The following is a 115343-nucleotide window of genomic DNA, read 5'->3' as shown; positions in this document are numbered from 1 at the left end:
TCAACATTTAATTGTGGCATCAAACCATGCAACAGTTTTATGTTTTACCAATGTTGGTAAAGTTTATCGCTTGAGAGTGTTTGAGGTTCCGCAAGCTTCACGTGGTGCAAAAGGTCGTCCAATTATTAATTTGCTTCCATTGGATGCAAATGAAACCGTGACTGCAATCTTACCGTTGACTGAATTCCCTGAAAATCACTATGTATTCATGGCAACAGCATCAGGTACGGTTAAACGTGTTGAATTAGCACAATTTAGCAATGTTCGTTCTAATGGTTTACGTGCGATTGAGTTGAACGAAGAAGATACTTTAATCGGTGTTGCAATTACCGATGGTAATCAGCAGATCATGTTGTTCTCGAACGAAGGGAAGGCAATTCGTTTTGCTGAAACAGATGTTCGCGCGATGGGGCGTACTGCAAAAGGCGTGCGTGGTATGCGTGTGAGTTTTGCAAGCAATACCATTGAATCTGAAGATGCTGAAGTCGAAAATGATGATAGCGATGACAATGATGATTCATCAGATTCGAATGTTGTCAGTCGTATTGTTTCACTTGTGGTTGTACCTGAAACGGGTGAAGTACTGTGTGCTTGTGCAAACGGTTATGGTAAACGTACACCTGTAGATGACTTCCCAACCAAGAAACGTGGTGGTAAAGGTGTGATTGCCATCAAGACCAGCGAACGTAATGGTGAGCTGGTTGGTGCTGTATCTATTGATGAAAGCAAGGAACTGATGCTGATTTCTGATGGAGGCACACTAGTGCGTACCCGTGCGGCTGAGGTTGCAACCACAGGTCGTAATGCACAAGGTGTTCGCCTGATTCGTTTAAGTGATGCTGAAACTCTGGTAGGTGTGGTGTCAATTGAAGCTGTTGAAGATGACGAAGTGTTGGAAGCGACAGAAGCAGTGATAAATACTGAAACTGAAGTGACTGAGGCTGAAGTGACTGAGGCTGAAGCAGTGACTTCTGAAGACGTTGCAGCAGAACCAAAAGATGATACGCCAGAAGCGTAAATATCTTATTCATAAAAAAGGAAGCTAATCTGCTTCCTTTTTTATTGATTTCATCATCACTAACCGATAATAAGAAAGTGCCAGTAAAATTGCAGCTACCGTCGCAAGATAAATCAGTTTTGGCATAACAATAGAGGTGGGTACACCCATCTGATTGAGCTGCACAAACATTTGTACCCCATTGGTAGAGGGTAATATCCATGCAAACCACTGCATCCATTCAGGCATAGCTTGATGTGGCCATGCTGTTCCTGTTAATAGAAACAAAGGCACTGAAGTCACCACAATCAAATGCCCAACTCGTTCAGGCATATCCACCAATGAGCCAACAAGCATTGCTAAACCAATAATACAACTTACATAAATCGGAACAGCGAATAGCATTCCCCAGAAATTACCCCCATGCGGATATTCATATAACCAAAAGGTGAAACCGAATAAATAGAGACAACCTAAACATCCGATGGTTAATATTGTGGCAAAAATCGCAAAAAACTCTGATCGGTTGGCAACCCAACCTTTTTCTCTATAGCTCGCAATCAACATTGCGAGCCCGAGTAATATGGTTTGATGAATAATAAGACTAGATACAGCAGGAAAAATATAGCTGCCATAGCCAGATAATGTATTAAATAGAGGAATCTGATGAATTGATATCTCAGGATGAAATGAAGAAGCTTTGCCAAATTTTTCTAAATATTCTTGTAAACTCGCTTCAATTGAAGTCGCTAGACCAATTCCCACTTCTTTGGTTCGAATGAAATAGGCTGTACTTAGGTAAAGACCGATTCCACCCATTTCGCCGCGTTTCAAACTATTGGTAAGATTTTCGGGTAAAAGTAAAATGCCTTCAGCTTTCTGATTTTTTACGAGTTTCTCAGCCTCCAAGAAATTATCGGTAACTGTTGTGATTCGAATATGTGGACTATTAGCAGCTTGACTAATAATTTTTGAGGTTAAAATACTTTGTTCTTGGTCAACAATCACAATTGGGATATCTGCTGCCGACTGAGCTTTATAAGCAGTAGGATAGAAAAAACTATACATGATTACAGCTGCAATCAATGTGGTAAATACAGAACTATTTGCAACAATATTTTTAAACGTTTGGATGTAATAGAAGCAAAATGATTTCATTGATTTTGCTCCTGAATATTTTTCTTCAATAAACGAATACTTAAACCTAAATAAAGAGCAGAGAAAATAACTAAAATACCAAAAGGAATGAGAGATACGGAAATATCGCTACCGATCACCCATTGCTCAGTTTGTAGTTTTGCATAGGGCGTATAGGGAATAATCATTGACCAGAACTGGGTAAATGCAGGTGCATTGTTCAAGGGTAGGGTAATTCCCGAGAAACTAGGTGATGATCCACCGTAGAGTGCAATAAAACCAAAGGTTTTAGGTAGATCTTTGGTGGCTAATACAACAGTACTGCTGATGACAGCATAAGAAAAATAAAGTAAAAATTGTGCAAGCAAAATTAGGCTGAGCGAGCCTGCAATAAAGTAGCCACGAATATGTGCTAGCCAAAACATCCAGCACCATGTCCACGCACAAAAAATAAAGACATAGGTCAGAATTTTACCTAATAGGCTAGAAATAATGTGTTTTGAGTCAACCCATTTATTCAGGGTTTTCCTTTTAAATTCCTGTCCAATGGCAAAAGCCACACAACAGCAAAGCAGTAGATGTAGCACCGCAGGCACCATGAATGGTTCCAGAAACAGTTCATAGCTCATATTAGGATTATATAGCGTAGAAATCTTAATATTTGGTGTGGGAACATCCAAGTAGGGGATTACATTTGATAAGTAACTCTGTCCCGTATAATCTGCCATACCGTTTAATGTACTCATCAGCATTGCAGAGGAAATGGTATTCCCAATACTAAAAAAAGATTGATTGTGGGCAATACTGATTTGTGCATCTTGTGCTTGTACTAATCTTTGTTCTGCACCATCGGGGATTAAAACGAATCCCCATGCTTCAGTTTTATTAATAAGCTGTTCGGCTTCATCTTGGCTAGTGGTGATGGTTTTTACTTTTAAAGTATGATTGATACTCAGTGCATGAATGACTTTACGGCTCATTTCACTTTGATCTTGATCAATCACAACGATAGGTAAATGCTCAGCTTTACCCGATGCAAACATATTGCCAAAAAGAAGAATCACCAACAAAGGGGCAATAATCGCCATAAAAAAATCAGCTTTATGGCGTTTTAAATAGCGCAACTCCCGAAGCATTACTGCAAACATCGGTTACTTTGCCTCTGCAATGTTAAATAAAACACTCATCCCGACTTTTAGGTCTGGAATCGTTTGTTCTGGTACTAAATGAAATTTGAAGCTACGAATATCATAACCGCCAGTTTGTCTTGTTGTCTTAATCGTTGCAAAATCACCTTCGGCATCAATTTTTTTCACTTTAAAATTTGCTTTACGGTTGAGTGCAGGAATAAAACCTTCCAGAGTTTTGGTTTTATAAATTGAGCTATACATGTCTTCACGGACATTCAAACTTACCCATAAATCATGGTCTTCAATAATGCTTACTACAGGGATGCCTGTCGCGACTAACTCAGTTGGTTTACCGTAAGTTTTAGAAACAGTACCATCAGTCGGTGAATATAGTTTGGTCTCTTCGGTTAAAGCATTGGCTTCTTTTACCGCTGCTTGAGCCATAGCAACTTGTGCATCAGCAGTTGATTTTTGTTGCTCCGTACTGCCTCGTTTAGCGCGTGCGTACTGTTGATAAGCTGCTTCAGCAGTTTCACGTGCCGAAGTTTGGGCGGCTAACATTTCATCACGGCGTTGACGAGAAATGACACCTTGTTGAAATAAATTTTCACCACGTTTATAAGTGGTTGCTGCCAAATCAGCTTGGGTTTTCATTGCTTGCCAGTTGGCGTATAAGGTTTCGATATTCTCTTGTTGAGCACCACGATATACGGTTGAATGAAATGCTGTAGCACTTTGTAAAGCTGCTTGTGCTTGCTCTTTCTTTGCTTCTAATTCGGGACTAACAAAACGAACCAAAGCCTGTCCTTTTTTAACGGGTTGTCCATCAGTGACGTAAAACTCTTCAATACGGCTTGGAACTTTAGTGCTGATATGTACTGTTTCTGCTTCAACGCGACCTTGTAATTCAATGGTCTGAGGTTGATAAGCTTTCCATAGACCAAATGCAATTAAACCGAATAATAAAATAAGGATAATTAACCCAATAAGTTTGGATTTCCCATTTTTAGATGATTTATTCGGTGGAATTTTTTTATTCAAAGGTGCTGTTTCAGTGTCTACTCTTTCTGTATGTTCAATTAGAGAAACTGGTTCAGATGCTGTTTCTTTTGTTTGAGCATCTGTTGTTTGATTGAGTTGATCTGTATCACGTTCTGAATTGGATGATGATGGATTCTGGCTCATAAATTTCTCCAATTAGCGGATATAGTCAGTACGTGTTTGATTAACGTAAAGCTTAAATTCATCAATAGAACCATAGCTTTGTAATAAGGTGGCCAAAGATAAAATATATTTATACGAGTTGAGTGCCATTTCAGTTTTTAAAGCACTTAAAGCATTTTGTGCGTCAATCACTTGCGTTGCAGTGCCCATACCTTCTTTAAATGAGAGTTGTTGAATGCGTAAATTCTCTTGTGCTGCTTTGGTATTCTGGGTAAGTAATTGATGGCTATTTTGCGAAGAATTTAATTCACTATAAGATTTGTATAAAACATTTTCGACTTCTTGTTTTGTCCGTTCAGTCATAAGCTCTGCTGCATATTTTTTGAGCTCTGCGGCACGGATATTCTTATTATTGTCTATACCTGAGAATAAATTGTATTTTGCCATCACACCCACAATCCAATTTTCTTTGCTATCTAAGCCGTATTCTCCAAAAGCAAAAACACTTGGTTTTTTAGAGGCTTGTTGAACTTTCACATTTTCATTGGCCAATTCAGTATCTATTTGTAGTTTTTTAATCAAACTTGAGTTCTGATCATAATTTGCAAGCAATTTATCCAAAGAATGATTCTGAGTTAAATTCACAAAAAGTGGGGTGCTTAGACTGACACTTTCTTTGGTTTGTAATAGATTCTGTAAACTAAATTCGCTCGCTTTTAAATTAGACTGTGCATTTTGGTAAGTACGTTCAGCATTATTGCGTGCAACTTCAAATTGCATACGCTGTCCCTTGTTAATAAAACCTTGTTTTTCAAGTTTTAGCGCATTGTTATAATGTTCTTGCATCGCATTCAAATTAAACAACGCTGACTTGGCTAATTGTTGTTGTAATTGCACATTGAAATAAGCCTGAATCATTTCGAAACGTTGTGTATCCTGCTGTTGTTTTTCACTAATATTTGAGCGTTTTGCTTGAATAGTGGCGATTTGTTTAGCGCTATTAATTTTTCCACCTGTATATAGCGGCATAACCATTGAAACAGAAGTACGAACATCATGATCTTCAATAGTGACATCTAAGTTATTTGGAACTTTATTTAAACCATCGCTAACAACTTGATCAAAACCTTGGCTGACCTGATCGATGACTTCTGGAGGTAATACATTTTGCCATTGAGATAATTTTTCATCGAAACCATTTGTTAATGAATTTTCTAAACGACGTTTACTTGATTCAAGAGGCACGCTCGTTTCACTATGAAATGCATAGGCTCGAGCATTTAAATCAATTCTTGGTAAGCCTAAATTTTTAACAGCTTCCATTTCTAATTGCGATGCTTGCTGTAAGGCTTGTTGCGCTTGAGAACTATACGCATTTTGCACGACATATTGTTCAGCTTGGCTATAACTGAAGGTCTGAGCAAATGATGGTAATGAAAATAGGGTACAACTAATCAGGCTCATATATAGCCTGAGCTGTTTTGGAAACCGTTTGACCTGAAGGCTCGGTCGATCATGTTGTTTCAACATAAGAGCATGTCGCAATTTAATAATATCCTCAGATAGTCTAAATTCTTTTTATAAAATTGAAATATTATGTTCTTAATTAAATAGTTATATCACTTCAATTGGTGTATTGAATTTGTAAAAAATAGAGTTTTTAATCTATAAAGAAGAATGGGATTTAAACTGTGATCAGTGAATAAAATACATCAAAATAATCAAAAGTAGATTAAAAAATTTATATGTTTTTTGCACTAAAATTTAAATATTTACTCGATAAGCTGCTGCAACCTTCGCTAATCTATGATTAAATCCCCATTTCAATTTGTTTCACTTTGACAAGGGAAAACTCATGCGTGCTTATAATTTCTGCGCTGGTCCTGCTGCATTACCTACTGCCGTTTTAGAGAAAGCTCAACAAGAAATGTTGGATTGGCAAGGTAAAGGTTTGTCGATCATGGAAATGAGTCATCGTAGTAGTGACTATGTTGCTGTCGCGGAAAAAGCTGAAGCAGATTTGCGTAAGCTCATGAACATTCCTGAGAACTATAAAGTATTGTTCTTACAAGGTGGGGCATCGCTTCAATTTTCAGCAATTCCTTTAAACTTGCTCGGCAAGAATGCGAAAGCTGATTATATTCATACTGGTATTTGGTCTGAAAAAGCGTTGAAAGAAGCAAAACGTTATGGCGATATTAATGTCGTTGAGGCAGGCACTTTGATTGATGGCAAACATGCAATCACAGAGCAAAATACGTGGAATCTTTCAAGTGATGCTGCTTATGTACATTATGCAGACAATGAAACGATTGGTGGTCTACAATTTGCAGGTGTACCAGACGTTAATGCGCCGTTGGTATGTGACTTTTCTTCAAGCATTTTGTCTGCACCATTAGATGTAAGTAAATTCGGTTTAATTTATGCTGGGGCACAAAAGAATATTGGCCCAGCAGGTTTAACGATCGTTATTGTGCGTGATGATTTATTAGATCAAGCAAAACCTGAAATTCCAAGCATTTTGAAATATTCAGATCAGGCAAAAAATGATTCAATGGTAAATACGCCTGCAACTTATGCTTGGTATTTGTCTGGTTTGGTATTTGAATGGTTACTTGAACAAGGCGGTGTAGACGCAATGCATAAAGTAAACCAAGAAAAAGCAAAATTGCTTTATGGATATATTGATTCTAGTGATTTTTATAATAATCCAATCGCAATTCCAAATCGTTCAATCATGAATGTACCATTTACACTTGCAGATGAAGCACTTGAGAAACTTTTCTTAAAAGAAGCTGAGCAAAGCCATTTGCTTAACTTAGCAGGTCATCGCTCTGTGGGTGGTATGCGTGCAAGTATTTACAATGCTGTGCCTTTAGAAGGGGTACAAGCATTGGTTAATTTCATGGACGAGTTTGCAAAACGTCACGGTTAAGCAATTTATCATCCATAAAATAAAAGCCCTCATGAATGAGGGCTTTTTTATTAACACAATTTAAATCTAAAAATTAAAATAAGCCGATTTGATGAAAAAAGAGTGCTGCTAAAAACATACCAAGTAAAAAAAAGCAAAAAGCACCAATATCAAGTTTAAGACCTTGATCACTCGAATGAATCAAACTGGTGGTTGTCTGTTCTGGTATAATTTTCATTAGAACGCCTAAAAATGCCATTTGTGTGATTTTTTGTCACTTTAGTGCAGTTTTAGCATAAATATTCGCCTGAATCCATAGGTTGCCGCGAATATATTCGCCAATGTTAAAGTTTTTATACAAATCATTTTTTGTTGCAATTCGAATTAAAATTGCAGGTAAATCATCTTCTAAAACTAAAGTCACATCATACAGCGTATATTCATCTTGCATAAATTGCATGGTCGTTTTGCCAACGATATTACCTTGGAACCAAGCTTCATCTTCTTGACCTAATGTTTCACCATACAAATATGCCACCATTTTAGAAAAATCAACGGTCACAGGTTCGTGATCTTCAGGTGTTTGTGGTTGCCAGTCGTTAATCAGCTCTTGTAAGTTTTCTGGTGCAACACCATTATGTTCAGCCAAAATAGCATTTAAAGCACGATGATGTTTAATCGATGCAGGGTCATCAACAATGATTTTCTCATTTTCAGCAACTGCTTCTAATTCATATGCCCAAGCATTAAATTGAACTTGATAAGTTTGATTTTGATCATATTGGCAGTTATTAACACTGAATAAATTATCAAATGCATAAATAACCGTATTTTTATTTAAACTCAGACGTAATACTGCTTGAGTCGCAGAATCACAAGTAATAATACGCTCAATTTGGGCATCATATTTATATGGGCTTTCAAAACTTGGGAATGCTGTTTTTAATGCGCGTGGTTTTTGATTTTCAACCGCAATAATTTGATTGATTGAAATAGACTGACCCTTTGGCCCTTGAATCAACCAAAATGATTGATCCATATCTTGTTCATCTTCACATAAGCCCATAGGCATCACTGGAGCATCAAGTGCCAATCCTAACCATTTGGGAACATCTGTTTCGGGTGTATCAGTCAATAGGTTCCAATGCTCAACATGATTGCCGAAATTTTGATCTTGAATTTTAATAGTTTCAGGACTGTTTTGATTTTTCATAAAGCGTGATGCTAAAAAGATTGAACTTATTCTATTAAATCGAGGGTAACATCCATTTTTCAAGTCTGGATATGTAATTCATTAAAAATTAATTCAAATTTCTGTTTTTGATCTCAAATCTAATCAATGAAATGGATAGCAGCAATTATTCTAATGATGCTAACTCTACTTTTACCGTAATCTGCTACACTATATTTTTATTTTTATGAGCTTGTGCCAACGTGCTGCCATTTAAATTATGGGTAGATGCGGATGCTTTACCTAAAATTTTACGTGAAGTGATTTTACGTGCGTCTGATCGTTATCAGTTAGAAGTTACCTTTGTCGCTAATCAGAATGTTGGGATTACGCCATCTCTACGGATTAATTCGATTCAGGTGATGAGTGGGGCAGATCAAGCAGACAAAGAAATCATTGAGCGTATGCATGAAAATGATATTGTCATTACACAAGATATTCCACTTGCTGCACAAGTCATTGAAAAAGGCGGCATTGCCATTCACCCACGAGGTGAAATTTATACCACTGCCAATGTTAAAGCACGTCTGCATTTACGTGATTTTATGGATACTTTGCGTGGAGCAGGTGTGCAAACAGGTGGCCCACCACCTATTTCTGAACGTGATAAACGTGAATTCTCAAGCTCTTTAGATCAAACTATTTTCAAACAAAAACGCAAAACCGCTTCTTGAGCTAAATATGCCTTCACGAATCAACTTAGTACTGACGTATGGATTATTAGTATTCATTTGGGCAACCACGCCATTGGCAATTGTTTGGAGTGTTACTGATTTACATCCTATGTGGGCTTTGGTATTGCGCTTTTTTATTGCCTTACCTTTGGCGCTTAGCGTGCTATTGCTATTAAAGGTTAAATTCCCGATTCATAAAATTGCGTTATCAAGTTATGTAGCTGGTTCATTAAGCTTGATCGGTTCGCAAATTTTTACTTATGCAGCAACACCTTATTTAAGTTCTGGGTTGATTGCATTGATGTTTGGCTTAGCTCCGATCATGGCTGGGCTGATTGGAAGATTTGGTTTTCAACAAAAGTTAGCGAGTTTACAGTGGTTGGGGATGGGAACCTCAATTATTGGATTAGCGATGATTTGTCTGAATGGCAGTCAAAAGCATGTGCAGCCGATAGGTATTGTTTTAATGCTGATGAGTGTTTTTGCATATTCGCTTTCTATTTTTCTGGTGAAAAAAATCAATGCGGATGTGCAACCGATGGCTCAAGCAACCGGTTCAATTCTGGTTTCAACAATCTTAGCCATATTATTACTCCCTTGGATTTGGCAACATGCACCAACGCACATTCCTTCGACGAAATCATTGTTAGCATTGACTTATACCGTTGTAATGGCTTCGTTAATTGCGATGTTTTGTTATTTTAAGTTGGTACAAAATTTGAAAGCGACCACCTTATCACTGACGACCGTAATGACCCCAATGTTGGCAATACTCATAGGCGCTTACCTCAATCATGAACAGTTGTCTGCACAGGTTTTTGTTGGGGCAAGCATCATTCTATTAGGTTTGTGTCTTTATTTTTATAAAGATTTTAATACCTATCGCCGTTTGAAAATATGAAAAGGACATTTTCATATTTAATTTGGGTTGCTCTCAGTTTGTTGTGATTCTTGAATACTTTCCGCTAATTTGGCACGGTCCTGCGGATGTAGCGTAATAAAATACGCACCAATACGGAATTTACCTTGTTCATCTGCTGAGCTGTAAGCAACTTGAGCAGTTGCTGCGATATGAAAGTAGTTTTCAGGATGACTCAACGTAATATGAATGTAGGTTCCTTCATTAAGGTCTTGTGAGCTAAAGAAGCTCAAACCGTTCTCTGAAAAGTTAACTTGTTCAGGTACTGGTAGTAGGGATTGCACGATATTGTCGTAAAAAGAACCAGTAATCAGATTCAATTTTTGATTGAAAAGGGATAATATGCGAGCAATTTGTTGATCTTTTTCATTTAATTGTTCTAATTCGTAGCGAAATGCATGATCAAATTGATCTAATTCAGCAAGTAGTAGAAAATAGCGTGGCAATACAAAGTGAGAATCATAAGGATCATTCAGCGCAACGTCGTCAGGAATGACTTGATAGTTGATTCTTAACACAGCATCAATACGAGACATCACTCGACGTTCAGAGTTGTCCTCAACAAGCTGATGTTGTGAATTTTCCATAATAAATCACCTCGGACTAAATGGTATGTTTAAGCCAATTTCGCTGTATATAGGGTTGAGATACACTCGTGCTCGGCGAAGTAATCATTTTATTTCTTTTATTGCCTTGGTTTCCATGATTGGTTTAACCCTTGGCGTTGCTGTCCTTATTACAGTACTGTCTGTTATGAACGGTTTTGACCGTGAATTAAAAAATCGTGTTCTTGGAATGGTTCCACAAGCCACAGTTTCTTCTACTCAGATACTAACAGATTGGCCTGAGCTTGTAAAAAGAGTTGAACACCATCCGCATGTGACAGGTGTTGCACCATTTACTCAATTGCAAGGGATGTTAACCGCTCAAGGGCAAGTTGCAGGGATTATGGTGACCGGAATTGAGCCTAAATATGAAAAGAAAGTTTCAATTATCCAAAACCATATGGTCTCAGGTGATTTAAATGCTTTGAAGAAAGGCGAGTTCGGTATTGTTCTAGGCAAGGATATGACCGATGCACTTGGTCTTGGTTTAAATGACAATGTCACCTTAGTTCTGCCTGAAGCAACACCATCACCAGCAGGTGTGGTACCACGTTTTAAACGTTTTAAAGTGGTTGGAATTTTTAGTGTAGGTGCAGAAGTTGATTCGATGGTGGGTTATATCGCCTTAAATGATGCATCAACATTATTGCGTTTGCCTGATGGTGCGCAAGGCGTGCGATTAAAGTTAGATGATATTTTTGCTGCACCATCTGTTGCAGATGATATCGTGAAACAATTACCAAGTAATTTTTACGCATCGAATTGGACGTATACGCACGGTAATCTTTTCAATGCGATTCAGATGGAAAAAACCTTAGTAGGTTTACTTCTTGTTCTGATTATTGTGGTTGCTGCATTTAATATTGTTTCATCTTTAGTAATGGTCGTAACAGATAAAAAATCTGATATTGCGATTCTGCGTACGTTAGGTGCTTCACCGTCCATGATCACTAAAATTTTTATGGTACAAGGCACAGTGATTGGTGTCATTGGAACGATTGCAGGAACAGTGTTAGGTGTAACTTTAGCATTGACCATTAGTGATATTATTTCTTGGTTCAATACTGCTCTAGGTTTGAACTTGTTTGATGCCTATTTTGTTCACTATCTGCCTTCATATCTCAGATGGCAAGATGTTACGGTAATTGTCATTGTTTCATTATTGATGAGCTTTTTGGCGACAATTTATCCTGCATTACGTGCAGCCAAAGTTCAACCTGCTGAGGCATTACGTTATGAGTAAGATCGTCTTAGAAGCCAAAGATATTTATAAACATTTTGATGATGGTAAAAGCAAAGTTGAAGTGATTAAAGGTTTATCACTTCAAGTAAAAGCAGGCGAGTTTGTTTCCATTGTTGGTTCGAGTGGTTCAGGTAAAAGTACGTTATTACATGCGCTTGGTGGTCTAGAGCAACCATCGCAAGGACAAGTCTTTTTGCAAGGTCAGCGTTTTGATAATTTAGGCGAAGCAGAGCGTGGTTATAAACGTAATCAATATCTAGGTTTCGTTTATCAATTTCACCATTTATTGCCTGAGTTTTCTGCTTTAGAAAATGTAGCCATGCCTTTGATGTTACGTCGTGAAAGTAATTATAAGGATGTTAAAAGACAAGCAGAATACCTACTTGATCGTGTCGGTTTATCGCATCGTTTAGATCATAAACCAGGTGAATTATCGGGCGGTGAGCGTCAACGTGTGGCTTTAGCGCGCGCCTTAGTGACGAAACCTGCAGTTGTCTTAGCAGATGAACCAACTGGTAATTTAGATCGTAAAACAGCATTGAGTATTTTTGAATTGCTGACTGATCTCAAAAAAGAGCTGAATATGGCGATGTTAATCGTGACTCATGATGAGCAATTGGCTCAATCAGCAGATTCGATTTTGCATATGCAAGATGGTTTATGGATTGATCCAAAATAATTTATTTTGTTTAATCTCTTGTTAAAGCCCTGAAAACGGGCTTTAATTTTGCGTTCAGAAAAATCAAAAACTTAATTAAAAAATTACATGTTAAAAATTATTTTATTGGGCTGGATTGCTGGTATTGCAATCATGGGATTTCATCTTGATTTTATCGAGCTGACATGGTGGATTTGGTTGGCTATTGCAATCCTGATCTTTAGCTTTGGCATATACAAGAAAGAATTCTATTTTTATCGACCTTTTTATAAAGCACTTATTTTAATCAGTGCAAGCTGGGGATTGTTTACAACAGGATATCATTTTGCAGATTCCGCATTAGAACAACGACTGCAATTAAAAGAGTTTGAATCACAATCCTATGAAGCAATTGTTTATATTAAAAATATAGATGAATTGAGTGATGATGGTCATAAACAAATTGCTGAAGTGCTTAATCGACATAAGCAATCTGTCAACTGGTTACTTTATTTAAAACAAGACAAATATCTGTTAAATCAGAAGCAAAGCTTAGAGTTGGGTCATTATTATCGAGTTTATGGTCAGATTAAACCAGTGCATAGTTATGCTGTTGCGGGTGCATTTGATCAGGAAAAATGGTTTTTGCAGCAAAATATAATGTCTGCATTTTCAGTGCAGTCTATTCAACCTTTAAGCTTTGATGAAATTTACCATTTGGGTTATCAAGGTCACTTAAAGCAACAGCAAAGCTTTTCTGCTAAGTTTTTATTAAGCGTTGAGATGAAACGCTTAGCATTTCGGCAGATGTTGCAAACTTCTAAGCTTCAGCATAAAGGTTTACTTTTAGCCTTGCTAACAGGTGATGAAAGCCTGTTATCCAACACATTGAAACAACAATTTCAACAGCTTGGAATTTCGCATTTGTTAGCGATTTCTGGTCCACATGTGTTGATCTTTGCATTCATGTTGTCTTGGTTGATACAACGTCTCATACAGCATTACTGCCCACATCTATACTTATGGCAGCCTAGACAAATTTTATTATTATTGCCATTTTTACTCAGTGTTCTGGTCTATGTGGCATTTGTTGGTTTTGAGATTCCAGCGATCAGAACTTTATTGACTGCTTTGCTTGCAAGTATTTTTCTCTTCTTTCGTCAATCGATTCGCCCATTTAGCTTATTGATTTATAGTGCCAGTATATTATTACTTTTTGATCCTTTTAGTATTCTATCCGCTGGTTTTTGGCTGTCATATGGGGCCTGTTTTATTCTACTTAGAGTTTATCAGACCATTGCACAATTACCGCAAGATCAGCCGATTACGTGGACTCAAAAAATATTTTTAGCTGCTAAAGCTTTGGTTGAATCGCAATCTAAGATTTTTATCGCCTTATTACCATTAGTCTTGATTTTCTTTCAGCAAGTTTCTTGGATTGCACCTGTAAGTAACTTAATTGCAATTCCTTTACTTGGCGGTGTCGTTGTGCCATTAGATATTCTGGCTGCATGTATTTGGCTCATCATTCCTGCATTAGGGCAGTTTTTATTTCAAATTAATGATTTTGTATTATCTATATTGATGTCAATTTTAGACATCTTGCAAAATATTGCACCGCATTTATATGGGGTAAGTTATACACCCTTAATGATGGTATCTTTAATCCTTGGTATGCTTATTTTATTTATGCCGAGGGGGACGATTCCTAAAGCTTGGGCATTGATTTGTTTTTTACCTATATGTATAGGTGTAAAGACTCAACCTACGGTTTTAAATATTTTAGATGTTGGACAAGGGCAAGCTGTATTTTTACAACATCCCGAGCAAATCTTTATGATTGATACAGGGGGCTCTTACAATGAAAATAAATTTAGTTTAGGAGAGCGGGTTGTTATTCCATTTATACGGCAACAAGGTGTACGCCACATCGACCATGTAATCTTATCTCATCTTGATCAAGACCATAGTGGTGCTTTTCCTATTATTCAAAAAAACTTTGAAATATCCCAAGTTCAGTCAAATGAATATGACCAAAAAATGCAGTTCAAAAACAATTTCTCATTTTGTCAGCAAGGTCAGCATTGGTCATATGAAAATCTAAAAGTTGAAATTCTATCCCCTAAAGCAGATGAGCTTATTCATGCAAAGGATCAGCAAAATGAGTATTCCTGTGTGGTGTATTTGCAGTTTCTAAATGCCCAGCCTTATCAAAACTTCTTAATCATGGGAGATGCAGGTTGGGAGGCTGAATATAAATTAATGCAACAATATCCCGATTTAAAAGTAGATGTTTTGATCTTGGGACATCACGGGAGTAAACATAGTTCTGCTTATGATTTTTTAGCGACTTTAAAACCGAAACTTGCGATTGCTTCGGCAGGGTTTGATAATCGTTATGGACATCCTAGTCAAGAGTTGAAAAATCGTCTACAGGCGCTACACATTCCATTGTTAACTACGGTTGAAGCAGGAACAATTCGTTTTATTTTTGAAAATGGTCAGGTTGAGCTCAGACAGCAAAGACAACAAATTAAATGGTTGGAAAGAAAATAACTCAAATATTGTAATATTTTCATATCACAATATTTATAGGATTAAAGCTGAGTATTTTCTTGCTGACGCACTTCAGCAACTTTTGCTAAAGCTTCGTTGACATCAATATCATAAATTTTGTGTAAGCTAGGGTTCGCACTGAATCGTTTATAACTCCAGTGATAATGCATTGGAAGACGTTGGATTAAATTTTCCAAAGTCTGATGAATAATAAGCGTACCATCTTCGGCATTGCCTTCATAAATTTGAGGATTGATACGCTCGATATGCATGTCGAATCCACCTTGGTCATTCCTCAAAGCATAAAGGAATAAAGTTCGTGCTTTTGTTTTTTGAATTAACTTTGCGCTTAAACTACTTGATGCCAATGGAATACCAAAATACTTAATCATTTCACCACCGTGATCAGGGGTGTGATCAGGTAGAATAACAGTTGTACCACCTTGTTTTAATGCTTTAAAAATCTGACGAACTCCACTTTCATCAGTGGGTACTAAATTCGCTTGATTACGGCTACGTGCATCACGAACAAAACGATCAGCATCAGGATTTTTCACAGGCTTATAAAGGATGGTCATTTGAGTATGTTTAGATAGCCATGCGTTCATCACTTCCCAAGTACCCAAATGAGGCATAATCAGGACAAGTCCTTTTTTCTCTGCGAAGGCTTCGTGAAAATAATGCTCATTATGAATTTTGTGAATGCGCTGAATATTTTTCTCATTTGAAGCTCCCCAAATGCTCACAAATTCAAAATAAGAGGTTAGTTCATTTTTAATTGCTTGTTTTTTTAATTGATTTATTTCTTGTTGAGATGCTTCAGGGAATGCGATCTGTAAATTTAATTGTATAATTTTTGAGAGTTTAGAAAGCTGGAAACTATTGAGCAATCGTGCAACAAAACCTGCGATAAAACGACCTAATTGAAGTGGTTGATGACTCAGAAATTGTATGAGACGGTAATTACTATTTGTTGATTTGGGGTGTGCCATATATCAAACATTAAAAAAATTACAAGAGGAGAGTATAACGTATAAAATAATTATAAGTTAAAACAAGTTATTTAAACAGTTTTCTATAAATCAGCGTATATAATAAATTCACTTTACAATACATTGGATTGGAATCTTATGTCCGATTGGCCACCAAAACCACAAAATGAACCTACAAATAGCAATAATGTGACAGGCAAAGAATGGCAGATTTTAGAAAAAGCTGTTTTGGCTTCTGTCGAAGAACAACGCCGTAGTCGACGTTGGAGCATCTTTTTTAAATGCTTAGGTTTTGCGTATTTATTAATCGTATTGATCGCAATGAGCAAAGGCTGCTCAACTTCTGTAGAAAAATCAAATACGAATGTCAGCTCTGATCATTTAGCTGTGATTGATATTGTTGGAACTATTGATTCTTCTAGTGGTCAATCTACTGTCAATAGTGAAGACACCAATAAAGCATTAAATCGTGCATTTGAAGCCACTGGCAGTAAAGCGATTGCATTGAATATTAATTCTCCTGGTGGCTCACCCGTGCAATCTGATGAGATTTGGCAAGAGATTCGCTACCTTAAAAAACAACATCCAGATAAAAAAGTCTATGCCGTGATTGGTGATATGGGTGCATCGGGTGCTTACTATATTGCTTCTGCTGCAGATGAGATCATTGTAAACCCATCAAGTTTGGTTGGTTCAATCGGTGTGATTATGCCGAACTATGGTTTGAGTGGTTTAGCGCAAAAACTTGGTGTTGAAGACCGTACTTTAACTTCTGGTAATAATAAAGACATTCTAAGTATGACTAAGCCAATTAATCCAGCGCAACAAGCACATGTGCAAGCTGTTTTAGATAATGTTCATACACATTTTATTAATGCAGTCAAAGAAGGTCGTGGAAAACGATTAAAGTCAAATGATCCTGCGGTATTTTCTGGTCTATTCTGGACGGGTGAACAGGCAATTGCATTAGGTGTTGCAGATCGTAGTGGTAGTATTACAACATTGATGCGCGATCTTAAAGTAGATCAGAAATTAGATTATACTGTTCAACGCAATCCTTTAGAGTCGATTTTAGGACGTATGGGTACAAAGATTGGTGAAGGAATTAGTAGTTCACTTTCTGCACAATTACAAACTCAACAAAATGCAAAAATACAATAATCATCAAGACTAGGCTGTGATCATTCACAGCCTTTTTTATTTTTAAACATAACTGGGCAGTTCTCCCTTTTAAATTGCAAAGCATTTGCAGCGCGAGATAATCGACCAATCAATATATAAATTGAAAGAAACGCTTATGAAACCTTTGATTCATTTTGCACATGCTAATGGTGTTCCATCTAAAGTTTATCAGAAGCTATTTGAGCAGTTAAAAGATCAATATGACATTATTTATGTTGCAGAGATTGGCACTGATAAACGTTATCCAATTACGCATGGGTGGAGGCATTTAGTTGATCAAATCATTGATAGTATCGTGCAACAATCTCAAGGTCGAAAAGTAATTGGCTTGGGACACTCGTTAGGTTCTGTATTAACACTAATGGCATCTTATCGTCGTCCTGAGTTGTTTTCTCAAGTGATTATGCTTGACCCACCATTTATTATAGGTAAAGCATCATTTGCTTTTCATCTTGCTAAAGTTTTTAAACCTAAATTGGTCGATAAAATTACGCCAGCAGGTCTATCTGTACGTCGCCGTGATCATTGGGAGTCTCGTGAACAAGCAGCAGAACTTTTAGGCTCTAGAGGATTTTATCAACACTTTGATGCAGATTGCTTCCAAGCTTATATTCAGCATGCTTTGAGCAATGATCCCTTGAAGGGTGGAGTGACTTTAACCATTCCGAAAGTTGATGAGGTTGCAATGTTTAGAACGACACCATCGATGTGGTGGTTACCTATGCCAAAACCTAGAGTACCTGTTCATTTGGTTGTTGGTCGTGATAGTGTGTTCTTAAAAGAAAAACTTCCTCAAGTTGCTAAACGGAAATTGGGTATTCCTTTTTCAGTTGTTAATGGTGGACATATGTTCCCATTAGAGCATCCGACTGAAACTGTGGAAAAAATTAGAAGTTTGATTAATTTCTAAATGAAACATGTTGATAAGAAAGTATGTATTTTCGATCGCTCTTAAATACATACTTTGGGTTTTTATATGCTTTGATCTAAGAATTTTTGTGTTTGATTTAGATCATCTAAAGTTAATTCACTATTTTGTATATATTGAAGGATTAATAATGCTAAAAACTTGAAAATTTTCATATTAGATCCAATATCACTATGAGCAGCAAAACAAAAGTTTATTTTATATAAAACATTAAATTTCATCTGATTGCATATTTCTAATATAAATTTTTGTAATTCTGTAGAGTATTCAATTGGCAAACCATATTTTGCTTCATCAAGTTCATTCAGAAAATCAGATTGAAAAAGACGATTTTCTAAATTACGGTTCGTTAAATCTAGGATAATTTCTCGATTTTCTAAATTTATATCCACTTCTGCACCCAGTAAACCATAGAGAAATCTTCCGCCGCGAGGTTGAAACAATTCGAGGACAATTGTGTATTTGCGATACGAAGACGATGGTGGGATATCTGTGAAAGGTAAAATCGGAGAGCTTTGAGTCCAAAGCTTTATGTGTAGATGATTTTTCAGTACAAATTCAGATGTGCTCATTTTAGGCTGAAATCTAATTATTTAAAAATTAGGAATTATATTTTTCAAAAAACACATCCGAAGATGTGTTTTATTTTTAGAATTGAGCAAATTGAATTGGTCGTTCTAAAGGTTTTTTATTGAAATATGCTTGACCATTTGTCCAAGTGAGTTGACCATTACATAACCATTCTGCAACCTGAGGGTAGATGAAGTGTTCAAGCTCATGCACACGTTGTGCTAGGCTTTCTACATTATCATGCAAACTCACTTGAATGGCGGATTGCGCTATACTTTGTCCTGCATCTAGTTCAGCAGTGACAAAATGAACGGTACAACCATGCAAGCGATCTCCAGTATTTAATACACGTTGATGTGTATTAATTCCTTTATAAAAAGGCAGCAGAGAAGGGTGGATATTTAACATTTTACCTTGCCATTGACTGACAAAGTTTGGCGTTAAAATACGCATAAAACCTGCAAGGATAACTAAGTCAATTTCCCAAGCAAGCAATTGCTGATGCATAGCATCGTCAAAGCTTTCTCGATTCGGATAATCTTTATGTGAAATAACAGCGGTTGCAATATTGGCTTTCTCAGCACGCTGTAATGCATAGGCATCAGCTTTATTTGAGAGTACACCAATGATTTGCCCTGACAGATTTGCATCTATCAGGGCCTGTAAGTTGCTACCGTTGCCTGAGACAAGGACAGCAATTCTCATTATGCAAAGATCACGCGAATTTTTTCGTCTGCACCTTCAACTGATTCAGCATTTTCTTGGATATAACCAATTTTCCATGCTTTTTCGCCTTGAGTATTTAATACATCAATGGCTTTATCAGCTTCGCTTGCATCAACAGCGATTACCATGCCAACGCCACAGTTAAATGTACGATACATTTCAAAGCGTTCTACATTACCTTCGCGTTGTAATAGTTGGAATAATTCTGACCATTCCCAGCTTGATTCATCAATCACCGCTTGTGCGCCATTTGGAAGAACACGCGGTAAGTTACCTGGTAAACCACCACCAGTAATGTGTGCCATTGCATGGACATCAACTTGTTTGCAAAGTTCAAGTACTGGTTTTACATAAATACGTGTTGGTTCCATTGCAACATCTGCAAGTGGGCGACCATCAACGATTTGAGTTAAATCAACGTTCTTAACATCTAAAATTTTGCGTAGTAATGAGTAACCATTAGAATGAGCACCACTTGATGCAACACCGATCAGTACATCACCAGATTTTACTTTAGTTCCATCAATAATTTTACTATGCTCAACTATACCAACAGCGAAACCAGCAAGATCGTAATCTTCGCCTTCATACATACCTGGCATTTCAGCAGTTTCACCACCAACAAGTGCACAGCCAGCAAGTTCACAACCTTTACCAATACCCGTTACTACATTTGCTGCAACATCAACATTCAAATGACCTGTTGCATAGTAGTCTAGGAAAAATAATGGTTCAGCACCACAAACAAGTAAATCGTTTACACACATTGCAACAAGATCTTGACCAATCGTGTCGTGACGATTTAGATTTAACGCTAAACGTAATTTTGTACCTACGCCGTCTGTGCCAGAAACCAATACAGGTTCTTCATAGCCTTTTGGAATTTTGCATAGTGCGCCAAAACCACCTAAACCGCCCATGACTTCAGGACGAGTGGTACGCTTAGCGACAGATTTGATACGATCGACCAGTGCGTCGCCCGCTTCAATGTCGACGCCCGCATCTTTATAGCTTAAACCAGTATTTGGGGTAGAAGTTGAGTTGCTCATAGTGAAGTCTCCGCATTGGCGGCAGATTATAACCTGAATATACGAAACTCTTATGTTATTTATGCTCGAAAATGCTATCTTTAATTAAATTTTTTTCCCATTTATAACGATTACACGAAAAAAGGCTAGATTTTATGCAAGATCAGGTACTACGTCGTATCTTTATCCTCGCAGGACTCGCATTACTACTTTGGGTGTTGTATCTATTAAAACCAGTTGTATTACCATTTGTTGGCGCTTTTTTTATTGCCTATCTCTTTAGTCCCCTTGTAGATGTCCTTGTAAAAATTAAATTACCTCGTTGGTTGGCGATCAGTCTCGTCTTTGTTGGGATTGGCGTAACCTTAACAGTTGTTTTATGGTTCCTAGTCCCATTGGTTTGGAAGCAATTAATCTATGCGCGAGATAGTATTCCAGCAGGTATACATTGGGTAAATGCGACATTTCTACCTTGGGTATCCCATACTTTTAATGTTGTTCCAATGGAGTTGGATACAGAACAGATTTCTAAAGCAATTATGGAATACATTCAAACGAATTACAGTGCAGATAGTATTCAAGCCATGGCTTTACGTTTAGCACAATCTGGTTTGAATTTTATTCAATTAGGTGGCGTATTTATTTTGATTCCTATCATTTCATTCTATTTCTTACTTGATTGGGAAAGAATGTTGCAAAGTATGCGTCGTTTAATACCTCGTCCATATGAAGAATCAACCTTAGTCATTGTTCGTGAATGTCATAGTGTCCTTGGAGCGTTTGTTAAAGGTCAGTTCCTCGTAATGCTGCTATTAGGAATAGTGTATGCCGTTGGCCTGCAAATCATTGGTTTAGAAGTGGGTTTAATTATTGGAATGATTGCTGGTTTGGCCAGTATTATCCCTTATCTAGGCTTTGGTGTTGGTATTATCGCGGCCGTGATTGCTTCATTATTCCAGTTTGGTCTCGATTGGATGCAGTTACTTTTAGTGGGTATTGTATTTATGATTGGGCAAATGGTAGAAGGATATATTTTGCAGCCTTTCTTACTTGGTGACAAAATTGGTCTATCTCCTGTTGCCGTTGTATTTGCGGTACTAGCTGGTGCTCAACTGGGCGGTTTTTTAGGAATGCTGATTGCCTTGCCTGTAGCGGCTGTTATCGTCGTGTTACTTAAACACGCAAGAGATAATTACGAAAAAAGTCGATTTTACGGATCTCCAATTGAGGTCAGTATTCAACATGGTGAAATTCAACGTATAAATGTTGATGCTGGTGAAGTAGAACTTGATATTGAGATTAAAAACTCTCAAGATAGCGAAACTTCACATTCAAATGATCTAAAGTAATTGAGGAACAAATTAACGATATGCGTCAACTACAACTCGATATAGAACCACAGCTCGATGCGCGAATTAGCGATTTTTCGGGGCCAGGGTGGGGTCATGTAGTTGATGCGATACGACAGTTACATACTGGACTGGTAAATCGCTTTTATGTTTATGGCGGTGCTGGTACTGGTAAAAGCCATTTACTCTCTGCAATTTGTGATTCATATTTAGAATTGGGTCGTCGTGCAATAAAAGTCTCATTATTAGAATTATTAGATGCACCAATTGAAGCGATTACTTCATTAGAGTTTTATGATTTAGTGGCATTAGATGATATTGATGCAATTAGTGGTGTACCTCATTGGCAAAAAGCTGTTTTTCATTTAATGAATAATCATGATGGACAACTGGTCTTTTCATCTCGTGTAGCACCGATAGAATTAAAATTAGAATTACCTGACTTACAGTCGAGACTGACTCAAGCGGTCAGTGTCAAAGTGCCAAATGGAAGCTCATATACAGATCGACAGGCTTTATTACACTCTGTTATGACGAGGCGAGGAATTCATTTTGACCAACAAATTATTGATTATTTGTTGAGTAATGGACCACATCAAGCTTCCATTCTATTACAGACACTTGCCCAACTTGAAAAGATGTTGAAAGGTGAGAAAACAAAGCTCTCAAATACAACGATTAAGCAAATTTTTGCTCTGATTGATGAATATCACTAATCGCATAAAATTTCTTGAGTAATTTTGACAGCTATGACAAAGTACGCACAAAGGAATGTGGTTGCAAATTTGTAGTTTGCAATACTAAGAAAAATGAAAATAGAAGGAGAACGGTATGCTCAAACGGACGCTTGCCTGCGCTTTATTTGCGATTACTGGACATGTATATTCTGCGGATATTCAAGTTACAACATTAGTTGATGAAGACAAAGATGATACCGTTTGTTCATTACGTGAAGCTGTAACATTCTTAAATAATCGTACCCAAAAAGAATTTGAAAATGGTTATCATGGTTGCGGTAATAAAGATGCTTCATCGATTATTATCCTAGAACGTGATAAAGAGTATACTCTAAATAAGGCAATACAAATTAAAGCAGCGATGACTATTAATACTGCTTCCAGTACTGATTTTAATGATAATAAGCAAGGTTTAAATAATGCTACTATTAAAATGTTGGGTTCGGAAAGTGTTTTTATTATAGATGATAATAATGTAGAAAATGAACTTTTATCAGTGGGCTTAAAAGAGCTGAATCTTAAAGGGTCATCGCAGAAAGTAGTTGAAGGTGGCTTGATTCTAAATCGTGAAATATTAACAATTCAATACTCTAGATTGATGGATGGTAATGCAAGTTTAGGCGGTGCTATTTATAATAAAGGTTTACTATCTGACAAGAAAACTGCAGGCGTTGTTAGTGTAAGTAATACTATTTTTGAGGGTAATAAAGCTGATCAGGGGGCGGTCATTTATAGTGAGGTTCCTCGTTATATTATTACTCAATCAGTGATAAAGAATAATGAAGTAAAAGCAAATGGAAGTATTTTATATGTACAAAATGCTAATAGTGATACCGCAATCTCGAATGCGCTCTTGTTGAGAGTTTTTGGACTCAGAAATTCAACCATTTTTAATAATAAGGGAGGCTATGTAGCAAATATTCGAGGGGGAATGGTCATCAATAATATTACGATGATTTATAATGATGCTGGACTATATTTGCAAGCTCCGAAATGGATTTCAACCCCTGCTACTGACACAAAACCCGCTGAATTAGAGAATGGTGCGTTTATTTCAAATAGTATCATAGCGAAAAATAATAAAAACTGTGTTGCAGATAGTAATGATTCTTCGGTTATTCAAAGTAATTTGACAGAGGTGGATTGTAATCGTAATGCACCCGCTGGACTGCCAAATTTTTTATTAAACACTGATTTGATCGCAGGTGGAAAAGTGGAGGGGGATTGTGATTTACCTCAGGACAAAGGATTATTATGTCCTTATACGACTCCCAAAGATCAAATGTTAGGTTTTTTTCAACCAAGATTATTAACTTCTTATAATTCATTGTCTGACTCTCTAATCATTAATAAGGGGAGGATTTTTAGCGATGGAACAAACAAGGGGGCTATTAGTTGTGAAACTTCTGATCAACGAGGTAAAGCGCGCAGTGTTTATAGTGAACTATGTGATCTAGGTGCGATTGAGTTGGTAGTAAATCGTAATGATGTAGAAATTGCTGGGCAAGATATTCTATATGGTCAAATCGCAAAGTTTAGTATTGCGAATAGTTTATTGGATGGTGAATTAGTTGATCCTGAGGCGTGTAAAATAATATTTAAGAGTGATACAGACGCTAACGGATTACCATGGCAATCAGGTTGTCTTAATATTGAACAGACTGAAACAAAGTCAAAAGGTAAATTAACAATAGATTCAAAAGGGAATATTGTCTATGTGCCAAATGGTAATTGGCATGGTGCAGATAAATTTAATATCCGTGTAATCACTACAATCACTAGGCTTAATGACCCTTCAAATTATTATATTGATATTCCTACGACAATTGTCCAAGATCCGCCAAATAATTTTCAAAATAAAACTGTAAATGTTGGCAGCATGGATTTTGGATGGATTTTAATGGTGTTTGGTTTAATTGGATTGAGACGTTTTAAATCATAATCAAGGATGATAAATGAGATGAAAAATTATAAGAAAACCTTATTAGCGTTAATGGTTGTTTCAGCTATGCCATTGTTAGCTGCAACAAATAGTGCAACAGCACCAATTAAAGTGACTACCTTTAATGATGAAAATAAAGAAGATTCTCTTTGTTCAATCAGAGAAGCCTTAGAGGTTGCAAAAACGCGTGTATCTGCACATGGTTGTGTTGTTGCAGATATTTATTCTAATACTCAAGATATCCAATTAGAAGCGGGTGAATATACGTTAAAAAGTGAATTAACACCTGACTCAGAAGTGAGAATATGGGGAGCAGCCCCAGCTAATTGGAATGAAAAAAATATTCTAATTAATGATGTGTCAAATCAATATCCTGCACAAGTTGAAATTAAGACGACTATCAAAGCAGAGAATTCTCGAATTTTTAATACAACTGCTGGTAAGAACCCTTTAACTTTAACGAATTTAATACTTGCGAATGGTGTTGCACCTAATCAGGGAAATGGTGGTGCAATTTATGCTGGTGCAAATATTACCTTGCAAAGTATTAAGGTATTAAACTCTAAAGCAACTACTGGTGCAGGTGGGGCAATTTATCTAGCTGGACTAGCTGCTTCGGCTACAATTTCTAAAAGTTTATTTGAAGGTAATGACGCTACAATTGGTAGTGTAATTGCAATGGCTTGTAAGAATGATAATCTATATTCGGAAAGAAATATAAGTTTTACAGCAAGTAGTCTGATAAAAAATGGATCGGATACTTCATTAAGTATGTTGGAGTTTTGTGGTCTACCTAAAGCAGAATTGGAAGCAAATACGATTGCTCAGAATACCGCTAACTCTGTCAAAGGAAATTTAATAAAATTTAGTGGTGATACAAAAGCTGGATCTGAAGATCAAAACAATTCAACAATATTAAGTAGCGGTAGTGCATTAGCACTAACAAGTAACACTATTGTAGAAAATAAAGCATATACAACTTTTCTATATGATAAGATTGGTATAAAGACTTTGCTTTTTAATATAATTGCTTATAATTCAGGAGCATATTCTTGTCGTTATTTGTTGGGTGATGCTTCAAAAGAAGATAATGTGGCAATTGGTGCTATCTATAATGCATTTTCATTATTAAATAATGGCAAATGTGATTTACCCGAAGAGGTATATAAAGATAATACAACAAACATTGATTTAACCAATGTTGCGATGGATACTGTATTAAGTTCAATGGCCCCAGCATCTCAATATACTGCTTTTTTACCAATGTATTATCCAAAAAGAATAACACAAGCAGGGGGTGATAAGCAGGATTTAGTGAATGTAAGTAGTGAAGGTGCAATTGGTTGTAGTGAATATGATCAAAGAGGATTAGCTCGTCTTGCTGATGGAGTATTATTTTATCAACCGGAAGCAAAAAATACATGTGATATTGGTTCTGTAGAATTGATGAAATTAACTGCAGGTGATATTGACAGTATTACTAATCGATCATTGAGTCAATTAATAAGTAATTATAAGGTTCAGAATGATTTTTTTGATAATCTAGTTAAAAACCCAAATGATCCAGAATATCTTACCTACTATAAATACCGATTAGAACCATATAAAAAATTGGTTGAATATTATGATAAAAAAGAAAATTTAAAATATCGGGCTATTTATATTGACTTACAATCATTTCAACTTCCATTACCACACGAAGATGATAGTCATCATTTAGATTTTTTCAGCCCAGAATTATATGATATTAAAGTTGATACGGTTGGGGTTGGTTCAGTTGTTAATGGTCAACTAAATTCTCGTGAAGATAGCAATTTAGTATGTACTTGGGTCCCTGAGATTCAACAAATTGTTGTATATAGAAAAGATGATACGATTACACAAGATGGTGAACAAGCTTTGTGTAGTTATACCATCACATATAAAAATGATCATGCAATACAAACAAAAGGTTTAATTAAGGCCTCATTTACAAATCAAGCACCTGAAGCTAAAGATACATCTGTGACATTAAAGTATCAGCAAAAAGAAATCGCAAAATTGAATCTTTTAGAACTAGCTAATGATGCAGGTGATACAGGCCCAGGTGGTAAAGGTCCTGAAACAAAACCTAATAAGTCAGACTTTTGGATAAATGAAGATGGGTTAGAATTACCGATAAGATTATCGAACGTCCCAACAAAAAATCTAATAGTTACTGCTGATCGTAAAGGTAAGTGTCCTCCGCCTGATCAAAAAGAAACGTGTTATGGTGGAAATATTTATATTCAAGAAGTAAATACTTTTAATCCATTTAATTATTCGTTTAATTATCAAGTTTATGATAATGATGAAACACCAAAACTTTCAAATTTAGCAACTGTAAACGTAATTAGTACAGCAACTACCTCGGATGATACTCGACCTGCGAAAAGCGGCGGAGGAAGTATGGGTATCTTCTCTGCATTAGGTTTGTTGGGTTTACTAGCATATCGTCGTTATAAAAAGTAAGAGTGAATAAAAAGAGCGCTTTTAAAGCGCTCTTTTTATATGTTCAAATTATAAATTAAATGTATACAACTAAAGAGAAATTAATATAAAAACAATTAGTGTTCAGAATATTTGCTTAAATATTCTTCACGGATGTTCACTTTATCTTCGGCACTGGCATTTTGCATACGTTTACGCAAAGTGTTCCGTTCCTGAGTTCCCAGTTTTTGCCAAACATTACGCATTTTTTGTTTTTCATCTTCTGGAAGCTGAGTAAACCATTCCATTCTTTGTTGAAGCTGAGAGCCCTGATCAGTTGGGATTTCTTTTAAACTTTGATAACGTTGAATAAGAACACGTTGTTCTTCTGGAGATAAATCATCCCAAGCTTCTTCTGTAGTTGGTTTATTTGATTTTGAGAACACCCAAAAACGCTCAGAACCAGCAAAACTTGTTTGAAGTAAGCTGAGTGTACACACAACAATTGCTATTTTCTTAGCTGCCATATGGAACTTTATCCTCACCAAGTACCATCAACATTTCCATATCTTCAACCATTTGTGGTGAAAGTTTTGGATTTACAACGACCTGACTTTGTGGCTTATCGTTCAGTTGTAGAGAGCTTGGTAATACAATGATACCAGTAAGAGCTGCTGCTAAAGCAAAGCCTCCCATTTTCCACAGACTATAATAAGAGGTTGGTTTCTTTTGAACAGTATCTAGAACATGGTTCATCACTAACATTTTTTTGTGATGTTGCTCTTTTGCTAGTTGATCGAGTTTGGAAGTCACTGATTTAGTGAACTCATCTTTATTCATTTGATGACCCTCCCGTATGTGGATTTAAATGCTCTAAAGCAATTCTAAGCCCTTGGATTGCACGATGATAATGGGTTTTTACACTACCTTCACTGCAATTCATAATTTGAGCGGTGGTTGCAGTATCAAAACCTTCCCAAGCTCTTAACATAAATGCTTGCTGTTGACGTACTGGTAATTGGTTGATGGCAGCCTGAATTTCATCCATTGTGACTTCTTGGTTCAGAAATTCGAATGGATTGGGGGTAGATTCATCTACCACATCAATAATTTCCTCATCATCGTCTAAGCTAATTTTTTTGAATAATGAGAAAGGAGTTGCTCGACGCGCTTCTTTGCGCCTCCAATCCTGTAATTTGTTATTTAAAATGGTATAAAACAATGGATACCATTCTTCAATACTTTTATCTGAATACGATTTATGCAATGAAATAAAGGCTTCTTGTACCAAATCCATTGCAATGCCTTGTTGTCCCTTAGTTGCACTTTCCATCATCACAAGTGCACGACCTGTAACGTCTTGCATAAAAAAACGCAGACGTTGTTCAACAGTACTACAATCAGTACCATTTTCAGTTCGAGCCTGTTTCGGTGCTAAATCCATAGAGATGGAAAATCCTGTCATGGATACCCACCATTATTTCAATTCATTAATCATATAACGTTGAAAATGGTGGATGCGTTGACAACTTAAGCAATTATTTTATGAGTGTAATGGATTTTTTCATTAAAAAAATCGTATTTAAAATAATTTAACGTTTTATTGGCGTTGGCGAACCATTTCAAAAAAGCAAATTGATCCAGCGATGGCAACATTTAAAGATTCTTGCCCACCCGGTTGAGGAATAGTAACAGCCTGAGCATGTTCTAGGGCATAGTCACTTGCACCTTGTCCCTCATTACCTAAAATCCAAACACATGCTTGCTTTAAATCTTTGCTATACAAGCTGGTTGAACGATGTGAACTCGTTACAAACACAGGAATTTGAAACTTGGGAAGAATGTCGGTTAACTGAAAATTCTCAAAACAATGTACGCTAAAATGGGCACCCATTCCTGCGCGTAATACACGTGGGGACCAAAGAGAAGCAGAACCTTGCGTACAAATTACTTGCTTAATGTTGGCTGCGGCAGCCGAACGCAATAGCGTACCAACATTTCCAGGGTCTTGCACATTTTCTAAGATTAAGGTATCAGCTTTAAAATCAATTGTTAATGATGTTTTAGGGAGATCGACAATTGCTAAACAAGGCAGAGTTGTACCTAAAGTACTTAAATCTTTATACAGTACTTCACTAATGACAAAAATATGTCCCTGGTGTAATTCAATCACCTTTTGTAATTCAGAATGATCGAGAGCTTGTTCAGTCGTAAATAATGAAAAGATTTTTTTATGTTGTTGTAGCCATGCTAAACACAGATGAGTACCTTCTAGAACAGTTTGCTGATGTTTCTTTCGAGCACTATTGAGTTCGATCAGCCCACGCAAATGTTTGATTTTTGCATTGTCTTTTGATTCTAGAAAAATAACAGCCATAATATAAAGATCCAAAAGGGCATTATAAGATGATAATAATGCCCTGAATATAAAAGTAATTAGTGGTAGCTTGTTACGCGTTCCACTTCATTTTTAGAGCCAATTATAACAGGAACACGTTGGTGTAATTCTGTTGGTTGAATATCCATAATGCGAACACGTCCTGTCGTAGAGGCACCACCAGCTTGTTCAATTAACATGCTCATTGGATTTGCTTCATACATTAAACGCAAACGACCTGCTTTTTTAGGATCTTTGAGATCATAAGGGTAGAGGAAGATGCCGCCACGACATAAGATACGGTGAATATCACCGACCATACATGCAACCCAACGCATATTGAAATCTTTTTCACGGACTGATGTTTTACCCGCTAAAAGCTCGTCAATATAGCGTTTCACTGGATTTTCCCAATGACGTTGATTTGATGAGTTGATAGCGAATTCTTGTGTATCTGCTAAAACTTGAACTTGATTCGTAGTAAGTAGGAAGGTTTGAGTGGTTGGATCGAAAGTAAAGAATACAACACCTGCACCTACGGTAAGCGCTAACATGGTCGAAGGACCATAAAGTACATACCCAGCAGCGACTTGCTCAGTACCAGCTTGCATAAAATCTGCAGATTGAGTGACTGCATTTTTAGCGGGAAGAATAGAGAAAATTGTACCGACACACATGTTGATGTCGATGTTGCTTGAACCATCGAGTGGATCGAATAACACTAAATATTTGCCATTTTCTTGGGCAGGTGTGAAATCATCCAATTCTTCAGAAGCTAATCCACCTACTTGCGGATGCGCTTTTAATGCATCAATAAGATAATCATTAGAAATGACATCTAATTTCTTTTGAGTTTCACCTTGTACATTTTCGTTGCCAGCACTGCCTAAAATACCAGCTAAAGCGCCTTTTTGTAGTGCTTGGTCAATGGTTTGGCATGTTGCCGCGATTGTTTCAATGACTTGTGCCAATTCTGGTGTCAAATTCCCTTTTTGTTGTTCTAAATATTGGGATAATGTAAGGTTTGACATATTGAATTGCTCCGATTTAGCCGCATCAAAAATTGATAAAAAGAATGTCGCTATTCTAGATGAGATCGCTCGAAAATAAAAATTATCTTACTTTATTTATGTTGCTTTTGTGATTACAAACATTCTATTACATGCTATGTTGATTGCATACTAGACAGGAAGTTTGGAGAGGAACGATGTCAACCAAAAATTTTGAAGCTACCCCTACGCCAAGTGAATCGATTAGCTTAGATACGATTTCGAAAGAAAGTGTGAAAGATGCTTGGAAAGAGTATGAAGCGAAGCCTGAGTACAAAGAATTTAATAAGCACGATATGATTGAGTCGATGCAACCTCAGTCGAAGCAAGAGTCTTCATCTTAATGAAAATAAAAATGCTCACATTGTGAGCATTTTTATTGCAAATCCAAACATTATTTTAGTAATGGTGGCACTGCTTCATAATTAATTTCTACGCGACGATTTTCTTTCCACGCTGCTTCGTCATGACCCGGGTTTACAGGGGCTTCTTTACCGTAGCTCACGGCTTCTAACTGCTGTGGGTTGACACCATTGGTAATCAAGAAGCTTTCGACAGCTTTTGCACGACGCTCACCTAAAGCCATATTGTATTCACGCGTACCACGTTCATCCGTGTGACCTGTCAATGCCACCCGAGAATTAGCATTTGCAACGAGGAACTGTGCATGTGCTTGAAGTGTTTGGTAGTCATCATTTGATAGATCGCTGCTATCGTAATCAAAGTGAACAACACGTTTCGCTAAAAATGTTTTGTTCGCAGCAGTTACCCCTTTTGATGAAGCGCCAGCCAAGTTCTGTGCATTTAATGCAGCATCTTCACTTAGTCCGTCAGTGCTTACCGTGGTTGACGTATTAGGTGCTGTATTGCCTGCTGTGATTTCAGCAGCAGGTTTACGACTCGCACAACCCGTGAAAGCAATCGTCGCAGCTAAGAGTGGAAGTGTTAGGTATTTAATATTCATGTGATTCTCCAATCAATCAAATTTATTTTGGTGCCCAAGCGGGTTCACGGACTTCACCTTGTTCGCTTGGTAAATTCATACGGAAACGACCATCTGTAGACATAATAGAGAGTAAGCCGCGGTTACCTTCACGTGTTGCATAAACAACCATCTGCCCATTCGGAGAGAAACTTGGTGACTCATCCAGACTGGTTGGTGTCAATATATTAGTGATCCCTGTATTAATATCTTGTAATGCGACTTTGTAATTACTGCCACTTGGTCGATGAACTAAAGCAATTTTTTTACCGTCAGCACTTAACGTGCCGCGTGCATTAAATGCACCTTTGAAGGTAAGGCGTTTAACTGAACTATCATCAAAACTGTAGCGATAAATTTGAGGAGAACCGCCACGATCTGAGGTGAAAATAAATGATTTTCCATCAGGTGCATAACGTGCTTCGGTATCAATCGCTGAGTCATTGGTCATACGCTGTAGTTGGCGCGTATTTAAATTCATCTGATAAATTTCAGGATTACCATGCATAGATGCTGTGAACAACATAGATTGCCCATCGGGCGAGAAGCTTGGTGCACCATTTAAGCCTTTGAAGCTCGCTAAAACCTCACGTTGACCCGTTGCTAAATCCTGAATGTAAATTGCAGGACGTTTAGTTTCGAAAGAGACATAAGCAATTTTTTTAGCGTCAGGTGCCCATGTTGGAGAAAGGATTGGATCTCGTGATGACAGTACCGTTTTAGGTTGTTCGCCATCCGTATCAGCAATTTGTAATGTATAGCGTTGAGCAGGGGTTTCTGGATTGCGTAATACATAGGCAATACGACCGCTAAAATCACCCGCAATACCAGTCAGTGCTTGATATATCGCATCACTGATCATATGCCCAGCTTGACGAACACGAGAGCTTGGTACAGTCAGCACTTCATTTAATAAGTATTGTTGTTTTTGTACATCATAGAGTTGGTAATGGATTTCAAATGTATTCGCATCGATGGTTTTAATTTGACCAACCACCACATATGGCACACCAGCATTTTGCCAATCACCAGCTTGGATTTGGTTGATGCTTGCAGTTGCAGGTAAGTTTTGCGATGCACTTGTAAATCGACCTGAACGATTTAAATCATTTTCAATGATTGGATAAATCGCACTGTCATTTGTAAAAGGGATAATTGCAATTTTTGGCGCTTGTTCGGGTGCTTTTGCAATTTCAAGGTGAAGTTGTGCAAAAGTTGCTGTTGGAACAATTGCGCTAATAGCAGTCAAAACTGCTAAGGAGATGAGGTGTTTACGAGTCTTGTCCATAGTTACAATTACTTATGTTCGTATTTTTGTGGCTGTTGATTATTTAACATAGTTACAGGCTTTGTTCTATTAAAAGCATGTAACGTTAACTATTCATTACTGTTTTGCAGTAAAGCTAGAAGTAAAGCTTCTTGCTTCACGGCGTGCATCAGGGTCATCTGGCATAGGGTAAGGAGCAGCGGCTCGAACAGCGGCTTCTACACTTGCTTTTACATCGGGATCACTAGAATTTACAATCACAGATAAAACAGCACCACTATCACTAAGTGTTACACGGGCTGTTGCTTTTTGTCCTGTTGAACCAGAAGGGACATTCCAAGCTCTTTCAATTTTATTTGTGAAATCACGTTTGGCAGTCGAAGCAATTTTTTTCGAATCTGCCTTTTTCTGAGCTGCCTCTTGCTCTGCCTTTTTAGCAGCAGCGGCTTTTGCATCTGCTTCGGCTCTTTCGGCATCTGCTTTATCTTTTGCAGCTTTATCAGCAGCGGCTTTATCTTTTGCAGCTTTATCAGCAGCGGCTTTGTCTTTTGCAGCTTTATCAGCAGCGGCTTTGTCTTTTGCAGCTTTATCAGCGGCAGCTTTGTCTTTTGCAGCTTTATCAGCAGCGGCCTTGTCTTTAGCGGCTTTATCAGCAGCGGCTTTGTCTTTTGCAGCTTTATCAGCGGCAGCTTTGTCTTTGGCCGCTTTATCAGCAGCGGCTTTGTCTTTGGCAGCTTTATCGGCAGCGGCTTTGTCTTTGGCCGCTTTATCAGCAGCGGCTTTGTCTTTTGCAGCTTTATGAGCGGCAGCTTTGTCTTTGGCCGCTTTATCAGCAGCGGCTTTGTCTTTGGCAGCTTTATCGGCAGCGGCTTTGTCTTTGGCCGCTTTATCAGCAGCGGCTTTGTCTTTTGCAGCTTTATCGGCAGCGGCTTTGTCTTTTACAGCTTTATCAGCAGCGGCCTTGTCTTTTGCAGCTTTATCAGCAGCGGCTTTGTCTTTAGCAGCTTTATCAGCAGCGGCTTTGTCTTTAGCAGCTTTATCGGCAGCGGCCTTGTCTTTTGCAGCTTTATCGGCAGCGGCTTTGTCTTTTGCAGCTTTATCAGCAGTATCTTGTTCTGTTTGACGTTTTACTTCTTCATCTGCACGTTGTTTTTCGGCAATTTTGCGTTGTTCTTCTGCTTGTTTTGCTTGGGCTGCTTCTTTTGCTTTTTGTTTTGCATCAGCGAGTTGCTGTGCAGTAGGCGCTGGTGGAGTGACAGGAACATTTTCAGGTTGAGTATTATCTACAACAGGGCTTAATATTTCTTCCGCTTGATTTTCAGCAGTCGTTTCCTGTTCTACAGGTTTTGCCATCGGTGGTGGTAAATCTTCTGGCTTGATGAGAACAGTCGTCAGTTTTTTCGGTTGCTCAGGCGGTTTACTTAGACCTAAGAAAAGCAAGCCAACAATCGCAATTGCATGTACCCCAAGGGTAAAACCTAGCGCAATTGCATTTTGTTTAAAAGGTGGCTCTTGAAATTTTTTCATAACTTACTTTAATGGCTCTGTCAGTAAACCAACTTGAGTTAAACCGGTTTCTTGTAAACTAGCCATGAGTGATACAACCTCACCATAGGGGCGAGATTTATCACCATTCACTAATACGGTGAGTTGTTTATTTTCTTGTTCCGCTTGCTTTTGAGCATCACTCAAAATAGCTTCAAGCTGCTCAAGTGAAAGAGGTTCACTATCTTTATGATCTTGGTATTGCAAATAAATATTGCCATCTTTGCCAATCGTTACCATTGCAGGCATGTCTTTCGATTCGATAGGATTATTATTCGCTTGGGGCAAATCAACTTTGATGCCGCTGGTAATCATAGGTGCAGTGACCATAAAAATGACTAAAAGTACTAACATAACGTCAATATAGGGTACAACGTTCATATCACTTTTCAGTGGCTTCTTGATGCGTTCAAAACGTCCAGATCGTTGAATCGCCATTATGCATCTTCCTGTGTCGTTCCAATCGCTTGACGCTGTAAAAGAGCGACCATTTCTTCTGCGAATAACGCACGATCTGAGTAAATAGATTCACCTTTCGCTGTGAAGTGGTTAAAAGCCAGCACAGCAGGAATTGCTGCAAATAAACCGATTGCCGTTGCAATAAGTGCTTCAGCAATACCCGGTGCTACGGTTGCCAAAGTAACTTGATCAACGGCAGCAAGGCCAATAAAGGCATTCATAATGCCCCAAACCGTACCGAATAAGCCGATATAAGGCGCAACAGAACCAATACTTGCAAGCGCTCCTAAACCTTGTTCTAAACTGCCTTGATCACGACTTAGACCGACACGAAGAATACGTTCAGTACCTTCAATGGTTTGATTGGTATCTGCTTTGCGTTTTTGTAGTTTAAAAAACTCACCTAAACCTTGATAAAAAATATCTTCTAGGCCACTACGTTTCGAGTTTAACTGAGCATTATTGTAGAGCGTGTTTAATTCGGCACCTGACCAGAACATTTTTTGAAAATGCTCATCATCTTGAGCTGCTTTTTTAAAACCCATATGTAATTTGGCAATTAAATACCAGCTGAAAATTGACGCTAGTAATAAGATCAACATGACCAATTGCACGACTGGGCTGGCTTGTAAAATCAGGTCAGAAATATGTAGAGAAGATTCTAAATTAGTTGCCATAAGTCACTGTGCCGAAAAGTTTATTTTTAGTCCTGTGCTAATTCTTTTTGAATCAGATCACGTATTTCTTCAGGAAGTCTACGTGGCATTAACTCTTTGTTTAAACATGCCAACGTAACCTCACCTGAAGCAAGCAAGATTTCACCACGATAAATATTTTGTTGCAACACAAAAGACGCGGCTTTACACGAAATAACACGTGCTGTAACAGTAATTAAGTCATCCATTAAGATTGGACGTACATATTTCACCTGAATTTGATGTACAACGAAGTTGTAGTCTTGTTGATGCCAGTAGTGATCGACGCCTGCTGCACGTAACCATTCAGTGCGTGTGCGTTCCATAAAACGAATGTGATTGGCGTGGTAGACAATCCCGCCTGCATCTGTATCTTCAATATATACACGAATATTAAATTCAAAATGATTAGCCATATCCTTAACCTATTTCTGCATACTGCGAGCAATTGAGGGAATGATATTGCGTCAATGATAGGATGGGAATAGTAATAAATAACATATTAGACTTCTTTCATAATGGTTTAGACCCTCTTTATTTTCTTCTATTCAGTAGAAAATAAAGAATTTATAAAAGAAACCTAATAATTTCATTCTGGCGGTGTCATACCAAACTGCAAATACGCCATATTGGTTGCAATACGCCCACGCGCAGTCCGCATCACATAACCTTGCTGAATTAAATAAGGCTCAATCACATCTTCAAGTGTTCCGCTATCTTCAGCCATCGCGGCTGCTAAAGCTTCAACACCTGTTGGACGACCTTCAAAACGCTCAAGTAACATACTGAGATAACGACGGTCTAAAGTATCTAAACCATCTTTATCTACATTAAGCATGTCTAAAGCACGTTGTGCCATCTCTTGAGTCACTTCACCAGTGCCTTTCACTTGCGCATAATCTCGAACACGACGTAATAAACGATTGGCAATACGTGGCGTACCACGTGCACGTCTAGCGATTTCAGTTGAACCTTCTTTGGTAATCGGAACATCCATGAGATTTGCCGAACGGGTTACGATATGGGTTAAATCCTCAACAGAATAGAATTCTAAACGCTGAACAATCCCAAAGCGGTCACGTAAAGGTGAGGTGAGTAGCCCCGCACGCGTTGTTGCTGCGACTAATGTAAATGGTGGCAGATCTAATTTAATTGAACGAGCAGCAGGACCTTCACCAATCATAATATCTAATTGGTAATCTTCCATCGCTGGATAAAGAATCTCTTCAATGACAGGGGATAGGCGATGGATTTCGTCAATAAAGAGAACGTCACCTTCTTCCAAATTGGTCAGCATCGCCGCTAAATCACCAGCACGTTCTAAAACTGGGCCAGAAGTCGATTTTAAATTACCGCCCATTTCGCGTGCGATAATATTCGCCAATGTGGTTTTACCTAAACCCGGTGGACCAAAAATCAAGGTATGGTCGAGTGCTTCACCACGACCTCGTGCAGCACCAATAAAGATTTCCATTTGCTCACGTACCACTGGCTGACCAATATAGTCTTCAAGAGAGGTTGGGCGAATCGCACGATCAAAATGATCTTCTGGTTTTTCAGAACCACTGATTAAACGGTCTTGCATAATGAGTTCGGTCTATCTTTATTTATTCAATGACTTAAGTGCAGCTCGGATAATATCACTGGCTTCGGTAAAATCTGCTTTAACGGCTTGAATCAATTTTTGTGCTTCAAGTGGTTTGTAGCCCAGTGATTGTAAGGCGGCTTCAGCTTCGGCAACAGCAGAATTTCCAGTGAACTGTATTTGAGCGGATGCTGTATTATTTGAAACGGTCGTGCTTGAAAATGCTTTAAAACGATCACGTAGTTCAATCATTAAACGTTCAGCTGTTTTCGTACCAACTCCCGGGACTTTGATCAGTGTTTTTACATCACCATGTTCGACTGTATGGATGAGCATGTCCACGCTCAAAGTCGAAAGAATACCGAGCGCCATTTTAGGACCGACCCCATTGACCTTGAGTAAAGTACGAAAAATAATTTTCTCTTGTGCATCACTAAAACCATACAGTTGCTGTGCATCTTCTCGAACCACCAAATGTGTCCATAAAGTGACTTTCTGTCCTTTTTGTAATTGGCAAAATGTCGAAAGTGGTGTGTCAATTTCATAGCCCACACCATTTACATTCAGCAATACGGTTGGGGCTTCTAAGGCAAACACCTCGCCAATTAAACATCCGATCATAAAATTCGTTTCACTGTTGTTTTGAAAATTCAAATTAAAAGATAAAGTTCTCTGTTTTAAAAGAACCCAACTTTATTGCCTTGCAACTCTTGCGCCAAGCTATAAGCCTGATGATCCGAGAACTTACTAATAATATCGAGAACTTGCATAATATTATTATAGTGGTTGTTTTGCAGATTTACGCCTGAATGTTGCAAAATCGACATCAAACGTTGCTCTTTAAAGCTTAAGGTCTTATGTGGCATGGTTAATGGAATAAATGCATCCAAAATCGTTTGTAGGCTTTGATGCGCAATAATTTCTAAACCAGATTTTTGAGGATGTTCAAAAATTCGATCCCTAGCAAGATTTTTCGCTGTTTGAATGCCTATTTCAATATCGGGTGAGCAATATTGTAAAAGACCGCCTTTAAGCTGACCCGTTAAAATTTCATAATGATGTTTAGCAAAAGCAGTAGTGACTTCATCGACAAGACGTTTCATCACACGCCCACGCAAAGCTGCGATTTTTTGCTGCCATGTGGTATGGGGTAGGTGTAATTCTTCTGGTAGACCGAAATCGGCAATTAAATTGAGAAAGATCGGCTCAACTTCTTCATAACTGAGCATATTCAGTATGATGCCATCTTCCAAATCAATAAGTGCATAACACATATCATCTGCAGCTTCTAATAAATAGGTCAGCGGATGACGACAAAAATGATATTCACCGAGTTGAATTAAGCCGAGCTGTTCAGCCAATTGTTTTAAGATTTCTTTTTCAGATTGATAGCAACCAAATTTTGCTCTTTGATGCGATGGCATATCGCCTTGTTCTTCAATGGTTTTAGATAACCATGGATATTTTAAATAAGCTCCGAGTGTGGCACAGGTCAAACGCATGCCACCATCATCAGGATGATAGTCAATCCGACTAAGCAAACGTAGTCCTTGTGCATTGCCTTCAAACTGACGTACATCTGCTTCTTCTTCGGGTGTTAATTGGCTGAGAAAGTCACGATGCGATGCATCATCAAACCATTCCCGAATCGCGTATTCTCCTGCATGTCCAAAGGGTGGATTCCCAATATCATGCGCTAAGCAAGCAGCTTGAATGATTGCGCCAACATCTGCTGGTGAAATCCACATGGGTAATTCATCTTTGATTTTTTCAGCAGCCAACATGCCGAGCGAACGACCAATACAAGAAACTTCTAGCGAATGAGTCAGTCGAGTATGAATACCATCGTGTTGAGTCAATGGGTGAACTTGAGTTTTTCTATTCAGTTGTCGAAAACTTTGGGAAAATATAATTCTATCGTAATCTTTGTGAAATGGGCTTCGAGCCAATTCTGTACTACTTTTTTTACTGCCTAAACGAATTGCAGAAAGCAATTCCAACCAACGCATTTGTTCCATTCATCATTATTCACTATGAGTTCAAGATCATCATGCCAAAAAAAAGATTAAAGCACTAGTGCAGGGCGACATGGTTTGGCGTTTAAAATACTTTGCGTCTGAGTTAGGATTGTTGTGTAGCAAATATATGTGTTGAAGTGAAAATAGTAGATTTTTTAAAAGTTAATCAGTTTGGCATTCCACTGCATAACGGCGGAACGAGGCGAGATATAAAATGGCAGATGGGATGAAAGATTATTTAAAAATACTGCTGGAGGTTAATAATGCCATTTTTGAGAAAAGCTGATTTGTTAAATACTATATTAAATGAAATTACATTAGCTGCTCCTTTAGACTGGAGAAAGGTTGTTTACTATACAGAGCGATTGAGAAATGAGCATGGGGAGCTAAGAAATGCTGTAATTTCAGAATGTTGGTTTGGTGATAAAATGTTTAAAGTTAATAGTAGTAGAGGTCCTGTTTTAAAATCATCAATTGAACTATTTGATGCAGTAGATGAGTTGTATGAGTGTGATGAAAATACAAAAGATCAATGGTTTGGTTTAGGTATTAGTCTTACAAGTGATGGAAAATATTTAACAAAGTTTTATTATGAAGGTACTCCTTTACTTAATAAGAATACAATTGATTATACTCAAAGAGTAGATGCTTTAGCTGAGATGAATTAAATATATTATTGCTTCGTTCGATCATTGTTGAGCTGCACCCGAAATTTGGACATATTAGTCTAGATGAAAGGGTGTAATTATGTAGGGCGTAGAAACTGATTGAGGATATGATTTTAACTGAGATTTGTTCAACTCATCCATAAATCAGTTTGTCTCACTTTACTGTTATTCGGTGGAACGAGGAATTTATCAAACTAAATGAATTGTTACGAATATCGTAAAACCTATAAAGCTATAAGAAATTAAGAGAGTTGGGATAGAAAACTCTGATTTTTAAGATGGATATGGCTAGCTGAAAGAAGGCTTTCACAGTAGAATATGCGCTCTCTCATAAGTCACATTGCGGTAGGTTCGTTAGACCCACCCGTGGAGCCAAAGTCAACATGTTTATCGTGGCCGGTGCATCAGCACATTCTTCTTTTAAGAAAGCTCAACTCTTAAACCGTTTAGCGTCAATGAGTTCTGTTCAATCTTTTGACAGCCAGTGGGTTTATTTGTTTGATCAAGCGCTCAACGAGCAGCAACATCAATCGGCATTACAACTTTTAAACGATGGTCAATCTTTCGAACTTCGCCAAGCTGCAAGTGATGAAATCCAAATTTTAGTAACTCCACGTGTTGGCACAATCTCTCCGTGGTCGTCTAAAGCAACTGATATTTTCCAAAACTGTAATACACCTATTCACCGTTTAGAACGTGGTCTGCTATTTACACTGAAAGGTGTGAAAGAGATTTCGAATGAAGTGAAATTGGCATTACATGACCGTATGACAGAGAGTGTTTTTGCTCAAATTGATGATGCAAAAGCTTTATTCTTAGAAACAGCGCCAAAACCATTGAACTCAATTGATATTTTGAGCCAAGGTAAAGAAGCATTAGTTAAAGCGAATAATGAGTTTGGCTTTGCTTTATCTGAGCAAGAAATTGATTACTTAACCGAAGCATTTACAAAGCTGGGTCGTAATCCAAATGACATCGAGTTAATGATGTTTGCTCAGGCGAACTCTGAACACTGTCGTCATAAAATCTTTGGTTCTGAATGGACAATTGATGGTGAAAAACAACCATTATCATTGTTCCAAATGATTAAGAACACCTATAAAGAATCTCCAACAGATGTATTGTCGGCGTATAAAGACAATGCCTCTGTGATCGTGGGTTATGACACCATGCGTTTTTATCCAAAAGCGGATGAAAATGGTCACTTTGTTTATAAATATAAGAGCCAAGCCGCTCATATTTTAATGAAGGTTGAGACGCATAACCACCCAACAGCAATTTCTCCATTTGCTGGTGCTGCAACTGGTTCAGGCGGTGAAATCCGTGATGAAGGTGCAACAGGTCGTGGTGGTAAACCAAAAGCAGGTTTAACAGGCTTTACGGTTTCTAACTTGAATATCCCTGGTTTCGAACAGCCTTGGGAAGAAAACTACGGTAAGCCTTCACGTATGGCATCGCCATTACAAATCATGATCGAAGGTCCATTGGGTGGTGCTGCGTTTAACAACGAATTTGGTCGCCCAGCATTAAATGGTTATTTCCGTACTTTCGAACAGAATGTCAATGGTGAAGTGAAAGGCTTCCATAAGCCAATCATGATCGCGGGTGGTTACGGTAACATCCGTCCTGACCATGTTGAAAAAGATGCGATTCAACCGGGTGACTTGCTCATTGTATTGGGTGGCCCTGCAATGTTGATTGGTCTTGGCGGTGGCGCAGCGTCTTCTGTAGACAGCGGTACCATGGGTGAGAGTTTAGACTTTGCTTCGGTGCAACGTGAAAACCCAGAAATGGAACGCCGTTGCCAAGAAGTCATCGATACCTGCTGGCGTTTAGAAGATTTTAACCCAATCGTGTCTGTACATGATGTGGGTGCGGGTGGTGTATCTAACGCCATGCCTGAACTTGTGAATGATCACGAGTTGGGTGCAGTGCTGAACCTGCGTAAAATTCCATCATTAGAGCCAGGCATGAGCCCGATGGAAATCTGGTCAAATGAAGCGCAAGAACGCTATGTGCTTGCGATTCGCCCAGAGTCTTTAGAACAGTTTGAAGAAATTTGTGCACGTGAGCGTTGCCCGTTTGCGGTACTCGGTGAGGCGACTGAAGCGCGTCACTTAACGGTTGAAGATCCTTTGTTTGAAAACAAGCCTGTTGATATTCCAATGCAGGTGATCTTAGGCGGTACACCGCGTATGCAACGCTCGTATGAAACGATTGAGCGTACGGGTAACGACTTTGATGCTGCGAAAGTTGACTTGAAAGATGCGATTTTCCGCGTATTGAAAAATCCAACTGTTGCGTCTAAATCATTCTTAATCACCATCGGTGACCGTTCGATTACGGGTATGGTTGCACGTGATCAAATGGTGGGTCGTTGGCAGGTGCCTGTTGCAGATGCAGCAGTAACGACGACAAGCTTGCAAGGCTTCACAGGTGAAGCAATGGCAATGGGTGAACGTCCACCTGTGGCATTGTTAAATCCTGCTGCGTCTGCACGTTTAGCGGTTGCGGAAGCAATTACCAATATTGCCTGTGCCAACATCGAACAAATTAGTGATATCAAGCTTTCTGCAAACTGGATGGCTGCGGCTGGTCAAAAAGGTGAAGATCAAGCCTTGTTTGAAGGTGTGAAAGCGATTGGTATGGAAATGTGTCCTGCTTTAGGCATTGCCATTCCTGTCGGTAAAGATTCACTTTCAATGCGTACCACTTGGAACGATGGCGAAGACAAAGCAGTAACTTCTCCAATGACAGGTGTGATCACTGCATTTGCACCTGTTTTAGATGTACGTAAAACTTTAACACCTGAACTCAAAAACCTAGAAGACTCAGCACTGGTTCGTATTGATTTGTCTAAAGGTCAATTCCGTTTGGGTGGTTCGATCCTTGCGCAAGTGTACAAAGCTATTGGTTCTGTTACCCCTGATGTTGATAGTTTTGATGACTTCAAAGCGTTCTTTGCCTTGATTCAAGACTGGAACAATCGTGGTGTAATCAAAGCTTACCATGACATCGGTGATGGTGGTTTATTGGCGACTGTTGCTGAAATGATGTTCGCATCGCGTTTAGGTGTTGCTCTAGAAAATCAATCAACTGAAAGTTTATTTGCTGAAGAAATTGGTGCAGTACTTCAAATTACAGCGGTTGATTGGGCGCAGTTAGAAGTTGAAGTAGCAGCGTCAAGCCTGAAAGATACAATTGCAGTTGTGGGCCGTGTCAATACAACTGATCAATTGGTTGTAAATGGTTTAACGCTTGAGCGTGCTGAATTACAACAAGCTTGGGCTGAAGTTTCACATCAGATCCAACGTTTACGTGACAACGTTGAAACAGCTGATCAAGAATTTGCTTTAATTGCAGATCAAAACCACAAAGGTTTAATTGCACAACCAACATATGACTTAAATGAGCCAGTTGAAGCGCCGTTTATCAATACACGTCGTCCAAATATGGCAATTTTGCGTGAGCAAGGTGTAAATGGTCATGTCGAAATGGCGGCAGCCTTTGACAAAGTAGGCTTCAATACTATCGACGTACACATGAGTGATTTACTTGCAGGCCGTGTGAGCTTAAGCGACTTTGAAGGTTTAGTTGCATGTGGCGGCTTCTCATACGGTGACGTGATGGGTGCTGGTGGTGGCTGGGCGAAATCAGTATTGTTCAATGCGAAACTACGTGATCAGTTCGAACAATTCTTCCATCGTGAAAATACATTCAGCTTAGGCGTATGTAACGGCTGTCAAATGATGTCACAACTTGCTCCGCTGATTCCTGGTGCAGAGCATTGGGGACGTTTCCACCGTAACATGTCAGAAGTATTTGAAGCGCGTGCAGTGAATGTTCGTGTAGAGAAATCTGTTTCTGTGTTGCTTGAAGATATGCAAGGTTCGATTTTACCAATCGCAGTTGCGCATGGTGAAGGTCGTTTAGTTGCGACAGAACAACAACTTGCCGCTTTAAATGCAGAGAACCAAGTCATCTTGCGTTATGTAGATAGTTTGGGTAATCCAACTCAGCACTATCCATTGAACCCGAATGGTTCACCTGAAGCGATTACAGGACAAACTTCTAAAGATGGTCGTGCAACAGTAATGATGCCACACCCAGAGCGTAACTTCCGTGCTTTACAACATTCTTGGAAGCCTGAAGATTGGGCTGAAGATGGTGCTTGGTTGCGTATGTTCCGCAATGCACGTAAGTTCATTGGTTAATATGAAATAAAAAATAAGCCACCTTACGGTGGCTTATTTTATTCTTGGATTCAATATAAAATAATGATGAATGAACAAGAACAATCAAATCAAAAAGAATATGCTAAAACTTATTTACTATGTACCTGAATCTCACCTTGCAACCACAAAACTTGCTATTTTTGAAGCAGGAGCAGGTGGTATTGGTAATTATGAACATTGTGCTTGGCAAGTGAAAGGAATAGGGCAATTTAAGCCAGTTAAGGGTGCAAATCCATTTTTAGGGCAGTTGGATGAACTGGAACAACTTGAAGAGTGGCGTGTAGAAACTATTGTGCCTGAAGATAAAGCCAGTCTTGTGGCAAAGGTATTAAAGGCAAGCCATCCTTATGAAGAGCCTGCCTTTGAGTTTATTCAAATATTAGATATTGAATAATTATACTTTTTGAATAAATAAATCACGATCAAAACGATACTGCGGGAAGAACACACCATCTGTAGCCCGTTCACCTGCACCAATCACCATGACAGGATGCTGTTGATCATTTAATTTTAAAATTTTACGAACTAAAGGCTCATCAAAGCCTTCCATCATACAACTGTCAAAACCATAGGCACGTAAAGCTAATACAAGGTTTTCACAGGCTAAAGCAGTGGTTTTAGTTGCCCATAATTTAGCATCGGCAGGGTTAAATGCAGTCACAGGAAGTTGTTTATCAAGTGTACGGGCTACTTTAAATGCAACTTTTTTGAAGTTACCTAATGCATTGAAATAACCTGTTTTATAGTTGTAGGGGATAAAACGGTAATATTTTTGTACCATTGCAGGGGCTTCAGGAAATGGAAATTCGCTAATATTTCGTTTTGCCATTTCATCAACACGATCTGTACGCGCCACGCATACGATCAATTCTGATGCAGTTTTAGCAGCTAGCTGTCCTAAGCATGCTTTAACCAGTTGCTTTTTCTTACTTGGATTTTGCACCACATAGAATGTCCACGGCTGTAGGTTTGATGAGTTGGGTGCAAGCAGTGCCAAATCTAAACATTCATCTAAAATCTCACTTGGAATCGGTTTATCCGTGAACTTACGTACTGAACGACGGCTTTCAATGACTTTACGGAAATTGGCAACATCAATATCTTGAGTGGCAGGTTCGTAGTAGCGTTTTTTGTCAGTTTGATTTTGTTCAGACATGAGAATAAATGTTCCTATAAGATTGTTGTTCATATTGGGACGTTAAATAAAAAAACCACCCAGTCTTGACTAAGTGGTTTATATAAAAACAGTGTAATGTATTAATTGAACTGTGAGAAGTCAGGCTTACGTTTTTGCATAAATGCTTGTACAGCTTCCATCATTTCAGGTGAACGTACACGCTGCATAAAGATTTCAGCTTCTTCATCGACGCAAGCAATAATTTCAGCTAAGTCTTTTTTCATTAGCGCTTTACTTTGTTTTAGAGACGCTAAAGGTAATGCTGCTAAATGTTGAGCTGTTTGTTGTGCGGTTGCATAAACATCTTCAACGACATCATTCACGAGATTTGCTTTTACTGCTGTTGCAGCATCAAATTTCTTCGCTGTGAATAATAATTCAGCCGCTTTCTGATAGCCTGCTTGTTTGACCAATAAACGGCTCGCAGCACCTTCAGGAGAAAGGCCTAGGCTGACGAATGGAATTTGGAATAGGGCAGTATTGTCTGCAAATACGATATCAGCATGTAATAAGATCGTTACACCGATCCCGATTGCTACGCCTTTCACTCCAATAATCAGTGGTTTAGAAAAACGAGCCGCAGCTTTTAATAACACAAATGGTGGTTGATCGCCTGCTTTGCCTTCATACGGCTTTTGCATAAAGCCCATGAAATCTTTCATGTCATTACCCGCAGTAAAATCTTGTTCTGCACCACGGAAAATAACAACACGTACATCTTTATTTGTATCAGCTTCATCTAATGCTTTTGCAATCCATAGATAAAGTTCGCCGTAAAGTGCATTCTTTGCTTCTGAACGGTTAATGGCTAAGGTGAGTACGCCATCTTCTAAATTTGCTTGCAAATGTTGATGAGGTTGTTGAATACAGCTAAGTGTCATCGTACTATCCTTGCTTTAATCCAGATTGATTTTTTAAGTGTCCTCATTATGTCGCATATTTACCTAAATGGCGCAACTGATGAGTTCACAAAAAGTGAAATTACGCCTATGTACACATTTGACTATCTTGTTTTTATTGGACGTTTTCAGCCTTTTCATTTAGCGCATCTACAAACCATTGAAATTGCATTACAACAAAGTCAGAACGTGATCTTGGCATTGGGTTCAGCGCAAGCAGAACGGAATATCAAAAATCCATTTTTAGCCCATGAACGTGAGCAAATGATTCTGTCTAATTTTTCAGAAGATGAGCAGAAACGGATTCATTTTGTGCATGTGGTTGATGTGTATAACGATGAAAAATGGGTCAAACAAGTCAAAACATTGGTCAATCAAGTGGTTCAGCCAAATGCAAAAGTAGGTTTGATTGGTCACTTCAAAGATGAATCTTCGTATTATTTAGCTTTATTTCCAGAATGGCAGATGGTTGAGTTGGATAGTTTAAAAGATTCTATTTCAGCCACGCCCATGCGAGAAGCCTATTATCGTGGAGAGATTCAAACTGAATTTTTCCCTAAAGGCACGATTGAATTTCTGACTGAATTTAAAAATACAAAAGTCTATGTGGAATTGCAGCATAAATATCTTGCGGGTGATAAAAGTAATTTGGATGAATGTTTTTAAGATTTTAGTTCTTTAAGCAGAAAATCGATGAAAACACGAATATGGAAAGATTCGTGTTTTTTGATGGATAAACTAGGGTCTGTTGACATTTGCTGTATAAAAAATAGCGAGTAAATAAAATTTAATCGTCAAACCAAATTCACTACTCGCTATGCCTCAAACATACAGATAAAGAGTGGATTTTTATTGATGGCTCTCATATCAGAGCACATCAACACTCTGCTGGGTTAAAAGATCAATCTATATCAAAAAGCATTGGTGGGAATAGTTCAAAATTACATTTAGCCGTTGATTCTCATGGTAATCCAATTGAAATTATCATCATGAATGGAACAACACATGATGTTAAAGTTGCGCCTGAGCTAGTTGAAAAATTAGATTTGGAAGAAACTGATGTCTTATGTGCAGATAAGGGTTATGATTCTGAACCACTACGAGAGCAAATCAGCGCGACGAATACAAAAGCCAATATCCCCCTAAAGCCAAATACTCAGTCCAACAATAATCATATCGACTGGAATCTATATAAAATTAGGCACTTAGTGGAAAATACTTTTGCAAGATTGAAGCAATTTAGAGGAATAGCAACTCGATATGACAAGCTAAAACGTAATTATGAAAATGCGCTTGCTTTAGCTTCCATATACATCTGGTTGCCATTATGAAATGTCAACAGACTCTAACCTTTTTATCATACGCTAAGGTATAAGCAGCGGGCAATTTACCCATAACAAAAAAGCGAGTACACAACTCGCTTTTTTTACTCAACATTATGAAGTGCCTTGCAATGCTTTTAGATCTTCCAATACTTGTTCAGCATGACCAGCAGCTTTAACTTTGCGATAGCTTTTCACTAACTGTTTGTTGTGAAAAATAAAAGTTGAACGCTCAATGCCCATGACTTGTTTGCCATACATATTTTTTTCTTTGATGACATCAAAATGTTTGCATAACACTTCTTCTTTATCACTAATTAAATCAATTGTGAGCGCTTGTTTTTCCGTGAAATTTTGATGTGCTTTAACAGAATCTCTAGAGACTCCAAAAATTTGACAATTTAATCCTTCAAATTGATCTTTTAAACACGAAAATCCAATAGCTTGAGTCGTACAACCTGGGGTTGAATCTTTGGGGTAGAAATAAATGACAAGCCATTCGCTGCCTAACTCAGCAAGATTGACTTCACCTTGTGTAATTGAAAAAGTATGATTCGGTAATTCAATATTCTCAGACATTTTTATTCCTTCTATAAAGCTAAGCGTGATCTAGTTCAAGTGGTAAAAAAGCATATTCTTCATGATAAACAATTTCACCGTGACGTATAGGAATTGCTTTGTTAAAACCTTGTCCTGTCAATCACAATGGTATGGAATTTTCCACCCTCTTCAACATAAAGGAAAGTTTAACAGAGCCTACAAAAAAGCCTGCATTTATGCAGGCTTTAATCTGAACAATACAAGCTTACTTTTTAGGAGCTTGTTGCTGAGCAGCTTTCATTGCTTCCTCAGTTAACTTTTCAAGCTTAGACACCAGTGGTGCACCTAGGCAAGCTTGTAATTCTTTATTTTGTTGCTGTACAAATGCTAAAGAACTTGGGCTTTTCTTCGCATTGATTGCGCTTTGAATTTCCCATTTTTGAGCTTCAGTTACTTTCCCTTGAGCATCAATTTGGCAACCACAAAATTTACTCACTTCCGCAGCTGATAACTTGCCACCTTTAGTGGTTTGTTCCTTACAGACGTTAATCAATGCAGATTTTACATTGGTACTTTTATATGCTGCTTGTAATGGATTATCAGCTGCGTGAGTTGCCATTGCAAATAAAGCAGTCGCTGACATCATTGTAGAAAGAATAAGATTTGATTTTAAAAACTTCATATATTGTACCTAATGATTGCCCTAAATCATCTATTGGGTATAGCGTGTAGGGTCCGCAATACCTGCTTCGATAAAACCTTGTTGGCGTAAACGGCAACTGTCGCATTTGCCACACGCACGTCCTTGAGCATCTGCCTGATAGCAGGATACTGTTTGGCTATAGTCTACGCCATGTTCGATACCTAAGCGTATAATATTCGCTTTGGATAAATGTAACAAAGGTGTTTCAATTTTGAGGGGTTTTCCTTCCACGCCTGCCTTTGTTGCCAAACGCGCAAGATTGGCAAAAGCGTCAATAAATTCTGGGCGACAATCTGGATATCCTGAATAATCAACAGCATTGACACCAATCACAATGGCTTGAGCGTCAAAAACTTCTGCTGCTGCAAGGGCATATGAAAGGAAAATGGTGTTACGCGCTGGAACATAAGTTACAGGAATCCCTTCTTGTAATTGTTCAGGTACATCAATGTTATGATCTGTAAGCGCAGAGCCGCCTAAATTGCCTAAATCAATATTAATGACACGGTGTTCTACACCTGCACGTTGTGCAAGTGCTTTGGCTGCATCAAGTTCAGTCGTCGAACGTTGACCATACATAAAGCTTAATGCAATACAATCATAATTTGCTTGTGCCCAAGCAAGACACGTTGTTGAGTCTAAGCCACCAGACAATAATACGATGGCACGAGAACGCATATTATTTTCCATGATTCAACCTAAAAATAAATTTGATAAAAGCCGATCTATTTTGCAGAACGGATATTTTGAGTGTTTTAACGACCAGATTCATCATTCCATAACAGCTTATGTAACTGTAATTGAAAGCGAACAGGGAGATGGTCATCTAAAATCCACTGAGCTAAATCACGTGCAAGAGCAGGCAGAGCAACAGTACCTTTTTCTACCGCGAAAGCAGGAGAGAACCATACTGTACTGACTTTATCTTGCAACTGGAAACTTCCCAGTTGTTGTTTAGACCATTCATAGTCGGCACGATTACAGATCACAAATTTAATCTGATCATGCTGTGTTAGATAGTCGAGATTGGTAAGTAAATTACGATGATCTTCATTAGACGTTGGTGTTTTTAAATCCAACACTTTGGAAACACGAGGGTCAACTTTCGATACATCTAAAGCACCGCTGGTTTCAAGTGAAACTTCAAATCCAAGATCACAAAGACGTTGTAATAAAATCAGACAGTTTGGTTGTGCAAGCGGTTCGCCACCTGTCACACAGATATAAGGTGTTTTATGTTGGCTTGCTGTTTCGATAATCTGTTCAAGGGATAAACGTTCACCACCTTCAAATGAATAAGTCGTATCACAATAACTACAACGTAAAGGACAACCCGTTAAACGAATAAAAACAGTCGGTAAACCAAAAGTATTCGCTTCGCCTTGCAAAGAATAGAAGATCTCGGTAATACGTAAACCAGCCGCAGGATCAGATACAGGAATTGCAGAAGAACGTAAGGAAGCCATAAATAGTTACCACAAACAGTTGCTACATAAGCAGCAAGTACATAAAAAACAAAATCTCTACGACCATAGCTGATCGTAGAGACGAGGAGCGATGAAACTCCGAGAAACGTTATAAATTAGTCTGCACGTAATAAATCGTTCAAGCTAGTTTTTGCACGTGTTTTCGCATCTACTTTTTTCACAATAATTGCAGCATAAAGGCTGTAAGTACCACATTTCGATGGAAGGCTACCTGCAACAACGACTGAACCTGCTGGTACGCGACCATAGTGAATTTCACCTGTTTCACGATCAAAGATTTTAGTTGATTGACCAATGAATACGCCCATTGAAATCACTGAACCTTCTTCAACAATCACGCCTTCAACGATTTCTGAACGAGCACCGATGAAGCAGTTGTCTTCAATAATCGTTGGATTTGCTTGTAATGGTTCGAGTACACCACCGATACCAACACCACCAGATAAATGAACGTTTTTACCGATTTGAGCACATGAACCCACAGTTGCCCATGTATCAACCATGGTACCTTCATCTACATAAGCACCAATATTGACATACGATGGCATCAATACGACATTTTTCGCTTGGAAGCTACCGCGACGAGCAACAGCAGGTGGTACAACACGGACACCAGCAGCTTTAAATTGCTCTTCAGTCCAACCTGAATATTTAGTTGCAACTTTGTCATAAAACTGTAGATCACAAGCTTCAATAGGCTGATTGTCATTGAGTTTAAAAGAAAGTAAAACTGCTTTTTTTAACCATTGGTGAACAACCCACTCACCATCAATCTTTTCAGCCACACGAAGTGTACCGTTGTCTAAACCAGTTAATGCTTCTTCAACGGCTTGACGAATTTCTGTAGGGCAGTCCGTAGCTGAATAATTTGCACGGTCTTCAAATGCTTGCTCAATGATCGTAGAAAGCTGAGACATGATCTTCATTCTTCCAAAAATAAATTTCCGAGATTTTACACTAATTTGATACAAGAATCTTTGAAAAAAGTCGTTACAATAAAGTGTTTTAAAATTAAGCAATAAAATTGTACTAAATTCGGATTTAATTGTTTTTTATCCATTATTTTGAAATATACAATTATTCTGAATTTGTATCAAAAAATAACAAAAAGTAATCAGTTTCTGTATAAAAAGATATCAATCATTCTTTTAAGATTTTATTACAGTAACAACTATACCTTAGATAAAAGTATTTTTTTGAGGAGACTTCAATGAAAGCTTTGCGCGTTATTTTAGCTGCAGGTGCATTAACAGCGATTGCAGGTTCTGCTTTAGCAGCAGATGAACAAGTTGTGAAGGAATCAGGTTCTACGTTTCCTTCATACTTAGATCCAGTTTCAGTTCGTGCTGAAGTGGGTACTACAGGTTATGGTGGTGCAATTTCTTATCGTGTTAATCCTTATGTAGGTTTAAGTCTTGGTTATAATGGTGGCGATATTTCATGGTCTGATGATGTCAAAATTAATGGCACCAAATATGATCTTGATATGGAGAATAACAACACATATTTAAATGCTGAACTTTATCCATGGGGTGCGAGTCAAAATGCATTCGCTCGTTCGCTTTATGTAGCAGCAGGTGTTGGCTATCTCGATAATGATTATGATCTTCAGAAACGTACATCAGCAGGTCGTACTTTAACAATTGACAACAATGATTATGAAGTTGTTAATCCTGGGCAAGAGGGTGGTGTACGTGGCAAAATGTCATATAAAAATAACATCGCGCCTTATGTCGGTTTAGGTTTGAATGCACCAGTGTATAAAAATATTGGTTTGTTTGGTGAAGTTGGTGCTTACTACACAGGTAACCCTGACGTAAAACTTGATGATTACAACTTAAAAGGTGTTACCGGAGCTAAGCCGATTAATCAGGCAGTTGCTGATGAGCAAGACAAAATTGCGAATAAGAGTCGCTATGAATGGATGCCAGTGGCTAAAGTGGGTGTGAGCTTTAAGTTCTAACCTACCAACTCTGCATAAAAAACGAGCGCTAAGCTCGTTTTTTATGCTCAGATTTTAGGTCAAAATAAATGGCTAATAGTAGTAAAGCTATTCATTTTGTTTGATTTATTCTTCGGGATAAGCCACTTTTTTAAGTTCTTTGATGTTTGTTTTTGGGGAACATAAAGAAATAAATTCATAACCATAGCCACGTAAAAGATGTCCTTTACGCACAGCAATCCAAGTTGTATTCACTCCAAAAACATCAGTTTTTAATTGTTCTAAGCGATAATCTTTGTCTGTGTCATAAGCGACATCATTGACAATACCCACCCCCATATTGAGTTCAACATAGGTTTTAATGACGTCGGCATCTAAGGCGGACATCACGATATCGGCATGTATATGAGCATCTTCAAATGCCTTATCGATTTTAGAGCGTCCAGTAAAGCCGCCATGATATGTAATCAATGGATATTCGGCCAAGACATCTAAACTAATTTTATCTAATTTAGTCAACGGGTGGTCTTTAGGTGTAATGATACTATGATGCCATTCGTAATAAGGTACGCTAGCTAAGTTCTCTTCCGTCGTCAAAGATTCAGTTGCGATACCAATATCTGCTTCACCTTGGAGTAGCATTTCTGCGATTTCAACAGGACTCGCTTGTTGTAAAACCAAATGTACTTTTGGGAATAATTTTTTAAACTGATTCACAATCGGTGGAAGAACATACCGTGCTTGGGTATGCGTTGTTGCAATCGTTAATGTCCCCTCATCAACTTTATTAAAATCATCTGCGAGACGTTTAATATTGTCAGCATCAACTAACATACGCTCCACAATGCTTAATAACGATTGACCTGGTTCAGTCAAACCAAGTAAACGTTTACCTTTACGTACAAAGAGTTGTACACCTAATTCATCTTCTAAATCTTTAATGTGCTTACTGACACCAGATTGGGAGGTATAAAGTGCCGCAGAAGCTTCAGTTAAATTAAAGTTTTGGCGAACAGTTTCTCGAATAATTCTGAGTTGTTGAAAGTTCATAATAATTTTTCCACATAAAAGATGAGGAACGATCAAATTTATTTAATCGCCCTCAAGATATTATTCTAAGCAACTTGAGTCGTTTGGTCTGCAAATAAATGAAGTTGAGCTGCACTAATCCAGACGGTTTGATTCGGTCTAAATTGATGTAAATTTGCTTCTTCTACACTAAGTAAAATCTCAATGGTACGTCCACTGCGATCTTGTAACTCCGCAATCACTTTGCCCGCAATCCAGACTTCACGTATAAACGTTGCCTCAATCGTATTCGCTTGGGGACGGGTATGAATATGTAATTCATTTGGTCGTGCAAATGCAATCACTTTTCCTTGTGGTGCTTCTAATGAGGTTGGTAGTTGGATGCGATCATCACCAATGCGAATGATACCGCTAGTATGTTCGCCTTCAAAACGATTTGCTTGACCTAAGAAATCAAAAACAAAGGGGGTTGCTGGTTTTTCATAAACTTCACGAGGTGAACCAATTTGTTCAACATCACCTTTATTCATGACAATAATTTGGTCTGCGACTTCCAAAGCCTCTTCTTGGTCATGTGTAACAAAAATAGATGTGATATGTAGTTCATCATGTAAGGTTCGTAACCAACGGCGTAATTCTTTACGAACTTTGGCATCTAGTGCGCCAAAAGGCTCATCAAGTAATAAAACACGTGGTTCTACGGCAAGGGCACGTGCTAGTGCAATACGTTGACGTTGTCCACCTGAAAGTTGAGCAGGGTAACGATCAGCTAAGAAACCCAGTTGAACCAAATCTAATAAGCGCGTGACACGTTTTTTAATTTCGGCTTCTGATGGACGAGTTGCACGTGGGCGAACGCGTAAACCAAAAGCAATATTATCAAACACAGTCATATGGCGGAATAAGGCATAGTGCTGAAATACAAAACCGACTTGACGTTCACGAACATGGATATTGGTGGCATCTTCGCCTTCAAGTAAAACTTGACCATGATCAGCAGATTCTAAACCCGCGATGATGCGTAATAATGTTGTTTTTCCACAGCCTGAAGGACCAAGCAAAGCGACTAATTCACCTTCAGGAAAGTCTAAAGAGATATTTTTGAGTGCATGGAATGCACCGAAGTGTTTTTCAATATTTTTAACTTGAATACTCATGTGTTTATTCCTTAGTGATTCGGTTGATGTTCATTTGCTTGGTCTTGGCGTATTTCTAACCAAGTTTTCAAGATCAATGTGATAATCGCTAAAAATGCCAGTAACGAAGACACAGCAAATGCAGCACTAAAGGTATATTCGTTATAAAGAATCTCGACGTGTAACGGCAGGGTATTGGTTTCACCGCGGATGTGTCCTGAAACCACAGACACCGCACCAAATTCTCCCATTGCACGGGCATTACACAGAATCACACCGTAAATCAAACCCCATTTAATATTTGGTAGGGTCACTTTCCAAAAGGTTTGCCAACCTGAAGCACCGAGTACAATCGCAGCTTCTTCTTCTTCGGTCCCTTGTGCTTCCATGAGTGGAATTAATTCACGAGCAACAAAAGGAACTGTAATAAAAATTGTGGCTAAAACAATGGCAGGTACGGCATACAGGATTTTAATATCGTGATCCATTAACCAACCGCCAACCCAACCTTGTGAACCAAAAATCAGAACCAACATTAAACCTGCAATGACAGGGGAGACTGAAAATGGCATATCAATAATGGTGGTCAAGATGGCTTTGCCACGGAACTGGAATTTAGCCACTGCCCATGCGGCGGCTACCCCAAACACCACATTAATTGGTACAGCAATCGCTGCTGTCAGTAAGGTTAGTTTGACTGCCGATAGTGTGTCAGAATCAGTTAAGGCATTGATGTAAACTGAAAGACCTTGTTTAAATGCTTCAACAAAAACCAAAATGAGCGGTAGTATCAAGCAACTTAAGAAGAAAATCAGTGCAATACTAATTAATGTATAACGGACCCATGTTGGTTCACGGGTTGAATCACGAGATTGCAACTTTATGGCTAAAGCATTGCTATTGGTATTTAAACTCATTGCGCAGTTCTCCCTGTACGACGGCTTGCCCATGCTTGAACTAAATTAATTAAAAATAAGATGGCAAATGAGAGAACGAGCATAACTACAGCGATCGTTGTTGCGCCTGCATAATCATATTCTTCTAAACGAGAGATGATCATGAGGGGAGCAATCTCTGTTTTATACGGTTGATTGCCTGCAATAAAGATGACGGAGCCATATTCACCAACACCGCGGGCAAATGCCAAAGCAAAGCCTGTTAATAGTGCAGGGAATAGGATGGGTAAAATGATTTTAGTAATGGTTTGCCAGCGATTTGCACCCAGTGCAGAAGCTGCTTCTTCAAGTTCAGTTTCAATATCGCTGAGAACTGGTTGTACTGTTCGAACAACAAAGGGTAATCCAATAAAAATCAATGCAAGGGTAATACCAATTGGGGTATATGCAACTTGAATCCCTAAGGGTTCTAAATGTTGACCAATCCAACCTGTTGGTGCGTATAAAGAAGTGAGAGCAATCCCTGCAACAGCTGTTGGTAGGGCAAAAGGTAAATCGACTAATGCATCGACAATTCTTTTACCTGGAAAACTATAGCGAACTAAGCACCATGCCAATAATAATCCAAAAATCACATTCACTAGCGCAGCAATCAATGCCGCACTGAAACTAAGTTGCAGTGACTTTAGGATTCGTTCTGAAGTTAAGATTTCCCATAAACCATCCCATCCGATTCCTAAAGATCGGATAAATACAGCTGATAAAGGAATAAGTACGATAAAAGATACATAAGCGAGGGTGAAGCCCAAAGACAGACCAAACCCAGGCAGCACTCGGGAACGCTGCGACATGATATTTCCTCAAAGAGAAATATTTGCTAAAACCAGCAAATAAATAACACTAAAACCAAAAATACTGAGAGCGGAATCTAGGCAAATTTCAAATTAAAATTTGCCTGACTCATTCGAGTTACAGGTTGCAGTTTTTTTTCAGGCAACATGTAATTAAGGATGTCTGGAAAAGGGCCAAATCCAGATGCCACATTGATGTGACCTACTTGCCCCAAATTGATGGGTGTCAGTTTCCACGCTTGTGCCAGTTGTAAAGCATCGAAATAGCCTAACCAAGGATCATTTTCACTAATCAATAAGGTGGTTGGCACATCAATATTGAGCTGATGAAAATATTGTTTATAGTCAGTCAAACTGTGACGAGCAAAGCCAGCTTCGCCAAAACGTGCAGGATTGGCAGGTGCAACCAAAACTAAGTTCTTTACTTTTTCGCTTAATTCTGGATGTTCTGCAAGTGCAGCAACACTGGTTAAACAGCCAAAGCTATGCGCAACGATTTGTATGGGTGCTTTAACAGCTGCAACGGTTTTGACAAATTGGGCAACCCATTCGTTTAAGACGGGTCGGTCCCAATGTTTCTGTTGAACGCGAGAGCTAGACACGAGTTGTTGTTGTAACCAAGATTGCCAATGTTGAGCTTCGCTACCACCAACACCAGGAACAATTACGGTATGAATCATGTCCGCTCTCCTTATTTACCTAATTAGTAAATTATTTTGTGGTGCTGTTGATCTTGACGATTTGATCGAAAATACCGCCATTATCAAAATGAGTTTTTTGTACTTTTGTCCAACCACCAAACTCTTTATCGATCGTGACAAGCTTCAGAGGTTTAAAAGTGGCGTTATATTTCTTTAAAACAGCTGCATTGCGAGGACGATAGAAGTTACGTGCTGCAATTTCCTGACCCGCTGGAGAATATAAGTAGTTCAAATAGCCACGAGCGATTTGTGAATTACCTTTTTTCTCAGCATTTTTTTCTACAACCGCCACTGGAGGCTCAGCCAAAATTGAAAGTGACGGTGTAACAATCTCAAATTTACCCGGTTGTTCACGTACTGCTAGGAATGCTTCATTTTCCCAAGCCAGTAAAACATCACCGATGCCGCGTTCAGCAAATGTAGTGGTTGCGCCACGTGCACCTGAATCAAGTACTTTGGTTTGTTTGTAAATTTGGCGAACAAATTCTTGTGCCTTAGCATCGTTACCACCTTTTTGGTGTTTTGCCCATGCCCAAGCACCTAAATAGTTCCAACGTGCGCCACCTGATGTTTTTGGATTTGGTGTAATAATTTCTACACCTGGTTTAACCAGATCACCCCAATCTTTAATTTGTTTTGGGTTGCCTTTACGTACAAGGAAAACAATCGTTGAGGTGTAAGGCGTGGAGTTATTTGGTAGTTTCTTCTGCCAATCAGCTGGAAGTAATTTTGCATTTTCAGCGATTTCATCAATATCCGCAGCAAGTGCTAGTGTTACGACATCAGCATTTAGACCATCAATAACGGCACGTGCTTGTTTGCCTGAACCACCGTGAGATTGCTTAAACTCAATATCCTGTCCTGTACGCTGTTTCCAGAATGCACCGAATTGCTTATTAAAATCTGTATATAGCTCACGAGTTGGGTCATAAGACACATTTAAAAATTCTTGTGCCGCAAATGAAGAAACTGAAAGTAATGCGGCAATAACACCGACTTTAACTTGAGAAAAACGCATAAAAACCCCTTAAATCGATCTGTTATCAGCAGACCTTCAATCATTGTTTGGAATATGGATGCAGCATAGCGCCAGTTTTTTTGCAAAAAAAATAATTAAAATCGAATTTGATATGAATAAAAAAGAAATATAAAAAAGAGATAACTTATGCTGAATTTCTGATAATTGTTTTGTATATAGCTATAAAACAAAATGTTGAATTTGATTCATATTGAATGTTTATTTAAAAATGAGTTTCGGTAGATTAAGCCTGAATATATTTAGAGAGTCCGTGCTAATTCGAGTTGTTAATAAACGATTGGATTCTAGATCATGATGAATGAGGCGTGGATTGTGTACATGCTTTTGCCAAACTTAGGTTTCAGGGTATGATGACGATGTGTTGGAGACTGAATTTTTGATCATGCAGTGTTATAAAAATGGACAATTGATTGATTCGATTCCGTTGTTAGATCGAGCCTTTCATTATGGAGATGGTTGCTTTACCACTGCGCGAATTTTTCAAGATACGTTTGAACTAAAACAATTACACTTTGCTCGTTTGGCATTGGCTTGCCAAAGATTAAGTCTTGATGTGGATTTATCGGTCGTAGATAGAACCTTAGCACAACTACAACAACAGCATTTTACCTTGAATGGCACTTTAAAAATTGTGATTAGTCGAGGTGAGGGAGATCGAGGATATAGCTTACCTTTACATGCTGCTGATGTTTATGTTTGGTATTACCCTAAAGTCATGCAAGTTTTTCAACCAGAGTGGATTGAGAGTGGAGTACTCAATCATGCTCTAGGTTTGAATATGCCGCATTTAGTGGGTTTAAAAACATTAAACCGTTTAGAACAAGTGTTATTAAAGCAGGAAGCTGACCATCAGGGGTGGCTTGAAGCATTGGTAACTGATGTACAAGGTTATATTGTAGAAGGGGTGAGCAGTAATTGTTTTATTCGTATAAATGACCGATGGATTACACCAGAACTTCGTTATAATGGCGTTCACGGCGTCATGCGAGCCAAGATTCTATCTCGTATGAAGCAACAGAATATTGAATGTGGACAAGGTTGTGTAGAAATTAATGATATTGAACGTATTCAAAGTCTATTTTTCTGCAACGCTTTACATCCGATGAAAGCAGTTATTCGATTTAATGGTCGGGCTTTTGAGCAGCAACCCTACCTTGATTTATTTGAAACATTGAAACTTAGCCAGATTGATTAATATGCCAAAGCCACCAACAACCCCAGCCAAAACAAAGAAAAAACCAAAAGCTCAACCGAAGTCTAAGTTTCCTATCAAAGCCTTATTGATTGTAATCGTTGTCTTTCTTTTGCTCGTACTCGGTGTGCTTTGGGTAAGTTTATTTAAGAACTATCCAGTCGAAGGGAAAAAGCAGGTTCTAGTCATTTCTTCGGGAGATACTTACTCAAAATTTATTGATCATCTAGCCAAAGAAAATAAAGTTAATTTCCCTATTATTTTAAAGATTTATCAAAAATTTATGATTCATGACAGTTTGAAAGCTGGTGTGTATGAAATCAATAAAGGGATGAGTGTTCGTCAAGTACTTGATATGCTATCTGATGCTGAAAATGCACAAATGAATCGTATTTTGGTGATTGAAGGGACAACTTTTAAACAATTGCTACAGAATTTAAAGAAAGATCCGAATGTTAGTAAGACTATTTTAGATCTACCGCAAGACCAATTATTAAAAGCTTTAGATATTCCTTATTCACACCCTGAAGGTTTATTTGCACCAGATACTTATTTCTTTGCCAAGGGCGAAACAGATAAGAAAATTTTAACGGATTTATATCGCCGTCAAATGAAATCCTTAGATGAAGCTTGGGCAAAAAAAGCACCGAACTTACCCTATAACGATAAATATCAAGCTTTAATCATGGCTTCGATTATTGAAAAAGAAACCAATTTAGATAGTGAACTGGAGCAAGTTTCAGGTGTATTTGTACGTCGTTTAAAAATCGGTATGCGTCTACAAACTGATCCAACCGTAATTTATGGTATGGGGGATAATTATAAGGGTAATATCACTCGCAATGATTTACGGACAGCAACGCCTTATAATACATACACGATCAATGGTTTGCCGCCAACTCCGATTGCATTGCCAAGTAAAAAAGCGATTGAAGCAGCAATGCATCCAGACGATGCTAAAAATATTTACTTTGTTGCCACAGGTAATGGTGGGCATAAATTTACAGCTTCCTTAGAAGATCATAATCGTGCAGTTCAAGAATATTTAACTGCGTTACGTGCAAAGCAAAAGTAGGATGAATGATGTTTATTAGTTTTGAAGGTACGGAAGGTGTAGGTAAGACGACACTCATCCGTAAAATTCATCAGTACTTTGAACAGCAAGGTAAAGAAGTCGTTTTGACGCGTGAACCAGGTGGAACGCCGTTAGCTGAACAGATTCGCTCTTTATTATTAGCGGTGAATCACGAAGAGCAAATGAGTCATGATACTGAGTTGTTATTGATTTATGCAGCACGTGCGCAACATTTACAACAAGTCATTATCCCTGCTTTAAATGCAGGTAAGATCGTTTTAAGTGATCGTTTTACTGATGCCAGTTTTGCATATCAATGTTCTGGACGTGGTTTAAGTCAGGAAAAGTTGCAATTATTAAATCAAACTTTTGTGGCGAAAATGCCGAATATTACCTTTTGGTTGGATGCGCCGATTGAATTGGGCATGACCCGTGCGAGAGAGCGTGGTGCACTGGATCGTTTTGAGCAAGAGAAGTTGAGTTTCTTTGCTAAAGTACGTGCAGGTTATGAGACCTTGTGGCAAGCAGAGCCTGAACGGATGAAGCGTTTAGATGCAACGCAGAATGCGGATGTGGTGTTTGAAGAAGCATTGCAATATTTAAAATAGGCTCTTTAAGTAATAATAAGTTCGAAAAATAGCCTGCTTTTTAGTATTTGAATTCAAGTTGTTATTTAAGATCGAGAACGGCGGCATGGATGCCGCCAGTGGGGCAGGGGTAACAAGGATTTACCCTCTACCCAACAAGGGATTTTGATTACTTTGATCCTTCGAAGTAATCTATTGCCTATACAAATAATATTTAATTATTTTGGCTATATGAGGCAGTGCCAATTAAAAAAATAATAGATGAATAAATTAAAAGTGCTATTCATTCACCAACGGCTGCTCCACCTTAAAATTCGGTGGTGTTAACACCGTCTTGCGAATCTCATTGGAGAGTTCAGGGTAATCCAGTGTGTAATGCAAACCACGTGATTCCTTACGTTCCATCGCGCAACGTACAATCATTTCGGAAACTAAAACGAGATTACGCAATTCGATTAAGTTTTTGCTGACACGATAATCTTGATAATATTCATTGATTTCACGTTTCAGCATTTCGATGCGGTGTAAGGCACGTTGCAAACGTTTAGTGGTGCGGACAATACCCACATAGTTCCACATGGTTGAACGCAATTCATCCCAGTTTTGTAAGATCACAACATCTTCATCGGCATCAGTCACTTGGGATTCATCCCAAGACGGTACATCTGGAAATTCAAAGCTAATATTATGTTTGCTTTGAATATCTTCCGCTGCACTCATGCCATAAACGAAACATTCAAGCAGTGAGTTACTTGCCATACGGTTAGCGCCATGTAAACCAGTATATGAAGTTTCGCCAATCGCATATAAACCATCTAAGTCAGTTTGGCTATGCTCATCTACAACGACACCACCACAGGTATAATGCGCTGCTGGAACAACAGGAATCATATCTTTGGTAATATCAATCCCAAGTTCGAGCAAGCGTGCGTAAAGTGTAGGGAAGTGCTCAGTGATAAATTCAGGTGATTTATGTGTGATATCTAACCAAACATGACGAATACCTAAACGTTTGATTTCATAATCAATCGCACGTGCAACAATATCGCGTGGCGCAAGTTCAGCACGTTCGTCAAGACGCAACATAAAACGTTCACCATCAGGTAAACGTAAATAAGCACCTTCACCACGCATGGCTTCAGTAATAAGGAAAGAACGCGCTTTCGGGTGATATAAACACGTTGGATGGAATTGGTTAAATTCCATATTGGCAACACGACAACCAGCTCGATAAGCCATCGCGATACCATCACCTGTTGCAATGTCGGGGTTAGAGGTATAGAGATAAGCTTTCATTGCACCACCACAGGCCAAAGCTGTGAAAGGGGCTAAGAATGTATGAACTTGTTCTGTTTTTTCATTTAATGCATATAAACCAATCGCACGATTTTTTTTGTCTTGATGACCAAGCTTGTGTAGTGTGATGAGGTCAATCGCAATATAATTTTCAAAAATTGTAATATTTTTACGTTCTTTAGCACGTTCAACAAGCGTGGTCGAAATTGCCTTACCTGTTGCATCAGCAGAATGAATGATACGGCGTTGTGAATGACCACCTTCACGAGTGAGGTGTAATTGCTCATCATCATCTAAAGTGAATTGAACACCTTGCTTCAATAAGAAATCAACAGAAGGCTTGCCACCTTCGACTGTATGTTTCACGGCGTCCAACTCACAAAGATGTCCGCCTGCAATCATAGTGTCATTAATATGTTGTTGAATTGAATCAGTCTCGTCTAAGACCGCAGCAACACCACCTTGAGCATAAAAAGTACTGGCTTCTGTGAGCTCAGCTTTTGCTAAAATGGCAATGTTGTAATGACTCGGTAAAGAGAGTGCAAGACTTAAACCTGCACCGCCACTGCCCACAATTATCACGTCAAAATGGTGAATTGTTTTTAAATCAGGCATGTCGATCTGCTTCAGTTTTAAACGTTCACTAATGACAACGCTTTTTAACAAAAAAGGCAAGTGCCAATCTGCCTAGAATTGAACGATTTTTTAGCGAATGTAAACAATTTTCACTGATATGAATTGTCAATCACCTTAAAGTCTAATAAGGATAATGATTCAATACATCATTTTAATCTAATATTAAGCTGCCCACGATAAAAAGTTAATAAGCTTATAAATCATGGAGACTTTCTCCATAATTTATTCACATTTCAATATGCTACATCGTTGTATGCATTGAAAATATCAACATATTTTTACGAAGATTACAGTTGGGTTATGATACAAACATAATCTTAATATTCTATAGATCATTAGTACGTAGGTTCTCACTTCATGAAAAGTCGCTATTTACAACAAGGAATGTATGCTGCGGTATTTACGGTTGCTGCAGTACAGGTTAATGCTGCTTCACCAGTAGATTTTTCAAACCTCGTTGAGCAGGTGAGTCCTGCAGTTGTCAGTGTCAATGTTGTAAAAAAGATGACTCAGGAAGAGTTGTTGCAGCAACAAGTACCTGAAATTTTACGACGTTTTTTTGGTAATCAAGTCATTATACCTCAGCAACAAGGGCCACAAGAAAAAACTGCATACGGTAGTGCGTTTTTTATTAGTAAAGATGGTTATCTCGTTACAAACCACCATGTGGTTGAAAATGCGTCTCGTATCAGTATTACTTTAAACGATCGACGTGAACTTGATGCAACTTTGGTGGGGAGTGATGAGCGCACTGATGTTGCTGTGCTTAAAGTAAATGGTGCAAATTTCCCAGAATTAAAAATTGGTAACGTAAACCAGTTAAAAGTTGGTGAGCCTGTTTTAGCAATTGGTTCACCTTTTGGCTTTGACTATTCTGCTTCAGCAGGGATTGTGAGTGCTAAATCTCGAAATATGAGTGGTGAAACGTCAGTTCCATTCATTCAAACAGATGCTGCATTAAACCCTGGTAACTCTGGTGGTCCGTTATTTAACCAACATGGTGAGGTGGTTGGTGTTAACTCGCGTATCTTTAGTGGTACTGGCGGTTATATGGGCTTGTCATTCTCTATTCCTATTGATGTCGCGATGGATGTAGTTCAACAGCTTAAAACCAATGGTAAAGTAACTCGTTCATACCTTGGCGTGATGTTGCAAGATATTGATCGTAACCTTGCAGAAGCATACAAATTACCAAAACCAGAAGGCTCGTTGATTAATCAAGTTACACCGAAGTCACCGGCTGAAAAAGCAGGTTTAAAGTCTGGGGATGTGATTTTAAAAATTAATGGTTCTTCTATTTCCCGTACTAGCGATTTGTTAAATGTATTAAATCGCGTAGCACCTAGTCAGACTGTTCAATTAGAAGTATTACGTGACGATAAAGTCCGGACTATTTCAGCAACTTTAGGTACTGCACCAGACGATACGCCAGCCGCTGAGGATAAAAATAATCCAACCAGTGGTCTTGGAATGAGCATTCGTAATTTAACGCCTGAAGAGCAAGCAAAATTGGATGTCCGTGGTGGGATATTGGTGCAGGATGTTAAACGCGGTAGCTTAGCATCATTGTCAAACATTGTTGCAGGTGATGTTATCCTTCAGGTGAATGGTACACCTATTTTAAATAGTCAAATGTTTGTAAAAACAATGACGGCTCTACCAAAAAATAGTGTTGCTCGAGTAGCTATTATTCGCCAAGGTCAGCGTGCAATTTTAGGTTTACGTTTGCCTTAAGCTATAGTTAGTTTTTTTAAACCACCCTGAAATAGGGTGGTTTTTATTTTGTAATGTATAAGTGTTTAGATTAGTGTATGCGACTGAGCTTGGATTGACGAAATAAGTAGGTTTATGAGTACTATTTTTGATTTGAGAATAACTGTACAACCTGAACATATTGATGTTTTAGGTCATGTCAATAACGTCATGTATATTCAGTGGATGCAAGATGTCGCAGCAGCGCATATTGAAAAATTAGGTTTAGGTCTAGCTCAATATTTAGAACTCAAACATGCAATGGTGGCGGTAGAGCATCATGTTCAATATCGGAAAGCAGCACTTGAAGGTGAAGAAATCATCTTACGGACATGGTTAGATGATATTAATGCGCTCTATTCCTTTCGTCAGTACGCATTTTACCGTCCAAAGGATCAAAGTGTTTTATTCGTAGGGAATACCAAATGGGCGTGTATTGAAATTACAACAGGTCGTCCAAAGCGTATGTCACCGAGTTTTACTCATGCCTACCAACCGATTGGGTTGGATTTAAATCCGATGGATTTTTCAACTTTATATGAGTAAATCGAAGGACTGGAAGCACCATCTAGAGGCTTTGATGGGGTAATTATTTTGAATACTTTGAAATGCTGTTCTGCTATAATCCCCAACAATTTTGTTAAACCGCTTTGGCTCATGACTTGTTATAAGTTTCGAGCATTCTATTTTGTTAAGGTAACCCATGGCGCAAGCTAAAAAATCCGTAGATATCAAAAATATACGTAATTTCTCGATTATTGCTCACATTGACCATGGTAAATCAACCTTGGCAGATCGATTCATTCAAATGTGTGGTGGTTTACAAGATCGCGAGATGCAAGCTCAAGTATTAGACTCTATGGAGCTTGAACGTGAGCGTGGGATTACTATTAAAGCTGCATCGGTAACCTTGTATTACACGCATCCAAATGGTCAAGAGTATCAATTGAACTTTATTGATACACCAGGGCACGTCGACTTTTCTTATGAAGTGTCACGCTCTTTGGCAGCATGTGAAGGTGCGCTTTTAGTCGTCGATGCTGCGCAAGGTGTCGAAGCACAATCTGTAGCGAACTGTTATACAGCGATCGAGCAAGGGTTAGAAGTTTTACCCATCTTAAATAAGATTGATTTACCTCAAGCTGAACCTGAGCGTGTCATTCACGAAATTGAAGAAATTATCGGAATTGAAGCGACAGATGCGCCAACCTGTTCAGCAAAAACGGGTTTAGGGGTTGAAGGTGTTTTAGAGCGCCTAGTTGATGTGATTCCTGCACCAGAAGGTGATCGTGATGCACCTTTACAAGCATTAATTATCGACTCATGGTTTGATAACTATTTAGGAGTTGTTTCTCTCGTTCGAATCAAACAAGGTCGTATCCGCAAGGGCGACAAAATGTTGGTGAAATCAACGGGGCAAACTCATCCAGTTACATCTGTTGGCGTATTCAATCCTAAACATACTGAAACAGATATTCTCGAAGCGGGTGAAGTTGGCTTCGTGATCGCTGGTATTAAAGATATTTTTGGTGCGCCTGTGGGCGATACAATTACTTTGTCGAACACACCAGATGTTGCTATTTTACCAGGTTTTAAAAAGGTTAAACCACAGGTCTATGCGGGTCTTTTCCCAATTGATGCTAGTGACTTTGAACCATTCCGTGAAGCGCTACAAAAATTACAAATTAATGACTCAGCGCTGTTCTTTGAACCAGAAAGTTCAGATGCTTTAGGTTTTGGTTTCCGTTGTGGCTTCCTAGGCATGCTTCATATGGAAATTGTACAAGAGCGTTTAGAGCGTGAATACGATCTTGATCTAATCAGTTCTGCGCCGACAGTAATTTATGAAGCATTGACTAAAAAAGGCGATATTATTTATATCGACAGCCCATCAAAAATGCCTGATGGTTCAACAGTTGAAGATTTGCGTGAGCCGATCGCAGAGTGTCATATTCTTGTGCCACAAGAATATTTAGGTAATGTCATGACCTTGTGTATTGAACGTCGCGGTGTTCAAAAAGATATGAAATTCTTAGGTAATCAAGTTTCAATCACTTTTGAAATTCCTATGGCAGAAGTGGTCATGGATTTCTTTGATAAGTTGAAATCTTGTTCACGTGGTTTTGCATCTTTAGATTACAACTTCGTGCGTTTTGAGAGTTCAGCTTTAGTTAAGGTTGACGTGTTAATTAATAGCGAAAAGGTGGATGCTCTGGCAATGATTTGCCACCGTCAAGATGCGCGTCATCGCGGTATTGCGTTGGTTGAGAAGATGAAAGATTTGATTCCACGCCAAATGTATGATGTTGCAATTCAAGCGGCAATTGGTGCACAAATCATTGCACGCTCTACCGTAAAAGCCATGCGTAAGAATGTATTGGCAAAATGTTATGGTGGTGACGTTTCACGTAAGAAGAAACTTCTTGCGAAACAAAAGGAAGGTAAGAAGCGTATGAAACAAGTAGGAAGTGTTGAAATTCCTCAAGAAGCGTTCTTAGCCGTATTGAAAGTGGATAGATAAAGAAAAGATGAGCGAGGTGGTTTTTCGAACCTCGCTACAAGACGAGCAGCTGTGCTGTGAGAGAGGGCGTGTGGATTTTGATTTTAATTTGATTCTGGTACCAGTTACACTAATTTTTTTTCTAGTGTGGCTACTCGATAAATTTGTACTAAAACAACGTGCAAATAAAGGGCGTGATCAGGAAAATTTTGTTATAACGTGGGCATATGATTTTTGGCCCGTGTTAGCAGTAGTCTTAATCCTTCGTTCTTTCTTATATGAACCATTTAATATCCCATCTGATTCTATGGTGCCTACCTTAGAAACAGGTGATTTTATTTTAGTAAATAAATTTGATTATGGTGTGCGCTTACCGATTGTAAATGCAAAAGTAATTGATGTAGGCGAGCCAAAACGTGGTGAAGTGATCGTATTTCGTTATCCACCACAACCAACCATTAGCTATATTAAGCGTGTGGTGGGTTTGCCAGGCGACCATATTCAGTTTAAGGCTGGCCAATTAACTATTAATGGGAAGCAAATTGCTAAAGTCGCAACTGAATTTAAACGTGATAAAGATCAATTAGAAACTCCTACAGTTTATTACTTTAAAGAAACATTAGGTGAACACCAGCATTTAATTCGTTATTTAGATGGTCGTAATCCTTTAGCAGAACAATTTCAATTTGCAAAGTTACGTGGAGCTGACGCACTCGTTCCATTTGTTGCCAAAGAAAATAATGTTTTTATTCAAAGTAATGGGCAGGATTGGGAAGTAACTGTGCCGAAAGGACAGTATTTTGCAATGGGTGATAATAGAGATCAAAGTGCAGACAGTCGTTTTTGGGGATTTGTCCCTGAAGCGAATTTGACTGGTCGCGCTTTTTATATTTGGATGCATAAAGAACCTGGTTTTAACCTGCCAAGTTTCAATCGCAATGGTAAGATTAACTAATAAAAATACATAGGAAGTATGCAGATGCGTAAATCTCAACAAGGGGCATCCTATATCGCGATATTATTCGGAATTATTTTCTTTGCGATATTTGTAAAGGCGGCAGTTGCAATATGGCCTGCCTATTGGGATGACAAAATTATTGATACTCAAATTGAAGGATTATTAAAAGATAGTCCTAAAAATATTACACCAAGTAAATTTTATACTCAGATGGATCAACGTTTAGAGATGAATAATATTCGTGATATACATTTCAAGGATATTGCTGAAGTTACTTACAAAGATGATTTAGTTGTAATGAAAAAGTATGAAGTGCGTAAGCCTTTCGTATTGAATATTAGTTTAGTTATGAATTTTGAGAAGACTTTTGACCAAAAATCTGCAAACCAAACTCAATGATACACGGCTGCAAGGTCGAATAGGTTACCAGTTTAAACAGTTTGAATTGTTAAAACTGGCTTTGACCCATCGCTCGGTCAGTCATAAACATAATTATGAACGCCTAGAATTTCTAGGCGATGCATTATTAGGAATGATCGTTGCAAATTATTTGTACAATACCTATCCGTTGGAAAATGAAGGCCGTTTAACGCGAATGCGTGCGACTTTGGTTCGACAGGAAGCATTAGGAAAAATCGCAAATGATTTGCAACTCAGTCGGTCATTAATTTTAAGCACAGGCGAGTTAAAATCAGGTGGACACCACCGAGAGTCAATTCTGGCTGATACGGTTGAAGCCATTATTGGTGCTATTTATTTAGACAGTAATGATCTCAACTTGCTCGAACGCATTGTGTTAAAATGGTATGAACCATATCTTGATCATATCGAACCGACCGATCAGCTGAAAGACCCTAAATCACGTTTGCAAGAGTATTTACAAGCACGTAAAAAACCTCTCCCAGTTTACGAGGTTGTAGATATTCAGGGTGATGCACCGAATCAACATTTCAAAGTGGAATGTGATGTAGCGGGATTGCCAAAAATTATAGGCGAGGGCTCAAGTCGTCGTTTTGCCGAACAAACGGCAGCGGCAGAGATTTTAAAATTATTGGAGCAATAACCTGATGTCTCATTCAGAAGAAAATAAGCCAGAAGCAACTGAACAGCAAGATGGCAATAATGTAGTTGATCAATTTTTTAGTTCTCAAGGAACGACCATTCCTTCGGATTTTAAAAGCGGTTTTGTGGCTATTGTTGGGCGTCCAAACGTGGGCAAGTCAACTTTGATGAACCATATCTTGGGTCAAAAACTATCTATTACTTCACGTAAGCCACAAACCACACGCCATAAGATTGTGGGTATTGACTCGCGTGAGAAATCACAGGCTGTATTCGTAGATACGCCTGGGATGCATAAGAAAGAAGTACGTGCGATCAATAAGATGATGAACCGTGCTGCACATTCTGCATTGCGTGATGTGAATCTGGTTTTATTTGTGGTTGATGCACAAAAGTGGACGCAAAACGATGAATTGGTTTTGGAAAAGCTTAAAAATGCCGATATGCCAGTGATCCTCGTGATCAATAAGCTGGATACATTTGAAAATAAAAATGAGGCTTTACCGCTGATTCGAGAGCGTGCCAAGCTCATGAATTTTGCTGAAATTGTTCCGGTTTCAGCATTGCGTGGTGCAAATCTAGACCATTTGCGTGACACGATTGAAAAATATCTGCCGTATCAACCACCATTGTATTCATTAGATCAAATTACTGATCGTTCTGAGCGTTTCCTTGCGAGTGAGATCATTCGTGAGAAAATTATGCGTCAGTTAGGTGAAGAGCTGCCATATGATTTAACGGTTCAAATTGAATCATTTAAAACTGAAGAAGCAGCCGTAAATGAAAAAACAGGTCGTTTAAAGCCGCCATGTACGTATATTGATGCAACCATTTTTGTAGAACGCCAAGGGCAAAAAGCAATTGTGATTGGTGATAAAGGTGCGAAGCTGAAAAGCATCGGCATGGATGCACGTACAGATATGGAAAAAATGTTTGAACAGAAAATCATGCTAACGCTTTGGGTGAAAGTCAAAGGTGGTTGGTCTGATGATGAGCGTGCACTCAAAAGTTTGGGTTATAGCGATATTTAATCGCATTTAAGATAACGGAAACAGGTATGAAAACAACAATTCATATACTCGCGATTGTGACATGTGTATTCATGTTGCAAGGCTGTATTCACAAGGTTGTGACTGTACCTGTTAAAGTTGCTTATAAGACCACTAAAGGTGTTGTTAAAGGAACTGCTGCAGTTGTTGGCGCAGTGATTCCCGATGGCGATGATGAAGAAAAGGATGAGAAAAAGAAGGACTAGTCTCGTACTATGATGCGCAATGAAGTCCTACATGGTTATTTGATTCATCATCGTAAATATCGTGAAAAAAGCCATATTGTGCATTTATTTACACAAGAATATGGTCGGGTGGATGGGATTCTAAGACAGACCCCACCGCCACAATATCAGCCAATTCGTCTGCAAGCCACAGGTAAATCTGAACTAAAAAACTTCACAAAACTGGAAATTCTGAATCAACCTGTATTCTTTCATGGTGATGCATTTTTTGCTGGTTTTTATTTAAATGAAATTCTATTGCGACTATGTCCTTTAGAAGAGATGATGCCACAAACATTTGAACAATATCAGTTGATTTTAGTGCTGTTACAGCAATTGGCCACACACGAACAAGCTGCTGTATTTCTTCGGCAGATTTTGCGTCAATTTGAGCATGTACTATTGGTGGAACTTGGCTACGCCATTGATTTCTCAACAGATGCGAGTCAACAAGACATTCAGGTCAACCAGCATTATCAATTTCAACTCAATGATGGCTTTCTGCCAGTTTCACAAGCCTCGCGTTCAACACTTGATGGTACACTGATTACATCCATGCAAAGTTATGAAGATGGGCAGGATTTTTCTCACGAACAATTGCAATTATTGGGTAAACTATACCGTCAAATGATTAGCGCCTTGTTGGGTGATCGACCGCTGAAAAGCCGTCAACTTTGGATTCAAAGTACACAAACTTGATATTCCTGATGTATTGAAAATAATGATTCAGGACTAAACCGATAGGATATTTTTTATGGCTGCAATCTTAGGTGTAAACATTGATCATGTTGCGACATTAAGACAAGCACGTGGTACAACTTACCCTGATCCAGTTCAGGCTGCTTTGTTGTGTGAACAGGCTGGTGCTGAGGGGATTACTTTACATTTGCGTGAAGATCGCCGTCATATACAAGATGATGATGTACGTCGTATGCGTCCATTATTAAAAACACGTATGAATTTGGAATTGGCGGTAACTGATGAAATGGTTGCGTTTGCCAAAGAGATTCAACCCCAGCATGTGTGTTTCGTGCCTGAACGCCGTCAGGAAGTGACCACCGAAGGTGGATTGGACGTGATTGGGCATTTTGAAAAAGTGAAGGCGGCAACTGAAGCACTGAAAGCGATTGGTAGTGATGTGTCTTTGTTTATCGATGCAGATTTTGCACAAATTGACGCAGCTGTCGCATGTGGTGCACCAACCATTGAAATCCATACGGGTGCTTATGCTGATGCCGAGACAGATGAGCAGCAACAAGCTGAATTATTTCGTATTATCAAAGGTGCTGAGTATGCAGCAGCTAAAGGTTTGGTTGTGAATGCCGGGCATGGTTTGAATTTAGATAATGTGGCAGCAATTGCAGCAATTCCACAAATTTATGAACTCAACATTGGTCATTCGATTATTGCCGATAGTGTATTCGTTGGTTTGACTCAAGCAGTAACAGATATGAAAGCAGCGATTCAGGCTGCTGCGAGATAAGTTGATGAGTAGTGTAAATTATGATGAGTTAATGCAACCTGTCATTGCATTTTTAGGTTGTACCACTCCTCAGGCGTGGCTGGATGAAGCGGTTAATAACCTCGACATCCTGATGCAAGACCATGCCAACTGTGAGAAAAAAGCGGCAAGTACAGCAATGAACCTGATGTTCCGCTATAGCTTTTTTACCGACTTACAAGTGAAATTGGCACAACTGGTACGTGAAGAAATGCTGCATTATGAGCAGGTTCTGGAATTCATGACTAAACGTGGTCAGGAGTGGAAAGGATTGAGTGCTGGGCGTTATGCTGGTGGATTGCGTAAAGAAATCCGTACTTATGAACCTGAAGCATTGATTGATGTGATGATTATTGGCGCATTTGTCGAAGCACGCTCGTGTGAGCGCTTCTATGCGCTGGCACCTGTTGTAGACGATGAACTTGGACGTTACTATCGTTACTTACTTAAATCGGAATCTCGTCATTTTGAGGATTATCTGGCACTGGCATTGGATGTTGCAAAAACTGCCAAACTTAAAGATCCAGAAGAAAATATTCAGCAGCGGATTGAACATATCCGTGAAGTGGAAAAGAATCTAATTTTAACGCCAGATGATACGTTCCGTTTCCATAGCGGTGTGCCTAGTCGCTAAACACACCATTTTTGCATAAATCAATTAAACACGAGGTGTTGTAGACTACTTAAGGTTCTGATCAGCATTTAAAAATTTATAAATATTTTCAAATGGAATGTGGTCGCTAGCATCAGAACCGTAATATGTTTCAATAATATAACCTTGCTCATCAATTAAAAAATCTGCTGGCATAATATCACTTGGATTTTGTAGATTCTTTTTTAAACCCTCAGCCCCAATTATTTTGATGCCTAAAACCCATGAGACGAAATGTCGAAAAACGCTATAAGCAGAGCGTGCCATTGATCGTTCAATACCATAAGCTTTATAGGCGATATTTTCAGGATCGGCGACGATCGTAAAAGGGCGAGGGCGTTTTCTTACAAATTCATTGACTTCTTCATGTGTTGATGAAAAAAATGCAATGATTTCTAAGCCTTCATCCGAAAGTTTTTTATAATGTTGTGTTAATTGGAAAATTCTAAAATTACAAAAAGGACAGTTTGTATCACGAAAAAATGCAAGTAAAGTGCGTTTACCTGAGTCTAGTCGAACTACTTTGCCATGGCTATCTATAAGTTGAAATTTTGGTGCAGTTTCTGGCGATATAAGACGCATTATGATAAGACCATATATTTTTAAAGGTATGCATTGTACTTAATATAAAAAAAGCCCCGATTATTGATCAGGGCTTTTGAGAATTTTGGCTCTCCCACCTGGGCTCGAACCAGGGACCTGCGGATTAACAGTCCGTCGCTCTACCGACTGAGCTATGGGAGAATCTGGAGTGAATTTTAGGGGGCAAGACGTTTATAGTCAAGTAAAATCAGTGTAAATAATAAACTGTTAAGTGCTTAAAATCGCTATATTAACGTGCAACCTGATTGCATTGGGCTAATTGGGACGAATGCGCTGTCCAGCTTGCTCCCACTGAATTTTTATAATAGCTAATTTTGCCAATACGCAAAACCAGATTTTGACAGGAGTCCAGAGACAGGTCATTGCCCCAGGGCCCAGACATGCTACAAACTTTACCATTACACTTCCAGACCACATTTGGCCCATTTTCAATAGGGACAGTCACAGTACCCTTATAAGTCGAGCCTGCATACCATGTTGTTTGTGCAGCCATGACTGGACTGCATAAGAATAACAAACTGAGAAGTAGTTTCTTCATTATGGTTTTCCTTAATATGACCATCGTTTTTTATTATAGGGTTGAAAAGGGCGCAGGGCTAAAACATATACGCGATGCAACATAAAAAATACATAGGGTTACAAGAAGGATGACAATAAATTAAAGCATTTACAATAAAAAAACCCTGATCAGATCAGGGTTTTTTTAGAATCTTGGCTCTCCAACCTGGGCTCGAACCAGGGACCTGCGGATTAACAGTCCGTCGCTCTACCGACTGAGCTATTGGAGAATCTGATGCGCATTTTAGGGATGAATTTCAGATGCGTCAATAAGAATAATAAATAAAATGAATCGTTTGCTTGATAAATATGCTTTTTAATTTTTAATAGGACTTACGCATTGACAGATTCAAAAAAGTATTAAAATGCTTTATAAAGTATCTGTGATCAGACGAATTAAACATGCTTCTACAGCAACTTGTACTCTACCCATTTATATGGGTTTTCTCATGACAGAACCGAACTCTATTAGCTGCACACAACTTGCCGAGACTTATAATATCTCGTATGATAGTGTAAATCGCTTTCTAGAGCGTGAAGACTACACACCTCACGACCTATATCAAGAAGCAATTCAACATATTGATAATAATAAACTTATAGTCAGTATTGATGATACTGTTTTAGATAAACCATATAGTCAACATATGGACTTAGTTAGCTATTTTTGGTCAGGCAAACACCACCGATCCGTCAAGGGTATTAATCTCATTACTTTGTATGCGACAGATCAAAATGGTCAAAATATTCCAATTAATTTCCGAATTTATGACAAATCTGAAAGTAAAACCAAGAATGATTACTTTATGGATATGTTAAGTGAAGTACTCAGTTGGGGTGCAAAGATTCAATTTATTACAGGTGATAGTTGGTATTCATCGACTGGAAATTTAAAAACCATAAGAAAATATGGTATTCGATTTATGTTTGGTATCGACTGTAACCGTAAGGTTTCCCCAGAAAAAGGACAATGGTTTCAACTGCGTTTATTGCCAGATTTCCATCAGGGTCAAGTAGTCTGGCTCAAAGATTTTGGCTTTGTACAATTATTTAAGACTCAGTTAAAAGAACAGCAGAGGTTTTATATTGTGCATCAAGATGAAGATGATTTATTGTCCTTTGAGGGTTTTCATGAATTACATTCAAGTCATTGGAAAATAGAGCAATATCACCGGGTGATTAAACAGGTTTGTCATATTGAAAAGTTTCAAGTAAGACGATCTAAACTGATTTTGAATCATATTTTTTCAGCCTTGATGGCCTACGTTGAGATACAAAAGAACCAGTTTGAGCGGATCTTTGAAAATATATATCGTTGGCAGAAGAAATTATTTAGACCAATGATCAAAAACTTCATTGATGACTTTATTCTCGATAAAAATCATCTGCTACCACAGAGAATCTATAAATAATAGTGCGTAAGTCCTATTTAATTATAAAAAAACTGCCCGAAGTGGGCAGTTTTTATTCAAGAAATAAAAATTATTTCTCAACACCTGCTGGTTGACCAGCAAGTTTTGCATTTGCATAGTCCCAGTTCACTAGGCTTTCTAGGAAAGTTGCGATGTATTTTGGACGTAAGTTACGGAAGTCGATGTAGTAAGCATGTTCCCAAACGTCGATTGTTAATACTGCGATTTGACCGTGAGCAAGTGGAGTATCTGCATTTGAAGTTTTAGTAATTGATAATTTGCCATTGATTTCGTCAGCAACTAACCAAGCCCAACCTGAACCGAATTGAGTCGTTGCAGCAGCAGTGAATTCTTCTGCAAATTTTTCATAGCTACCAAAAGCTTCTTCGATTTTAGCTGCGATTGCGCCAGTTGGTTTACCACCACCGTTTGGCTTCATGCTGTTCCAGTAGAATGTGTGGTTCCATACTTGTGCAGCATTGTTAAAGATACCGGCTTTAGAAGCGTCACCAGCAGATGCTTTGATGATTTCTTCTAAAGTTTTACCTTCAAGGTCAGTGCCTTTGATTAGGTTGTTTAAGTTAACAACATAAGTATTGTGATGTTTATCGTGATGGTATTCTAAAGTTTCGCGAGTAATGTGCGGAGCTAAGTCATCATAGCCATATGGAAGTGCAGGTAAAGTAATGGTTGTCATGTTCCAATCCTTGCAATTGCTGGGTTTTAAGTTAAGTGGCTCTATTGTAAATGATTCCAAACATAATAGGGCAGTCTTTTAAAGAACGATATACAATAAAGGTTCAATTAAAAACGATAAATAAAATCGGATTCGTCAATTCTATTAAATTGGATTATTTAGTTCAAAATAGATCGTTTCTACAGCAAACTGATTTGTAATTGCTTGAGCAAGACGTTGTACGCCATATCGTTCAGTTGCATGATGACCACAGGCAAAATAATGAACCCCTAATTCTTTAGCTTCATAAAAAGTACGCTCACTGACTTCGCCAGAAATATAAGCATCACAATCTTTTTCTGCTGCTTTATTAATAAAATCTTGAGCGCCGCCTGTGCAAAATCCTACTTTTTGGATTTGAGTTTTCTCGCTCGGCAAATGAATCACATTAAAATCAAAAATAGCCTGTAAATTTGTTTTCAATTGCTCTGGGCTTAATGGACTTTCCAAATAACCTATATTTCCAATCGGATGCTTTTCGAATGGATATAAAGCTTCTAGTTTTTGTAAACCGATTAAATCTGCAATTGCGGCATTATTGCCAAGTGTGGGATGTGAGTCTAAAGGCAAATGGTAGGCGATCAAAGAGATGTTGTTCTGAATTAATTTTTTGATTCGATTACCACGCATCCCTGTAATAGGGTAGGCTTCACCTTTCCAAAAGTAACCATGATGGACAAGTAAGGCATCTGCTTCCTGCGCAATAGCTGCATTAATTGCATCTTCTGAGGCTGTAACAGCACAGACTATTTTATTTACATCAGGCGTGCCTTCAATTTGTAAGCCATTGGGTGCGTAATCTTTAAACTCACTAACTTTTAAAGTTTGATTACACCATTGCACAATATCATGCAAATTTGCCATGCGATTCCTCAACTGAATGACATTTATAGATTCAGCTTAATAAAAGCATATTTTTAAATGTAACTAAAGCTAGACAAAACTTTTTTAACTTTTACATTGCTTTAAATCAATTTACTTTACAATATCTGAAAGTTGTTGTTCTTCTTCAATAAATAAACTTGTCCATAATATAATTTTGCCTAGAGGATAATAAACGTGCGCCGTGCATTTACATGGTTACCTTGGGTTTTACTCGTTGTTGTTATATTTAGTTTTCTGGCTTGGCAGAAATCACATCAGCCGAAACCAACAGTCGCTGCTGATGGCGTCAAAATGCCTGCTGAAAAGGTTGAACCTCTGATTGATACAACTCGAACAGGTGGTGTTGTTTCGTATAGTGCTGCCGTAAAAGTTGCTGCGCCTGCTGTGGTGAATATCTTTACCACTCAGAAAGTGAAACAGATGAATCATCCTTTATTGAATGATCCTGTATTTCGTGAGTTTTTTGGTAATCAAGCCCCTCAACAGCCTCAAAATGAAAATAGTTTAGGTTCAGGTGTTATCGTTCGTGCAGACGGTTATATTCTAACGAATAATCATGTGATAGCTCAGGCAGAGCATATTGTGGTGGCATTGCATGATGGTCGTCGTGCTGAAGCGAAAGTCATTGGTACAGATCCTGATACTGATTTAGCTGTGATTAAAATTGAGTTAGACAAGCTTCCTGTCCTACCGTTTAAACTCAGTGGCAATGAAGTTGGCGATGTTGTACTTGCAATCGGTAATCCATTTGGCGTGGGACAAACAGTTACGCAAGGGATTATTTCGGCGACAGGTCGTTCAGATTTAGGTATCAATACCTATGAAGACTTTATTCAAACTGATGCGGCGATCAATCCAGGTAATTCAGGTGGTGCATTAATTGACGTTGCGGGGAATTTAATCGGCGTAAATACTGCGATTTTCTCTCAATCAGGCGGTTCGTTAGGGATTGGTTTTGCAATTCCAGCGAAAATTTGTCAGCAAGTATTAAATTCAATTTTGAAAGATGGTCGTGTTGTTCGTGGTTGGTTAGGTATTAGCTTAATTCCTAATACCATGGATGAGGACGTATTGGCTGCGAAACCTGTTGGAGTCGTTGTTGCTGATGTCTTGCGTGATGGTCCAGCAGATGCTGCAGGTGTAAAACGCGGCGATAAAATTATTCAAGTCAATAATGAGCAAATTACTTCAGCTTCACATTTAATCAACTATGTTGCATTGCAAGCACCACAAAGTGTGATTGATGTGGTGGTTGAACGCGATGGTAAGCAACAGAGCATGCAAGTTAAAGTTGGAGAGAGAAAAACCCAACAAAACGCTCAGTCGCAATATATCCCATTGCCTAAGCCTCAAGACTAATATGATCTTATGTTTTAATTTGAATATGAAAGGCTACTGAGGTAGCCTTTTTATTTATGAAAAGAAAAAAGCTTGCTGATAAAGGTCGATCAGCAAGCTTTTTGCAAATTTTGGAGTTTTTTATTTTTTATTACACCATCGAAATTTGATGATTTGATGACAGTTTTTTTATAATTAGATTACAACGACTCAATATCAGTATTTATAATCCATTTGCAACCATAACTTTTGAGTATCTACAGAAAACTCTTCCGCTTGATAATCTGAGAATTTTGCTAGGGCAGACAAACCTTTAATAGGCAAAGCATGAGAATAGGAAATAGAGAATTCTTGACCATAATCCATATTTTTTTCATCACTACGATATTGATGTAGTTCAGTGCCTAATTTACCTTTACCAAATACATTAAAACTTGATGAAATGTACAAGTCAGTTAAACCATTCGCGGGCGTTGTCAAGAATAAGTCAGCCCATCCGTTGAACTTATGTTTAGTCGCCAATGGGGTTTGAAATGCAATTTTTCCATCATCACTACCAAGCACTTCATAGCCAAGTGTGATTTCACCCAGTGCTGAGCCTTTATCCGTGATGCTATAACCTAATTCTAATCCATAATAATCAGCATCATAATTTATATGTTGCTCAGCATATTCACTTTGTTTGGCATATTCAGCAACGTATCTAAAATTGTTTTTCTTACCTGTTAAGCGTAAGCCATAGGTTTGATTTGACCAAGCACTTAAATCCTCGAAATCCATCAAATACCCATATAATGTTGCGTTCAACAATGGGTTGTAATTCATTTTAGCTTGAATTAAATGAATTTGACTGTTTTGTTTACCATTTTGGGCTGCTACAAATTTAGGTTTTACATCTTCACTACCAAAAATAGTATTGATTTGATCAATATAGGCATAATACAAACCAAACTCTTTGCAAGGTTTAATATTTAAACTAATCGCATCAAAGGTTTGATCATTTTGACGCCAAGCTACGGAGCCTACAAAGCGCTGATTATCTAAATTAATAGCTTGACGACCAATACTTAAATCAAACTTTGGACTATAAGCATATTTTAAATAAGCTTGATTCAATTGTAGGTTTTGAGGATCAGGGACTGTACTGTAGTTTGTTTCAGCATTACGTGTGCTATTGAAATGATCATTAATTTCGACAGTTCCTTCTCCTTGCACAAATGCGCTTAAGCCATGCCAAGAGCCAGTTTCCAGTGAAGGGCGTAGTCTCAAAGTCCAAGCATCAGCATTTTTTAGCTTATTATCTTGGTCAACTAGTTCGTAACGTAAGCGACTATCGAGAGAAAATTTAGTTTGACTTAAAAAGTTATCTGCGGCAAATGTCGTAGTTGTTAAAACACTGAGCATAGCAAAGCTAAGAAGATTCAATTTCATATTGAGACCCCTGAGAGATTATAATTTCTGGATTTAATTTTGATTGTGCAGGGGAAAGGTAAGTTTCCCCGCACTAAGTGAATGATGATTAAGAGGTGATAGAGTTGCGTTCAAGCATAGCTTGGTCAAACAGTTGTTGTTCTTTCGTTTTATGTTCTACAGAGAAGCGGATGAGAATGACACCGAAAGCGGCCACAGTTACAAGACCACCTAAAATCATGAGGCAAGTTTGAACATCTAGTAAGCCTTTAAGTAGGAAGCCTGCTGCAACCGCACCAACATTACCACCAGCCCCAATAATGCCCGCCACACCACCAAGTGCATTACGGTCAATGAAAGGAACTAAAGCATAAGTTGCTCCACAAGACATATGCGTGAATAGCGCGAAGACAGTCATGCTAATAATAGCAAGAGCTACAGTATTCATTTGTGAGAATAGAATGAGGAACAAGCCTTCACATAAGATAAGAATAAATAATACTTTTGTACGACCATCTAAACCTTTTGAAATCGCAACTTTATCTGAAACAATTCCACCTAAAGCACGAGCGAATAAGGCAAGTAGACCAAAGATACCCGCAGTTAAACCTGCTTCTTTTAAACCCATGTTGAAGTGGTCGACATAGTACATTGCCGCAATGTTATGAATGAAGATTTCGATACCGAAACATGCTGCGTAAGAAACAAATAGAATCCAAACACGATAGTTACGAGCAGCTTGCATTAAGATAGCAACACCACCTTTTTTACCGCTACCAACTTCAACACCGTTTGCGCGTAATTCTTTGAAATCTCCTTGTGGACAGTCTTGTGTGAGTTTCCAATAAAGTACACCAACAATTACCATCATAATGCCAGGTACAAGCAACGCAATTCTCCAACCCATTGCTTGTTCAACGCCAAACATCACAATTGCACCGAGAATTAATGGCATGATTGCTTGTGTTGCACCTCCACCCGCATTTCCCCAACCTGCAGAAGCCGCATTGGCTGTGCCGACGACATTCGGGGCAAACATGACACTGGTGTGATACTGGGTGATGACGAAGCTCGCACCAATAGCACCAATCAAGAGACGGAAAAACAAGAACGATTCATAAGTATTTGCTGCTGCAACACCGAAAACAGGGATACTGCCAACAATGAGAAGAGCAGTATAGGTTTTGCGTGGTCCATATTTGTCACAGAGTGGACCAACAATGAGTCGGATCAGAATTGTGATTGCAACCGCAGCGATATTGATGTTTGCGATTTGGTCTTTGGTTAGATTAAATTCACCTTTGATAACTGGCATTAAGGGTGCACAAGCAAACCAAGCGAAGAAACATACAAAGAATGCGAGCCAAGTCATATGAAAAGCACGCATGGCAGGCGTTGAAAAGCTAAATAATTTTATTTCAGTTGCTTTTTTAGCATTTAGATTCATTTTTGAAGACATAACCTTCCCCTGAACTGAACGAAATATATTTTTGCTATGCAATATTTCTGCATACACAAACCGAACAGAACGGACTTCATTGGCCGTCAGCAAATTTTTTATGAATCATCGTTGATTCATGATGCTTGTTACTAAGCAAGGGATGTGCCAAAAAACAAATTTGATCAAAATTTAAAATTAAATCTATAATAGGACTTACGCACTATTATTTATAGATTCTCTGTGGTAGCAGATGATTTTTATCGAGAATAAAGTCATCAATGAAGTTTTTGATCATTGGTCTAAATAATTTCTTCTGCCAACGATATATATTTTCAAAGATCCGCTCAAACTGGTTCTTTTGTATCTCAACGTAGGCCATCAAGGCTGAAAAAATATGATTCAAAATCAGTTTAGATCGTCTTACTTGAAACTTTTCAATATGACAAACCTGTTTAATCACCCGGTGATATTGCTCTATTTTCCAATGACTTGAATGTAATTCATGAAAACCCTCAAAGGACAATAAATCATCTTCATCTTGATGCACAATATAAAACCTCTGCTGTTCTTTTAACTGAGTCTTAAATAATTGTACAAAGCCAAAATCTTTGAGCCAGACTACTTGACCCTGATGGAAATCTGGCAATAAACGCAGTTGAAACCATTGTCCTTTTTCTGGGGAAACCTTACGGTTACAGTCGATACCAAACATAAATCGAATACCATATTTTCTTATGGTTTTTAAATTTCCAGTCGATGAATACCAACTATCACCTGTAATAAATTGAATCTTTGCACCCCAACTGAGTACTTCACTTAACATATCCATAAAGTAATCATTCTTGGTTTTACTTTCAGATTTGTCATAAATTCGGAAATTAATTGGAATATTTTGACCATTTTGATCTGTCGCATACAAGGTAATGAGATTAATACCCTTGACGGATCGGTGGTGTTTGCCTGACCAAAAATAACTAACTAAGTCCATATGTTGACTATATGGTTTATCTAAAACAGTATCATCAATACTGACTATAAGTTTGTTATTATCAATATGTTGAATTGATTCTTGATATAGGTCGTGAGGTGTGTAATCTTCACGCTCTAGAAAGCGATTTACACTATCATGCGAGATATTATAAGTCTCGGCAAGTTGTGTGCAGCTAATAGAGTTCGGTTCTGTCATGAGAAAGCCCATATAAATGGGTAGAGTACAAGTTGCTGTAGAAGCATGTTTAATTCGTCTGATCACAGATACTTTATAAAGTATTTTAGTACTTTTTTGAATCCGTCAATGCGTAAGTCCTATATAATTATAAATATATAATTATGTTGAAAATATTTTTGCTTTTGATGGATGCTATTTATCAATGAATCTCATATGCTTTATTGATATTTATGTTTCTTCATTATTTCGAAAATGATTGCAATTGGTGCATGTTTTTTATGAATGATGATTTAAAAGGTGGCGATAAATAAAAAACAGCCGAAGCTGTTTTTTAAAGTTTTGTCTAAAAACGATAGCCAACGCCTAAATAAGTAATGAGTGGGTCTATATCAATTTTAGTATTTGCTTGGATCAACTCTTTACCTGTATTGCGGTCAGTCACATAAATTTTTGCTTCATTATTCATTTTTGAATAAGAAACTGATCCAACTGCAAACCAATTCGGATTGAAATCATAAGTTGCGCCTACTGTGACAATCGGAGCAAAAGTATCAGTCGCTTCCAATTTGACAATAGGATCTGCTGATGATGTCTTACCATCTAAGGCAGCTCCCGCTTTGCCGTCATGGATATTTTGGATCATGTGACCAGCTTTTACTAAATCAGATTCTATACCTGAGTTCATTTTAAGATCATTAAAATAAGCATACATCACACCTGCTCCAACGTAAGGTCGGAATTTATTGACGCCTGATTTACCAAACTGGTAATGGAGTTCTACCGCAGGTAGCCAAGCACGTGCAGTTGCTGCTTTGCCTCCTTGGGTCAGATCTGTGATATGAAGATCCTGTTTTAAGTCAATATCACCTAAAATAGTACTTGCTGATCCACTTAATGGCGCGTATATGTCGCCTTTCCCTTTAATATCAACTTTTGGAGGAATTCCTGCCTTAATCTCTAGAGATAAATTATCAGTAAAGTGATAATTTGCCATAATACCAACGGTATCTACATTGTCTGCTTCTAAACCTGTTCCTTGGCTTTGCCAGTTAGATAATCCTTTAATGGTAGCTGTACCTGTTGCAAGACCCGATACTGTATCGGTTGGCCATAAATTAATGGCACCGTAAACGATGGGATTGGAATCTTTGACTGCTGCATCTAGTACGGCTTGTTTAGACACATCACCTACTTTAGATTGTGTTCCCTCAGCTACAGTCGTATTGATATTAATAGGATTTACAGAACCTTGTGGCATGGCATGTAACCAACCAGCTGAAAGAGAGAAACGTTTGAAACCATCTCCATCTTTTAAACTAAAATAAGGTGACTCCGCAAAGCTCATAGTGGGTAGGGTTGCAGCAATTCCTACTGCAATGCATAGCATGCGTTTTTTCATAGTGAGGACTCCATGTCCGATTTATAAGGAACTTTTTATTCTGATAAAAATAACGTTTTTTACTAAATGGTTTGTTTAGTTAAAATTTATAATTGTTATGCTTATGAAGACTTTTGTTTGATTTAGATGAATTAATGAAGAAATTATGAATATGAAAAAAAGCTACCGAAGTAGCTTTTCTTTAACGAAATAAATTACATAAAACGAGATAAATCTTCTTCAGGGCGAGCAGTAAGTACTTCGATGCCTGTTTCTGTTACCAAAATAGTATGTTCATATTGAGCTGAAAGCTTGTGGTCTTTAGTAACCACAGTCCATTTGTCACCTAAAAGTTTTGTTTGCCAAACCCCTGCATTGACCATTGGCTCAATCGTAAACGTCATGCCTGCTTCTAAGCGCATACCCGTACCTTTCTGACCATAGTGTAAAACTTGTGGTTCATCATGGAAAACATTGCCAATACCATGACCACAATATTCACGCACAACACTAAAACGTTCAGACTCAACATATTGTTGGATTGCATGTCCAATATCGCCAAGATAAGAGCCGTGTTTAACCGTAGCCATACCACGATACATGGCTTCTTGTGCAACTTGGCAGAGACGATTTGCAAGAATAGAAGTCTCTCCACCAACGATATACATCATGTTGGTATCGCCGTGATAACCATCTTTAATGACCGTTACATCAATATTGAGAATATCACCATTTTTTAAAACTTTACTTTCAGAGGGAATACCATGACAAACGACATGGTTAACCGAAGTACAAATCGAATGTTGAAATGCTGGGCGACCAGGTGCAGCGCCATAGCCAACACATGCTGGAATTGCTTGTTGTACATTTTCAATGTGATTACGACAAATTGTATCAAGTTCTAGGGTATTTACGCCTGCTTTAATATACGGCTTAATCATGTCTAAAATTTCAGCCGCTAGTTTTCCTGCAACACGCATCTTTTCAATTTCTTCGGGCGTTTTGATTAATCGACGAGGAGCTGTGTAAGTCGTGTTCATGATCTCTAAAAACTTTTGGTAATTTACAAGCGTCTATGGTATAAATAGCCGCCTATTTTATCAAATGCTTTTCGTTACAATTTTGCTTATACAAGTTGTGCGAAAAAACTGATGAATAGTTATCAAAAATCCGCACATATATCGACACATTACTCTGGGTGCCTAGCAATAGGTGGAGAATGCGGATATATGGAGGCCTAACCCAAACTTTAAGGTAAAGAAAATGGCAGATTACAACGTAAGCATGCGCGACCTTCTTCAAGCAGGCGCACACTTTGGTCACCAAACTCGTTTTTGGAATCCAAAAATGCGTCAATATATTTTCGGCGCGCGTAACAAAATTCACATCATCAACCTAGAGCACACTGTTCCTGCGTTAAATGATGCTTTGAACTTTGTTAACAATCTTGCAAGCAAAAAGAACAAAGTATTGTTCGTTGGTACTAAACGTGCTGCTTCTAACATCATCCGTGAACAAGCTCAACGTGCTGGTCAACCTTATGTAGATCACCGTTGGTTAGGTGGTATGTTGACGAACTGGAAAACACTTCGCCAATCTATCAACCGTTTAAAAGACCTTCAAACTCAATCTCAAGATGGTACTTTTGCTAAGCTTACTAAACGTGAAGCTTTAGAGCGTACTCGTGAGATGGAAAAACTTGAACGTGCTTTAGGCGGCGTTAAAAACATGGGTGGTTTACCTGACGCATTATTTGTAATCGACGTTGATCACGAAGCGATTGCAATCAAAGAAGCGAAAAACTTAGGTATTCCTGTAATCGGTATCGTTGATACAAACTCTAACCCAGATAACGTTGATTATGTTATTCCTGGTAATGACGATGCGATCCGTGCAGTAACTTTATATGCATCAGCTATGGCAAATGCAATTCTTGCTGGTAAAGAATATGCTCAATCACAAGCGAATGCACAAGCTAAAGGCGATGACGCTGCAAAAGACGCTTCTGAGGCTTAATGCGGTTTGACGCAAGCTTGTCATTTTTGCGACATGTAATGGTGGCAAATTAAGCGTCGAGATTGCAAACGGTCCAGAGTTTCTTTGGGCCGTTTTTGTTGAACAGATTTATTTTCTACCGATTTTAGGAGATCAACATGACTGCAATTAGTGCAAGCATGGTAAAAGAATTACGTGACCGTACTGGTCTTGCAATGATGGAATGTAAAAAAGCATTAACAGAAGCAGGCGGTGACATTGAACTTGCGATTGATAACCTTCGTAAATCAGGTCAAGCAAAAGCTGCTAAAAAAGCAGGTAACATTGCTGCTGATGGTGCGATCACTATCATCCAAAACGGTAATAAAGCAATTCTTGTTGAAGTTAACTGTCAAACTGACTTCGTTGCTAAAGACGAAAACTTCAAAAACTTCTCTGATAAAGTTGCTGCTGCTGCACTTGCTGCAAATGAAACTGATGCTGCAAAAATTGCTGAACTTAAGCTTGAAGATGGCGCAACTGTAGAAGAAGCTCGTGTTGCACTGGTTCAAAAAATTGGTGAAAACATTCAAGTTCGTCGTGCTCAAATCGTTGAAGGCGAAAACTTGGCTGTTTATAAGCACGGTTTAAAAATCGGTGTTGTTGTTTCTTACACAGGTGATGCTGACACTGGTAAAGGTATTGCAATGCACGTTGCTGCGTTCAACCCAGTTGCAGTAAATGCTGAATCTGTTTCTGCTGACTTGATCGCTAAAGAGAAAGAAATTGCTGAAGCGAAAGCATTAGAATCAGGTAAGCCTGCAAACATCGTTGAGAAAATGGTAACTGGTTCAGTTGAGAAATACTTGAACGAAGTTGCACTTGATCGTCAAATGTATGTTATCGATAACGACAAGAAAGTTGCTGATGTATTAAAAGCAACGGGTACAGTTGTAGCTCAATTCGTTCGCTTCGAAGTAGGTGAAGGTATTGAGAAGAAAGCTGAAATGAGCTTTGCTGATGAAGTTGCTGCTGCTCAAGCTGCTGCTGCTCAATAATTTTTATTGAATCAGTAAAAGTTAAAAAACCCAGTCATTATGACTGGGTTTTTATTTATGTTAATTTTTTAAAATTGTTCGTCATGTGTTTCTTTAAGTTTTGCTAATGCTTCAATCCGATACTGAATGAGCATTTCGCCAATTTCTGCACCTTGAACATGTTCTGGTAAATCCTGTGCTCTAATATTCCGAACAATCTCCATGGCATCCAAAATATACTGTGCTTGTGAGTAAGGGCGATCTTCTAAACCTAATCGACCTTTAGCATCGCATTCACAAGCCTGCACAAAAGCAATGACTTTTTCTGGTTTTCGTAAAACATCCAAGCGCTGTAGTAAACGCCATACAGTACCAGGTTTCAAATTTTTGATTTGATGGCATTTAAGATGTTCTTTGCAAACAATTAAAGCTAAATTTTTCAGATGTGTGGGAACTTTCAAGCGTTCACATACGTTTGTAACGGGTTCTAATCCACGTTCCTCATGCATGATATGCCGTGGTAATTCCTCAGTTGGAGTAAGTGCTTTCCCTAAATCATGCACCAAGACAGCAAAACGTACATCTAGTCCATAGTTGGCCTGACAAGCTTGTTTTAGTGCCATTAAGGTGTGTACACCACAATCTATTTCAGGGTGGTACTCTGGGCGTTGAGGAATACCAAATAATGCATCTATCTCAGGAAACAGTACTTTCAGCGCATCACAATCTCTTAATGTTTGAAAATAGATATCGGCATGATCTTCCATTAATGCACGAGAAGTCTCTTTCCATACACGTTCAGGTGTTAAAGCATTCAGTTCCCCTGAATTGGCAATCCTTTTCATTAATTGCAAAGTTTCTTCTGCAATTTCAAATCCATAACTAGCATAACGAGCAGCGAAGCGAGCAACACGTAGCACACGTAAGGGATCTTCTGTAAATGCATCTGAAACATGGCGTAGGATTTTCTGATCAAGATCTTTTTGACCACCATATGGATCATAAACTTGTCCAGTTTCATCCATTGCCATTGCATTAATTGTTAGGTCACGGCGAATTAAATCTTCTTCTAATTTAACAGTGGTATCAGTAAAAAATTGGAATCCGTGGTAGCCAATGCCTGATTTTCTTTCAGTACGTGCTAGTGCATATTCTTCTTTTGTTTTTGGATGAAGAAATACAGGAAAATCCTTTCCAACGGGTTGGTAGCCTTGAGATAATAATTGTTCAGGTGTTGCTCCAACCACAACATAATCTTTTTCGTGATAGGGGCGACCGAGTAAATGATCTCGAACAGCACCGCCTACTAAATAAACTTGCATAAAAAACCTCTATTCTTCACACAATCATGCTACAGAATAGAGGTTTTCTCAAGCATTAAGCATAGCTTTTAATGTTAAAAGCTATGCTTAAACTGTATCAGTTTTGGCTTTGCTGAATTTCAGCAACAGTTAAAGCTGTCATATTCACTAGACGACGGGTAGTTGCTGTCGGTGTTAAAATATGAACTGGTTTCGCTGCGCCTAACAAGATTGGACCAATCGTTACATTATTACCAGATGTTGCTTTTAACAAGTTGAATGAAATATTTGCAGAATCTAAATTCGGCATAATCAACAAGTTTGCTGAACCTTTAAAGCGTGAATTTGGAAATGCAAAATGACGAATATTATCATCTAATGCAGCATCACCATGCATTTCACCTTCAACTTCAAGTTCAGGAGCTTGCTCAGAAAGTAAACGATAAACTTCACGCATTTTCTGAGCACTTGGATCAACTTGATCACTTCCAAAACTTGAGTGAGAAAGTAAAGCGACACGAGGGGTCATACCAAAACGACGCACTTCTTCGGCTGCTAAAATAGTCATCTCTGCAAGTTGTTCAGCAGTTGGATTGGTATTTACATAGGTATCGGCAATAAACAAGTTACGATCTTCAAGCATTAATGCATTGAGTGTAAAGAGTGTACTACGACCTTCTTTTAAACCGATCACGTTTTTAACGAAATCTAAATGGATATCGTAGCTCGCATAAGTACCACATAGCATACCATCAGCTTTACCGAACTTAACTAGCAATGCGGCGATTAAGGTTGAACGACGACGTGCTTCACGTTGCGCATATTCAACAGTTACGCCTTTACGTTGCATTGTATTGTAGTAGTCTTTCCAGAAATCATCATATAAAGGATTGTTTTCTTGATCGACGATTTCAATATTGACACCGTGCTGTAAGCGTAAACCGAGTTTTCTGATATTGTCTTCAATAACGGCTGTACGACCAACAAGAATTGGTTTAGCCAGACCTTCATCTACAACAATTTGAACTGCACGTAATACACGTTGATCTTCACCCTCGGCATATGCAATACGCTTAGGGTCAGTTTTCGCTTGTGAGAAAATCGGTTTCATTAAGAATGCTGAGTTATATACAAACTCAGAAAGTCTTTGACGATATGCAGAGAAATCTTCAATTGGACGTGTCGCAACACCAGAATCCATTGCAGCTTTAGCAACCGCGGGCGCGATTTCTAAAATCAAGCGTTGGTCTAGAGGGCGAGGGATCAAGTAATCACGACCGAATGATGCAGATTTTTCACCGTAAGTCGCAGCATCTGCTTCAATATGTGCCATACGTGCAATCGCATGTACACAAGCAATTTTCATATCTTCGTTGATCGTTGTAGCACCGACATCGAGTGCACCACGGAAAATATATGGGAAACAAAGTGCATTGTTTACTTGGTTTGGATAGTCTGAACGACCAGTTGCCATAATCACATCTGGGCGAACTTCGTGCGCATGTTCAGGTAAGATTTCTGGATCTGGATTTGCAAGTGCAAAAATAATTGGGTTTTCAGCCATTTCTTTAACCATTTCTTTGGTTAAAATTCCCGCTGCAGAAAGACCCAAGAACATATCTGCGCCAGCCATTACTTCATGTAATTGAGTCGCAGAAATATCTTGAACGTAACGTTTTTTCGATTCATCAAGTCCTTCACGTGAAGTTGTTAAAAGCCCACGAGAATCAGCCACAATAATATTCGATTTATTTACGCCTAATGCACAAAGTAAATCTAAACATGACAATGCAGCAGCACCAGCACCTGATGCAACGATTTTAATTTCATCAATTTTCTTGTTCACGATCTGCAAGGCATTCAACAATGCTGAGCCTACAATAATACTGGTACCATGTTGATCATCATGGAACACAGGAATCTTCATGCGTTCACGAAGTTTCTTCTCGATATAGAAACATTCAGGTGCCTTGATGTCTTCCAGGTTGATACCACCAAACGTTGGTTCCAATGCGGCAACGATATCCACGATCTTGTCTGGATCATTTTCCGCAATTTCAATATCAAATACATCAACACCAGCAAACTTCTTGAATAGAACGCCTTTACCTTCCATAACAGGCTTAGAAGCAAGAGGACCAATGTTTCCTAAACCAAGCACAGCTGTACCATTACTCACGACGGCAACCAAATTTCCACGTGCTGTATATTTTGCAGCAGCAGAAGGGTCACGTTCAATTTCTAGACATGGAGCAGCAACACCAGGAGAATATGCAAGCGCTAAGTCTCGTTGGTTTACGAGTTGCTTACTCGGTGTCACGCTGATTTTTCCAGGCGTAGGAAATTCATGGTAATACAAAGCGGCTTCTTTTAAAGATTGATCGTCCATCTGAGTCTCGATTGTTCCGATAATAATCAGGCATATACATGGCTGATGATTATATTAAGATAAGTGCACAAGAATATAGCACTAGTTCATGTTTTCGCCCAGTCAAAAAAGCTTATTTTCACTGAACGTATAGGCTTATTGACAATTTATATTGGGTGTAAATTAAACTGCCAAAAGCTCAAAATATAGTTTTAACTGGAATATCTTGCAATTGCTAGACGCATATGTTGCTGTAAGTATTCAGTTGCATGTACGGCAGTTAAGGGTTTGGCAAATAAGTAACCCTGTAATATGTCACAGTTTTGTCGTTTCAAATATTCACATTGCTGTTCTGTTTCAACGCCTTCAGCGACAACTTTTAAGCCAATTGTTTTCCCCATGGCAATCATAGCATTAACAATCGCATCTTGTTTTGCATTACCAATTTTCGAAATAAATGCACGATCAATCTTTAAAATATCAATTGGATATTCAGTTAAATAAGCCAGAGAAGAATAGCCTGTGCCAAAGTCATCCAGTGCAATTGAAATATTACGTTCTTTCAATGCACACAAAATTGTTTTAACACTCTCAGTATTTTCTAAAAATGCTGACTCGGTAATTTCTAACTCTAAATTTTCACCTGTAATAGAGTATTGATCGAGTACAGCATCAATATCATGCAATAACTGACCACGTAAAATTTGTTGAGCAACAATGTTTACAGCAATGTGGATGTTCGTAAAACCTAGTTTTTGCCATTCTTGTAACTGTTTTGCTGCCTCATACAAGACGAATCGTCCAATATCAGAAATTAGACTCGTACTTTCTGCTAAAGGAATGAAAATATCGGGCATGATTAGACCTTTCGTTGGATGTTTCCAACGAATGAGTGCTTCAAATCCATTAATTTGACAATTCTGAGCAGTGATCTTTGGCTGATAATATACAACGAGTTCATTGTTTTGAATCGCCTTTCTCAAGTCAAGCTCTAAATCAGTATGATTAACGACGAAGTTAGTTCGCTCACTAGAATAATAGCGGATTGTATTTCCACCTAAGCGTTTGGCTTCTGTTAAGGCTTGCTCTGCATGGGTATTTAAGTTGTCAACTTGACGACCGTGTTCAGGGTAAATCGCAACTCCAATCGAAATACTGACCACATACTCTTGATTAGCGATATAAAAGGGTTTGCTAAAGGCTTCAACAATATTACTGCATAACTGATGAATTGGCGGATGTAACGGTGACATTTCATAAATGATTACAAAATCGTCTGCACTTAAATGTGAGACTAAAAGTGCATCAATATTACTGATACGCAAACGTTGTGCAACTTGCTTCAAAAGCTCATTGCCCGCTTGATTGCTGAGTAATTCATTCAAGGCACGGAAACGGTCAATATTGATTCGGATAACTGCTAAATTCTGTATCGAAGCCTCATTAACCAAATATTGATGCAGTTGCTGGTGATAATAGAAGCGATTAGGTAGATCGGTCAGGGTATCATAATTGGTTAAATATGATAAGCGTTGCTCTTGATGTTTACGCTCAGTTTGGTCAGAGACAATCCCGATATAATTAATCACACGATCTGATTCATCTTTTACAGCGTTCATATGGATCCAAAGGAAACATGATTTTTCAGAAAGATAAGTTTCCTGAAACTCACCTTCGTACTCATGTTCTTCGTGCAAAGTAGCAAGGATAGAAAGATGAAAATTATGATGATGCTGGTTATTTTGTTTAGTAATCTCAAAAAGTTGTTTTCCTAATATGAACTGTTTATCTAAACCCGTTAATTGTTCATATTTAGGATTAACTTCAAGATAGTGGAAGCTATCATCCAGAATAAAGATACCTTCTGAAGCCTGTTCGAATACACTCGCTGCTAATTTTAGCCGTTCTTGGTCTTTCTTTTCTTGGTTAATATCACGATGAATACCGACCATGCGTAGAGGGGTCTCATCTTTAGGATTTCTTAAAATGACTTGGCCAACATCATGAATCCAAACCCATTCACCACTCGGTCGTTTAATGCGGAAAGTTTCTTCGTAACGTTTAGTTTGGCCACATAGATGTTTATAAAGTGTATTTTTAACACGTTCAAGATCATCAGGATGTACAATTTTATGCAGCAGGGTGTAGTGGTTTTCAGACTTGCGTGTAACCGCTTGACTATGGGCGTTGGTGATACCAACCGTATGGTTTTCCAGATTCCATTCCCAGGGACGAATACCCGCAGTTTCATGGGCAAAAGCCAGATTTTGACGGTGTTCCTGCAAACTATTATTTATTTCTGTTAAATCAAAAGTACGCTCGCGAACTTTTTGTTCTAATAAATGATTGTTAAATTGTAATTGAGCTTCAATATCTTTCGATTTATTCACTTCACGTTGTAATTGTTGGCAAAGTTCTTCGGTCCATTGATTGTGTTGTTCAGCTACATCGACCAATTGTTTATTTTTTTCTAAAACTTGGAATAAACGTTGGTGAATTTTAAAAGTTGCTTGCGCAGATAAAAATGTCGCAAAGAAAGATGAATAACAAGCAAGATAAAAAAGCGTATGTTCTTGGTCACGATGTAAAATTTGAGAAAAAACTAATGGGGTAATACTTGGAATAAAAAATAAAAAGAAATATTTAACATGTTGAGTAAGAAAGGTTAAGGCAATAATATGTGATGAGGTGAGTAGTAGTGCTGTTAAAGTTAAAATATGGGAAACAGATAAATTTGGTACATCTTTGATCAAAAAATAATTGATGATAATCGTACTGATACCCAGTAATAATCCTGTGAAAAAGCAAATAATTTGAAAAGCGATACGTGTCTTATGTGCAAACCTAATAGATGAATAATGTTTTATCGAAAAATGACAAATACAATAAAAGTAAAATAAAATGCTCAGGCAAATACTCATCCAAGTCGTAAAAATATTTGTACTAAAAGAATAAAAAAATCCAAATAAAACATAATCTAAGAGAGAAATGAAAAACACACTCAATATAAATAGACGTACATGATTCGTGTAGTTAATTTGATCCGTATCAACAAATGGTGGCAAATTTTTTTCATGAACCCCGAGCATACAAAGAATAGTCCTTTTCATTATTTATCTATGCGTACAATCATTATTTTTTTGTAAGCACGATATAATTTTATTTTAAATTACCGTTAAACCAGATGGAAAGCAATGCAAATACTTTATTTGGTTGAAAAGTGATAATTTAAAATTGATAAAGCTACAACTGGAGCGGTTTCAGTCCTTAAAACACGATCTCCAATACACCAGTTTTGAAAATGATTTTGGTTAGCAGCATCAATTTCTGCTTCACTTAAACCACCTTCTGGACCAATCAATAGGGCTAAATCAGGCTGGCTATTTAGTACTACATTTTCTTGGTCTTTGTTTGGCGCTAACACAAAACGTGATTGTGGTAGCTGTGCCGATTTTACCCAATCGGTTAAACTAATTGGTGCTAGAACATTTGGAACTTTGTTCATTCCACATTGTTCACACGCAGCAATCGCAATTGACTGCCAATGATCTAATTTCTTTTGATCACGTTCATATCTTAACCGCATTTCGCAACGTTCACTAGTCAATAATTGAATAGTTGTGACACCAAGTTCAGTGGCTTTTTGAATCGCATAATCCATACGATCGCCTTTGCTCATGACTTGGCCTAAAATTACTTTAACAGGTGCTGTTCGATCTATAGGGTTGAATTGATCAATAGAAACAAAAGCATTTTTCTTATTAATTTCAGTAAGTGTTACGATATATTCACCGCCTTTTCCATTGAAAAAGATGGCTTGATCTAACTCTTTTGCACGAAGCACCCGTACCCAGTGATGAAATACCGATTCTGTTAATTCAATCGAATTGCCGGTATTTAATTCTGTTTCGATATAAAAACGATTCATGCTGGGTAAGGCTCGTACAAATTAGTTTAAACCAAGATCAACAACGAGTTGTCGAGTTGGCTCTGTTTGGTTCATTGAATAAAAATGGAGTGTTGGCGCACCACCAGCGATCAAACGTTCGCAAAGTTTAACAATCACTTCATGGCCAAAGGCTTTAATACTTTCGCTATCATCACCATAAGCAGCAAGTTGTTTGCGAATCCAACGTGGAATTTCTGCACCAGTTCCATCCGCAAAGCGAATTAAATTACTTGCATTGGTAATTGGCATGATGCCTGGCGCAACGGGAATATCCACACCAGCTTTAGCAATACGTTCGATGAAATAGAAATAAGCATCTGGATTGAAGAAAAATTGGGTAATACCTGCGTTCGCGCCTGCATTCACTTTTTCAACAAAACGTTGAATGTCACCATCAAAGCTATCAGCTTGCGGATGCATTTCAGGGTACGCAGCAACTTCAATATGGAAATGATCACCTGAATGTTCACGGATAAAGCGAACAAGATCTTGAGCATAAGGTAATTCGCCAAGACCAACTTGACCTGAAGGTAAATCACCACGCAATGCTACGATGCGGTCAATCCCTTGTGATTTATATAAATCTAAGAGCTCAGCAATACGAGCTTTATCATCGCCAATACAAGAAAGGTGAGGGGCGACGGGCGTACCTTTGCCATTAAAATCATTAATGGCTGCTAAAGTGCGTTCACGAGTAGAACCACCAGCACCATAAGTAATGGAGAAAAACTCTGGGTTTAATCGCTGTAGTTCTTGGTGAACGATACGTAACTTTTCAGCGCCAGCATCAGTTTTTGGCGGGAAAAATTCAAAAGAAATAGGAACACGTTTCGTCATTTCAAATCCTTTTTTAATCGCTTAGACATTATTTTAGAAAAAAAGGGCAGTCCGTAAACGTCTGCCCTGATTTTCTTAGTATTTATAAGCGTCAGATTTGAATGGACCTTCCACAGCAACGCCGAGGTAATCTGCTTGTACTTGCGTTAACTGGGTTAATACACCACCAAAGCCAAGCACCATTGCAGCAGCAACCTCTTCATCTAATTTCTTAGGAATCAGTTCTACACGGATTTTCGCAGCTTTTTGATCTTCAGGAAGATCGGCAAATTTCTCAGCGAACAAGTGCATTTGACCTAACACTTGGTTAGCAAAAGAACCATCCATAATACGTGATGGGTGACCTGTTGCATTACCAAGATTCACTAAACGCCCTTCAGAAAGAAGGATTAAGTAATCATTTTCATTTTCTGAACGATACACTTGGTGAACTTGAGGCTTAACTTCAACCCACTTGTAACCACGTAAGTATGCAGTGTCGATCTCTGTATCAAAGTGACCGATGTTACACACTACAGCACCTGCTTTTAAGCTATCTAACATTGCAGAATCACAAACGTGGTAGTTACCTGTTGTCGTTACGATAAGGTCAGTGTTTTGAAGAAGGTCAAGGTTGATGTCTTCTTTCTTGCCTGTTTGAACACCATTTTTGTATGGAGATACAACTTCGTAACCGTCCATACATGCTTGCATTGCACAGATTGGGTCAATTTCAGTTACACGTACAATCATACCTTCTTGACGAAGTGATTGTGCAGAACCTTTACCTACGTCACCGTAACCGATTACAAGTGCACGACGACCAGATAACAACATATCTGTACCACGTTTGATCGCATCATTTAGAGAATGGCGGCAACCATATTTGTTGTCGTTTTTAGATTTCGTTACGGAATCATTTACGTTGATTGCAGGAACTTTTAACGTACCATCACGTAACATTTCATACAGACGTTGAACACCTGTTGTTGTTTCTTCTGTTACACCGTGGATTGTTGCAATCACTTCAGGGTATTTTTCGTGAACAAGTAGGGTTAAATCACCACCATCATCAAGAATCATGTTGGCATCCCAAGGTGTGCCATTTACATTGATTTGTTGTTCAAGACACCACATGTATTCTTCTTCAGTTTCGCCTTTCCAAGCAAACACAGGAATACCCGCAGCAGCGATAGCAGCAGCAGCGTGATCTTGAGTAGAGAAGATGTTGCATGATGTCCAACGAACTTCAGCGCCAAGTTCTACGAGTGTTTCGATTAAAACTGCAGTTTGGATTGTCATATGAATACAACCCAAAATTTTTGCGCCAGCAAGTGGTTTAGTTGCTGAATAACGCTTACGTAAACCAATCAAAGCTGGCATTTCTGCTTCAGCAAGTTTGATTTCTTTACGGCCGTAGTCAGCAAGAGAAATATCAGCGACTTTATAATCTGTAAATGAAGCAGTAACCGCGTTCATCAGGATCTCCTAGAAAAATAGTATGGATCATTCTGTTCGCGGATGCCGTTGTTGGTTAGCACGAGCGTCTAACCGATCGTCGAGCCTGGCAAATTGATTTTTAGTGCTAATCAATCGTCGCAGCATCCCTCGACTGGGCATTATAATACTTGGAAATGACTTTAGTTCCAATGTTATTTTGTTTGAGATGATTATAAAATGAAGAATTAGATTGGGATAAGTGATTAAATTTTTTGAATGAACGAACAAGGATTCCAAATCCCTTTGAAATCCTTATGTATGCACAAAAGAATCGCATTAAGCTTTTAAATGATCTTCAAATTCTTCGCCAAGCTGCATGGCTAACGCATTTCCAGATAAGTCACACGTGACCAAACCGTATTCTTTTTTAAAACTAAAGGTAAAACCTTTATTGTCGGCTAAACTTTTTACTGAATATCCTAATTTTTCTAACCAAATACGAAAAGCCAATAAATTTTTTGCTTTCACAACTCTGTTTTTCATTCCAGAACTCCTTTTAACCTGTATTCATTAATAAGGGTGACCTAAAAATTTTTAAAGGGGGATTGCATATATTTATTTTTCTTCATGTAACTAATGTAAAATTAGATTGATTGAAACTGAAATTAAACTTAAATTTTATCTGATAAAATTATTTAAATAATTGATTTAATTTACTTCTATTGTTTTTTCTCGGATTGGGTTTTGATCCAAAATAAATGTAAAAAATCATTTCACTTTCTACTTTTTAAAAACTAAAGTTTAGCCTTTAAAAAGTAGAACTTTAAAATTAGAACTGATCTTTAAGCGCTCTGATCCTTGCGAAATCTTCGACACTTTCTGTGCGCAAGAACGGATTTGTTTCAAGCTCTAATTCAATTGTACTTGGCAGAGTAATTTGTTCAGCATCTCTCAATGTTTTGACTTCTTTTATGCGTTCTTGTAATGCAACATTCTGAGGTTCAATTGTTAATGCAAACTCTGCATTTACAAGCGTATATTCATGTGTACAATAAACTTTGGTTTGTATTGGCAACGCAGCTAAGCGATTTAATGAGTGGTACATTTGTTCAGCAGAACCCTCAAATAGGCGCCCACAGCCCATTGCAAATAATGTGTCACCAGAGAAAAGCGTGTCTATTTCTTCAATAAAATAAACAATATGACCTAGTGTATGCCCTGGTGTTGCAATAATTTCAACTTTTAAATCATTAAAGTGAAAATGGTCATTATGTTGCAGTGGATTGGATATAAAGGAAATTTTACTGAGTTCATCACGTGGACCGAAAACGGGTGAATTTTGCTCAGCCAATAGACCTTGTACACCATCAGTATGATCTCGATGCCAATGTGTTAACCAGATTTGTTTCAACTCAAGTTGATGTTGTTCGCAAAAATCGGTAACAAGTGCTGCTTCTGTAGGGTCAACTGCTACGACTTCTTGCGTACGAGTATCTTCTAATAACCAAATATAGTTTTTTAAGGCATTTTTTACGTCAATTGCATGAATTTTATAATGCATGGCCGAATCCTAAATCTCTGATTTATGTGGTTATTGATGAATAGAGTATTTGAATAATCAAATCACAGTTAGTTTAAGTGTAAATGTATAAGAGTGCAAAAGCTTACGTAAGAATTGATACAGAATGTTGACTTTTTAGGACATATTATGACAGCTTCAATCATCAGGTATTTTTCAGGTTGACAAGTTATACTTTTTCTATAAATATGATATAAAATTTTGATAAATTAATGGTTTATATTCATCTTTGGTGGTGTGAAAATACTTAATTAAAGCTAACATAGTTTAAAAATTAGATTTAACAATATTTAACGAAGTAACACATTTAAAGATGAAATGAAAAATAAATCATAAGAATACAGTGAGAGCATTATGACTGATTTGGTAGATCATGAGATTGTCGTTATCTTCAAAAAATATTTATATCCTTTGTCTTCCAAACTCACAGAAATGTTGAATGAGCATTTTAGTCATCAAACAGAACGTCGCGGTTGTGGTTATACTCAAGCCACTCGTGTGATTGCTGAATTTGTTTCACAGCCACGTGATATGTTGGGATTCCAAGATTTTCGTATTTTTGAAGACTACGAGGTTAAAGGATTGAAAAACATTTTAAATCAAAGTTCTTCATATGGTTTAGTGTTGGAAACTTGGCGTAATTTGGATCTAAATATTGATGTGCAACAATATTTAGAACGTTCTAATTCACAAGATACATTTACTCAGAATTTGCAACAAGAAGTTGATTTTCAAGCGAAGCTTAGAAAAATCCATCAATATGCAGTGCTTGAAGAAAGCATTTTAATTTGCCAATTACTTGCAGATATTATTCTTCCACAAACAATTGATCAAATTGAAATGATTGAGTGTCATTCTCTAGAGGAAAAGCCGAAAGTTGGCTCGTGTCCGATGGCAGAAAAATTTTTCTTGCGAATTGCACATCATCGTTTATTGAGACAAGGTGAAATTAATATTTTCGTGGATGATAACGGTTTACCCATTATGATGGAGAAACTGAATATGGGGGATAATCACTCTTGTATCAGTCTGGTTCCATTGATGATGAATGGGGTGCGCTTACCGGCAGGAAGTCTGTTCTCTGCAAGTTATGAAGTCGATGCGCTGGAAAAGAAGCCTAATAAACAATATAAAGGATATGTGATCCCAATTGCTCAAATGAATGGTTTTTGGTTTTTACGATTAACGACACTGGCTGTTTCGCCAAAAAACCGTGCACGTGCGTTTGGATATCATTTTAAACAACAGGTAGATAATGGATTATTTAGACCTGATACGACGGAACTAAGTCAACTGATTGAGATTGCAAAAGATCAAATTTATGTAGGGCATCCATGCTAAAAGCTTGTTACTCTCCACGCTATTATGCCCAAACGCATACCAATAGCATGGAAAAACTCACCGCAGTTGCGGATGTGTTGCGTAAGCATAAAATGGTTGAACTGATTGATCCAGGTTTGATTGATGTTGAAATTTTAAAGAAACTCCATAATCCGCAGTATGTGGAGGCCTTTCTGGCAGGTGAGTCCGCATTTGCAACCATACAGGGCTTTAAACCTTGGAATGAGCAATTACGGGATGCCATCCTGTCGGTGCAAGCGGGGCAGTTGCTTGGCGCTGATATTTCCTTTAAAGAGGGGATTGCGGCCAATATCGCACAGGGTTTTCATCATGCTAGTTATGAGTCTGGTGCGGCATATTGTACCTTTAATGGTTTGGCTCTGGTTGCTAAACAAAATCCTGAAAAACGTATCTTTGTGCTGGACTGTGATCAGCATGGCGGAGATGGAACGGCAATATTTACCAATAGACTCACCAATCTGGTCAATTTCGGAATTTTTGGGATTCGTTTTGGTTGCAAGGCAGGGGAGCGTAGCCTGACCCGTTATATTCATCCCAAGCAGGGCAACTTTGATTTATATCGGGAAGCGATTTTTGAGGCATTTCAATATGCTTCACGTTGGGAGGCTGACCTCATTATTTATCAGGCAGGTATGGACTGCCATCAACATGATAAATATGGATCGAAATGGTTGACCACTGAGCTGTTATATGAGCGAGATCACTTAGTTTTTGAAATGGCAAAAAAAATGAAAATTCCATTACTGTTTGTCTTGGCGGGTGGGTATCAACAACTGGATGATTTAGTGCCTTTACATGTCAACACATTCAAAGCTGCAAATGAAATTTACTTTCCTTAAAATAGAAAGGTAGAAAAAAAAGCCCTCAAAATGAGAGCTTTGTCTGTTGCTGTGATTAGCGTAATTTTGCTAACCAGTCACCAAAAGATTGAACGAATTGAACTAAAAGCAATAGCACGATCACGGTTAAGATGACCACACTAGTATCAAAGCGTTGATAGCCGTATGAAATCGCTAAATCACCAATACCGCCCGCACCAACTGCACCTGCCATCGCCGTTGCGCCAATTAAAGAAATTGTGCCAGTGGTTAAGTTAAGGATAAGGGAGCTACGTGCTTCAGGAATGATAAACTTGAAAATAATTTGCCAAGGCGAAGCTCCCATTGCTTGTGCAGATTCAACAATCCCTTCGTTAACTTCAAGCAAAGATGTTTCGATGAGACGACCTAAATATGGTCCTACATAAATCGTTAGAGGCACAATCGCAGCCCATGTCCCAATTGATGTACCGACTAACAGTTTAGTCAAAGGGATAACAGCAATCAGTAATATAATAAAGGGCAAAGAGCGGAGTGCGTTTACGATGGGGTTTATGGCATAGTAAATTGCTTTATTCTGTAAAATACCACCTGTACGCGTAACAACTAAAGTTATGCCTTGAATGAATCCCCAAATGCAGCCGAACAATAAAGCGAAGAAAACCATTTGAAATGTTTCTTGCAATGCTGTAACAAACTGGTCGATTGTTAAAGCACTTTTCCAAAAAGGAGCTGTCACTTCAGTGAGCCACTGTACAATTAAATCTCTCATTGACTGACTCCTGATTGCTCAACTTTTACACCTTGACCCTCAAGAAATTTGATTGCTTCCTGAATGATGAGTTGATCGCCCAAAAGTTGAATAAACATTTGTCCGATTACAGTGCCATTAATTTCAGTCATGTTTGCAAAAAGAATATTTAAGCTGATATCGAATTTTTTAATGACGGCTTGAATAACAGTTTCTTGGGCTGATGTGCCGAGAAATTGCAAGCTATAGATACTATTGTGATTTTGATGTTCTAAATTATCTAAAATATTAATCGGCAATTGCTGTTGTAAAACAGTCTGAATAAAGGTTTTGGTTGTGGGATGTTGAGGCTGACTGAAAATATCTAAAGTTGGACCAGTTTCAATCACTTTGCCCGCTTCCATGACCGCAACATAATCGCAAACAGATTCAATTACATCCATTTCATGGGTCACCATAACAATCGTAATATTCTGCTCTTTATTAATCTTCTTTAATAATGCTAGTACTGATTTTGTGGTTTGAGGATCTAGAGCGGAAGTTGCCTCATCGCAAAGCAGGATTTTAGGATGATTGGCAAGTGCACGTGCAATACCCACGCGTTGCTTTTGACCGCCAGACAACTCATCTGGATATGCATCTTTTTTATGTTTTAGATCAATAAAGTCTAACAGCTCATTCAAACGCTTTTCACGTTCAACTTTGCTATGACCCAGTAATTTTAGTGGCATCTCGATATTTTCAGATACCGTCTTGGTCTGTAATAAATTGAAATGCTGGAAGATCATGCCAATATTTGCACGTTCTTGACGAAGGCTACGGGCATCTAAAGCCGTAAAATCAGTCTGATTGATAATGACTTGACCTTGAGTAGGGCGTTCAAGCAGATTAATCAAACGTATTAGCGTACTTTTCCCCGCACCACTATACCCAATAATGCCAAATATACTGCCTTCTGGAATCTCTAAATTAATTTGATCCAGAGCGTTGATCGTTTGACCTTTTAGCTGGTAATGCTTTGAAATATTTTTAAATTGGATCATATCGTCAATACTAAGCAAAAATGAAAAAAACAGGCAAAGTGATTTGCCTGTTTCCTATACAGATTATATTACGAATTTGTTTCTGTGAGATAACTAACAGGTTTATTCACGTCAACTTTCGTACCAGCAAAATGTTCTTGAACATATTTTTTCACCGCTTCTGTGTGATAAAGAGTTCCTAGCTTTTGTAATACAGGATCATTTTTTCTTGAATCAGCTACAGCTAAAATGTTGACATTCAGCTTCGTGCTTTGGTCAATTGGTTCATAAAAGATAGAATCTTTTAGAACATTTAAACCGCCTTCCATTGCAAGGGTATTCCCCAATACAATCGCATCAACTTCATCTTTAACACGTACAGCAGTTGCCATTTGAATTGGTTTAATATCGAGTTTTTTCGTATTTTCGATAATATCGCTTGGTGTGCCTTTTGCTGGATCAAAGTCAGCTTTTAATTTGATCAAACCAGCACTTTGTAATAACAATAACGCACGAGCTTCGTTTGCTGCATCGTTTGGAATCGCGATAGAAGCACCTTCAGCAAACTCTTCGACCTTTTTGACTTTGCTTGAGTAGATGCCCATAGGCTCTAAGTACGTCGTTGAAACTGGTGCAATCTTATCTTGATTTGAAGCATTGAAAGCAACAAGGTAAGCATATGATTGGAATGCATTCACATCAACTTCTTTATTTGCTACAGCTGTATTCATAGCTACATAGTCTGTAAAGTTTTTCACTTCAAGCTTGATACCAGCAGCTTTAGTTTCTGGCAAGGTCGCAATAAAACGCCAAATATCAGCATCTGAACCTGTTGATGCCATTACAACGGTTTGTAATCCACCCGCTTCATTTTTTTGTTCTGCTTTGGTGTCAGGTTGCTTACTGCACGCTGCAAGTAATAACACAGACACACTTAAAAAAAGACTAATTAGCTTTTTCATGTGTAAATCCTAATCGGAATAATGCTTAGTAAATAATCCGCTAATGCATTACTAAAGAGCTATATGGTTCTTGTTACAAAGAGGTGAGTCGGTTCAAAATTTAGTGTTATGAACAGGCGACTGATCGGATTATTTGCAACAACAGAAAATCAAGAACGTTGATCTTAAGGATTTGACTTAAGCATACTGGTTCAATAATTTTCATATCAAATCGAGATTAGCTGATACTTTTCGAGTTAAATTTCATATTCTTATTCATATATAAAAGAATATGTATAAAACTAAAAGTACTCGCCGAAAATTTTGGCAATCATAACAATAATTTGGGTTCTGTTATAGTGTTCTATTTTGTACTTGTGGGTATAAATATATGATTATTAGAAAAATAGTTTAATTTTGGTAAAAGTAAATAAATGATACTTTTGTAGTTTTTTCTAATGGTGGAAATGTCAGATTTTATTGAATTAGTGATATATATTTTTCTGAATTTAATATTTAAATAATGAATAAGGAAATGATTTTTATGCTAATTAAAGAATAAAAAAGCCTTCCGAAGAAGGCTTTTGTTAATTAACCAAAGCTTATTCTGCTTTTTCACGTGCAATTGCGCGATAACCAATATCACTACGATACTGCATACCTGCAAATGTCACTTGACCACATACTTCTAGTGCATTGATTTGAGCTTCTAGAACGGTGTCTCCAAGCGCAGTCACGCAAAGCACGCGACCGCCTGCAGTAATCACATGACCATCTTCAGTCGTTGCAGTACCTGCATGGAAAATTTTTGTATCTTCTGGAGATTGACCAATTCCTGATATCACATCACCTTTGCGTACAGTTTCAGGATATCCTTCAGCTGCAAGTACAATGCCGATTGATTTGCGATCATCCCATTCGGCTTCACTTGGCAAGTTACCAGCAATACCAGCTTCTACTAAATCAACTAAAGATGATTTTAAACGCATCATGATTGGTTGAGTTTCAGGATCACCAAAACGACAGTTAAACTCGATCACACGTGGTTGACCTTGTTCATCAATCATCAAACCAGCATACAAGAAACCAGTATAAACATGACCATCTGCTGCCATACCATCAACAGTAGGACGCATAACTTCGTTCATTACGCGTTCAAATACTTCCGGTGTAACAACTGGAGCAGGAGAGTACGCACCCATACCACCCGTATTTGGACCTTGGTCACCTTCAAAAATACGCTTATGGTCTTGTGAAGTTGCCATCGGTAAAATGTTTTTACCGTCGATCATGCAAATGAAGCTTGCTTCTTCACCTTCGAGGAATTGTTCAATCACAACACGTGATCCAGCATCACCGAATTTGTTGCCCGCTAACATATCATCAATGGCATCAAAAGCTTCTTGGTTAGTCATCGCAACGATAACGCCTTTACCTGCAGCTAAACCATCAGCTTTAATTACAATAGGGGCGCCATTCTGCTCGACATAAGCCTTAGCCGCATCCACTTCAGTAAATACATCATAAAAAGCAGTTGGAATGTTATGACGTTTTAAGAAATGTTTAGCGAATGCTTTTGAACCTTCAAGCTGAGCTGCGTATTGAGTTGGACCCCAAATTTTTAGACCAGCTTCGCGTGCAGCATCCACAACACCATTTACTAATGGAGCTTCAGGTCCTACGATCACTAAAGCAACATCATTTCCTTTGGCAAAAGCAATAATTGCTGGATTATCTAAAATATCAAGTTCAACGTTTTCACATTTGTCTTCAGTTGCAGTACCAGCATTGCCTGGCGCAACAAAAACTTTAGTCACTTGTGCATCTTGTGCGATTTTCCATGCAAGTGCATGTTCACGGCCACCGCTACCCAAAACTAAAATATTCATTATTAATTTATTTCCTTTTTAAGTATCTCAAGTACATCCACTAAAAATAGAAAATTCCCCCTTGAGATGCAACTAAAACATCGCAAGAGGGATTTTTTAAATCTATTAGTGACGGAAGTGGCGCATACCAGTGAAGACCATTGCAATACCAGCTTCATCTGCTGCAGCAATCGTTTCTTCGTCGCGCATAGAACCACCAGGTTGGATGATACATTTGATACCAGCTTTTGCAGCGTTATCAATACCATCACGGAATGGGAAGAATGCATCTGATGCCATAACTGCACCTTCAACAATTAAACCTGCATGTTCAGCTTTGATCGCAGCAATACGAGCAGAGTTCACGCGGCTCATTTGACCTGCACCTACACCAATTGTTTGACGGTTTTTGGCATAAACAATTGCGTTTGATTTCACATATTTTGCAACTTTCCAAGCAAAAATCATGTCATCAATTTCTTGTTCAGTTGGCGCTCGTTTAGTCACAACTTTAAGATCATCTTTAGTGATCATGCCTAAGTCTTGATCTTGAACTAACAAACCACCATTGACACGTTTATAATCAAGTTGCGGCGCACGTGCATCGATTGCAGGAAGTTCACCACAGACTAACACGCGTACATTCTTTTTCGCGCCAGTAACTTCAAGTACGCCTTCAGCAATACTTGGTGCAATAATCACTTCAACAAATTGGCGATCCACAATGGCCTGTGCAGTTGCAACGTCTAATTCACGGTTGAATGCAATGATGCCACCAAATGCAGATTCAGGATCAGTTGCATAAGCAAGATCATAAGCCGCTTGGATACCATCTAATGAAACTGCAACACCACATGGATTTGCATGTTTAACGATGACACAAGCAGGTTTTGCAAATGATTTTACGCATTCAAGTGCTGCATCTGTATCTGCAATATTGTTATAAGACAATTCTTTGCCTTGTAATTGTTTCGCAGTTGAAACTGATGCTTCTGTAGCATTTGCTTCAACATAGAATGCTGCATTTTGATGAGGGTTCTCACCATAACGCAAATCTTGAGCTTTATTAAGTTGGGTATTGAACGTGCGAGGGAATAAATCTGCTTCACCTTCAGCTTTGCCAACACGAGCACCAAGATAAGATGCAATCATGCCATCATATTGTGCTGTGTGCTCAAACGCTTTTACCGCTAAGTCGAAACGAGTCTCGTAAGAAAGTGCACCATGATCTTTTAATTCAGCAACAACTAAATCATAGTCAGAAGCATTTACAATAATACCCACAGAAGCATGGTTCTTTGCTGCTGAACGCACCATTGTTGGACCACCAATGTCGATGTTCTCAATCGCATCTGCAAGTGAGCAATTTGGTTTAGCAACTGTTTCAGCAAATGGATAAAGGTTTACTACCACAAGATCAATTGCATCGATATCGTGTTCTTGCATCACAGCTTCGTCTAGACCGCGACGTGCCAAGATACCACCATGAATTTTTGGATGTAGTGTCTTAACACGACCATCCATCATTTCAGGAAAACCTGTATGTTCAGAAACTTCTACTACAGCGATATTGTTGTCTTTAAGCAACTTGTATGTACCACCCGTAGATAAGATTTCTACCCCTAATCCAGCAAGGTTTTGAGCAAATTCAACGATTCCAGTTTTGTCGGAAACAGAGATTAAAGCACGTTTGATAGTCATGATTCTAGTCAACAGTTTGAAGTCTACAGATTAAAAATAAAAGGCAAAAAAAATGCCCACGAGAACGTGAGCATTTTATCAATTATTCACTCATTAAACCGTGAGCTTTTAACTTTTTACGTAAAGTTCCGCGGTTAAGGCCTAAAATCTCAGCAGCGCGCGTTTGATTGCCACGAGTGTATTCTAAGACCACAGATAAAAGAGGTTTCTCCATTTCTGCTAAAACCATGTCATAAACTTGAGATGGTTGCTCACCTTGCAATTGTGCAAAATAATGACGAACTGCGCGATCTACATGGATACGAAGAGCGACATCAGATTGAGCCGTAAAAATAGGAGATTTGCTATTCATGCGTGTTAATCCGAAAAATCAAAATACCACTTGGATAAAGTGATATATAAATGTGGTCTAAATTACTGAGTCCTGTTTTAGATCCTAAAACAGTGACTCTAAAACAAAGGGACTATTAGCTTGCCACAAATCCTCGATTTGTGTAAAAAATAAGCGTAACAATAGTTAAATATTTGTTACAGCCTACTTTCAAAAACAAAAAAACCAACAATGCGCTTATGTGTTAGAAGCACAGTTCGTTTAACGATTTTATTGTCTATAAATAACGAGGAGTAAGTGGGTTAAGCATTCGTGGCGCGTATCATACCACTGTCTGCGAAAAAGTGAGCAAATTAACTGCACTTTTTTTTATTTTTTTGTCATTTTTCTACGCTTTTAAGGCTGTACAATTTCTAAACTATAATCATCGAAGCTATTTTTACTCTTTGGCACTATAAATTCGAATCTAAAAGGGCTATTCGTTGGGATTCTTTGGATGCTTTTTAAACTATCCACTAAATAATCCTGTGGCTTTAGCGTGATATCGGTGATGATTTCTCCATTTTCTTTTAGAATCACTTTAATAGAGGGGATCACAAGACTATCTTTGTGACGGTTTACTAATACACCCGTGAAGCTTGTTTCATCTTTTCCTACACGTTTAATTTTTACTTTTTCAAAACTAAGAAATTTATACTGTTCATTCTTTATTTTGCACGTTACTACACTGCAAGCATAGTTAAAGATTTGATTCAATGCTGGACTATCATGCATGAGTTTTGGATTGAACCATAAAATCTGAAAAGCAAAAACTAAAATTAATGCAATATTGCCTAATCCCCACAATGTGTAATAAAGCCAGCCATGTTGTTTATGATTTTGTTCATGGAGGATTAATAAGTTATCTTCTGATAAGTTCAAATTAGGCAATGCCGTAACAGGTTCAGTATTAAAGTAATTTAAATTATTTAAATAAGTCAATAAATCAATATTTGAGTTTTCAATTTTCTGATCAAAAATACTCAAAATTTGCATTTGCTTCTCAGCAAAAGAACTATCGGGTTGAATCGAAGAAAATAATGAACGATTTGGTGGTGTTAAGGTCGTGTCAGCGGTTTCAGAATCTATTAGATTCGTTAAAGCATTAAAATTAATGATACATTTTGGGCAACAAACCATGCCCTGTGCAACGCTAAGTTGTGAAAGGCTTACTTTATACACGGTTGAGCATTTAGGGCAGCGGGTTTGTTTTTCACTCATAAGGAACAAATTTCTCAAATTGTTGTTTTACGTTTTCCTGAGATGCGACACCAGTTCTCTTCACGTTTTTCGATTTGTAATATATCAAAAAATTCAGAATAAACACTAGAAACATCAGCAACTTGCTCTTCGATTACACCAGCAAGTGCGAATTCACCCTCATTTTTCAATAAAGTTGAGAATTCAGGCGCAAGTGCCATGAGCGGTGCCGCTAAAATATTCGCGACAAGTATATCCGCTTGTTGTTGTTTGAATTCTTGCTCAAACTCTTCAGGTAATCCTACATAAAGACGCTCAAGTACACCATTTAATTCTGCATTTTGTTTTGTAGCCAATACTGCTTGAGGATCGATATCAGTGGCATAAACTTTTTTAGCACCAAGCAATAAAGCTGCAACGCCTAAAATGCCCGAACCACAGCCATAGTCAATGACGATTTTATCTTTTACGTCGGTTTTACCCAACCACTGTAGGCACAAGAAAGTGCTTGCATGGTTACCTGTACCAAAAGCAAGACCTGGATCAAGTTTAATATTTGTTGCATCAGCTTCAGGTGGTTCTAACCACTCAGGTACGATCCAGTATTTCTCGCCAATTTGGATTGGTTCGTAATAGTCCATCCATGCGCGTTCCCATACTTGATTTTCTAAATATTCATGACGCATCGGAACGTTAGGAAGCTGCGCCTTGAGGAAAGCTTCTAAGGTATCAACATCGATAGGATCATCTTCTTCTTGTTGATAAATTCCAGTAACAATAACTTTATTCCATAGTGGCGTTTCACCCGGTAATGGTTCAAGAAGTGCCTGATCTTCAGCATCATCCAAAGTCACACTCACAGCACCTAGAGAGAGAAGCAGTGTTTCAGTAAGCTCAACTTGATCTTGATCAACGGTAATATGAATTTGTAGCCAGTTCACAGGAAAACCTAAGTAAATGTATTTGGGGTTATTGTAATAGATTCAGCTAGTCTAAAGGGATTATAAAATAGGCAGATTACAATTTTAAGATCTTTTTTTTGAATTTAGTGTGTTGATCACATCAAATAGGATAAAAGAATGTGCTTAGGTCACATTCTTTTATCATTTTAAATATTTATAATTTTCCTATTTGATAAGTCTATGGTGTTTGGACTGAACTTACTGGACGAGGTGCGGACTGAGTTTCTGAAATTTTGCTTTGAGTTTCAGGTGTCGCGTTGTTAGCAGGCATCGGTGGCTGGAATGCTAGTTTTCCAGCTTCATTCGGTTCACATGTACCGTTATAAACAACACCTTTATAAGCAAAAGAAACCATATCACCTTGTTTTTTGCTTTTACAAACTTGTTGATACTTTTGAGTTTGAGCATCAACAGTCGATTTAGCATTTACCTGTGCAGTTACAGCTAAACATAGGCTACAAAGAAACGATGAAATTAAAAGCTTTTTGTTCATATCATTTTCCTAAAGTATTTTATGCATTAACTAGAATAAGAAATTCATTCACTAAAACAGTGGTGATCAGGTTAATGATTGTGTGGCGCTTTGTTAACCATTGGAGAAAAATGCAACAGAAGGTTTCTTTTTGTGTGTTTTGTATACAGACCATTGATTTCTAGTGAATAAGAATATTGACGGTTTTTGTCAACTTAATATGAAAAATCCTGTATAATACTCTGTCATTTTTTGAATACACATTTACCACTATGCACTATCCTAAAGTTTACGACGTTATCGTAATTGGTGGCGGTCACGCTGGTACGGAAGCGGCGCTTGCTGCTGCTCGTATGGGAAGACAAACATTATTGTTGACGCATAATATTGAAACTTTGGGGCAGATGAGCTGTAACCCTGCAATCGGTGGTATTGGTAAATCACACCTTGTCCGCGAGATTGATGCACTCGGTGGTGCAATGGCACTTGCTGCGGATAAAGGTGGTATTCAGTTCCGTATTCTAAACTCTCGTAAAGGTGCGGCTGTTCGTGCAACACGTGCACAGGCTGACCGTGTTCGTTATAAAGCTGCAATTCGTTATACTTTAGAAAATCAAGCGAATCTAGATATTTTCCAACAAGCTGCGGATGATTTGATTGTTGAAGGCGATACCGTTAAAGGCGTTGTAACCCAAATGGGCATCCGTTTTGATACCAAAACTGTGGTATTGACGACAGGTACTTTCTTGGGCGGTGTGATCCACGTTGGTCTACAAAACTCAAGTGGTGGTCGTGCGGGCGATCCACCGTCAATTGCATTAGCTCATCGTTTGCGTGAACTTAAATTGCCAGTAGGTCGTTTAAAAACAGGTACACCACCGCGTATTGATGCCCGTACAGTTGATTTCTCTGTTATGACGCCGCAGCCAGGTGATTTCCCATCGCCTGTAATGTCATTTATGGGTGATGCATCTATGCATCCTGAACAGGTGAATTGCTATATTACCCATACAAGCGAAAAAACCCATGAAATTATTCGTGGTGGTCTAGATCGTTCACCTATGTATACGGGTGTAATTGAAGGCGTAGGCCCGCGTTATTGTCCATCAATTGAAGATAAAATTCACCGTTTTGCTGATAAAGATTCACATCAAGTGTTCTTGGAGCCAGAAGGCTTGGATACCCATGAACTTTATCCAAACGGAATTTCGACTTCTTTACCATTTGACGTACAGTTCAATTTAGTTCGTTCGATCCGTGGTATGGAAAATGCGCATATCTTGCGTCCAGGCTATGCGATTGAATATGACTATTTCAATCCACAAGCATTGAAATTTACACTTGAAACCAAAGCGATTCAAAATCTGTACTTTGCGGGTCAAATCAACGGTACGACAGGTTATGAAGAAGCGGGTGCACAGGGCTTGCTTGCTGGTTTGAATGCTGCACGCCGTGCTTGGGAACAAGAGGAATGGACACCAAAACGTGATCAAGCTTATATGGGCGTATTGGTTGACGATTTGATTACACTTGGAACTAAAGAGCCGTACCGTATGTTTACCTCACGTGCGGAATACCGTTTGATGTTACGTGAAGACAATGCTGATCAACGTTTAACATCCATTGGTCGTGAGCTTGGCTTAGTGGATGATGAGCGTTGGGCTGCATATAGCGAAAAAATGGAAGCAGTTGAGCGCGAAACTTCTCGTTTACAACATTTATGGGCTGCGCCAAATAATCCAATGGGTAAAAAATTCGTTGAAATGACGGGTGCTGATCTTAGTAAAGAATGTAGTGCGATTGATTTATTGAAACGTCCAAATATCAATTTCAGTCAAATTGCAGAATTAACGGGTTCTGAAGTTTCAGAGCAAGTGGGTGAGCAAATCGAAATTGCGGTGAAATACGAAGGTTATATCAACCGTCAACATGAAGATGTTGCACAATTGAAACGTCTAGAAGAAACCCGAATTCCTGCTGATTTTGAATATGATGGGATTTCAGGTTTGTCACGTGAAATCACCTTGAAGTTAAAAACAGTTCGTCCAGAAACTTTGGCACAAGCGAGTCGTATCCCAGGTGTGACTCCCGCAGCAGTACAATTATTGATGATCACCATTCGTAAAAACAATATGGCGAAGAAATCAGCATAATTCTTGTATAAAGTTACGTGTTAAAAATACCCTCTTTTTATAAGAGGGTATTTTTTTAATTTTGTTCTTAACCATTTATCTATGGGAAATTGAATGAAGAATTGGCTCATTTTATTTATCGCAATTGTTGCTGAGGTGATTGCTACTTCTGCTTTAAAAAGTAGTGAAGGGTTTACAAAGCCGATTGCATCTATTGTTGTTGTACTCGGTTATATGATTGCATTTTATTGTTTATCTCTCACATTGAAAACAATTCCCGTTGGTATTGCTTATGCGGTATGGTCGGGTGTCGGGATTGTCCTCATTACGACTGTAGCTTGGATTGTATTTGACCAGAAACTGGATGTCTGGGGAATTGTTGGCATTGCATTGATTATGAGTGGCGTTCTGGTCCTGAATTTGTTGTCTAAAACAAGTTCGCATTAAACTGGTAAGTCAGTCAAAGCAGAAATTTGAATTGCTTGTAATCAGACAGGAAAATCAAAGGCACTTACAAAAAATGTAAATGTAAGTGCCTGAATGGCTTACTCCGTCACTTCAACGGTAACGCTATAGGTGTAGCTTTGAGCAACAGGTGGTTTGGTATTGTCACTATTCGCTTCTGGATAAGTCGCGGTAATTAAATAAATGCCTGCTTCGCTAAATTTAATCTCGACTTCACCTTTTGCATTGGTTTTCACGTGCGGTTGTTCACGTTTAGCATTGGGTTGATAGCTGCTCGCACCTTTAAAGACATCAACTTCTAAGTTAGGAACAGCTTTGCCATCCATTAAAACTTGTGCTTTAAGTGATTCACCAGCAAATAATTCATTTGGGTGTGTTAAAAACTTAAATTCAAAACCTTTATTTTCAACTTGTGGAATTGGGCTTGGTTTGCCTTTTGTCACAAAGCTTTCAGCAAGATAATAGTTTGTTGTTTGAAGTGTTTTTGCATTAGCCGTGATTTGATCCTCTGTCACAAAACGTGGTGGTTGGCTTGCTTGCTGAGGTGCTTTTTGTTCAGCATTTGCTTGAGGTTGCATAGGTGCAGCATTTGCAGGTCGTGATGGACGAACACGTAACCAACGCCCATCAACTTGAGCATATTTGGTTGGATTACCAGTCGCTTCTTTTGTGCGAATGCGATAGGTACCATCATTGGTTAAATTGAATTCAGCGATATTAAACTTTTTGAGTTCAGCTGCTGCATTGAAAGATTCAGTTTTACCTTCAGGCGTTGTGACTTGATAGCTGGTTTTAAAATTTCTACTTGCGACAAAGAATTTTTCTACTGTAATACCACTTTGAAAGCTCACACTGTCAGATTTGCTATCGAAGACTTCAGGCAGTAAAAATGGGCTGGCAGTATGAGCAAAACTCAACGTTGGTAACAGCGCGAGTAATCCAGTCGTAATCAAATGACGCATGAAAAATTCCTTAAAAGAGAAATATACAAAAATGCAAAAGATTTGCCACAATCTACTTGATAACGAGTATCAATTGCAATATTATTTCGATAAATTTTTAATCGTCATGTTCAAAAACTAAGTTGATGATTAAAAAGTTATTCTTCTCTTTTAACTTAAGTTTTTATGCAGATTAATATTATTGATTTTATTGAAAAATTTGATCAAATTATATCGTAGTCTAAGTTAAGTATTGAGATAGAAGAAGAGCATTACTTTAATTGAGCGACCAGTAGATTTTAAGTAAATCTTGGAAAATGGAATCCCCGTATGTCATCAACTCAACAAATTTTTCGTCCAATACAGATAATTTTTCGTTTATCTCCGTTGATGGCTGCGTTAACAGTTTTGATGTCCCCATTTACTGCGACTCAAGCAGATGAACTAAGTATAAATATAAAAGATGCACATCAATTATCCGCGCCAATCCAATTACCAAGTTATCGTTTTCATCAAGATCATGTGTTAGGCACATCTTTAGATGTTGTAGTCACTACATCTCAGCAACAAGATGCAGAAAAGGCATTACAAGCGATTCAGACAGAAATTGCTCGACTTGATCAGATTCTTTCAGTTTGGCGTGCTGATAGTGAAATCAGCCAATTAAATCGTGAGCAGCAAATTTCGGCTTCATCTGAGCTTTATGATGTTGTCGCAGCCTGTGAACAGTGGCGCATTGCAACGTGTGGCGGTTTTGATGCACGTTTGGGGCAATTGATCCAATTATGGGAAAATAGCAATCAAGTCCAACGCTTGGATGACAATACTCAAGAATCTTTATTGCGACAGTTACAGACGCAAAGTATTGAACTGAATCCTGTAACCAAGCAAATTAAAACAGCATCAGCTATTAAAATCGTCCCTGATGCTTACGCTAAAGGCTATGTGATTGACCGTGCTTTGTTAGCAGCTAAACAAGCAGTGCCACATTTACAAGGTATTCTGATCGATATTGGTGGCGATATGCGTGTATGGGGGCAATCACCTCAACAAGCGGGTTGGAAAGTTGGTGTACAAGACTCGAATGAACGTTTTGATAATGTTGCACCAACTCAGGTACTCAACCTGAAAGATCAAGCTGTAGCTTTTAGTGGTCAAGGCTATCGTGGGTTCGCAGATCAATCACATTTGTTAAATCCACATACAGGACAACCGATTCAAAACGTTGAACAATGTGTTGTGGTTGGACAATGTGCTGCTGATTCAGATGCTTTAGCAACAGCATTAACCGCAATGCCTGCGCATGAAGGGATGCAACTGATTGAACAACTCGTCGGTTATGAAGCTCAACTTGTTGCAACTGACGGCACACGTTATCAAAGTTCAGGCTGGTCATCATTATTAGATGCCAATCAACCTGCTCTAATGCGTCATGTTGCGGCGAATGGCGCAGCAACAGCTTGGCCAAAAGGCTACCAAGCTCAGTTAGAGGTGAATATTCCAAAAATCGCAGTAGATAACTACCGTGCACCTTATGTGTCAGTTTGGGTTACAGATAGCGATAAAAAGATTGTGCGTACACTGGCTGTCTGGGGTAAAGATGAGAAGTGGATTAACTCTAACTATGTTTGGTGGCGTCGATATGGTCGTCAAATGCCAAACTTAGATGCTGTTGCAAAACCTTCACGTCAACCAGGACAGTATAAGTTGGCTTGGGATGGTAAAGACGAAGCGGGTAAAATAGTGAATGCAGGTAAATATATTATCCATATTGAAACCTCGCGTGAGCATGGTGATCATTCTTATCAAACCATTGAATTGAATGTCACACCAAAAGCTGCAACACAAACGCTGCCCGCTCAAGCAGAAATTGGTACAGTTAAATTGAATTTCCAACGTGGTGCTTAATTTCTAGCATCACTCCATTTATGAGGCTAGTCCCTTGTATCAACGCTGTGATTTTTACCGCCATGCACGTTATGTGCATGGTTGGCTTTCTGCCTTTGCCTTTATCGTTTTGATCTTCTTTGCTGCTACAGGTTTATTTCTCAATAATCCTGATTGGTTTAAATCAAAAAATGAAGAGCAAACCACCACATTCACTTTACCGCCAACACTGGTTGCGTCTCTGCAAAAACAAGAGAATCCAAGCCAAAGTATTGTGGAATACGTTCGTTCGAAACAGCCTTTGATTGGTCGTTATAAAAGTAGTGAAGTGCTAGACGGTGAGATCATGATTCGTCTCGAAAGCCCAGCAGGTTCAACAGACTTATGGGTGTTGCTCGACAATGGTGATGTTGAGATAACGCAGAAACCAGCCACCGCTGTTTCATTATTGAATGATTTGCATCGTGGCAAAAACGTTGGAACAGCTTGGCATTGGTTAATTGATATTAGTGCGATCATCATTATTTTATTATCTTTGGCAGGTTATATTCTGTTCCTGACCATTAAAACCCGTTTAGTGACACATCTGCTTTTAACGGCATGTAGTTTATCGGCAATTATTTTGCTCATTTGGTCTGCCATTTAAGGGTGAAAGGATGACTCAAGCTGTACTGACGATTATTGTGATATTGGCAATATTATTGAGTCTACATCTTTTTATAATTGTTTGGTTATTATGGCAACAAGGTCATGCGAAGCAAAAAACGAATCAAGATCATCCTGCTTATTTAGTGGTGTATGCAAGTCAATCGGGGCATGCTGAATCTTGGGCAAATCACACCGCTGAACAATTGCGTTTAATT

General features: G+C 38.3%; 110 protein-coding genes, 2 tRNA genes and 2 pseudogenes (2 of these 114 only partly in view). 45 read left to right on the top strand and 69 right to left on the bottom strand.

Features of this window, described 5'->3' with window-relative positions; genetic code table 11:
* A protein-coding gene (gene gyrA, locus ABLB98_RS09455; RefSeq protein WP_348882126.1) for a DNA gyrase subunit A crosses the window boundary here: on the top strand, window positions 1-1018 show its end. The gene continues 1742 nt to the left of window position 1, outside the view; 1018 of the gene's 2760 nt are visible here — the last part of the coding sequence; the start codon falls outside the window, past its left edge; it ends in the stop codon at window positions 1016-1018.
* A 24-nt stretch (window positions 1019-1042) separates the two neighbouring features.
* Here gyrA and ABLB98_RS09450 read toward each other — a convergent pair whose 3' ends face one another.
* Genes ABLB98_RS09450 through ABLB98_RS09435 form a run of 4 tightly spaced genes read right to left on the bottom strand, consistent with a single transcriptional unit; the run spans window position 1043 to window position 5958 of the window.
* Window positions 1043-2155: an ABC transporter permease gene (locus ABLB98_RS09450; RefSeq protein ID WP_348882125.1), complete on the bottom strand. Its 1113-nt coding sequence runs from the start codon at window positions 2153-2155 to the stop codon at window positions 1043-1045.
* Window positions 2152-3282, bottom strand: a complete 1131-nt coding sequence (locus tag ABLB98_RS09445; RefSeq protein WP_348882124.1) for an ABC transporter permease — start codon at window positions 3280-3282, stop codon at window positions 2152-2154. Before ABLB98_RS09445 ends, ABLB98_RS09450 begins: the two co-directional genes overlap by 4 nt.
* A gap of 3 nt (window positions 3283-3285) precedes the next feature.
* The gene (locus tag ABLB98_RS09440; protein WP_348882122.1) at window positions 3286-4449 is read right to left on the bottom strand and encodes an efflux RND transporter periplasmic adaptor subunit; all 1164 of its coding nucleotides are present in this window, start codon (window positions 4447-4449) and stop codon (window positions 3286-3288) included.
* A gap of 12 nt (window positions 4450-4461) precedes the next feature.
* Window positions 4462-5958, bottom strand: coding sequence for a TolC family protein (locus ABLB98_RS09435; RefSeq protein ID WP_348882121.1), 1497 nt, complete (start codon window positions 5956-5958; stop codon window positions 4462-4464).
* 325 nt (window positions 5959-6283) lie between these two features.
* On the opposite strand from ABLB98_RS09435, the gene serC reads away from it, so the two are divergent.
* Window positions 6284-7363: a 3-phosphoserine/phosphohydroxythreonine transaminase gene (gene serC, locus ABLB98_RS09430; protein WP_348882120.1), complete on the top strand. Its 1080-nt coding sequence runs from the start codon at window positions 6284-6286 to the stop codon at window positions 7361-7363.
* Between the two features lie 73 nt (window positions 7364-7436).
* Here the strand turns inward: serC and ABLB98_RS09425 are convergent, their stop codons facing one another.
* Together ABLB98_RS09425 and ABLB98_RS09420 are read right to left on the bottom strand one after the other, a co-directional pair.
* On the bottom strand, window positions 7437-7580 hold the full coding sequence (locus ABLB98_RS09425; RefSeq protein WP_171287519.1) for a hypothetical protein: 144 nt from the start codon (window positions 7578-7580) through the stop codon (window positions 7437-7439).
* Window positions 7581-7616: 36 nt separating this feature from the next.
* Window positions 7617-8555, bottom strand: a complete 939-nt coding sequence (locus ABLB98_RS09420) for a hypothetical protein (protein ID WP_348882118.1) — start codon at window positions 8553-8555, stop codon at window positions 7617-7619.
* Window positions 8556-8776: 221 nt separating this feature from the next.
* On the opposite strand from ABLB98_RS09420, the gene ABLB98_RS09415 reads away from it, so the two are divergent.
* The gene (locus tag ABLB98_RS09415) at window positions 8777-9247 is read left to right on the top strand and encodes a YaiI/YqxD family protein (RefSeq protein ID WP_005161301.1); all 471 of its coding nucleotides are present in this window, start codon (window positions 8777-8779) and stop codon (window positions 9245-9247) included.
* A 7-nt stretch (window positions 9248-9254) separates the two neighbouring features.
* Window positions 9255-10148, top strand: a complete 894-nt coding sequence (locus ABLB98_RS09410) for an EamA family transporter (protein ID WP_348882116.1) — start codon at window positions 9255-9257, stop codon at window positions 10146-10148.
* A gap of 17 nt (window positions 10149-10165) precedes the next feature.
* Here ABLB98_RS09410 and ABLB98_RS09405 read toward each other — a convergent pair whose 3' ends face one another.
* The gene (locus ABLB98_RS09405) at window positions 10166-10753 is read right to left on the bottom strand and encodes a PilZ domain-containing protein (protein WP_348882114.1); all 588 of its coding nucleotides are present in this window, start codon (window positions 10751-10753) and stop codon (window positions 10166-10168) included.
* 25 nt (window positions 10754-10778) lie between these two features.
* Between ABLB98_RS09405 and ABLB98_RS09400 the strand changes: the two genes are divergently transcribed.
* The 3 genes from ABLB98_RS09400 (at window position 10779) to ABLB98_RS09390 (ending at window position 15207) form a co-directional block, all read left to right on the top strand.
* Entirely contained in the window at window positions 10779-12014 is a 1236-nt protein-coding gene (locus ABLB98_RS09400) for a lipoprotein-releasing ABC transporter permease subunit (protein ID WP_005161293.1), read from the top strand.
* Complete coding sequence (lolD, locus tag ABLB98_RS09395; RefSeq protein WP_050041672.1) at window positions 12007-12693, top strand: lipoprotein-releasing ABC transporter ATP-binding protein LolD; 687 nt, start codon at window positions 12007-12009, stop codon at window positions 12691-12693. Before ABLB98_RS09400 ends, lolD begins: the two co-directional genes overlap by 8 nt.
* 87 nt (window positions 12694-12780) lie before the next feature.
* Window positions 12781-15207, top strand: a complete 2427-nt coding sequence (locus ABLB98_RS09390) for a DNA internalization-related competence protein ComEC/Rec2 (RefSeq protein ID WP_348882113.1) — start codon at window positions 12781-12783, stop codon at window positions 15205-15207.
* A gap of 41 nt (window positions 15208-15248) precedes the next feature.
* On the opposite strand, the gene ABLB98_RS09385 is transcribed toward ABLB98_RS09390, so the two are convergent.
* Window positions 15249-16199, bottom strand: coding sequence for a lysophospholipid acyltransferase family protein (locus tag ABLB98_RS09385; protein ID WP_348882112.1), 951 nt, complete (start codon window positions 16197-16199; stop codon window positions 15249-15251).
* Window positions 16200-16337: 138 nt separating this feature from the next.
* On the opposite strand from ABLB98_RS09385, the gene sppA reads away from it, so the two are divergent.
* Both sppA and ABLB98_RS09375 read left to right on the top strand, forming a co-directional pair.
* Window positions 16338-17360 (top strand): signal peptide peptidase SppA, encoded by a 1023-nt coding sequence (gene sppA, locus ABLB98_RS09380; protein WP_087546831.1) that lies wholly within the window; start codon window positions 16338-16340, stop codon window positions 17358-17360.
* Window positions 17361-17496: 136 nt separating this feature from the next.
* Window positions 17497-18291 (top strand): alpha/beta hydrolase, encoded by a 795-nt coding sequence (locus tag ABLB98_RS09375; RefSeq protein ID WP_336937354.1) that lies wholly within the window; start codon window positions 17497-17499, stop codon window positions 18289-18291.
* A gap of 62 nt (window positions 18292-18353) precedes the next feature.
* On the opposite strand, the gene ABLB98_RS09370 is transcribed toward ABLB98_RS09375, so the two are convergent.
* The 3 genes from ABLB98_RS09370 to purM form a co-directional block, all read right to left on the bottom strand.
* Window positions 18354-18881 (bottom strand): hypothetical protein, encoded by a 528-nt coding sequence (locus ABLB98_RS09370; protein WP_348882111.1) that lies wholly within the window; start codon window positions 18879-18881, stop codon window positions 18354-18356.
* Window positions 18882-18957: 76 nt separating this feature from the next.
* A complete protein-coding gene (purN, locus tag ABLB98_RS09365) occupies window positions 18958-19587 on the bottom strand; it encodes a phosphoribosylglycinamide formyltransferase (RefSeq protein ID WP_171063585.1) in 630 nt (209 codons plus the stop codon).
* Window positions 19584-20654 (bottom strand): phosphoribosylformylglycinamidine cyclo-ligase, encoded by a 1071-nt coding sequence (purM, locus tag ABLB98_RS09360; protein ID WP_348882110.1) that lies wholly within the window; start codon window positions 20652-20654, stop codon window positions 19584-19586. The genes purN and purM overlap by 4 nt, the downstream gene beginning before the upstream one ends.
* Before the next feature lie 134 nt (window positions 20655-20788).
* Here purM and cxpE point away from each other — a divergent pair, with 134 nt between their 5' ends.
* The 4 genes from cxpE to ABLB98_RS09340 all read left to right on the top strand — a co-directional run bounded on the left by cxpE (window position 20789) and on the right by ABLB98_RS09340 (window position 27151).
* The gene (gene cxpE / locus ABLB98_RS09355) at window positions 20789-21982 is read left to right on the top strand and encodes a chloramphenicol efflux transporter CxpE (protein ID WP_348882109.1); all 1194 of its coding nucleotides are present in this window, start codon (window positions 20789-20791) and stop codon (window positions 21980-21982) included.
* A 20-nt stretch (window positions 21983-22002) separates the two neighbouring features.
* Window positions 22003-22698, top strand: a complete 696-nt coding sequence (hda, locus tag ABLB98_RS09350; protein WP_087536399.1) for a DnaA regulatory inactivator Hda — start codon at window positions 22003-22005, stop codon at window positions 22696-22698.
* 115 nt (window positions 22699-22813) lie between these two features.
* Window positions 22814-24661 (top strand): rhombotarget A, encoded by a 1848-nt coding sequence (gene rbtA / locus ABLB98_RS09345; protein ID WP_348882108.1) that lies wholly within the window; start codon window positions 22814-22816, stop codon window positions 24659-24661.
* Between the two features lie 18 nt (window positions 24662-24679).
* Window positions 24680-27151, top strand: a complete 2472-nt coding sequence (locus ABLB98_RS09340) for a CSLREA domain-containing protein (RefSeq protein WP_348882107.1) — start codon at window positions 24680-24682, stop codon at window positions 27149-27151.
* A 95-nt stretch (window positions 27152-27246) separates the two neighbouring features.
* Here ABLB98_RS09340 and ABLB98_RS09335 read toward each other — a convergent pair whose 3' ends face one another.
* From ABLB98_RS09335 to ABLB98_RS09315, 5 genes are all read right to left on the bottom strand, one after another.
* Window positions 27247-27636 carry a DUF3106 domain-containing protein gene (locus ABLB98_RS09335; protein ID WP_005161265.1) on the bottom strand — a complete coding sequence of 130 codons (390 nt, stop codon included), beginning with the start codon at window positions 27634-27636 and terminating at the stop codon, window positions 27247-27249.
* A complete protein-coding gene (locus ABLB98_RS09330; RefSeq protein WP_348882105.1) occupies window positions 27626-27949 on the bottom strand; it encodes a hypothetical protein in 324 nt (107 codons plus the stop codon). The genes ABLB98_RS09335 and ABLB98_RS09330 overlap by 11 nt, the downstream gene beginning before the upstream one ends.
* Window positions 27942-28553, bottom strand: a complete 612-nt coding sequence (locus tag ABLB98_RS09325) for an RNA polymerase sigma factor (protein WP_348882296.1) — start codon at window positions 28551-28553, stop codon at window positions 27942-27944. The genes ABLB98_RS09330 and ABLB98_RS09325 overlap by 8 nt, the downstream gene beginning before the upstream one ends.
* A 156-nt stretch (window positions 28554-28709) precedes the next feature.
* Window positions 28710-29486: an RNA methyltransferase gene (locus tag ABLB98_RS09320; RefSeq protein WP_249569832.1), complete on the bottom strand. Its 777-nt coding sequence runs from the start codon at window positions 29484-29486 to the stop codon at window positions 28710-28712.
* A gap of 59 nt (window positions 29487-29545) precedes the next feature.
* Window positions 29546-30517 (bottom strand): class 1 fructose-bisphosphatase, encoded by a 972-nt coding sequence (locus tag ABLB98_RS09315; protein ID WP_087536405.1) that lies wholly within the window; start codon window positions 30515-30517, stop codon window positions 29546-29548.
* 176 nt (window positions 30518-30693) lie between these two features.
* On the opposite strand from ABLB98_RS09315, the gene ABLB98_RS09310 reads away from it, so the two are divergent.
* Entirely contained in the window at window positions 30694-30879 is a 186-nt protein-coding gene (locus ABLB98_RS09310; RefSeq protein ID WP_005215212.1) for an NF038105 family protein, read from the top strand.
* Window positions 30880-30929: 50 nt separating this feature from the next.
* Here ABLB98_RS09310 and pal read toward each other — a convergent pair whose 3' ends face one another.
* The 9 genes from pal to ABLB98_RS09265 all read right to left on the bottom strand — a co-directional run bounded on the left by pal (window position 30930) and on the right by ABLB98_RS09265 (window position 39086).
* Window positions 30930-31499 (bottom strand): peptidoglycan-associated lipoprotein Pal, encoded by a 570-nt coding sequence (gene pal / locus ABLB98_RS09305; protein ID WP_348882102.1) that lies wholly within the window; start codon window positions 31497-31499, stop codon window positions 30930-30932.
* Between the two features lie 22 nt (window positions 31500-31521).
* Window positions 31522-32805, bottom strand: a complete 1284-nt coding sequence (tolB, locus tag ABLB98_RS09300) for a Tol-Pal system beta propeller repeat protein TolB (RefSeq protein ID WP_005161248.1) — start codon at window positions 32803-32805, stop codon at window positions 31522-31524.
* A gap of 96 nt (window positions 32806-32901) precedes the next feature.
* Entirely contained in the window at window positions 32902-34311 is a 1410-nt protein-coding gene (tolA, locus tag ABLB98_RS09295) for a cell envelope integrity protein TolA (RefSeq protein WP_369028596.1), read from the bottom strand.
* 3 nt (window positions 34312-34314) lie between these two features.
* Window positions 34315-34767: a protein TolR gene (gene tolR / locus ABLB98_RS09290; protein ID WP_087536408.1), complete on the bottom strand. Its 453-nt coding sequence runs from the start codon at window positions 34765-34767 to the stop codon at window positions 34315-34317.
* Window positions 34767-35465 (bottom strand): protein TolQ, encoded by a 699-nt coding sequence (gene tolQ, locus ABLB98_RS09285; protein WP_348882100.1) that lies wholly within the window; start codon window positions 35463-35465, stop codon window positions 34767-34769. Before tolQ ends, tolR begins: the two co-directional genes overlap by 1 nt.
* A gap of 26 nt (window positions 35466-35491) precedes the next feature.
* Window positions 35492-35899, bottom strand: a complete 408-nt coding sequence (ybgC, locus tag ABLB98_RS09280) for a tol-pal system-associated acyl-CoA thioesterase (RefSeq protein WP_004661168.1) — start codon at window positions 35897-35899, stop codon at window positions 35492-35494.
* Between the two features lie 173 nt (window positions 35900-36072).
* Window positions 36073-37068: a Holliday junction branch migration DNA helicase RuvB gene (gene ruvB, locus ABLB98_RS09275; RefSeq protein ID WP_046739447.1), complete on the bottom strand. Its 996-nt coding sequence runs from the start codon at window positions 37066-37068 to the stop codon at window positions 36073-36075.
* 18 nt (window positions 37069-37086) lie between these two features.
* On the bottom strand, window positions 37087-37689 hold the full coding sequence (gene ruvA, locus ABLB98_RS09270) for a Holliday junction branch migration protein RuvA (protein ID WP_348882099.1): 603 nt from the start codon (window positions 37687-37689) through the stop codon (window positions 37087-37089).
* 56 nt (window positions 37690-37745) lie between these two features.
* Window positions 37746-39086, bottom strand: coding sequence for a deoxyguanosinetriphosphate triphosphohydrolase (locus ABLB98_RS09265; RefSeq protein ID WP_348882098.1), 1341 nt, complete (start codon window positions 39084-39086; stop codon window positions 37746-37748).
* Between the two features lie 263 nt (window positions 39087-39349).
* Here ABLB98_RS09265 and ABLB98_RS09260 point away from each other — a divergent pair, with 263 nt between their 5' ends.
* The 3 genes from ABLB98_RS09260 (at window position 39350) to ABLB98_RS09250 (ending at window position 44383) form a co-directional block, all read left to right on the top strand.
* The gene (locus tag ABLB98_RS09260; RefSeq protein ID WP_256414618.1) at window positions 39350-39754 is read left to right on the top strand and encodes a hypothetical protein; all 405 of its coding nucleotides are present in this window, start codon (window positions 39350-39352) and stop codon (window positions 39752-39754) included.
* Window positions 39755-40137: 383 nt separating this feature from the next.
* Window positions 40138-43968 (top strand): phosphoribosylformylglycinamidine synthase, encoded by a 3831-nt coding sequence (gene purL / locus ABLB98_RS09255; protein ID WP_348882097.1) that lies wholly within the window; start codon window positions 40138-40140, stop codon window positions 43966-43968.
* A 100-nt stretch (window positions 43969-44068) separates the two neighbouring features.
* Window positions 44069-44383: an NGG1p interacting factor NIF3 gene (locus ABLB98_RS09250; RefSeq protein ID WP_348882096.1), complete on the top strand. Its 315-nt coding sequence runs from the start codon at window positions 44069-44071 to the stop codon at window positions 44381-44383.
* Here ABLB98_RS09250 and ABLB98_RS09245 read toward each other — a convergent pair whose 3' ends face one another.
* On the bottom strand, window positions 44384-45145 hold the full coding sequence (locus ABLB98_RS09245) for a nitroreductase family protein (protein ID WP_087546817.1): 762 nt from the start codon (window positions 45143-45145) through the stop codon (window positions 44384-44386). It abuts the gene before it with no gap.
* Window positions 45146-45246: 101 nt separating this feature from the next.
* Window positions 45247-46047, bottom strand: coding sequence for an enoyl-CoA hydratase-related protein (locus tag ABLB98_RS09240; protein WP_087544834.1), 801 nt, complete (start codon window positions 46045-46047; stop codon window positions 45247-45249).
* A gap of 108 nt (window positions 46048-46155) precedes the next feature.
* On the opposite strand from ABLB98_RS09240, the gene ABLB98_RS09235 reads away from it, so the two are divergent.
* Together ABLB98_RS09235 and ABLB98_RS09230 are read left to right on the top strand one after the other, a co-directional pair.
* Window positions 46156-46731, top strand: a complete 576-nt coding sequence (locus ABLB98_RS09235; protein ID WP_087544898.1) for a nicotinate-nicotinamide nucleotide adenylyltransferase — start codon at window positions 46156-46158, stop codon at window positions 46729-46731.
* A 173-nt stretch (window positions 46732-46904) separates the two neighbouring features.
* A pseudogene (locus tag ABLB98_RS09230) lies at window positions 46905-47396 on the top strand (IS5 family transposase); the annotation flags it as partial.
* A gap of 105 nt (window positions 47397-47501) precedes the next feature.
* Here ABLB98_RS09230 and ABLB98_RS09225 read toward each other — a convergent pair.
* From ABLB98_RS09225 to dapD, 6 genes and pseudogenes are all read right to left on the bottom strand, one after another.
* On the bottom strand, window positions 47502-47966 hold the full coding sequence (locus tag ABLB98_RS09225) for a peroxiredoxin (RefSeq protein WP_348882095.1): 465 nt from the start codon (window positions 47964-47966) through the stop codon (window positions 47502-47504).
* Window positions 47967-47985: 19 nt separating this feature from the next.
* Window positions 47986-48115 (bottom strand): annotated as a pseudogene (locus ABLB98_RS09220) (ATPase); the annotation flags it as partial.
* Between the two features lie 77 nt (window positions 48116-48192).
* Window positions 48193-48609 carry a hypothetical protein gene (locus ABLB98_RS09215; RefSeq protein ID WP_004777277.1) on the bottom strand — a complete coding sequence of 139 codons (417 nt, stop codon included), beginning with the start codon at window positions 48607-48609 and terminating at the stop codon, window positions 48193-48195.
* A 30-nt stretch (window positions 48610-48639) separates the two neighbouring features.
* Window positions 48640-49308, bottom strand: a complete 669-nt coding sequence (gene queC, locus ABLB98_RS09210) for a 7-cyano-7-deazaguanine synthase QueC (RefSeq protein WP_348882294.1) — start codon at window positions 49306-49308, stop codon at window positions 48640-48642.
* Between the two features lie 77 nt (window positions 49309-49385).
* On the bottom strand, window positions 49386-50096 hold the full coding sequence (gene queE, locus ABLB98_RS09205) for a 7-carboxy-7-deazaguanine synthase QueE (protein WP_348882093.1): 711 nt from the start codon (window positions 50094-50096) through the stop codon (window positions 49386-49388).
* A gap of 116 nt (window positions 50097-50212) precedes the next feature.
* Window positions 50213-51034 (bottom strand): 2,3,4,5-tetrahydropyridine-2,6-dicarboxylate N-succinyltransferase, encoded by an 822-nt coding sequence (gene dapD / locus ABLB98_RS09200; protein WP_151707722.1) that lies wholly within the window; start codon window positions 51032-51034, stop codon window positions 50213-50215.
* Window positions 51035-51327: 293 nt separating this feature from the next.
* On the opposite strand from dapD, the gene carO reads away from it, so the two are divergent.
* Window positions 51328-52080 carry an ornithine uptake porin CarO gene (gene carO / locus ABLB98_RS09195; protein ID WP_348882092.1) on the top strand — a complete coding sequence of 251 codons (753 nt, stop codon included), beginning with the start codon at window positions 51328-51330 and terminating at the stop codon, window positions 52078-52080.
* Window positions 52081-52185: 105 nt separating this feature from the next.
* Here the strand turns inward: carO and ABLB98_RS09190 are convergent, their stop codons facing one another.
* The 6 genes from ABLB98_RS09190 to ABLB98_RS09165 all read right to left on the bottom strand — a co-directional run bounded on the left by ABLB98_RS09190 (window position 52186) and on the right by ABLB98_RS09165 (window position 57690).
* A complete protein-coding gene (locus ABLB98_RS09190; protein ID WP_004959761.1) occupies window positions 52186-53109 on the bottom strand; it encodes a CysB family HTH-type transcriptional regulator in 924 nt (307 codons plus the stop codon).
* 65 nt (window positions 53110-53174) lie between these two features.
* The gene (locus ABLB98_RS09185) at window positions 53175-54245 is read right to left on the bottom strand and encodes a sulfate/molybdate ABC transporter ATP-binding protein (protein WP_005161170.1); all 1071 of its coding nucleotides are present in this window, start codon (window positions 54243-54245) and stop codon (window positions 53175-53177) included.
* Between the two features lie 11 nt (window positions 54246-54256).
* Window positions 54257-55141, bottom strand: a complete 885-nt coding sequence (gene cysW, locus ABLB98_RS09180) for a sulfate ABC transporter permease subunit CysW (protein WP_050041906.1) — start codon at window positions 55139-55141, stop codon at window positions 54257-54259.
* On the bottom strand, window positions 55138-55971 hold the full coding sequence (cysT, locus tag ABLB98_RS09175; protein WP_005161162.1) for a sulfate ABC transporter permease subunit CysT: 834 nt from the start codon (window positions 55969-55971) through the stop codon (window positions 55138-55140). The genes cysW and cysT overlap by 4 nt, the downstream gene beginning before the upstream one ends.
* Window positions 55972-56048: 77 nt before the next feature.
* Window positions 56049-56651 carry an alpha/beta hydrolase gene (locus tag ABLB98_RS09170; RefSeq protein WP_348882091.1) on the bottom strand — a complete coding sequence of 201 codons (603 nt, stop codon included), beginning with the start codon at window positions 56649-56651 and terminating at the stop codon, window positions 56049-56051.
* A gap of 31 nt (window positions 56652-56682) precedes the next feature.
* Window positions 56683-57690 carry a sulfate ABC transporter substrate-binding protein gene (locus ABLB98_RS09165; RefSeq protein ID WP_348882090.1) on the bottom strand — a complete coding sequence of 336 codons (1008 nt, stop codon included), beginning with the start codon at window positions 57688-57690 and terminating at the stop codon, window positions 56683-56685.
* A gap of 403 nt (window positions 57691-58093) precedes the next feature.
* Here ABLB98_RS09165 and pabC point away from each other — a divergent pair, with 403 nt between their 5' ends.
* The 3 genes from pabC to tmk are packed head-to-tail and all read left to right on the top strand — an operon-like array spanning window position 58094 to window position 60586.
* A complete protein-coding gene (pabC, locus tag ABLB98_RS09160) occupies window positions 58094-58906 on the top strand; it encodes an aminodeoxychorismate lyase (protein WP_348882089.1) in 813 nt (270 codons plus the stop codon).
* A gap of 1 nt (window position 58907) precedes the next feature.
* Window positions 58908-59978, top strand: coding sequence for an endolytic transglycosylase MltG (gene mltG, locus ABLB98_RS09155; protein WP_348882088.1), 1071 nt, complete (start codon window positions 58908-58910; stop codon window positions 59976-59978).
* Between the two features lie 8 nt (window positions 59979-59986).
* The gene (gene tmk, locus ABLB98_RS09150; RefSeq protein WP_348882086.1) at window positions 59987-60586 is read left to right on the top strand and encodes a dTMP kinase; all 600 of its coding nucleotides are present in this window, start codon (window positions 59987-59989) and stop codon (window positions 60584-60586) included.
* Between the two features lie 258 nt (window positions 60587-60844).
* On the opposite strand, the gene nadB is transcribed toward tmk, so the two are convergent.
* A complete protein-coding gene (gene nadB, locus ABLB98_RS09145; RefSeq protein ID WP_348882293.1) occupies window positions 60845-62482 on the bottom strand; it encodes an L-aspartate oxidase in 1638 nt (545 codons plus the stop codon).
* Window positions 62483-62854: 372 nt separating this feature from the next.
* Here nadB and ABLB98_RS09140 point away from each other — a divergent pair, with 372 nt between their 5' ends.
* From ABLB98_RS09140 to ABLB98_RS09090, 11 genes are all read left to right on the top strand, one after another.
* On the top strand, window positions 62855-64231 hold the full coding sequence (locus ABLB98_RS09140; RefSeq protein WP_348882085.1) for a Do family serine endopeptidase: 1377 nt from the start codon (window positions 62855-62857) through the stop codon (window positions 64229-64231).
* A gap of 114 nt (window positions 64232-64345) precedes the next feature.
* On the top strand, window positions 64346-64795 hold the full coding sequence (locus ABLB98_RS09135) for a thioesterase family protein (protein WP_087536432.1): 450 nt from the start codon (window positions 64346-64348) through the stop codon (window positions 64793-64795).
* A 157-nt stretch (window positions 64796-64952) separates the two neighbouring features.
* On the top strand, window positions 64953-66770 hold the full coding sequence (gene lepA, locus ABLB98_RS09130; protein ID WP_087536433.1) for a translation elongation factor 4: 1818 nt from the start codon (window positions 64953-64955) through the stop codon (window positions 66768-66770).
* Window positions 66771-66840: 70 nt separating this feature from the next.
* The gene (lepB, locus tag ABLB98_RS09125) at window positions 66841-67704 is read left to right on the top strand and encodes a signal peptidase I (protein WP_249570071.1); all 864 of its coding nucleotides are present in this window, start codon (window positions 66841-66843) and stop codon (window positions 67702-67704) included.
* Between the two features lie 24 nt (window positions 67705-67728).
* On the top strand, window positions 67729-68106 hold the full coding sequence (locus ABLB98_RS09120) for a DUF4845 domain-containing protein (protein ID WP_087536434.1): 378 nt from the start codon (window positions 67729-67731) through the stop codon (window positions 68104-68106).
* Window positions 68075-68770 (top strand): ribonuclease III, encoded by a 696-nt coding sequence (gene rnc, locus ABLB98_RS09115; protein ID WP_249569875.1) that lies wholly within the window; start codon window positions 68075-68077, stop codon window positions 68768-68770. Before ABLB98_RS09120 ends, rnc begins: the two co-directional genes overlap by 32 nt.
* Before the next feature lie 4 nt (window positions 68771-68774).
* The gene (gene era, locus ABLB98_RS09110) at window positions 68775-69800 is read left to right on the top strand and encodes a GTPase Era (protein WP_004682646.1); all 1026 of its coding nucleotides are present in this window, start codon (window positions 68775-68777) and stop codon (window positions 69798-69800) included.
* A 26-nt stretch (window positions 69801-69826) separates the two neighbouring features.
* Entirely contained in the window at window positions 69827-70024 is a 198-nt protein-coding gene (locus ABLB98_RS09105) for an NF038104 family lipoprotein (RefSeq protein ID WP_348882084.1), read from the top strand.
* A 9-nt stretch (window positions 70025-70033) separates the two neighbouring features.
* Window positions 70034-70741, top strand: a complete 708-nt coding sequence (locus tag ABLB98_RS09100; protein ID WP_348882083.1) for a DNA repair protein RecO C-terminal domain-containing protein — start codon at window positions 70034-70036, stop codon at window positions 70739-70741.
* Between the two features lie 55 nt (window positions 70742-70796).
* Window positions 70797-71525 carry a pyridoxine 5'-phosphate synthase gene (gene pdxJ / locus ABLB98_RS09095; protein ID WP_348882081.1) on the top strand — a complete coding sequence of 243 codons (729 nt, stop codon included), beginning with the start codon at window positions 70797-70799 and terminating at the stop codon, window positions 71523-71525.
* 4 nt (window positions 71526-71529) lie between these two features.
* Entirely contained in the window at window positions 71530-72177 is a 648-nt protein-coding gene (locus ABLB98_RS09090; protein WP_324512920.1) for a tRNA-(ms[2]io[6]A)-hydroxylase, read from the top strand.
* 45 nt (window positions 72178-72222) lie between these two features.
* On the opposite strand, the gene ABLB98_RS09085 is transcribed toward ABLB98_RS09090, so the two are convergent.
* The 4 genes from ABLB98_RS09085 to ABLB98_RS09070 all read right to left on the bottom strand — a co-directional run bounded on the left by ABLB98_RS09085 (window position 72223) and on the right by ABLB98_RS09070 (window position 73586).
* Window positions 72223-72777 (bottom strand): redoxin domain-containing protein, encoded by a 555-nt coding sequence (locus ABLB98_RS09085; protein WP_348882080.1) that lies wholly within the window; start codon window positions 72775-72777, stop codon window positions 72223-72225.
* An 86-nt stretch (window positions 72778-72863) separates the two neighbouring features.
* A tRNA-Asn gene (locus ABLB98_RS09080) sits at window positions 72864-72939 on the bottom strand.
* A gap of 88 nt (window positions 72940-73027) precedes the next feature.
* A complete protein-coding gene (locus tag ABLB98_RS09075) occupies window positions 73028-73336 on the bottom strand; it encodes a hypothetical protein (protein ID WP_249569887.1) in 309 nt (102 codons plus the stop codon).
* Window positions 73337-73510: 174 nt separating this feature from the next.
* A tRNA-Asn gene (locus ABLB98_RS09070) sits at window positions 73511-73586 on the bottom strand.
* A gap of 153 nt (window positions 73587-73739) precedes the next feature.
* On the opposite strand from ABLB98_RS09070, the gene ABLB98_RS09065 reads away from it, so the two are divergent.
* Complete coding sequence (locus tag ABLB98_RS09065; protein WP_369028937.1) at window positions 73740-74768, top strand: transposase; 1029 nt, start codon at window positions 73740-73742, stop codon at window positions 74766-74768.
* 70 nt (window positions 74769-74838) lie between these two features.
* Here the strand turns inward: ABLB98_RS09065 and ABLB98_RS09060 are convergent, their stop codons facing one another.
* Window positions 74839-75465 carry a superoxide dismutase gene (locus tag ABLB98_RS09060; RefSeq protein ID WP_004676923.1) on the bottom strand — a complete coding sequence of 209 codons (627 nt, stop codon included), beginning with the start codon at window positions 75463-75465 and terminating at the stop codon, window positions 74839-74841.
* Between the two features lie 144 nt (window positions 75466-75609).
* On the bottom strand, window positions 75610-76368 hold the full coding sequence (locus ABLB98_RS09055) for a Nif3-like dinuclear metal center hexameric protein (RefSeq protein ID WP_348883720.1): 759 nt from the start codon (window positions 76366-76368) through the stop codon (window positions 75610-75612).
* A gap of 195 nt (window positions 76369-76563) precedes the next feature.
* Between ABLB98_RS09055 and ABLB98_RS09050 the strand changes: the two genes are divergently transcribed.
* Window positions 76564-77748 (top strand): trypsin-like peptidase domain-containing protein, encoded by a 1185-nt coding sequence (locus tag ABLB98_RS09050; protein ID WP_256414593.1) that lies wholly within the window; start codon window positions 76564-76566, stop codon window positions 77746-77748.
* A gap of 195 nt (window positions 77749-77943) precedes the next feature.
* On the opposite strand, the gene ABLB98_RS09045 is transcribed toward ABLB98_RS09050, so the two are convergent.
* The 5 genes from ABLB98_RS09045 to map all read right to left on the bottom strand — a co-directional run bounded on the left by ABLB98_RS09045 (window position 77944) and on the right by map (window position 84164).
* The gene (locus ABLB98_RS09045; protein ID WP_348883721.1) at window positions 77944-79158 is read right to left on the bottom strand and encodes an alginate export family protein; all 1215 of its coding nucleotides are present in this window, start codon (window positions 79156-79158) and stop codon (window positions 77944-77946) included.
* Window positions 79159-79246: 88 nt separating this feature from the next.
* On the bottom strand, window positions 79247-80596 hold the full coding sequence (locus ABLB98_RS09040) for an MFS transporter (protein ID WP_087544872.1): 1350 nt from the start codon (window positions 80594-80596) through the stop codon (window positions 79247-79249).
* Between the two features lie 205 nt (window positions 80597-80801).
* The gene (locus ABLB98_RS09035) at window positions 80802-81830 is read right to left on the bottom strand and encodes a transposase (protein WP_080632252.1); all 1029 of its coding nucleotides are present in this window, start codon (window positions 81828-81830) and stop codon (window positions 80802-80804) included.
* 259 nt (window positions 81831-82089) lie between these two features.
* A complete protein-coding gene (locus ABLB98_RS09030; RefSeq protein ID WP_348882492.1) occupies window positions 82090-83145 on the bottom strand; it encodes an OmpW family outer membrane protein in 1056 nt (351 codons plus the stop codon).
* Between the two features lie 194 nt (window positions 83146-83339).
* Complete coding sequence (map, locus tag ABLB98_RS09025) at window positions 83340-84164, bottom strand: type I methionyl aminopeptidase (RefSeq protein ID WP_004661270.1); 825 nt, start codon at window positions 84162-84164, stop codon at window positions 83340-83342.
* A 223-nt stretch (window positions 84165-84387) separates the two neighbouring features.
* Between map and rpsB the strand changes: the two genes are divergently transcribed.
* Together rpsB and tsf are read left to right on the top strand one after the other, a co-directional pair.
* The gene (gene rpsB, locus ABLB98_RS09020; RefSeq protein ID WP_004661273.1) at window positions 84388-85140 is read left to right on the top strand and encodes a 30S ribosomal protein S2; all 753 of its coding nucleotides are present in this window, start codon (window positions 84388-84390) and stop codon (window positions 85138-85140) included.
* 137 nt (window positions 85141-85277) lie between these two features.
* Window positions 85278-86156 carry a translation elongation factor Ts gene (tsf, locus tag ABLB98_RS09015; protein WP_348882491.1) on the top strand — a complete coding sequence of 293 codons (879 nt, stop codon included), beginning with the start codon at window positions 85278-85280 and terminating at the stop codon, window positions 86154-86156.
* A gap of 68 nt (window positions 86157-86224) precedes the next feature.
* Here the strand turns inward: tsf and ABLB98_RS09010 are convergent, their stop codons facing one another.
* From ABLB98_RS09010 to gloB, 8 genes are all read right to left on the bottom strand, one after another.
* Window positions 86225-87457 (bottom strand): multifunctional CCA addition/repair protein, encoded by a 1233-nt coding sequence (locus ABLB98_RS09010; RefSeq protein WP_348882490.1) that lies wholly within the window; start codon window positions 87455-87457, stop codon window positions 86225-86227.
* Window positions 87458-87554: 97 nt separating this feature from the next.
* Window positions 87555-89825 carry an NADP-dependent malic enzyme gene (locus ABLB98_RS09005; RefSeq protein WP_348882489.1) on the bottom strand — a complete coding sequence of 757 codons (2271 nt, stop codon included), beginning with the start codon at window positions 89823-89825 and terminating at the stop codon, window positions 87555-87557.
* Window positions 89826-90016: 191 nt separating this feature from the next.
* Window positions 90017-92893: an EAL domain-containing protein gene (locus ABLB98_RS09000; protein WP_348882488.1), complete on the bottom strand. Its 2877-nt coding sequence runs from the start codon at window positions 92891-92893 to the stop codon at window positions 90017-90019.
* 116 nt (window positions 92894-93009) lie between these two features.
* Window positions 93010-93732: a 16S rRNA (uracil(1498)-N(3))-methyltransferase gene (locus ABLB98_RS08995; RefSeq protein WP_348882487.1), complete on the bottom strand. Its 723-nt coding sequence runs from the start codon at window positions 93730-93732 to the stop codon at window positions 93010-93012.
* A gap of 21 nt (window positions 93733-93753) precedes the next feature.
* On the bottom strand, window positions 93754-94590 hold the full coding sequence (gene metF / locus ABLB98_RS08990) for a methylenetetrahydrofolate reductase [NAD(P)H] (protein ID WP_005161073.1): 837 nt from the start codon (window positions 94588-94590) through the stop codon (window positions 93754-93756).
* Window positions 94591-94665: 75 nt separating this feature from the next.
* Window positions 94666-96048, bottom strand: coding sequence for an adenosylhomocysteinase (ahcY, locus tag ABLB98_RS08985; RefSeq protein WP_348882486.1), 1383 nt, complete (start codon window positions 96046-96048; stop codon window positions 94666-94668).
* Window positions 96049-96345: 297 nt separating this feature from the next.
* Window positions 96346-96552 (bottom strand): hypothetical protein, encoded by a 207-nt coding sequence (locus ABLB98_RS08980; protein ID WP_004661287.1) that lies wholly within the window; start codon window positions 96550-96552, stop codon window positions 96346-96348.
* Window positions 96553-96838: 286 nt separating this feature from the next.
* Window positions 96839-97570 (bottom strand): hydroxyacylglutathione hydrolase, encoded by a 732-nt coding sequence (gene gloB / locus ABLB98_RS08975; protein ID WP_249569928.1) that lies wholly within the window; start codon window positions 97568-97570, stop codon window positions 96839-96841.
* A 372-nt stretch (window positions 97571-97942) separates the two neighbouring features.
* Here gloB and ABLB98_RS08970 point away from each other — a divergent pair, with 372 nt between their 5' ends.
* Window positions 97943-98929, top strand: a complete 987-nt coding sequence (locus ABLB98_RS08970; protein WP_249569930.1) for a hypothetical protein — start codon at window positions 97943-97945, stop codon at window positions 98927-98929.
* Entirely contained in the window at window positions 98923-99789 is an 867-nt protein-coding gene (locus ABLB98_RS08965) for a histone deacetylase (protein WP_348882485.1), read from the top strand. Before ABLB98_RS08970 ends, ABLB98_RS08965 begins: the two co-directional genes overlap by 7 nt.
* A gap of 55 nt (window positions 99790-99844) precedes the next feature.
* Here ABLB98_RS08965 and ABLB98_RS08960 read toward each other — a convergent pair whose 3' ends face one another.
* From ABLB98_RS08960 to ABLB98_RS08920, 9 genes are all read right to left on the bottom strand, one after another.
* Window positions 99845-100540, bottom strand: coding sequence for a methionine ABC transporter permease (locus ABLB98_RS08960; RefSeq protein WP_004912277.1), 696 nt, complete (start codon window positions 100538-100540; stop codon window positions 99845-99847).
* Window positions 100537-101562, bottom strand: coding sequence for a methionine ABC transporter ATP-binding protein (locus tag ABLB98_RS08955; RefSeq protein ID WP_004912274.1), 1026 nt, complete (start codon window positions 101560-101562; stop codon window positions 100537-100539). Before ABLB98_RS08955 ends, ABLB98_RS08960 begins: the two co-directional genes overlap by 4 nt.
* 68 nt (window positions 101563-101630) lie before the next feature.
* The gene (locus ABLB98_RS08950; protein ID WP_004955163.1) at window positions 101631-102503 is read right to left on the bottom strand and encodes a MetQ/NlpA family ABC transporter substrate-binding protein; all 873 of its coding nucleotides are present in this window, start codon (window positions 102501-102503) and stop codon (window positions 101631-101633) included.
* Between the two features lie 581 nt (window positions 102504-103084).
* Window positions 103085-104371 carry a phosphoribosylamine--glycine ligase gene (gene purD / locus ABLB98_RS08945; protein ID WP_348882484.1) on the bottom strand — a complete coding sequence of 429 codons (1287 nt, stop codon included), beginning with the start codon at window positions 104369-104371 and terminating at the stop codon, window positions 103085-103087.
* 105 nt (window positions 104372-104476) lie between these two features.
* The gene (gene purH, locus ABLB98_RS08940; protein WP_348882483.1) at window positions 104477-106051 is read right to left on the bottom strand and encodes a bifunctional phosphoribosylaminoimidazolecarboxamide formyltransferase/IMP cyclohydrolase; all 1575 of its coding nucleotides are present in this window, start codon (window positions 106049-106051) and stop codon (window positions 104477-104479) included.
* 82 nt (window positions 106052-106133) lie between these two features.
* Window positions 106134-106403: a DNA-binding transcriptional regulator Fis gene (gene fis, locus ABLB98_RS08935; RefSeq protein WP_001086304.1), complete on the bottom strand. Its 270-nt coding sequence runs from the start codon at window positions 106401-106403 to the stop codon at window positions 106134-106136.
* A gap of 375 nt (window positions 106404-106778) precedes the next feature.
* A complete protein-coding gene (locus ABLB98_RS08930) occupies window positions 106779-107642 on the bottom strand; it encodes a DUF3426 domain-containing protein (RefSeq protein ID WP_087546784.1) in 864 nt (287 codons plus the stop codon).
* A 14-nt stretch (window positions 107643-107656) separates the two neighbouring features.
* A complete protein-coding gene (gene prmA, locus ABLB98_RS08925; RefSeq protein ID WP_050041886.1) occupies window positions 107657-108562 on the bottom strand; it encodes a 50S ribosomal protein L11 methyltransferase in 906 nt (301 codons plus the stop codon).
* 199 nt (window positions 108563-108761) lie between these two features.
* A complete protein-coding gene (locus tag ABLB98_RS08920) occupies window positions 108762-109076 on the bottom strand; it encodes a hypothetical protein (RefSeq protein WP_005215318.1) in 315 nt (104 codons plus the stop codon).
* A 251-nt stretch (window positions 109077-109327) separates the two neighbouring features.
* Between ABLB98_RS08920 and mnmG the strand changes: the two genes are divergently transcribed.
* Both mnmG and ABLB98_RS08910 read left to right on the top strand, forming a co-directional pair.
* Window positions 109328-111208, top strand: a complete 1881-nt coding sequence (gene mnmG / locus ABLB98_RS08915; RefSeq protein ID WP_348882482.1) for a tRNA uridine-5-carboxymethylaminomethyl(34) synthesis enzyme MnmG — start codon at window positions 109328-109330, stop codon at window positions 111206-111208.
* Window positions 111209-111301: 93 nt separating this feature from the next.
* Window positions 111302-111634, top strand: a complete 333-nt coding sequence (locus tag ABLB98_RS08910; protein WP_348882481.1) for a multidrug efflux SMR transporter — start codon at window positions 111302-111304, stop codon at window positions 111632-111634.
* 98 nt (window positions 111635-111732) lie between these two features.
* Here the strand turns inward: ABLB98_RS08910 and ABLB98_RS08905 are convergent, their stop codons facing one another.
* The gene (locus ABLB98_RS08905) at window positions 111733-112614 is read right to left on the bottom strand and encodes a DUF4198 domain-containing protein (protein WP_087536078.1); all 882 of its coding nucleotides are present in this window, start codon (window positions 112612-112614) and stop codon (window positions 111733-111735) included.
* Between the two features lie 309 nt (window positions 112615-112923).
* Here ABLB98_RS08905 and ABLB98_RS08900 point away from each other — a divergent pair, with 309 nt between their 5' ends.
* The 3 genes in view from ABLB98_RS08900 to ABLB98_RS08890 are tightly spaced (at most 34 nt apart) and all read left to right on the top strand, a layout consistent with a single transcriptional unit that may run on beyond the window.
* Window positions 112924-114501, top strand: a complete 1578-nt coding sequence (locus ABLB98_RS08900; protein WP_348882480.1) for a DUF2271 domain-containing protein — start codon at window positions 112924-112926, stop codon at window positions 114499-114501.
* 34 nt (window positions 114502-114535) lie between these two features.
* Window positions 114536-115126: a PepSY-associated TM helix domain-containing protein gene (locus tag ABLB98_RS08895; protein ID WP_348882479.1), complete on the top strand. Its 591-nt coding sequence runs from the start codon at window positions 114536-114538 to the stop codon at window positions 115124-115126.
* Between the two features lie 10 nt (window positions 115127-115136).
* A protein-coding gene (locus ABLB98_RS08890; protein WP_348882478.1) for a sulfite reductase subunit alpha crosses the window boundary here: on the top strand, window positions 115137-115343 show its start. 1266 nt of this gene lie beyond the right edge of the window; the window shows 207 of its 1473 coding nt (coding positions 1-207); it begins with the start codon at window positions 115137-115139; its stop codon lies off the right edge, out of view.

The organism is Acinetobacter yuyunsongii (assembly GCF_041021915.1).
Lineage (GTDB): Bacteria > Pseudomonadota > Gammaproteobacteria > Pseudomonadales > Moraxellaceae > Acinetobacter.
The sequence above is the reverse complement of the archived record's forward strand: the minus strand, read 5'-3'. Positions and strand labels throughout refer to the sequence as shown.

What these genes read in the sequence shown, in the direction of transcription:
- ABLB98_RS09450 (WP_348882125.1), bottom strand. Translation starts at nt 2,155, where the DNA reads ATGAAATCATTTTGCTTCTATTACATCCAAACGTTTAAAAATATTGTT.
- ABLB98_RS09445 (WP_348882124.1), bottom strand. Translation starts at nt 3,282, where the DNA reads ATGTTTGCAGTAATGCTTCGGGAGTTGCGCTATTTAAAACGCCATAAA.
- ABLB98_RS09440 (WP_348882122.1), bottom strand. Translation starts at nt 4,449, where the DNA reads ATGAGCCAGAATCCATCATCATCCAATTCAGAACGTGATACAGATCAA.
- ABLB98_RS09435 (WP_348882121.1), bottom strand. Translation starts at nt 5,958, where the DNA reads ATGTTGAAACAACATGATCGACCGAGCCTTCAGGTCAAACGGTTTCCA.
- serC (WP_348882120.1), top strand. Translation starts at nt 6,284, where the DNA reads ATGCGTGCTTATAATTTCTGCGCTGGTCCTGCTGCATTACCTACTGCC.
- ABLB98_RS09425 (WP_171287519.1), bottom strand. Translation starts at nt 7,580, where the DNA reads ATGAAAATTATACCAGAACAGACAACCACCAGTTTGATTCATTCGAGT.
- ABLB98_RS09420 (WP_348882118.1), bottom strand. Translation starts at nt 8,555, where the DNA reads ATGAAAAATCAAAACAGTCCTGAAACTATTAAAATTCAAGATCAAAAT.
- ABLB98_RS09410 (WP_348882116.1), top strand. Translation starts at nt 9,255, where the DNA reads ATGCCTTCACGAATCAACTTAGTACTGACGTATGGATTATTAGTATTC.
- ABLB98_RS09405 (WP_348882114.1), bottom strand. Translation starts at nt 10,753, where the DNA reads ATGGAAAATTCACAACATCAGCTTGTTGAGGACAACTCTGAACGTCGA.
- ABLB98_RS09400 (WP_005161293.1), top strand. Translation starts at nt 10,779, where the DNA reads ATGTTTAAGCCAATTTCGCTGTATATAGGGTTGAGATACACTCGTGCT.
- lolD (WP_050041672.1), top strand. Translation starts at nt 12,007, where the DNA reads ATGAGTAAGATCGTCTTAGAAGCCAAAGATATTTATAAACATTTTGAT.
- ABLB98_RS09390 (WP_348882113.1), top strand. Translation starts at nt 12,781, where the DNA reads ATGTTAAAAATTATTTTATTGGGCTGGATTGCTGGTATTGCAATCATG.
- ABLB98_RS09385 (WP_348882112.1), bottom strand. Translation starts at nt 16,199, where the DNA reads ATGGCACACCCCAAATCAACAAATAGTAATTACCGTCTCATACAATTT.
- sppA (WP_087546831.1), top strand. Translation starts at nt 16,338, where the DNA reads ATGTCCGATTGGCCACCAAAACCACAAAATGAACCTACAAATAGCAAT.
- ABLB98_RS09375 (WP_336937354.1), top strand. Translation starts at nt 17,497, where the DNA reads ATGAAACCTTTGATTCATTTTGCACATGCTAATGGTGTTCCATCTAAA.
- ABLB98_RS09370 (WP_348882111.1), bottom strand. Translation starts at nt 18,881, where the DNA reads ATGAGCACATCTGAATTTGTACTGAAAAATCATCTACACATAAAGCTT.
- purM (WP_348882110.1), bottom strand. Translation starts at nt 20,654, where the DNA reads ATGAGCAACTCAACTTCTACCCCAAATACTGGTTTAAGCTATAAAGAT.
- cxpE (WP_348882109.1), top strand. Translation starts at nt 20,789, where the DNA reads ATGCAAGATCAGGTACTACGTCGTATCTTTATCCTCGCAGGACTCGCA.
- hda (WP_087536399.1), top strand. Translation starts at nt 22,003, where the DNA reads ATGCGTCAACTACAACTCGATATAGAACCACAGCTCGATGCGCGAATT.
- rbtA (WP_348882108.1), top strand. Translation starts at nt 22,814, where the DNA reads ATGCTCAAACGGACGCTTGCCTGCGCTTTATTTGCGATTACTGGACAT.
- ABLB98_RS09340 (WP_348882107.1), top strand. Translation starts at nt 24,680, where the DNA reads ATGAAAAATTATAAGAAAACCTTATTAGCGTTAATGGTTGTTTCAGCT.
- ABLB98_RS09335 (WP_005161265.1), bottom strand. Translation starts at nt 27,636, where the DNA reads ATGGCAGCTAAGAAAATAGCAATTGTTGTGTGTACACTCAGCTTACTT.
- ABLB98_RS09330 (WP_348882105.1), bottom strand. Translation starts at nt 27,949, where the DNA reads ATGAATAAAGATGAGTTCACTAAATCAGTGACTTCCAAACTCGATCAA.
- ABLB98_RS09325 (WP_348882296.1), bottom strand. Translation starts at nt 28,553, where the DNA reads ATGGATTTAGCACCGAAACAGGCTCGAACTGAAAATGGTACTGATTGT.
- ABLB98_RS09320 (WP_249569832.1), bottom strand. Translation starts at nt 29,486, where the DNA reads ATGGCTGTTATTTTTCTAGAATCAAAAGACAATGCAAAAATCAAACAT.
- ABLB98_RS09315 (WP_087536405.1), bottom strand. Translation starts at nt 30,517, where the DNA reads ATGTCAAACCTTACATTATCCCAATATTTAGAACAACAAAAAGGGAAT.
- ABLB98_RS09310 (WP_005215212.1), top strand. Translation starts at nt 30,694, where the DNA reads ATGTCAACCAAAAATTTTGAAGCTACCCCTACGCCAAGTGAATCGATT.
- pal (WP_348882102.1), bottom strand. Translation starts at nt 31,499, where the DNA reads ATGAATATTAAATACCTAACACTTCCACTCTTAGCTGCGACGATTGCT.
- tolB (WP_005161248.1), bottom strand. Translation starts at nt 32,805, where the DNA reads ATGGACAAGACTCGTAAACACCTCATCTCCTTAGCAGTTTTGACTGCT.
- tolA (WP_369028596.1), bottom strand. Translation starts at nt 34,311, where the DNA reads ATGAAAAAATTTCAAGAGCCACCTTTTAAACAAAATGCAATTGCGCTA.
- tolR (WP_087536408.1), bottom strand. Translation starts at nt 34,767, where the DNA reads ATGGCGATTCAACGATCTGGACGTTTTGAACGCATCAAGAAGCCACTG.
- tolQ (WP_348882100.1), bottom strand. Translation starts at nt 35,465, where the DNA reads ATGGCAACTAATTTAGAATCTTCTCTACATATTTCTGACCTGATTTTA.
- ybgC (WP_004661168.1), bottom strand. Translation starts at nt 35,899, where the DNA reads ATGGCTAATCATTTTGAATTTAATATTCGTGTATATATTGAAGATACA.
- ruvB (WP_046739447.1), bottom strand. Translation starts at nt 37,068, where the DNA reads ATGCAAGACCGTTTAATCAGTGGTTCTGAAAAACCAGAAGATCATTTT.
- ruvA (WP_348882099.1), bottom strand. Translation starts at nt 37,689, where the DNA reads ATGATCGGATGTTTAATTGGCGAGGTGTTTGCCTTAGAAGCCCCAACC.
- ABLB98_RS09265 (WP_348882098.1), bottom strand. Translation starts at nt 39,086, where the DNA reads ATGGAACAAATGCGTTGGTTGGAATTGCTTTCTGCAATTCGTTTAGGC.
- ABLB98_RS09260 (WP_256414618.1), top strand. Translation starts at nt 39,350, where the DNA reads ATGCCATTTTTGAGAAAAGCTGATTTGTTAAATACTATATTAAATGAA.
- purL (WP_348882097.1), top strand. Translation starts at nt 40,138, where the DNA reads ATGTTTATCGTGGCCGGTGCATCAGCACATTCTTCTTTTAAGAAAGCT.
- ABLB98_RS09250 (WP_348882096.1), top strand. Translation starts at nt 44,069, where the DNA reads ATGCTAAAACTTATTTACTATGTACCTGAATCTCACCTTGCAACCACA.
- ABLB98_RS09245 (WP_087546817.1), bottom strand. Translation starts at nt 45,145, where the DNA reads ATGTCTGAACAAAATCAAACTGACAAAAAACGCTACTACGAACCTGCC.
- ABLB98_RS09240 (WP_087544834.1), bottom strand. Translation starts at nt 46,047, where the DNA reads ATGACACTTAGCTGTATTCAACAACCTCATCAACATTTGCAAGCAAAT.
- ABLB98_RS09235 (WP_087544898.1), top strand. Translation starts at nt 46,156, where the DNA reads ATGTACACATTTGACTATCTTGTTTTTATTGGACGTTTTCAGCCTTTT.
- ABLB98_RS09225 (WP_348882095.1), bottom strand. Translation starts at nt 47,966, where the DNA reads ATGTCTGAGAATATTGAATTACCGAATCATACTTTTTCAATTACACAA.
- ABLB98_RS09215 (WP_004777277.1), bottom strand. Translation starts at nt 48,609, where the DNA reads ATGAAGTTTTTAAAATCAAATCTTATTCTTTCTACAATGATGTCAGCG.
- queC (WP_348882294.1), bottom strand. Translation starts at nt 49,308, where the DNA reads ATGCGTTCTCGTGCCATCGTATTATTGTCTGGTGGCTTAGACTCAACA.
- queE (WP_348882093.1), bottom strand. Translation starts at nt 50,096, where the DNA reads ATGGCTTCCTTACGTTCTTCTGCAATTCCTGTATCTGATCCTGCGGCT.
- dapD (WP_151707722.1), bottom strand. Translation starts at nt 51,034, where the DNA reads ATGTCTCAGCTTTCTACGATCATTGAGCAAGCATTTGAAGACCGTGCA.
- carO (WP_348882092.1), top strand. Translation starts at nt 51,328, where the DNA reads ATGAAAGCTTTGCGCGTTATTTTAGCTGCAGGTGCATTAACAGCGATT.
- ABLB98_RS09190 (WP_004959761.1), bottom strand. Translation starts at nt 53,109, where the DNA reads ATGAACTTTCAACAACTCAGAATTATTCGAGAAACTGTTCGCCAAAAC.
- ABLB98_RS09185 (WP_005161170.1), bottom strand. Translation starts at nt 54,245, where the DNA reads ATGAGTATTCAAGTTAAAAATATTGAAAAACACTTCGGTGCATTCCAT.
- cysW (WP_050041906.1), bottom strand. Translation starts at nt 55,141, where the DNA reads ATGAGTTTAAATACCAATAGCAATGCTTTAGCCATAAAGTTGCAATCT.
- cysT (WP_005161162.1), bottom strand. Translation starts at nt 55,971, where the DNA reads ATGTCGCAGCGTTCCCGAGTGCTGCCTGGGTTTGGTCTGTCTTTGGGC.
- ABLB98_RS09170 (WP_348882091.1), bottom strand. Translation starts at nt 56,651, where the DNA reads ATGATTCATACCGTAATTGTTCCTGGTGTTGGTGGTAGCGAAGCTCAA.
- ABLB98_RS09165 (WP_348882090.1), bottom strand. Translation starts at nt 57,690, where the DNA reads ATGCGTTTTTCTCAAGTTAAAGTCGGTGTTATTGCCGCATTACTTTCA.
- pabC (WP_348882089.1), top strand. Translation starts at nt 58,094, where the DNA reads ATGCAGTGTTATAAAAATGGACAATTGATTGATTCGATTCCGTTGTTA.
- mltG (WP_348882088.1), top strand. Translation starts at nt 58,908, where the DNA reads ATGCCAAAGCCACCAACAACCCCAGCCAAAACAAAGAAAAAACCAAAA.
- tmk (WP_348882086.1), top strand. Translation starts at nt 59,987, where the DNA reads ATGTTTATTAGTTTTGAAGGTACGGAAGGTGTAGGTAAGACGACACTC.
- ABLB98_RS09140 (WP_348882085.1), top strand. Translation starts at nt 62,855, where the DNA reads ATGAAAAGTCGCTATTTACAACAAGGAATGTATGCTGCGGTATTTACG.
- ABLB98_RS09135 (WP_087536432.1), top strand. Translation starts at nt 64,346, where the DNA reads ATGAGTACTATTTTTGATTTGAGAATAACTGTACAACCTGAACATATT.
- lepA (WP_087536433.1), top strand. Translation starts at nt 64,953, where the DNA reads ATGGCGCAAGCTAAAAAATCCGTAGATATCAAAAATATACGTAATTTC.
- ABLB98_RS09120 (WP_087536434.1), top strand. Translation starts at nt 67,729, where the DNA reads ATGCGTAAATCTCAACAAGGGGCATCCTATATCGCGATATTATTCGGA.
- era (WP_004682646.1), top strand. Translation starts at nt 68,775, where the DNA reads ATGTCTCATTCAGAAGAAAATAAGCCAGAAGCAACTGAACAGCAAGAT.
- ABLB98_RS09105 (WP_348882084.1), top strand. Translation starts at nt 69,827, where the DNA reads ATGAAAACAACAATTCATATACTCGCGATTGTGACATGTGTATTCATG.
- ABLB98_RS09100 (WP_348882083.1), top strand. Translation starts at nt 70,034, where the DNA reads ATGATGCGCAATGAAGTCCTACATGGTTATTTGATTCATCATCGTAAA.
- pdxJ (WP_348882081.1), top strand. Translation starts at nt 70,797, where the DNA reads ATGGCTGCAATCTTAGGTGTAAACATTGATCATGTTGCGACATTAAGA.
- ABLB98_RS09090 (WP_324512920.1), top strand. Translation starts at nt 71,530, where the DNA reads ATGAGTAGTGTAAATTATGATGAGTTAATGCAACCTGTCATTGCATTT.
- ABLB98_RS09085 (WP_348882080.1), bottom strand. Translation starts at nt 72,777, where the DNA reads ATGCGTCTTATATCGCCAGAAACTGCACCAAAATTTCAACTTATAGAT.
- ABLB98_RS09075 (WP_249569887.1), bottom strand. Translation starts at nt 73,336, where the DNA reads ATGAAGAAACTACTTCTCAGTTTGTTATTCTTATGCAGTCCAGTCATG.
- ABLB98_RS09060 (WP_004676923.1), bottom strand. Translation starts at nt 75,465, where the DNA reads ATGACAACCATTACTTTACCTGCACTTCCATATGGCTATGATGACTTA.
- ABLB98_RS09055 (WP_348883720.1), bottom strand. Translation starts at nt 76,368, where the DNA reads ATGGCAAATTTGCATGATATTGTGCAATGGTGTAATCAAACTTTAAAA.
- ABLB98_RS09045 (WP_348883721.1), bottom strand. Translation starts at nt 79,158, where the DNA reads ATGAAATTGAATCTTCTTAGCTTTGCTATGCTCAGTGTTTTAACAACT.
- ABLB98_RS09040 (WP_087544872.1), bottom strand. Translation starts at nt 80,596, where the DNA reads ATGTCTTCAAAAATGAATCTAAATGCTAAAAAAGCAACTGAAATAAAA.
- ABLB98_RS09030 (WP_348882492.1), bottom strand. Translation starts at nt 83,145, where the DNA reads ATGAAAAAACGCATGCTATGCATTGCAGTAGGAATTGCTGCAACCCTA.
- map (WP_004661270.1), bottom strand. Translation starts at nt 84,164, where the DNA reads ATGAACACGACTTACACAGCTCCTCGTCGATTAATCAAAACGCCCGAA.
- rpsB (WP_004661273.1), top strand. Translation starts at nt 84,388, where the DNA reads ATGGCAGATTACAACGTAAGCATGCGCGACCTTCTTCAAGCAGGCGCA.
- tsf (WP_348882491.1), top strand. Translation starts at nt 85,278, where the DNA reads ATGACTGCAATTAGTGCAAGCATGGTAAAAGAATTACGTGACCGTACT.
- ABLB98_RS09010 (WP_348882490.1), bottom strand. Translation starts at nt 87,457, where the DNA reads ATGCAAGTTTATTTAGTAGGCGGTGCTGTTCGAGATCATTTACTCGGT.
- ABLB98_RS09005 (WP_348882489.1), bottom strand. Translation starts at nt 89,825, where the DNA reads ATGGACGATCAATCTTTAAAAGAAGCCGCTTTGTATTACCATGAATTT.
- ABLB98_RS09000 (WP_348882488.1), bottom strand. Translation starts at nt 92,893, where the DNA reads ATGCTCGGGGTTCATGAAAAAAATTTGCCACCATTTGTTGATACGGAT.
- ABLB98_RS08995 (WP_348882487.1), bottom strand. Translation starts at nt 93,732, where the DNA reads ATGAATCGTTTTTATATCGAAACAGAATTAAATACCGGCAATTCGATT.
- metF (WP_005161073.1), bottom strand. Translation starts at nt 94,590, where the DNA reads ATGACGAAACGTGTTCCTATTTCTTTTGAATTTTTCCCGCCAAAAACT.
- ahcY (WP_348882486.1), bottom strand. Translation starts at nt 96,048, where the DNA reads ATGAACGCGGTTACTGCTTCATTTACAGATTATAAAGTCGCTGATATT.
- ABLB98_RS08980 (WP_004661287.1), bottom strand. Translation starts at nt 96,552, where the DNA reads ATGAAAAACAGAGTTGTGAAAGCAAAAAATTTATTGGCTTTTCGTATT.
- gloB (WP_249569928.1), bottom strand. Translation starts at nt 97,570, where the DNA reads ATGCATTATAAAATTCATGCAATTGACGTAAAAAATGCCTTAAAAAAC.
- ABLB98_RS08970 (WP_249569930.1), top strand. Translation starts at nt 97,943, where the DNA reads ATGACTGATTTGGTAGATCATGAGATTGTCGTTATCTTCAAAAAATAT.
- ABLB98_RS08965 (WP_348882485.1), top strand. Translation starts at nt 98,923, where the DNA reads ATGCTAAAAGCTTGTTACTCTCCACGCTATTATGCCCAAACGCATACC.
- ABLB98_RS08960 (WP_004912277.1), bottom strand. Translation starts at nt 100,540, where the DNA reads ATGAGAGATTTAATTGTACAGTGGCTCACTGAAGTGACAGCTCCTTTT.
- ABLB98_RS08955 (WP_004912274.1), bottom strand. Translation starts at nt 101,562, where the DNA reads ATGATCCAATTTAAAAATATTTCAAAGCATTACCAGCTAAAAGGTCAA.
- ABLB98_RS08950 (WP_004955163.1), bottom strand. Translation starts at nt 102,503, where the DNA reads ATGAAAAAGCTAATTAGTCTTTTTTTAAGTGTGTCTGTGTTATTACTT.
- purD (WP_348882484.1), bottom strand. Translation starts at nt 104,371, where the DNA reads ATGAATATTTTAGTTTTGGGTAGCGGTGGCCGTGAACATGCACTTGCA.
- purH (WP_348882483.1), bottom strand. Translation starts at nt 106,051, where the DNA reads ATGACTATCAAACGTGCTTTAATCTCTGTTTCCGACAAAACTGGAATC.
- fis (WP_001086304.1), bottom strand. Translation starts at nt 106,403, where the DNA reads ATGAATAGCAAATCTCCTATTTTTACGGCTCAATCTGATGTCGCTCTT.
- ABLB98_RS08930 (WP_087546784.1), bottom strand. Translation starts at nt 107,642, where the DNA reads ATGAGTGAAAAACAAACCCGCTGCCCTAAATGCTCAACCGTGTATAAA.
- ABLB98_RS08920 (WP_005215318.1), bottom strand. Translation starts at nt 109,076, where the DNA reads ATGAACAAAAAGCTTTTAATTTCATCGTTTCTTTGTAGCCTATGTTTA.
- mnmG (WP_348882482.1), top strand. Translation starts at nt 109,328, where the DNA reads ATGCACTATCCTAAAGTTTACGACGTTATCGTAATTGGTGGCGGTCAC.
- ABLB98_RS08910 (WP_348882481.1), top strand. Translation starts at nt 111,302, where the DNA reads ATGAAGAATTGGCTCATTTTATTTATCGCAATTGTTGCTGAGGTGATT.
- ABLB98_RS08905 (WP_087536078.1), bottom strand. Translation starts at nt 112,614, where the DNA reads ATGCGTCATTTGATTACGACTGGATTACTCGCGCTGTTACCAACGTTG.
- ABLB98_RS08900 (WP_348882480.1), top strand. Translation starts at nt 112,924, where the DNA reads ATGTCATCAACTCAACAAATTTTTCGTCCAATACAGATAATTTTTCGT.